This is a genomic window from Nocardia sp. NPDC006044 (genome assembly GCF_042871115.1).
In the GTDB taxonomy this organism is placed as follows: Bacteria; Actinomycetota; Actinomycetes; order Mycobacteriales; family Mycobacteriaceae; genus Nocardia.
Map to the genome: position 1 here is coordinate 602,871 of NZ_JBIAID010000004.1, position 115,343 is coordinate 718,213.

General features: G+C 68.2%; 91 protein-coding genes and 1 pseudogene (2 of these 92 cut by a window edge). 61 read left to right on the forward strand and 31 right to left on the reverse strand.

The annotated features are described in order from the left end of the window. From ACFYO1_RS33870 to ACFYO1_RS33935, 14 genes are all read left to right on the forward strand, one after another. Positions 1-141 carry the end of a [LysW]-aminoadipate kinase gene (locus ACFYO1_RS33870; protein WP_387240220.1) on the forward strand. Its footprint begins 720 nt before the window's first position, so only the last 141 of its 861 coding nucleotides appear in the window; its start codon lies off the left edge, out of view; its stop codon occupies positions 139-141. Beyond that, a complete protein-coding gene (locus ACFYO1_RS33875) occupies positions 138-1,313 on the forward strand; it encodes a M20/M25/M40 family metallo-hydrolase (RefSeq protein WP_387240223.1) in 1,176 nt (391 codons plus the stop codon). Before ACFYO1_RS33870 ends, ACFYO1_RS33875 begins: the two co-directional genes overlap by 4 nt. Further along, the gene (locus tag ACFYO1_RS33880; RefSeq protein ID WP_387240226.1) at positions 1,313-2,134 is read left to right on the forward strand and encodes an SDR family oxidoreductase; all 822 of its coding nucleotides are present in this window, start codon (positions 1,313-1,315) and stop codon (positions 2,132-2,134) included. The genes ACFYO1_RS33875 and ACFYO1_RS33880 overlap by 1 nt, the downstream gene beginning before the upstream one ends. Positions 2,135-2,253: 119 nt before the next feature. Beyond that, positions 2,254-2,472: an MbtH family protein gene (locus ACFYO1_RS33885; protein ID WP_387240229.1), complete on the forward strand. Its 219-nt coding sequence runs from the start codon at positions 2,254-2,256 to the stop codon at positions 2,470-2,472. Positions 2,473-2,491: 19 nt separating this feature from the next. Continuing rightward, complete coding sequence (locus ACFYO1_RS33890) at positions 2,492-7,840, forward strand: beta-ketoacyl synthase N-terminal-like domain-containing protein (protein WP_387240232.1); 5,349 nt, start codon at positions 2,492-2,494, stop codon at positions 7,838-7,840. Between the two features lie 376 nt (positions 7,841-8,216). Further along, positions 8,217-9,005 carry a 2OG-Fe dioxygenase family protein gene (locus ACFYO1_RS33895; RefSeq protein ID WP_387240235.1) on the forward strand — a complete coding sequence of 263 codons (789 nt, stop codon included), beginning with the start codon at positions 8,217-8,219 and terminating at the stop codon, positions 9,003-9,005. 11 nt (positions 9,006-9,016) lie between these two features. Further along, positions 9,017-9,670 carry a hypothetical protein gene (locus ACFYO1_RS33900; protein ID WP_387240238.1) on the forward strand — a complete coding sequence of 218 codons (654 nt, stop codon included), beginning with the start codon at positions 9,017-9,019 and terminating at the stop codon, positions 9,668-9,670. After that, positions 9,667-10,704 carry a BtrH N-terminal domain-containing protein gene (locus ACFYO1_RS33905; protein ID WP_387240240.1) on the forward strand — a complete coding sequence of 346 codons (1,038 nt, stop codon included), beginning with the start codon at positions 9,667-9,669 and terminating at the stop codon, positions 10,702-10,704. Before ACFYO1_RS33900 ends, ACFYO1_RS33905 begins: the two co-directional genes overlap by 4 nt. Beyond that, on the forward strand, positions 10,701-11,573 hold the full coding sequence (gene lysX, locus ACFYO1_RS33910) for a lysine biosynthesis protein LysX (RefSeq protein WP_387240243.1): 873 nt from the start codon (positions 10,701-10,703) through the stop codon (positions 11,571-11,573). Before ACFYO1_RS33905 ends, lysX begins: the two co-directional genes overlap by 4 nt. Further along, positions 11,570-12,304, forward strand: coding sequence for a hypothetical protein (locus ACFYO1_RS33915; protein WP_387240246.1), 735 nt, complete (start codon positions 11,570-11,572; stop codon positions 12,302-12,304). The genes lysX and ACFYO1_RS33915 overlap by 4 nt, the downstream gene beginning before the upstream one ends. Beyond that, the gene (locus ACFYO1_RS33920; RefSeq protein ID WP_387240249.1) at positions 12,301-13,560 is read left to right on the forward strand and encodes a cytochrome P450; all 1,260 of its coding nucleotides are present in this window, start codon (positions 12,301-12,303) and stop codon (positions 13,558-13,560) included. Before ACFYO1_RS33915 ends, ACFYO1_RS33920 begins: the two co-directional genes overlap by 4 nt. Next, a complete protein-coding gene (locus ACFYO1_RS33925) occupies positions 13,557-14,333 on the forward strand; it encodes a thioesterase II family protein (protein WP_387240252.1) in 777 nt (258 codons plus the stop codon). The genes ACFYO1_RS33920 and ACFYO1_RS33925 overlap by 4 nt, the downstream gene beginning before the upstream one ends. A gap of 1 nt (position 14,334) precedes the next feature. Next, positions 14,335-15,480: an acyl-CoA dehydrogenase family protein gene (locus ACFYO1_RS33930; protein ID WP_387240255.1), complete on the forward strand. Its 1,146-nt coding sequence runs from the start codon at positions 14,335-14,337 to the stop codon at positions 15,478-15,480. Between the two features lie 5 nt (positions 15,481-15,485). Next, complete coding sequence (locus tag ACFYO1_RS33935) at positions 15,486-16,472, forward strand: acyl-CoA dehydrogenase family protein (RefSeq protein WP_387240258.1); 987 nt, start codon at positions 15,486-15,488, stop codon at positions 16,470-16,472. A 340-nt stretch (positions 16,473-16,812) separates the two neighbouring features. On the opposite strand, the gene ACFYO1_RS33940 is transcribed toward ACFYO1_RS33935, so the two are convergent. After that, entirely contained in the window at positions 16,813-17,313 is a 501-nt protein-coding gene (locus ACFYO1_RS33940) for a hypothetical protein (RefSeq protein WP_387240260.1), read from the reverse strand. Between the two features lie 1,185 nt (positions 17,314-18,498). On the opposite strand from ACFYO1_RS33940, the gene polA reads away from it, so the two are divergent. Together polA and ACFYO1_RS33950 are read left to right on the forward strand one after the other, a co-directional pair. Then, positions 18,499-21,204, forward strand: coding sequence for a DNA polymerase I (gene polA, locus ACFYO1_RS33945; protein WP_387240263.1), 2,706 nt, complete (start codon positions 18,499-18,501; stop codon positions 21,202-21,204). A gap of 41 nt (positions 21,205-21,245) precedes the next feature. Continuing rightward, a complete protein-coding gene (locus tag ACFYO1_RS33950; RefSeq protein ID WP_387240266.1) occupies positions 21,246-22,841 on the forward strand; it encodes an ATP-dependent DNA ligase in 1,596 nt (531 codons plus the stop codon). Positions 22,842-22,916: 75 nt separating this feature from the next. Here ACFYO1_RS33950 and ACFYO1_RS33955 read toward each other — a convergent pair whose 3' ends face one another. Together ACFYO1_RS33955 and ACFYO1_RS33960 are read right to left on the reverse strand one after the other, a co-directional pair. Beyond that, positions 22,917-24,167, reverse strand: coding sequence for an MFS transporter (locus tag ACFYO1_RS33955; protein WP_387240269.1), 1,251 nt, complete (start codon positions 24,165-24,167; stop codon positions 22,917-22,919). Between the two features lie 417 nt (positions 24,168-24,584). Then, positions 24,585-24,977 (reverse strand): RidA family protein, encoded by a 393-nt coding sequence (locus tag ACFYO1_RS33960; RefSeq protein WP_387240272.1) that lies wholly within the window; start codon positions 24,975-24,977, stop codon positions 24,585-24,587. A 187-nt stretch (positions 24,978-25,164) separates the two neighbouring features. Here ACFYO1_RS33960 and efeU point away from each other — a divergent pair, with 187 nt between their 5' ends. The 6 genes and pseudogenes from efeU (at position 25,165) to ACFYO1_RS33990 (ending at position 30,211) form a co-directional block, all read left to right on the forward strand. Further along, on the forward strand, positions 25,165-26,067 hold the full coding sequence (gene efeU, locus ACFYO1_RS33965; RefSeq protein ID WP_387240275.1) for an iron uptake transporter permease EfeU: 903 nt from the start codon (positions 25,165-25,167) through the stop codon (positions 26,065-26,067). A 32-nt stretch (positions 26,068-26,099) separates the two neighbouring features. Then, positions 26,100-27,221, forward strand: a complete 1,122-nt coding sequence (gene efeO, locus ACFYO1_RS33970) for an iron uptake system protein EfeO (RefSeq protein ID WP_387241669.1) — start codon at positions 26,100-26,102, stop codon at positions 27,219-27,221. Further along, a complete protein-coding gene (gene efeB, locus ACFYO1_RS33975; protein ID WP_387240278.1) occupies positions 27,202-28,479 on the forward strand; it encodes an iron uptake transporter deferrochelatase/peroxidase subunit in 1,278 nt (425 codons plus the stop codon). The genes efeO and efeB overlap by 20 nt, the downstream gene beginning before the upstream one ends. Positions 28,480-28,546: 67 nt before the next feature. Beyond that, the gene (locus ACFYO1_RS33980) at positions 28,547-29,056 is read left to right on the forward strand and encodes an NUDIX domain-containing protein (protein ID WP_387240281.1); all 510 of its coding nucleotides are present in this window, start codon (positions 28,547-28,549) and stop codon (positions 29,054-29,056) included. Positions 29,057-29,226: 170 nt separating this feature from the next. Further along, positions 29,227-29,361, forward strand: a pseudogene (locus ACFYO1_RS33985) (short-chain dehydrogenase/reductase); the annotation flags it as partial. 154 nt (positions 29,362-29,515) lie between these two features. Beyond that, positions 29,516-30,211, forward strand: coding sequence for a DUF2306 domain-containing protein (locus ACFYO1_RS33990; RefSeq protein WP_387240284.1), 696 nt, complete (start codon positions 29,516-29,518; stop codon positions 30,209-30,211). A 13-nt stretch (positions 30,212-30,224) separates the two neighbouring features. Here ACFYO1_RS33990 and ACFYO1_RS33995 read toward each other — a convergent pair whose 3' ends face one another. Continuing rightward, entirely contained in the window at positions 30,225-30,473 is a 249-nt protein-coding gene (locus ACFYO1_RS33995) for a hypothetical protein (RefSeq protein ID WP_387240287.1), read from the reverse strand. A gap of 161 nt (positions 30,474-30,634) precedes the next feature. Between ACFYO1_RS33995 and ACFYO1_RS34000 the strand changes: the two genes are divergently transcribed. After that, complete coding sequence (locus ACFYO1_RS34000; RefSeq protein ID WP_387241672.1) at positions 30,635-30,712, forward strand: tryptorubin family RiPP precursor; 78 nt, start codon at positions 30,635-30,637, stop codon at positions 30,710-30,712. 80 nt (positions 30,713-30,792) lie between these two features. Then, positions 30,793-31,854: a cytochrome P450 gene (locus ACFYO1_RS34005; protein WP_387240291.1), complete on the forward strand. Its 1,062-nt coding sequence runs from the start codon at positions 30,793-30,795 to the stop codon at positions 31,852-31,854. Positions 31,855-31,865: 11 nt separating this feature from the next. Here ACFYO1_RS34005 and ACFYO1_RS34010 read toward each other — a convergent pair whose 3' ends face one another. The 7 genes from ACFYO1_RS34010 to ACFYO1_RS34040 form a co-directional block, all read right to left on the reverse strand. Next, positions 31,866-32,558 (reverse strand): aquaporin, encoded by a 693-nt coding sequence (locus tag ACFYO1_RS34010; protein WP_387240294.1) that lies wholly within the window; start codon positions 32,556-32,558, stop codon positions 31,866-31,868. 32 nt (positions 32,559-32,590) lie between these two features. Further along, entirely contained in the window at positions 32,591-32,836 is a 246-nt protein-coding gene (locus ACFYO1_RS34015; RefSeq protein ID WP_387240296.1) for a hypothetical protein, read from the reverse strand. A gap of 336 nt (positions 32,837-33,172) precedes the next feature. Continuing rightward, positions 33,173-33,877: an SDR family NAD(P)-dependent oxidoreductase gene (locus ACFYO1_RS34020; RefSeq protein WP_387240299.1), complete on the reverse strand. Its 705-nt coding sequence runs from the start codon at positions 33,875-33,877 to the stop codon at positions 33,173-33,175. After that, positions 33,874-34,851, reverse strand: a complete 978-nt coding sequence (locus ACFYO1_RS34025) for a formylglycine-generating enzyme family protein (RefSeq protein WP_387240302.1) — start codon at positions 34,849-34,851, stop codon at positions 33,874-33,876. The genes ACFYO1_RS34020 and ACFYO1_RS34025 overlap by 4 nt, the downstream gene beginning before the upstream one ends. Continuing rightward, the gene (locus ACFYO1_RS34030; RefSeq protein WP_387240305.1) at positions 34,848-35,192 is read right to left on the reverse strand and encodes a hypothetical protein; all 345 of its coding nucleotides are present in this window, start codon (positions 35,190-35,192) and stop codon (positions 34,848-34,850) included. Before ACFYO1_RS34030 ends, ACFYO1_RS34025 begins: the two co-directional genes overlap by 4 nt. An 8-nt stretch (positions 35,193-35,200) precedes the next feature. After that, positions 35,201-36,997, reverse strand: coding sequence for a sulfatase (locus ACFYO1_RS34035; protein WP_387240308.1), 1,797 nt, complete (start codon positions 36,995-36,997; stop codon positions 35,201-35,203). Next, entirely contained in the window at positions 36,997-37,602 is a 606-nt protein-coding gene (locus ACFYO1_RS34040; protein ID WP_387240310.1) for a PadR family transcriptional regulator, read from the reverse strand. Before ACFYO1_RS34040 ends, ACFYO1_RS34035 begins: the two co-directional genes overlap by 1 nt. A 214-nt stretch (positions 37,603-37,816) precedes the next feature. Between ACFYO1_RS34040 and ACFYO1_RS34045 the strand changes: the two genes are divergently transcribed. Next, positions 37,817-38,077, forward strand: coding sequence for a hypothetical protein (locus tag ACFYO1_RS34045; protein ID WP_387240313.1), 261 nt, complete (start codon positions 37,817-37,819; stop codon positions 38,075-38,077). Between the two features lie 677 nt (positions 38,078-38,754). On the opposite strand, the gene ACFYO1_RS34050 is transcribed toward ACFYO1_RS34045, so the two are convergent. The 4 genes from ACFYO1_RS34050 to ACFYO1_RS34065 all read right to left on the reverse strand — a co-directional run bounded on the left by ACFYO1_RS34050 (position 38,755) and on the right by ACFYO1_RS34065 (position 41,936). Then, positions 38,755-39,027 (reverse strand): hypothetical protein, encoded by a 273-nt coding sequence (locus tag ACFYO1_RS34050; protein WP_387240316.1) that lies wholly within the window; start codon positions 39,025-39,027, stop codon positions 38,755-38,757. Positions 39,028-39,393: 366 nt separating this feature from the next. Further along, the gene (locus ACFYO1_RS34055; RefSeq protein WP_387240319.1) at positions 39,394-39,810 is read right to left on the reverse strand and encodes a SitI3 family protein; all 417 of its coding nucleotides are present in this window, start codon (positions 39,808-39,810) and stop codon (positions 39,394-39,396) included. A 6-nt stretch (positions 39,811-39,816) separates the two neighbouring features. Then, the gene (locus ACFYO1_RS34060) at positions 39,817-41,280 is read right to left on the reverse strand and encodes a hypothetical protein (RefSeq protein WP_387240322.1); all 1,464 of its coding nucleotides are present in this window, start codon (positions 41,278-41,280) and stop codon (positions 39,817-39,819) included. A gap of 2 nt (positions 41,281-41,282) precedes the next feature. Further along, complete coding sequence (locus ACFYO1_RS34065; protein WP_387240325.1) at positions 41,283-41,936, reverse strand: sensor domain-containing protein; 654 nt, start codon at positions 41,934-41,936, stop codon at positions 41,283-41,285. Between the two features lie 148 nt (positions 41,937-42,084). On the opposite strand from ACFYO1_RS34065, the gene ACFYO1_RS34070 reads away from it, so the two are divergent. Further along, positions 42,085-43,563 carry a DUF4328 domain-containing protein gene (locus tag ACFYO1_RS34070; protein ID WP_387240328.1) on the forward strand — a complete coding sequence of 493 codons (1,479 nt, stop codon included), beginning with the start codon at positions 42,085-42,087 and terminating at the stop codon, positions 43,561-43,563. A gap of 274 nt (positions 43,564-43,837) precedes the next feature. Here the strand turns inward: ACFYO1_RS34070 and ACFYO1_RS34075 are convergent, their stop codons facing one another. Then, positions 43,838-44,443: a hypothetical protein gene (locus ACFYO1_RS34075; RefSeq protein ID WP_387240331.1), complete on the reverse strand. Its 606-nt coding sequence runs from the start codon at positions 44,441-44,443 to the stop codon at positions 43,838-43,840. 636 nt (positions 44,444-45,079) lie between these two features. Here ACFYO1_RS34075 and ACFYO1_RS34080 point away from each other — a divergent pair. Together ACFYO1_RS34080 and ACFYO1_RS34085 are read left to right on the forward strand one after the other, a co-directional pair. Next, positions 45,080-46,039, forward strand: a complete 960-nt coding sequence (locus ACFYO1_RS34080) for a helix-turn-helix domain-containing protein (protein WP_387240334.1) — start codon at positions 45,080-45,082, stop codon at positions 46,037-46,039. A gap of 976 nt (positions 46,040-47,015) precedes the next feature. Next, on the forward strand, positions 47,016-47,162 hold the full coding sequence (locus tag ACFYO1_RS34085; protein ID WP_387240337.1) for a hypothetical protein: 147 nt from the start codon (positions 47,016-47,018) through the stop codon (positions 47,160-47,162). Between the two features lie 635 nt (positions 47,163-47,797). Here ACFYO1_RS34085 and ACFYO1_RS34090 read toward each other — a convergent pair. The 6 genes from ACFYO1_RS34090 to ACFYO1_RS34115 form a co-directional block, all read right to left on the reverse strand. Then, the gene (locus ACFYO1_RS34090) at positions 47,798-48,532 is read right to left on the reverse strand and encodes an ABC transporter permease (protein WP_387240340.1); all 735 of its coding nucleotides are present in this window, start codon (positions 48,530-48,532) and stop codon (positions 47,798-47,800) included. A 205-nt stretch (positions 48,533-48,737) separates the two neighbouring features. Continuing rightward, positions 48,738-49,643: an STM4011 family radical SAM protein gene (locus ACFYO1_RS34095; RefSeq protein ID WP_387240343.1), complete on the reverse strand. Its 906-nt coding sequence runs from the start codon at positions 49,641-49,643 to the stop codon at positions 48,738-48,740. A gap of 2 nt (positions 49,644-49,645) precedes the next feature. Beyond that, complete coding sequence (locus tag ACFYO1_RS34100; RefSeq protein WP_387240346.1) at positions 49,646-50,986, reverse strand: STM4012 family radical SAM protein; 1,341 nt, start codon at positions 50,984-50,986, stop codon at positions 49,646-49,648. Next, positions 50,983-51,804 carry an STM4013/SEN3800 family hydrolase gene (locus ACFYO1_RS34105; RefSeq protein WP_387240349.1) on the reverse strand — a complete coding sequence of 274 codons (822 nt, stop codon included), beginning with the start codon at positions 51,802-51,804 and terminating at the stop codon, positions 50,983-50,985. Before ACFYO1_RS34105 ends, ACFYO1_RS34100 begins: the two co-directional genes overlap by 4 nt. Continuing rightward, on the reverse strand, positions 51,791-52,906 hold the full coding sequence (locus tag ACFYO1_RS34110) for an STM4014 family protein (RefSeq protein WP_387240352.1): 1,116 nt from the start codon (positions 52,904-52,906) through the stop codon (positions 51,791-51,793). The genes ACFYO1_RS34105 and ACFYO1_RS34110 overlap by 14 nt, the downstream gene beginning before the upstream one ends. 10 nt (positions 52,907-52,916) lie before the next feature. Beyond that, positions 52,917-53,894, reverse strand: coding sequence for an STM4015 family protein (locus ACFYO1_RS34115; RefSeq protein ID WP_387240355.1), 978 nt, complete (start codon positions 53,892-53,894; stop codon positions 52,917-52,919). A gap of 200 nt (positions 53,895-54,094) precedes the next feature. Between ACFYO1_RS34115 and ACFYO1_RS34120 the strand changes: the two genes are divergently transcribed. Together ACFYO1_RS34120 and ACFYO1_RS34125 are read left to right on the forward strand one after the other, a co-directional pair. Beyond that, the gene (locus ACFYO1_RS34120; RefSeq protein ID WP_387240358.1) at positions 54,095-54,373 is read left to right on the forward strand and encodes a hypothetical protein; all 279 of its coding nucleotides are present in this window, start codon (positions 54,095-54,097) and stop codon (positions 54,371-54,373) included. Between the two features lie 48 nt (positions 54,374-54,421). Next, entirely contained in the window at positions 54,422-55,432 is a 1,011-nt protein-coding gene (locus ACFYO1_RS34125; protein WP_387240361.1) for a DUF6745 domain-containing protein, read from the forward strand. A gap of 8 nt (positions 55,433-55,440) precedes the next feature. Here ACFYO1_RS34125 and ACFYO1_RS34130 read toward each other — a convergent pair whose 3' ends face one another. Then, positions 55,441-56,217 carry an IclR family transcriptional regulator gene (locus tag ACFYO1_RS34130; protein ID WP_387240364.1) on the reverse strand — a complete coding sequence of 259 codons (777 nt, stop codon included), beginning with the start codon at positions 56,215-56,217 and terminating at the stop codon, positions 55,441-55,443. 462 nt (positions 56,218-56,679) lie between these two features. Between ACFYO1_RS34130 and ACFYO1_RS34135 the strand changes: the two genes are divergently transcribed. The 7 genes from ACFYO1_RS34135 (at position 56,680) to ACFYO1_RS34165 (ending at position 79,507) form a co-directional block, all read left to right on the forward strand. Next, on the forward strand, positions 56,680-57,885 hold the full coding sequence (locus ACFYO1_RS34135; RefSeq protein WP_387240367.1) for a glycoside hydrolase family 76 protein: 1,206 nt from the start codon (positions 56,680-56,682) through the stop codon (positions 57,883-57,885). A gap of 324 nt (positions 57,886-58,209) precedes the next feature. Continuing rightward, complete coding sequence (locus ACFYO1_RS34140) at positions 58,210-61,335, forward strand: type I polyketide synthase (RefSeq protein ID WP_387240370.1); 3,126 nt, start codon at positions 58,210-58,212, stop codon at positions 61,333-61,335. Between the two features lie 22 nt (positions 61,336-61,357). Further along, positions 61,358-62,329, forward strand: coding sequence for an AfsA-related hotdog domain-containing protein (locus ACFYO1_RS34145; RefSeq protein WP_387240373.1), 972 nt, complete (start codon positions 61,358-61,360; stop codon positions 62,327-62,329). Positions 62,330-62,434: 105 nt separating this feature from the next. Further along, the gene (locus ACFYO1_RS34150; RefSeq protein WP_387240376.1) at positions 62,435-68,917 is read left to right on the forward strand and encodes an SDR family NAD(P)-dependent oxidoreductase; all 6,483 of its coding nucleotides are present in this window, start codon (positions 62,435-62,437) and stop codon (positions 68,915-68,917) included. Between the two features lie 72 nt (positions 68,918-68,989). After that, positions 68,990-77,254 carry an SDR family NAD(P)-dependent oxidoreductase gene (locus tag ACFYO1_RS34155; protein WP_387240379.1) on the forward strand — a complete coding sequence of 2,755 codons (8,265 nt, stop codon included), beginning with the start codon at positions 68,990-68,992 and terminating at the stop codon, positions 77,252-77,254. Positions 77,255-77,318: 64 nt separating this feature from the next. After that, positions 77,319-78,209, forward strand: a complete 891-nt coding sequence (locus tag ACFYO1_RS34160) for an alpha/beta fold hydrolase (protein WP_387240382.1) — start codon at positions 77,319-77,321, stop codon at positions 78,207-78,209. After that, positions 78,206-79,507 carry an FAD-dependent oxidoreductase gene (locus ACFYO1_RS34165; protein WP_387240385.1) on the forward strand — a complete coding sequence of 434 codons (1,302 nt, stop codon included), beginning with the start codon at positions 78,206-78,208 and terminating at the stop codon, positions 79,505-79,507. Before ACFYO1_RS34160 ends, ACFYO1_RS34165 begins: the two co-directional genes overlap by 4 nt. Positions 79,508-79,518: 11 nt before the next feature. Here the strand turns inward: ACFYO1_RS34165 and ACFYO1_RS34170 are convergent, their stop codons facing one another. Together ACFYO1_RS34170 and ACFYO1_RS34175 are read right to left on the reverse strand one after the other, a co-directional pair. Continuing rightward, a complete protein-coding gene (locus ACFYO1_RS34170; protein ID WP_387240388.1) occupies positions 79,519-80,346 on the reverse strand; it encodes an MBL fold metallo-hydrolase in 828 nt (275 codons plus the stop codon). A gap of 6 nt (positions 80,347-80,352) precedes the next feature. Next, the gene (locus tag ACFYO1_RS34175) at positions 80,353-80,916 is read right to left on the reverse strand and encodes an ester cyclase (RefSeq protein WP_387240391.1); all 564 of its coding nucleotides are present in this window, start codon (positions 80,914-80,916) and stop codon (positions 80,353-80,355) included. A 114-nt stretch (positions 80,917-81,030) separates the two neighbouring features. Between ACFYO1_RS34175 and ACFYO1_RS34180 the strand changes: the two genes are divergently transcribed. Further along, positions 81,031-81,792 carry a TetR/AcrR family transcriptional regulator gene (locus ACFYO1_RS34180; protein WP_387240395.1) on the forward strand — a complete coding sequence of 254 codons (762 nt, stop codon included), beginning with the start codon at positions 81,031-81,033 and terminating at the stop codon, positions 81,790-81,792. 61 nt (positions 81,793-81,853) lie between these two features. Then, positions 81,854-82,543 carry a hypothetical protein gene (locus ACFYO1_RS34185; RefSeq protein ID WP_387240398.1) on the forward strand — a complete coding sequence of 230 codons (690 nt, stop codon included), beginning with the start codon at positions 81,854-81,856 and terminating at the stop codon, positions 82,541-82,543. On the opposite strand, the gene ACFYO1_RS34190 is transcribed toward ACFYO1_RS34185, so the two are convergent. Further along, positions 82,540-83,406, reverse strand: a complete 867-nt coding sequence (locus tag ACFYO1_RS34190; protein ID WP_387240401.1) for a LysR family transcriptional regulator — start codon at positions 83,404-83,406, stop codon at positions 82,540-82,542. The genes ACFYO1_RS34185 and ACFYO1_RS34190 overlap by 4 nt on opposite strands. Before the next feature lie 96 nt (positions 83,407-83,502). Between ACFYO1_RS34190 and ACFYO1_RS34195 the strand changes: the two genes are divergently transcribed. The 4 genes from ACFYO1_RS34195 to ACFYO1_RS34210 all read left to right on the forward strand — a co-directional run bounded on the left by ACFYO1_RS34195 (position 83,503) and on the right by ACFYO1_RS34210 (position 88,541). Further along, a complete protein-coding gene (locus ACFYO1_RS34195; RefSeq protein WP_387240404.1) occupies positions 83,503-84,033 on the forward strand; it encodes a cysteine dioxygenase in 531 nt (176 codons plus the stop codon). A 90-nt stretch (positions 84,034-84,123) separates the two neighbouring features. Beyond that, positions 84,124-84,846, forward strand: a complete 723-nt coding sequence (locus tag ACFYO1_RS34200; RefSeq protein ID WP_387240407.1) for a GNAT family N-acetyltransferase — start codon at positions 84,124-84,126, stop codon at positions 84,844-84,846. A 111-nt stretch (positions 84,847-84,957) separates the two neighbouring features. Then, on the forward strand, positions 84,958-86,739 hold the full coding sequence (locus ACFYO1_RS34205; protein ID WP_387240410.1) for an ABC transporter ATP-binding protein: 1,782 nt from the start codon (positions 84,958-84,960) through the stop codon (positions 86,737-86,739). Continuing rightward, complete coding sequence (locus tag ACFYO1_RS34210; protein ID WP_387240413.1) at positions 86,736-88,541, forward strand: ABC transporter ATP-binding protein; 1,806 nt, start codon at positions 86,736-86,738, stop codon at positions 88,539-88,541. Before ACFYO1_RS34205 ends, ACFYO1_RS34210 begins: the two co-directional genes overlap by 4 nt. 13 nt (positions 88,542-88,554) lie before the next feature. Here the strand turns inward: ACFYO1_RS34210 and ACFYO1_RS34215 are convergent, their stop codons facing one another. From ACFYO1_RS34215 to ACFYO1_RS34230, 4 genes are all read right to left on the reverse strand, one after another. After that, on the reverse strand, positions 88,555-88,986 hold the full coding sequence (locus ACFYO1_RS34215) for a winged helix-turn-helix transcriptional regulator (RefSeq protein ID WP_387241675.1): 432 nt from the start codon (positions 88,984-88,986) through the stop codon (positions 88,555-88,557). 201 nt (positions 88,987-89,187) lie between these two features. Continuing rightward, entirely contained in the window at positions 89,188-91,281 is a 2,094-nt protein-coding gene (locus tag ACFYO1_RS34220; RefSeq protein WP_387240416.1) for a xanthine dehydrogenase family protein molybdopterin-binding subunit, read from the reverse strand. Beyond that, on the reverse strand, positions 91,278-92,288 hold the full coding sequence (locus ACFYO1_RS34225; protein WP_387240419.1) for an FAD binding domain-containing protein: 1,011 nt from the start codon (positions 92,286-92,288) through the stop codon (positions 91,278-91,280). The genes ACFYO1_RS34220 and ACFYO1_RS34225 overlap by 4 nt, the downstream gene beginning before the upstream one ends. Beyond that, entirely contained in the window at positions 92,285-92,803 is a 519-nt protein-coding gene (locus ACFYO1_RS34230; RefSeq protein WP_387240421.1) for a 2Fe-2S iron-sulfur cluster-binding protein, read from the reverse strand. The genes ACFYO1_RS34225 and ACFYO1_RS34230 overlap by 4 nt, the downstream gene beginning before the upstream one ends. A gap of 148 nt (positions 92,804-92,951) precedes the next feature. On the opposite strand from ACFYO1_RS34230, the gene ACFYO1_RS34235 reads away from it, so the two are divergent. The 3 genes from ACFYO1_RS34235 to ACFYO1_RS34245 all read left to right on the forward strand — a co-directional run bounded on the left by ACFYO1_RS34235 (position 92,952) and on the right by ACFYO1_RS34245 (position 96,373). Next, positions 92,952-93,779, forward strand: a complete 828-nt coding sequence (locus tag ACFYO1_RS34235) for a MarR family transcriptional regulator (RefSeq protein ID WP_387240423.1) — start codon at positions 92,952-92,954, stop codon at positions 93,777-93,779. Positions 93,780-94,253: 474 nt separating this feature from the next. Next, positions 94,254-95,666: a threonine/serine exporter ThrE family protein gene (locus tag ACFYO1_RS34240; protein ID WP_387240426.1), complete on the forward strand. Its 1,413-nt coding sequence runs from the start codon at positions 94,254-94,256 to the stop codon at positions 95,664-95,666. A 116-nt stretch (positions 95,667-95,782) separates the two neighbouring features. Beyond that, positions 95,783-96,373, forward strand: coding sequence for a hypothetical protein (locus tag ACFYO1_RS34245; RefSeq protein ID WP_387240429.1), 591 nt, complete (start codon positions 95,783-95,785; stop codon positions 96,371-96,373). Between the two features lie 74 nt (positions 96,374-96,447). Here the strand turns inward: ACFYO1_RS34245 and ACFYO1_RS34250 are convergent, their stop codons facing one another. Then, entirely contained in the window at positions 96,448-96,885 is a 438-nt protein-coding gene (locus ACFYO1_RS34250) for a hypothetical protein (protein ID WP_387240432.1), read from the reverse strand. Between the two features lie 178 nt (positions 96,886-97,063). Here ACFYO1_RS34250 and ACFYO1_RS34255 point away from each other — a divergent pair, with 178 nt between their 5' ends. From ACFYO1_RS34255 to ACFYO1_RS34325, 15 genes are all read left to right on the forward strand, one after another. Beyond that, positions 97,064-98,224 (forward strand): MFS transporter, encoded by a 1,161-nt coding sequence (locus tag ACFYO1_RS34255; protein WP_387240435.1) that lies wholly within the window; start codon positions 97,064-97,066, stop codon positions 98,222-98,224. Between the two features lie 669 nt (positions 98,225-98,893). After that, positions 98,894-101,011: an isocitrate lyase/phosphoenolpyruvate mutase family protein gene (locus tag ACFYO1_RS34260; protein WP_387240438.1), complete on the forward strand. Its 2,118-nt coding sequence runs from the start codon at positions 98,894-98,896 to the stop codon at positions 101,009-101,011. Next, on the forward strand, positions 101,008-102,012 hold the full coding sequence (locus tag ACFYO1_RS34265; RefSeq protein ID WP_387240441.1) for an aminotransferase class I/II-fold pyridoxal phosphate-dependent enzyme: 1,005 nt from the start codon (positions 101,008-101,010) through the stop codon (positions 102,010-102,012). The genes ACFYO1_RS34260 and ACFYO1_RS34265 overlap by 4 nt, the downstream gene beginning before the upstream one ends. Continuing rightward, entirely contained in the window at positions 102,009-103,892 is a 1,884-nt protein-coding gene (locus ACFYO1_RS34270; protein WP_387240444.1) for an alpha/beta hydrolase family protein, read from the forward strand. The genes ACFYO1_RS34265 and ACFYO1_RS34270 overlap by 4 nt, the downstream gene beginning before the upstream one ends. Further along, positions 103,886-105,064 carry a phosphonopyruvate decarboxylase gene (gene aepY, locus ACFYO1_RS34275; RefSeq protein WP_387240447.1) on the forward strand — a complete coding sequence of 393 codons (1,179 nt, stop codon included), beginning with the start codon at positions 103,886-103,888 and terminating at the stop codon, positions 105,062-105,064. Before ACFYO1_RS34270 ends, aepY begins: the two co-directional genes overlap by 7 nt. After that, complete coding sequence (locus tag ACFYO1_RS34280; protein ID WP_387240450.1) at positions 105,042-106,265, forward strand: tetratricopeptide repeat protein; 1,224 nt, start codon at positions 105,042-105,044, stop codon at positions 106,263-106,265. The genes aepY and ACFYO1_RS34280 overlap by 23 nt, the downstream gene beginning before the upstream one ends. After that, entirely contained in the window at positions 106,258-107,130 is an 873-nt protein-coding gene (locus ACFYO1_RS34285) for a TauD/TfdA family dioxygenase (protein WP_387240452.1), read from the forward strand. Before ACFYO1_RS34280 ends, ACFYO1_RS34285 begins: the two co-directional genes overlap by 8 nt. Positions 107,131-107,144: 14 nt before the next feature. Further along, positions 107,145-107,333 (forward strand): hypothetical protein, encoded by a 189-nt coding sequence (locus tag ACFYO1_RS34290; RefSeq protein ID WP_387240455.1) that lies wholly within the window; start codon positions 107,145-107,147, stop codon positions 107,331-107,333. A 7-nt stretch (positions 107,334-107,340) separates the two neighbouring features. Continuing rightward, complete coding sequence (locus tag ACFYO1_RS34295) at positions 107,341-108,393, forward strand: hypothetical protein (RefSeq protein WP_387240457.1); 1,053 nt, start codon at positions 107,341-107,343, stop codon at positions 108,391-108,393. Further along, a complete protein-coding gene (gene phnY / locus ACFYO1_RS34300; RefSeq protein WP_387240460.1) occupies positions 108,390-109,829 on the forward strand; it encodes a phosphonoacetaldehyde dehydrogenase in 1,440 nt (479 codons plus the stop codon). The genes ACFYO1_RS34295 and phnY overlap by 4 nt, the downstream gene beginning before the upstream one ends. Before the next feature lie 7 nt (positions 109,830-109,836). Further along, a complete protein-coding gene (locus tag ACFYO1_RS34305; protein ID WP_387240463.1) occupies positions 109,837-111,036 on the forward strand; it encodes an acetyl-CoA carboxylase biotin carboxylase subunit family protein in 1,200 nt (399 codons plus the stop codon). Continuing rightward, entirely contained in the window at positions 111,033-112,238 is a 1,206-nt protein-coding gene (locus ACFYO1_RS34310; protein WP_387240466.1) for an ATP-grasp domain-containing protein, read from the forward strand. The genes ACFYO1_RS34305 and ACFYO1_RS34310 overlap by 4 nt, the downstream gene beginning before the upstream one ends. Then, complete coding sequence (locus ACFYO1_RS34315; protein ID WP_387240469.1) at positions 112,235-113,506, forward strand: MFS transporter; 1,272 nt, start codon at positions 112,235-112,237, stop codon at positions 113,504-113,506. Before ACFYO1_RS34310 ends, ACFYO1_RS34315 begins: the two co-directional genes overlap by 4 nt. A 21-nt stretch (positions 113,507-113,527) precedes the next feature. Continuing rightward, a complete protein-coding gene (locus ACFYO1_RS34320) occupies positions 113,528-114,859 on the forward strand; it encodes a cation:proton antiporter (protein WP_387240472.1) in 1,332 nt (443 codons plus the stop codon). Between the two features lie 27 nt (positions 114,860-114,886). After that, positions 114,887-115,343 carry the 5' end (the start) of a ParB/RepB/Spo0J family partition protein gene (locus ACFYO1_RS34325; protein ID WP_387240475.1) on the forward strand. It continues 515 nt past the right edge of the window, so only the first 457 of its 972 coding nucleotides appear in the window; its start codon is at positions 114,887-114,889; its stop codon lies beyond the right edge, outside the window.

The following is a 115,343-nucleotide window of genomic DNA, read 5'->3' on the forward strand; positions in this document are numbered from 1 at the left end:
ATGCGGCACAAGGTCCGGGCGGGGCTGCGGGCCAGCCGGACCGTCGCGCGGGTGAGTATCGCCTCCGCTCACCATGTTCGGCCGATCCACCAGGCCTTGGCCGGCGGCGGCACCTGGGTGCGTGAAGGAAGTGCCGCATGAGTGATCCACGCCCCGTTACCGCCCGCTCGCGCCCCGTTCGGCCGCTCGACCTGCAGGGCGACTATCCGGCCTGGTTGCTGCGCGCCGCGGTCGGCATCCCGTCGGTGTCCGGCGAGGAGTTGCCGGTGGCCGGCTTCCTCGCCGAACAGCTGACCGCGCTGGGGTTCGACGCCCACGTCGACGAGGTCGGCAACGTGCACGGCGTGATCGGGCCGAGCACCGCCCCCACCGTGATGCTGCTCGGGCACATCGATACCGTCCCCGGCCGGGTACCGGTCTGCCAGATCGGCGATCTGCTCTACGGCCGCGGTGCGGTGGACGCCAAAGGCGCCATGGTGGCGATGATTTGCGCCGCCGCACGCAGCAGCGACGTGCGGGTGCACGTGGTGGGCGCGGTCGGCGAGGAGGTGGCCGGCGGCCGCGGCGCTCTGCACGTGATGGCCACGGTCCCGAAACCCGCGGCGGTGGTGATCGGCGAACCGAGCGGCTGGGACGGTATCTGCCTGGGCTACAAGGGCCGAACCGGCATCGGCTACGAAATGCAGCAGCCGCCGCTGCACACCAGCAGCCCGGAACCCACCGCGGTCGAATGGGCCGTCCGGTTCGCGTCGGAGGTGCAGGGCTACCTGCGTGGCCTCTCGCCCGGAGCCGACCCGATCGCGTTCGGCGTCGCCACCGGCACCCTCACCTGGCTGCGCGGCGACCTCGCCCGCGCCGAGGCCTTCCTGACCTGCCGGGTGCCACCCGGCTTCGACTTCGCCGCACTCGAACGCTTCGCCAAAAGCCTTCCGCACAGCCGGATCTGGGTGGACGAACGGGTGCCCGGCGTGACCCGCCCGCGGGCCGATCCGGTGGTCAGCCAGCTGCGCGCCGCGATCGCGTCCAGGGGCGTGCGGCCGACGCTGAAGCTCAAAGCAGGCAGTTCGGACATGAACACACTCGACCCGTGGGGCGTGCCGATGGCCGCCTACGGACCGGGTGACGCCCACCTGGATCACACGATCGACGAACACATCGCGCTCAGCGACCTGTACCGCGCGATCGACGTCCTCGCGCTGACGCTGCCTCGCCTGGCCCGGCAGCTACCCGCGCCGGCAACCGAAACCGTAAACCGCCCAACGGCTTTGGCTGGACCGGGACCGCACGACCGAACATATTCGCTGGAGGCCTGATGCTGCTCGACGGGAATGTCGCCATGATCACCGGCGCCGCGCGCGCACTGGGCCGTTCGCACGCGTTGCTCTTCGCCGGCGAGGGCGCGGACCTGATCCTGGTCGATCACTGCGAACCGGACGCCGGACCCTATCCGATGTCGAGCAGGCGCGATCTGGAGGAGACCGCGGAATCCTGCCGCAGGCTGGGCAGCCGGGTGGTGACCGCGGTGGCCGACGTTCGTGACCAAGCCGCCGTGGACAAGGCGACGGCGGCCGGGATCGACGAGTTCGGCCGGATCGACGTGCTGCTGAACAACGCGGGCATGCTCGGCCCCGGCGGTCGCCGCGTGCACGAGCTGACCGAGCAGCAGTGGCAACTCGCCCTCGACGTCAACCTCGGCGGCACCTGGCGCTGCTGCCGAGCGGTATTGCCGCACATGGTCGAACAGGGCGGCGGCCGGATCGTGAACACCTCGTCCACCGGCGGCCGGGTCGCCTTCGAGATGTACGCCAACTACGTCGCCGCCAAGCACGGCGTGATCGGGCTGACCAAAGCGATCGCGCTGGAATACGGCCGCAACGGCGTGCGCGCGAACGCGGTGTGCCCCAGCACCGTTGCCGACAACTCCGCACTCGGCACCCGCAGCACGCGCGCGGTCGCCGAGGGCATGGGCGCGCAATTGCAGGACTACGAGCGCAGTTCCGCCGCCCTGCATCCGATCGGCCGGCTGGTCACCGCGGCCGAGGTGTCGGCGGCCTGCCTCTGGCTGGCCGGTCCGCACTCCGGCGGCGTCACCGGCACCGAACTGGTGGTCGACGGCGGCTTCACCGCCCGCTGACCGAACGACCTTGTCCAGCAACGACATCCGCAAGACCGACCGGGAGGACGCGCCGAGACCTAGCCGCCGCCATCGCGCGGCGGCGACGGCCTGGGCGTTCTAGATCGATGGGAGTAACAGTGACCACGGACGAGCGCACGTATCTCGTGGTGCGCAACCACGAGGACCAGTACTCAATCTGGCCCGACGGGCGGGACGTCCCGGACGGTTGGGCCGCCGAAGGTTTCGCCGGCCCGAAGGACGACTGCCTGGCACACATCGCCGAGGTATGGACCGACATGCGTCCGCTGAGCCTGCGCCGCGCAATGGACAATGAGGGAGGCGTGCGCCTTGACTGACAACGGCCAGACTTCGACTGTGACCCCGCATCCGACCGAGGAGCCGCTCGCGGTGATCGGCATGAGCTGCCGGTTCGCCCCCGATCTAGACACGCCGGGCCAGTTGTGGGAACACCTGCGGGCCGGGCGCAGCGCGGTGGGCGAAATGCCCTCCCGCCGTTGGGATCCCTACGAGATCGACCCGCAGACCCGAGCCATCCTGCGCAAGACCACCCGCAAGGGCTCGTTCATGCGCGACATCGAGGGCTTCGACGCCGAGTTCTTCCAGATCACGCCGCGCGAGGCCGAGTACATCGACCCGCAGCAGCGGATCATGCTCGAATTGGCCTGGGAGGCACTGTGTGACGCGGGCTTGCCGCCGATGTCGTTGTCCGGCACCGACGCCGGGGTCTACGTGGCGGCGAACTCCAACGACTACGGCCGCAGGCTGCTGGAGGACCTGAGCCGCACGGGCGCCTGGGCGGTGAACGGAACCACCTTCTACGGCATCGCCAATCGGATCTCCTACTTCCTCGACACCCACGGCCCGAGCATGGCGGTGGACGCCGCGTGCGCGGGTTCGCTGACCGCCCTGCACGTGGCCTGCCAGAGCCTGCGCAGCGGGGAGACCGGCGTGGCGATCGTCGGCGGCATCAACATCATGGCCTCGCCCGCCCTGGTGGTCGCGCTCGACGCGGCCTCGGCGACCGCGCCGGACGGGCGCAGCAAGGCGTTCGACAAGGCGGCCGACGGTTACGGGCGCGGCGAGGGCGGCGGCGTCGTCGTGCTCAAGCGGCTCGGTGACGCGGTGCGCGACGGGGATCGGGTGCACGGGGTGGTGCTGGCCAGCGGCGCGTTTCAGGACGGCCGCTCCGACGGGATGATGGCGCCCAGCGGCGACGGTCAGCGCCGGATGTTCCAGGAGATCTACCAGCGGGCCGGAATCGAGCCGCGCACAGTGCAATACGTCGAGGCGCACGGCACCGGCACCCGGCTCGGCGACTCCGCCGAGGCCGGTGCCATGGGCAGCGTCTTCGGCGCGGGCCGGGACAGCGACGACCCGCTGCTGATCGGCACACTCAAGCCGAATGTCGGTCATGTCGAGGCGGCTTCGGGTATCGCCGGGGTGATCAAGGTGCTGCTGGCCATGCGGCACGGTGAGCTGCCGGCCAGCCCGCACGAGGAGGTCGATCCGGAGCTGAATCTGGCGACCAACGGGATGCGGCTGGTCGGCGAGCCGACCGCGTGGCCGGCCGGTCGGCACGGCCGGCGGGCCGGGGTTTCCAGTTACGGTGTGGGTGGGTCGATTTCGCACGTCGTGTTGCAGGAGCCGCCGGCGGAGCCGGGTGCGGCGACCGGCCGCCGTCGCGATCGCGCCACCCGGCCGTGGGTGTTCCCGGTGTCCGCGGTGTCCGAAGCGGGCGTGCGCGGGCTGGCGGGGGCGACGGCCGAATGGGTGCGCGCCAACCCCGATGTCGATCTGGATTCGCTGGCGCACACCCTGTCCGGCCGCCGCTCGCACCTGGCGCGCCGCGCCGCGGTGGTGGCAGGCAGCGCCGAGGAACTCCTCGCCGGCCTGGACGCGCTGGCCGATGCCGAGGGCTCGCCGACCATGACCACATGGGCGGCAAACACTTTCGGCGACAGCGGTGCCGCCGGGCCGGTGTGGGTGTTCTCCGGGCACGGCTCGCAGTGGTCCGGGATGGGGCAGGAGCTGCTCGAAACCGAGTCGGCGTTCGCCCATGTCATCGACGAACTCGCGCCGATCTTCAAAGAAGAGCTGGGCTGGACCCCGCGCGAGGCCATAGAGGCGGGCGGGCCGTGGACGGTAACCCGCACGCAGGCAATGACCTTCGCGATGCAGGTGGCATTGGCCGAGCTATGGTCGGAGCTCGGCCTGCGCCCTGGTGCGGTGATCGGGCACTCGGTCGGTGAGATCGCCGCCGCGACGGTGGCCGGGAGCCTGGATCGCACGGAGGCGGCCCGATTCGCCTGCCGCCGGGCCCGCGCACTCGAGCAGATCGCCGGCCGCGGGGCGATGGCGATGGTGCCGATGGCCTTCGACGACGTCGAACAACGGGTCACCGGGCGCGACGGCGTGGTCGCCGCGATCGCTGCCAGCCCGCTGTCCACGGTGGTCTCCGGTGACATCGACGCGGTGGACGCGCTGGTCGCCGAGCTGGCGGCCGAGGGCATTCAGGCCCGGCGGGTGAACAGCGACGTCGCCTTCCACAGTCCGCACGTGCGCGCGGTGCTGGACCAGGTGGGGGCGGCCGCCGACGAACTGCACGCCGCTGCCGCGCAGGTGTCGCTGTACAGCACCGCCCTGGCCGACCCGCGTTCCGACGCGCTGCGCGAGGGCAAGTACTGGGTCACCAACCTGTCCGATCCGGTGCGCTTCGAGCAGGCGGTCCGCGCCGCGCTCGACGACGGCGCCCGGGTGTTCGTCGAGGTCTCCTCGCATCCGGTGGTGGCGCACTCGATCACCGAAACCGCCCTGGACGCGGGTATTTCCGATGTTCAAGTGGCGATCACGCTGCGCAAGGACCAGCCGGAGCAACGCACGGTACTGGCCAACCTGGCCCGCCTGCACAGCGTCGGCTGCCCGGTGACCTGGTCCTACACCGGCGAATTGGTGGACGTCCCCGGCGTGCGCTGGCAGCACCGGCCGTTCTGGATCTTCCCGGACACGCCGCCGGAGCGTGGCGCGGGCCGCGGCCACGATCCGGACACGCACACCCTGGTCGGCGGGCACACCACCGTCGCGAGCGCTCCGGTGCAGCGGGTCTGGCAGACCGAGCTGGACATGTCCAACCGGCCATACGTGCAGTCGCACAAGGTCGTCGGCGTGGAGACGGTGCCCGCGTCGGTCGTGCTGAACTCGTTCATCGGCGCCGCCACGGCCGACGGCGAACCGGCGTGTGGGTTGCGCGACATCGTGTTCCGCACGCCGCTGGCCGCGCATCCGCCACGGGTGGTGCAGGTGGTCCTGGAGCAGGACAAGGTCCGCCTGGCCAGCCGGATCAAACGCGACGAGGACAGCGTCGGCCACGACGACGAATGGCTGACGCACACCACGGCGACGGTGGTCCGCGCACCGGTGGTCGGCACGACCCGGCTGGAAGACCCGGACGTGATCCGCGCTCGCTGCCCGGTCTCCTGGACCTGGTCGAAGGTGGACGGGATCTTCCGCGCGATGGGCGTGGACGGCTACACCTTCCCCTGGGTGGTCGAGGAATTGGTCCGCGGCGACGAGGAGCAACTCGCCACCGTGACCGTCGACCACACGCCGAAGCTGCACCCGTCCAGCTGGACCGCGGTGATCGACGCGGCGCTCACCGCCAGCGGCGTGCTGGTGATGGCCGAGGACTCGTCGGTGCTGCGCACCTCGTCGCACCTCGAATCGCTGGCCTTCCGCGGCGACCCGCCGGGCCGCATCTTCGTGCACACCACCCGCGACCCGCGCACGCCCGACACCATCAACATGGTGGTCGCCGACGAGAGCGGCGAGGTGGTGTGTGAGGCACAGGGATTGCGCTACGTGAAGGTGCAGGACATCGGCTCCGGCGCCGTCGGCCCGCGCCAGCTGGTGCACGAAATGGCTTGGGAGCCGGTGGAAGTGCGGGCCGACGCGCGAGTTCCACAGCAGGCGTTGCTGATCGGCAGGCCGTCCGGCTGGCCCGCGCTGACCGAAGCGCTCGCCGTGCGTGGCGTGACCGCGCGGGCGGTGGCGGATCCGGCCGCGATCGGCGACGGCCTGCTGGCCGCGGGTGACGCCGTTATCGTTGCGCCGCAAGCGCTGCTGCCGGGGGAGACGCCCGAGCTGGCGGCTCGCCGCTGTGCGGAGACGCTCGTCGACGCCGTGCAGCGGGTGGCCGCGATCGCGGACGCGCAGCGCAGGCCCGCGGTCTGGGTGCTCACCGAAGGTGTACGTGACGGCGGCGCCGAAGCCTCGTTGTCGCACGCACCGCTGTGGGGTGCGGGCCGGATCGTCGCGGGCGAGCGTCCCGACGTGTGGGGCGGTGTCATCGATATCGCCGAGGACGCCGCACCCGAGTCGGTGGCGGCGCTGATCGGTGCACTGCCGCCCACCGAGGACGTGCTGTCGGTGACCGCCGACGGCGTGTTCGCGGCCAGGCTGCGCAAGATCGAGCGTCCGGCCGAGCACGAGGCGGTGGACTGCCGGCCGAACGGGACCTACCTGATCACCGGCGGTCTCGGCGCACTCGGTCTGGAGGCGGCCCGGCATCTGGTCGAGCGGGGCGCCCGCCGGCTCGTGCTGATCGGCCGCCGCGGTCTGCCGCCGCGGTCGGCATGGGACTCGGTGCCGGATCCGGCGGTCGCCGCGCAAGTCGCGGAGGTGGTCGCCCTCGAGGCGGCCGGAGCCACGATACGGGTTCTGCGCCTGGACATCTCGGATGCCGCGGCGACGGCCGCGGCGCTCGACCCCGGCACGCTGGACCTGCCGCCGGTGCGCGGCATCGTGCACTGCGCCGGTGTGGTGTCCGACGCGCTGGTGGAGAAGACCCGTCCGACGAACCTGGACACCACGATGGGTCCGAAGGTGGACGGCGCGATGGTCCTGCATCGCCTGTTCCCCGCGGGCACGCTGGACTTCTTCACCATGTTCTCCTCCTGCGGCCAGCTGGCCCGGCTCACCGGCCAGGTCAGTTACGCGGCGGCCAACTCGTTCCTGGACGGGCTGGCCGCGCTGCGGCGCGCGCAGGGCGAGTCCGGCGCGAACAGCATCGCGTGGGCCCAGTGGATCGGCCGCGGCATGGGCGAAACCACCGGCAAGACAACGATTCTGGAGGCCGAGTCGCGCGGGCTCGGCGGCATCACGGTCACCGAGGCGCTGCGCAGCTGGAGCTACGCGGACCGGTTCGGCCTGCCGTATGTCGCGGTCATGCGGGTCATGCCCGACCACACCCTGCCGATCTTCGCCCACCTCTCGGCCACCGAGACGGGCGCGGAAAGCGCGGGCGGTGGCGCGGTGGACTGGACCACCGTGCCCGCCGACGAGCTGACCGGGCTGGTGCTGGCGGAGACACACGAGCAGGTGGCGGCCGAGCTCAACCTGGCTCCGGACGATATCGCGATCGACCGGCCGCTGCTCGAGCTCGGCGTCGACTCGGTGCTCACGGTCGCCCTGCGGGTGCGGCTGCACCGGTGCTTCGGGGTGGACCTGCCGCCGACGATCCTCTGGAGCAACCCGACCGTCCGTGCGCTGGCCGAACTGCTGGCCACCGAGGTCGGGGGAGCGCCGGAGCGCGCGGAGACGGTCGTCGAGGGCGAACCGACGCCCGCGGCGGACGCCAACGGTAGCTCGGTGCCGGCCGAGGTGCTGGAGGTACCGGTACCAGCCCCGGTGACCGAACCGGTCGGCTGAGGCTGATCGCGGCGGCGACAATCTCGCCGCCGCGATCCGACCGGGTCCCGGGACGCGCGATACGCCCGTCCCGGGCCCGGCCATGGGCGCGCAGACTCTGTAAATACCGCAGTGTCTACATTCGCCCCCGAGAACGTTTCGCTTTCGCCAAAGTCCCTGTTAGAGAGCTCGACTGCCGCGGCTGCCGGGAGCGCCACTCGACAAGGCATCGATATAGTTTGTAGTATCTTGCGTAGAAAGACTGTGGGCCCTTTGTGTAGAGATTGCCGTCGACACAGGTCGCTGCCCCGGATAGCCGCGGGTGCGACGCAAGACTCTGGGTCGACCGGCCTTCGTGCACGTTGAATCCACGTTGAATCGCCGAGGGGAACCACTGATGGACGACTCCGACCGGGCATTCGAGCACGCGGTCGTGGCCGGCGCAACGGCGCTCGGCAGTCCGCGCACGGACGATTTCACCCGGCACGGCTGGGCGCACGGCCGGTTGCGGGTGCGCACCGAGGGGCCCGGCTGGAAACAGTTCGCGGCGGCCTGGGACGACCTGGTCCCGGACGCCTATCTCGACTCCGCCCGGTGTCGCCGCAATCGCCGATACGGCCGGGTGCTCGCGCATCGCGACGGCACCCTGGAACCGTTGCGCGGCTCGCAGTTCTTCCAGAGCAAGGCGGTCAACCCGGTGTTCGGCGGGCAGCTGCGGGTGTTCGAGCCGCTGTCCGAGGCGTCGTTCGCCAGCCTCGAGTTCGCCGAGATCCTGCGCGAGTCGGTCGTTTTCGTCAACCGGGTGGCCGGGACGCACGACTGGGAACTGGGCGTCCACTTCATCCGCGTGATCGCCGACCCGCACCAGGGCGCGGACCCAGCGCCGGAGGGCAGGCACTCCGACGGCCACGCGTATGTGTCGATCCATCTGATCGGCAGGCACCAATGCGTCGGCGGCGAGAACCAGGTGTTCCGGCGCGGCCTGCCCGACGCGGAGTACGCCGTGACCATGACCGAACCCCTGGAAGTCCTGATGCTGTCCGACACGACGATGGAGCACGGGGTCAGCGAGATCCGGGCGATGGATCCGGGTCTGTCCGGCTGGCGCGACACCTTGATCGTCGATTTCAACCTAGTGCCCGACCCCGCGGAAGTGCTGGGACGCACGCACAGCTCGATGCACTGACCGGAGGTTCCATGAGCCAGTTGTCCACGACCGACACCACGGTCGACCGCCTCGTGCGCCGGCTACCCGCCGGGCCCGCACGACCGGAATTCTGCCTGATCGACCTCGACGACCTGCTCAACAACCGGGCCACCACCGGCACCACCGATCTCGACCGCGGACGGCTGAACGCCTGGGGGAATTCCTTTCCCGCCGAGGAACTTCCGGCGCCCGGCGCGCAGATCGAGGTGGCCGGCATCCCCTTCGCCTGGGCGAACGCCCATCCCGAAGGCGACAACGTGCGTTGCGAGGGTCAGATCATCGATCTGCCACCGGGGCAATACGACTGGGTCTATCTGCTCGCCGCGTCGGAACGGCGCAGCGAGGACACGCTCTGGGCGTACTACGACGACGGCCACGCCGACCCGCTGCCCGTGGGCATCTCCGATTTCCTCGACGGCACACCGGCATTCGGCGAGCTGTCCGCGTTCCGCACCACGCGCATGCACTACCCGCACCACGTCCAGCACGGCCTGCCCACCACCATGTGGCTGACCCGGGTCGGCCTGCCCCGGCGCGGCACCGCGCACGCGTTGCGGTTACCTCGGCTGGTCGCCATGCACATCTTCGCCCTCACCCTGCTCACCGGCAGCGCGGGGCGGTCCACGAACGGCGCGCCGAAATGACCGGCCCGGCAAAGGCAATCGAGCTCTGGACGCGTGATCTCGGCAGCTGCCTGCACGCGACCTTCGCGACCGTGCTGCTGCACGACGGTCATGATCCGGTCACCGTGCTGGGCGCGCCATGGGAATTCCGCCGCCGCCCCGGCGCCTGGACCTTCGAGGAGTACTACTTCCTCGCCGAGCCCGACTCGCTGGCCGGACGGCTCGCGCTCTTCCATCCGTTCGAATCGTCCTGGCACCGCGCCGAAGACGACTCCCTCGACGAATTGCGCGCGGCCCTCGCCGCGGGCGTGCTGCTCATCGCGGCGGTGGACAACTACTGGCTGCCGTTCCGTCCCGCCTTCCACGACGTGCACGCCGCCCACCTGCTGGTCGTCTACGGCATCACCGACACCGAGGTATTCGTCTCCGACGCACAGCCACCCGCGTTCCAGGGACCGATCCCGATCGCCGACTTCCTGGCGAGCTGGGGGTCGCTCAACCCGGCCGACGACTCCGACGTGTTCTTCAGCGCCAGCCCCAGCGACCGGCGCTGGCTGCGCGCCGCCATGCGCGGCCCGGTTCCGGAGACCGATCTCGACTGGCTCGGAAATGTGCTCCGGGCCAACGTAACCCGGTTTCGGCAGGACTCCACCGGCGACATCCAGACCGGACTTCCTGGCCTGCGCCGCTACCTCGGCGAACTGTGCGCGCTCACGCCCGGCTCCGAACCCGCCGCCGAGGCGCTGAGCGAGCTGTACGTGATCAGCTGGAACATCCAGGCCCAAGCCGGCCTGCACGCGGAATTCCTGCGCCGCCAGGCGATCCGCTGGAAGATCCACGAACTCGCCGAGGCCGCCGCCGGGGTCGACGCGGTCGCGCACGGCTGGACCGGCGTGCGGATGACCGGCGCGCACTCCCGGGTCTGGGATCGCCACCGCTTCGACGAACTGCGCAGGCACAGCACCGAACTCACCCGCCGCCTGGCGCGAGCCCTCGATCAGCTCGAGCACGCGGCGGACGTGGTGACGGTCCGGAATCGAGAGGGGCGCCCGTGAACACCACCGACCTGCCGATAGCCGTTGTCGCGTCGCGTATCCGGCGGGAGGAGAAACTCATCCTCGAATCGTTCCGGCGGCGCGGTCTGCGCTACGAACACCTCGACCCGCGCAAGCTGACCGTGCTGCTGGCCGACGGCAGGCCGCCATACCGCGCGGCGCTGATGCGCGAGGTGGGCCACGGCCGCGCGGCCTCGGTCGCGTCGACACTCACCATGCTGGGCGTGCCCACGTTCAATCGCCCGGCCACCCTCGAGGTCTGCGGCGACAAGCTCCGCACCGCGCTGGCGTTTCACGCTGGGGGACTGCCGATTCCGCAGGCGGCGGTCGCCTGGGGCACCGAATCCGCCTTGGCCGCAATGCCCAAGCTCGGCTATCCCGTGGTCGCCAAGCCGGTCACCGGCTCGTGGGGTCACCTCACCGCGCGGATCCACGATGACGAACACGGCCGGGCCATCCTGGAACACCGTGCGGCCCTGCCGAATCCACAGCAGCACGTGTTCTTTCTGCAAGAGCACATCGACAAACCGGGCCGTGACATCAAGTCCTACGTCGCGGGCGATCGAGTGGTCTGCGCCATCTACAAGAACGCGGTCGACGATTGGCGCACCAACACCGCCATCGGCGGCATCGCGACACCCTGCCCGATCACCCCGGAGCTCACCGAGCTGGCGGTGGCGGCGGCGCACGCGGTCGGCGGCGGCTTCCTCGGCGTCGACCTGCTGATCGACCAGGACGAGCGCCTGTACGCGAACGAGGTGAACCACACCCCGGAGTTCCACGGCGCCATCGACGCGACCGGCGTCGACGTGGCCGGGTTCATCGTCGACTGGTTGCTCGCCGAGATCGAGTCGGTGGAGGCGCGATGACCAGCCCGATCCTGGCCCTGTGGAGCGCACCCCGGTCCCGCTCCACCGTCTTCTTCCGGATGCTGCTGGAACGCGACGACCTGTGCCTGCTGCACGAACCGTTCTGCAACATCGCCAACGACGGCCACACCGAGGTCGGCGACGTCGTGGTGCGGTCCACCGCGGATCTGATCGACGCCATGCTCGACCTGTCCGGGCAGCGGAAGATGTTCTTCAAGGACACCACCGACTGCCGGTACGACCTGATCTTCGATCGGCAGGACTTCCTGAAGAGCGTGCGGCACACCTTCTTGCTGCGCGATCCGGCGGAGATCATTCCTTCGTACGCGGCGTTGCGGCCGCAGATGGAGTTGCACGAGGTCGGCGTCGAGTATCTGCATCGAATCTACGAGGCGGCCGTCGCGGCCGGTGACGATCCGGTGATCCTGGACTCCGAGGACTTCGTCGACCAGCCGGAGCGGACCGCACGCGCCTACTGCGCGGCGGTCGGCCTGCCCTTCCACGCCGGCATGCTGAGCTGGCAGCCGGGGGAGCGACCGGAGTGGCGCCAGTCCGCGCGCTGGCACAGCGGCGTCAGCGCCAGCTCGACGGTGCGGCGCGAGCAGACGCGCTACGACCGGACCATCGACACCGATCCCGTGCTGCGCCGCTACTACGAGCACCACCTGCCGTTCTACGAATACCTGTGGGAGCGGCGAGTCCGCATCGACTCTGAGAGGCCCGGCCGATGATCATCTCCACGCCGCCGTTCTGCCCGGTGCAGTTCCAGGATCCGGACCTGCTCGATTCCGCCTTTCACGCCGCGACGGACATGCACGCGGTGTGGGCGCATCTGCGCGATCATCGACCGGTCTATCGCGCCGAGCCCGGCGGCGGCCGCGAACCGTTTTGGGTGGTGACCAGGCACGAGGACGTCAGCCGGGTGCTGCGCAGCCATGCCGAGTTCTCCTCCCGGCGCGGCACCATCCTCTGTGTGCTCGACCTGAACACCCCGGACGTCGCCACCGACGACATGTTGGCCGACACCGATCCGCCGCGGCACGGCGAACTCCGGGTGCCGCTGAACAAGGCGTTCAGCCCGAGTGTCGTTGCCGGACAGGAGAAGTTGCTGCGCGACCTGGCCAGGGAGACGATCCTCGCCGGGCTCGAGGCGGACGTGTACGACATGGCCAAACCGGCCATGATGTTCCCGATGGCCGTCACCGGCACGCTCATGGGACTGCACCCCGATTCATGGGAGCGGCTGGCCGAGCTGGTCATGATGACGATCGCCTACGACGATCCGGCCTATTCGACCGGCACCGCGCAGTCGACGGTGCGCCAGGCGCGGCACGAGCTGTTCGAATTCTTCCGCGACGAGTTCGCCCGCCGCAGCCGCGACGACGACGATCCCGACGTGATCGGCACGCTGCGCGCGATGAACCTGACCGAGGGCCCGCTGTCGGAGCGGCAGGCGGTGCTGAACTGTTTCGTGCTGCTCATCGGCGCGAACGTCACGACGCCGCACGCACTCGGCACCCTGTTCACGCTGATGGCCGAGCATCCGGCGAAATTCCAGGCGGTGCGCGAGAATCCGCAGCTGCGCGCGACCTGCCTGCAGGAGCTGCTGCGCTGGGCGTCGCCGGTGACCGCGCTGATGCGTTATGCCACAAAGGATGTGCAGATGCACGGGCAGACGATCAAGGCCGGTGAGCCGGTCAGCGCTTGGCTCGGTTCGGCGAACCGGGACGAGCGAGTCTTCCGTGACCCCTACACCTTCGATCCCGGTCGCCGCCCGAATCGGCACGTCGCGTTCGGGGTCGGACCGCACTACTGCATCGGCGCGGGCCTGGCCAAGGTGGGTTTGGAGATCTTCATCGACGAACTGCTGGACCTGGTCGACACGGTCGAAATCGCCGGTGACGTAGAGCATGTCGCCTCGCACTTCGTGCCCGGTTACAAGCGCGTGCCGGTGCGCCTGACCCCGCGGAAAGTGACCGCGCGGTGAACGGCCGCAGCGACGCGCGACTGTGGTTCGACAACCGATTCCGTTCCGCCGGTGCGACGCACAGCCTGTACTGCTTCCCGTTCGCGGGCGGCTCCTCGGCCTATTACGCCGACTGGGCACCCGGCTTTACCGGATCGGTCGAGCTGGTGCCGGTGCTCCTGCCCGGCCGCGGCGTGCGGATGAGCGAGCCGCCCGCCACCGACCTCGGCCTGCTCGCGGACGAGCTCGCCGAGGTGATCGCGGCCGAACCCACCGAGGTGCTGTTGTTCGGGCACAGCATGGGCGCCATCCTCGCGTTCGAGGTGAGCAGGCGGCTCAGCGGCCGCGTGCGCCCGGTGCGGCAGCTGTTCGTCACCGGCCGTCCCGCGCCGACTATCGTGCGCCCGCTGAGTCCGGTCAGCGACCTGCCGCGACCCGAATTCATCCAGATGCTGCGCGAATACGGCGCCGCGGAGCCCGCGATCTTCGAACACCAGGACCTGCTGGACGTGCTGATGCCCATGATGCGTGCGGATTTCGGCATGATCGAGCGCTACCGGTGCCGGCCGGGACCGCCGCTGGCCTGCCCGATCTCCGCCTGGTGCGGGGACAGCGACGCCGAGGTGCCGCCCGCCACGATGCGGCCCTGGGCGGACCAAACCGCCGGGGAATTCCGGCTTTCCGTGCTGCCGGGCGGGCACTTCTTCCTCAACGAGAACCACGCCGAGGTCATCCGGGCCGTGCACGCGGCGAGCCGGCAACCGCGGCCCCAGCTACCGACGAGGAGCTCCTGAGATGGATTTCGATGTGCCACCGGAGACCGTCGAGTTCGCCGCCGAGGTCGACGAGGTGCTGCGCGCACCGCAGACCGCGCGGCTGCTGGCGGAGATCGCACAGCGGCGCGACGGCATGGACGGCGATCCCCGCGAGCTGTATCGGCACCTCGGGCGCGCGGGCATTCTCGCGCCCGCGTGGCCGGTCGAGTACGGCGGCCGCGCAGCGGATTTCACGGCGACCGTGACGCTGCTGGAAAAGCTGGTCGCGCACCGGGTTCCACAGAACCTGTACTGCATATCGGTGCTGAACGTCGGGTCGCTGATCCTCGCCGCGGGCAGCGAGCGGCAGCGGCAGACGCTGTTGCCCGCCATGGCCGGTGCCGATCTGACCGCGTGCATCCTGTTCACCGAACCGGACCACGGATCCGATCTGGCCGGCATCACCACCACGGCGGTGCGCGACGACACCGGCTGGATCATCAACGGGCGCAAGACCTACAACCTCAAGAGCGCCTACGCCGACTTCGCGCTCTGCGCGGTACGGACGGACCCGCAAGGCAGCCCCTATGAGGCGATCAGCCTGTTCTTGGTGCCGCTGGACGCGCCGGGCGTCGTCGTCCGGCCGCTGCCCAGCCTGGCCAACGAGCAGTTCCACGACATCTGGTTCACCGATGTCCATGTGGACGAGGACGCGCTGTTCGGCGCGGTCGGCGCGGGCTGGTCGCTGATCACCCAGATGTTCGCCGCGGAACGAACCGGGCTGGATTACTATGCGCGCGGCAAACATTGGCTGGACGTGGCCACCGAGCGGCTCACCGCGGACGGCACGCTGACCGGCCTCGTCGGCGCCGACCTGGCCCGGCACCGGACCCGGATCGAGGCGAGCGGGCTGCTGAGTTGTCAAGTGATGCAGAACCTGCAGGAAGGCAACGCCGACATCGCGGAGTCGTCGTTCGCGAAGTGGCACTGTAGCGAGACCGCCCAGCGCATCGCGTGGTGGGCGTTCGACACCCTCGGCCTCGACCTGCTCGAGCCCGGCAACCCGGTGCTGGAGGCGGCCTTCCGCGAGGCGCCCGGCATGACCATCTCCGGCGGTGCGTCCGAGGTCATGCTCGACATCGTCAGCAGCGCACGCGTATTCGACCACGGCCGCACAGGGGGCTGACCGCTATGGACCTGCGACTCGATCCGCTGCAAGAGCGATTGCGCGACGCCGTGGACACCGTATTGACCCGCACTGGCGAACCGTCGGCCCAGCTGGCGACGATCGGCGTGCCCACCCTCAACGCGCCGGAACGGTTCGGCGGCCTGGCGCTGGGGCTCACCGCCGACATCGTGGTGAACGAACGCCTCGGGTTCGGGTTGGAACCGCTCGGTTGTTACCGCGCGACCGCGTTCGCGTTAGACCTGCTCGACAGCGATGACATACGGACAGAACACCTTTCGGAGATCGTCGCCGACCTGCACAAAGGACTGCGGCATGCCGTGGTGATCGGCGCCGACGGCCCGGCACGCCTGCGGGTGACGCCGGACGGAAAGCTGTGGGGCGAGTCGGAACCGTTGCCCCGCAGCGTCATCGGGTTGTGCGTGGTGCGGGCGGATGACGGTTCATGGCACCTCGTGCTGCCGGAAACCGGTACCTGCACGGTCGAATCCATCGACCAGTTCGGGCTGCCCGCCTCGCGGGTGCGGTTCGACGGGGCCGCGGCCGAGCTCCTGCCGATATCGACGGCACAGTGGGAGCGGGCGCTGGGTGCGGCGCGAATCCGGCAGGCGGCGCTGCTGCTCGGCCTCGCCTACCGGATCGTGGAGGTGGCGCGGACACACGTCAACGGGCGCGTCCAGTCCGGAAAGCCGCTCGCGCAACGGCAAACGGTCGCGCATCGGCTGGCGGCGCTGCTCGGTGAGGCGGACGGCTGGCGGCTGGTGCTGCACAAGGCCGCCTGGGCCTTCGATCGCGGCGAACGGTGCGGTACCGCGGCGGTGCTGGCGGTCGCGGCGGAGCACGCGCGACTGGCCGGCCGGACCGCGTTGCAGTTGCACGGCGTCCGGGGCATGCTGGCGCATTCGACCGCGGCGAACGTGTATCGGATGACCGCGGTGGAGTCCGTTCGGCTGGGCACGCCCGCGGCGCTCTGGCTCGAAGCCGCTCGCTGATCGGCACACCTGTGGCACCCGCTCAGCGCACGAAACCGGTTGGGGTAGAAGATCTGCGCCGTACCTCCGCAGGACGCGGCAGCGGGGCTGTGAGCCGTGTTTATCGACTAGCCGACGGCGCGGGCGGCAGTGCGAAGTCTGTGTCGTCTGTGTGGTGTTCATCGGCGCGCACGCATCGCTCGGCAGAGACGACAATCGATCGAAAAGACCACGTAGAGGCGTGCGCGCGCCATCAAGTTCCACTTGACAGCACGCGCACGACACTAAATACTATGTGTGGTTAGTCGCAGTAGGTAGTGAGAGGAGTCATTTCGCAGCACAGACTCTTGTCACCGGGACCCTAGCTGGCGACCGGGGGTTCCAACACTCCTGAACGCCGCAGCCGGTCGACCCAAGACTGTGCGGTATACCGAGGGACATCGAAATGTTTGGCTAGTTTGCCGACACTCCCGGTCTCCAGAAACACTGCCTGGACTTCATCCACGGCCGGCATCTTGCGGTACGGACGGTTGTTGGCGTCGTTGCCGCCGGTGCTGCCGCTTCCACTGCTACGCCGTGGTTGAGCCGGCTTGTCGTTTCGCGGTGTGGCCTGCGGCACGTCGGTGATCAGCGCGGACGCCGCCACCGTGCTCAACAGCGCCTTCGCCAACTGCTCGAAGTTGATGTCGCGCACGGCATGGGGCAAGGTCGCGCCCTGTTCGGAGGCGTGCACAGTCAATTCGACGATGTGTGGCTCGGACTCATCGTTCGATCTGATGACTGCGCTGATTCGGGGGTCGGGCGCGTGATCCTTGTCGCGCGTCATCACGGTGATCATGTAGTCTCGCGATTCGCTGCTCATCTGCACACCCCAGTCGGAGTCCAAAGGTCGCTCAGCTTCCTGTGTATCGGTCGGAAATCTTCAGCTACTTCCGAGCGGTCATCCGGGTCGATCGGACCCACGAGTGACACGGACGACATTTTGTATATGTGCTCATACGTTACACCGAGTGTGGGATACTTACGACACCCTGCGTCGATTCTGTTATCTTAAACACTGCTGATCGTAATGTACATATACACGCGTGCGTACTGCGGTGGATGACTAATGCTGCCCGGGAGTCCGCCTTGCCGCAGTGTCGTCGCTTTGACGACACGACTCTGCGTTGTCGCTGGTCGCAGGCTTACGCTGAGGGTTCCGATGCTAGTCGAAGACGGCGCGGCCGGATAGGCGGCGTTGCTGCCACGGCCCGCGCGCGGGTTCGGTTTTCTCCCAGCGTATTCGGCGTCGCACGAGGTAGAGGCCGGTCCGGTGGGCCCGGGGCCGCAGCATGGAACGCCCCGCTCCCCGGACGTGGGCATGACTGGGGACATGCTCGTGCATCCGCCCCGCCGATCCCGGCAATGCCCGGTTCCGCGGCACCCCAACGGCTGTGGCGGCGAGGTTGCCGATACTTGTAGACGTCGCGCGAGATACGTTGTAAAGTCGGCGATTCCACCGACAGAGATCTCTTCCGGAGGCGCAACACCGTCACCAGGATCAGCGGCGAGAGATTCCCGCACTCGGACGATTCCGCCACGCCGAGCACGAGCGTGGCCTGCACGGCAGGCGTCCGCACGCCCTTGTCTGCGCCGACTGTATGTCGCCTTTGCGACACAGAAAAAGGAAAACAGGAACCGTTCACTTAGTGCTTTCGAGGGCGGTTCCGCGACTGCCACAGGTCCCGGCGCTGCGTAGTTGCCGGAAATAACGTCTTTGCGCTGCCGTAACGGCCGGTGCCCGCCGGATTCGCCGATGTTTACCGGCCGGTCTATTCGGGTGGGCGGCCGCGGCTTACCCCGGCATTTGCTCATAGCGAATCGGAATCGGCGCTTTCGGGTTTTTTCGTACGCCATCCGCAAGGTTGTGCCGGAGGCCGTTGCACGACATGTCATTCGGCTATCGACCCACCGGGCATCGAACGAGCAAATCGATAGGACCCCAGCGGTCAGCGACGTCCCGGCAAAGACACTGACCCGGTACCGCTTGTTGCCTAGACTCGCAGACGTGACCCCAGGCATCGCCGACCAGCGTCCGAGCACCGACTCCCCTCCGAGTGCAGACTCCGCCGGCGTACGGCCGACGCTGTTGCTACTGGACGGACACTCGCTCGCCTTTCGCGCGTTCTTCGCGCTGCCCGCCGCGAACTTCAAGACTGTCACCGGACAGACGACGAACGCGATATACGGATTCACCGCCATGTTGATCAATCTGCTGCGCGACGAACAGCCCACACACGTGGCCGCGGCCTTCGACGTCAAAGGCAAGACCTTCCGCACCGAGGCATACCCGGAGTACAAGGCCAACCGGATGCGCACGCCGGAGGAGTTCCGCGGCCAGTTCGAGCTCATCTGGGAGATGCTGGCCGCCCTCGGGATTCCGGTGCTGACCATCGAGGGCTACGAAGCCGACGACGTGCTCGCCACGCTGGCGACACAGGCCGGGGGACAGGGGTTCCACGTCCTGATCGTCACCGGCGACCGCGATGCCATCCAACTGGTCAACGACAACGTCACGGTGCTGCTGACCCGCAAGGGCGTATCCGAGCTGACCAGATTCACGCCGGCGGCGGTGCAGGAGAAGTACGGGCTCACACCGGCGCAGTACCCGGACTTCGCGGCGCTACGCGGCGACCCGAGCGACAACCTGCCCGGCATCGCCGGCGTGGGGGAGAAGACCGCGGCCAAATGGGTGCGCGAATACGGCGACCTGGCCACGTTGGTGAAGCGGGTCGACGAGGTGCCGGGCAAGGCGGGGGACGCGTTGCGCGCCAACCTGTCCAGCGTGGTGCTCAATCGCAGGCTGACCGAGATGGTCCGCGATGTCGAGTTGCCCTATACCCCGGAGCAATTGGTCCGCCGGCCGTGGGATCGCGAGCAGATCCACCGGCTCTTCGACCGGCTCGAGTTCCGCGTGCTGCGCGATCGGCTGTTCGAGACCCTCGCGCCGTCTGAACCCGAGGCCGAGTCGGGCTTCGCGATCAGCGGCGGCGCGGTGGCGCCGGGCACGGTCGCGGACTGGCTGGCCGAACACGCGAAAGCGGGTGCGCGCTACGGCGTTTCGGTGACCGAGGACGCGGCCGGCGATCTGATCGCGATCGCCGTCTCGACCGAGGCGGGCGCGGGCGGCTACCTCGACGTGGCCGGACTGACCCCGGAAGACGAACGGGCACTGGGCGATTGGCTCGCGGACCCCGGCACACCGAAGGCGATGCACGAGGCCAAGCCTGCGATCCACGCGCTGCACCGGCGCGGCCGGCGGCTCGGCGGACTGACCAGCGACACCGCGCTCGCGGCCTACCTGGTCAAGCCCGGCCAGCGCGTGTTCGACCTCGGCGATCTGTCGCTGCGTTACCTATCCCGGGAACTACGGGCGGACACCGCCGCCGAACCGGGTGACGCCGCGACCGCGCAGGCCGCGATCCTGCGTGCGTGCGCCATCTGCGATCTCGCCGGGATCCTCGACACCGAACTGGCGGACATCGAATCCACCCTGCTGCTCACCGAGATGGAATTGCCGCTGCTGGAGGTGCTTTCCGGGCTGGAGGACGCGGGCATCGCGGTCGATGTGGAGGAGCTGACCCAGCTGCGGTCCGAGTTCGCCGCCCGGGTCGCCGATGCCGCCGAGGCCGCCTACGAGGTGATCGGCAAGCAGATCAACCTCGGCTCGCCGAAACAGCTGCAGGTGGTGCTGTTCGACGAGCTGGACATGCCGAAGACCAAGCGCACCAAGACCGGCTACACCACCGACGCCGACGCGCTGGAGTCGCTGTTCGAGAAGACCGGGCATCCGTTCCTGGAACACCTGCTCGCACACCGGGACGCGACGCGGCTGAAGGTGACCGTGGACGGCCTGCTGAAAACGGTCGGCGACGATGGGCGCATCCACACCACGTTCAACCAGACCATCGCCGCCACCGGCCGGCTGTCCTCGACCGAGCCGAACCTGCAGAACATCCCGATCCGCACCGACACCGGACGTCGCATCCGGGACACGTTCGTGGTCGGCGCGGGCTACGAGTCGCTGATGAGCGCGGACTACAGCCAGATCGAGATGCGCATCATGGCGCACCTGTCCGGGGACGCGGGCCTGATCGAGGCGTTCCACTCCGGCGAGGACCTGCACACCTTCGTGGCGTCCAAGGCCTTCGACCTGCCGATCGCCGAGGTCACCCCGGAGCTGCGCCGCCGGGTCAAGGCGATGTCCTACGGATTGTCCTACGGTCTCGGGCCCAACAGCCTGGCCCAGCAGCTCAAGATCACGCCGGCCGAGGCCAAGGCGCAGATGGATGTCTACTTCGAGCGCTTCGGCAACATCCGCGACTACCTGCGGCACGCGGTGGTCGAGGCGCGCAAGGTCGGCTACACCTCGACGCTGTTCGGTCGTCGCCGCTACCTGCCCGACCTGGATTCGACCAACCGGCAGCGCCGGGAGTCCGCCGAACGCATGGCGCTCAACGCGCCCATCCAGGGCACCGCCGCCGACATCATCAAGGTGGCAATGATCAACGTGCACAAGGCGATCCGGGACGCGGGTCTGCGTTCACGCATGCTGTTGCAGATCCACGACGAACTCGTCTTCGAAGTCGCCGCGGGCGAGCGCGACGCGCTGGAAGCCATTGCCCGCGAACACATGTCGAACGCTATCGAGCTGTCGGTGCCGCTGGAGGTCGCGGTGGGCGCCGGCCGCAGCTGGGACGCCGCCGCGCACTGAATTCCCGGCAATTCGCCGCCGCGCACGTTACCGTCGAACTCGTGCTGCTGTCGCAAGTCGTCGAGGCGTCCGGCGCCGTGCGGGCGACCTCCTCCCGCAAGAGCAAGATCGCCACGTTCGCCGCGCTGCTGGCGCAGGCCGAGCCGGACGAACGCGCGCCGGTGGTGGCGTGGGCCTCCGGCGAGTTGCTGCAGGGCCGCATCGGTACCGGTTGGCGCACACTGCTGGCGCTCGAGGTCGAGCCCGCCGCCGAACCGAGCCTGACCGTCGCCGCGGTGGACGAGACGTTCACCGAGCTGGCCGGCACGAGCGGTTCCGGTTCGACGGCGCGGCGGCGGGAGCTGCTGGTGGCGTTGTTGTCCGCGGCGACCGGCGCCGAGCGTGAATTCCTGGTGCGGCTGCTGACCGGTGAGCTGCGCCAGGGGGCGCTGACCGCGGTGGTCGCCGAGGCGGTCGCGGTGGCCGCCGAGGTGCCGGTCGATCTGGTTCGCCGGGCCCACATGCTGTCGGGGCAGCTGCCGGTGACAGCGGTGGCCGCGCTGACCGGCGGCGCGGCGGCGCTGTCGGAGTTCGGGCTGAAGGTCGGCCGGCCGATTCAGCCGATGCTGGCCTCGCCGGGCGGCACCCTCGACGAGACCTTCGCCGAGTTCGCCGGTGACGTCAGCGTGGAGCAGAAACTCGACGGCGCGCGGATTCAGGTGCACCGCAAGGGAACTCAGGTATGGATTTTCACCAGGACGCTGCGCGACATCACCGCGAAGGTGCCGGAGCTGGTCGAGCTGGTCGCCGGATTGGACTGCGACAGCGTGGTGCTCGACGGTGAGACCCTGGCGCTCACGGATGCCGGGCGCCCGCGGCCGTTCCAGGAGACGATGAGCCGGTTCGCCCTGACGCCCGATGCCGAATCGACGGTCAGCGAGGCGGCCGCGCTCGGCCAGGCGGTGCCCGAGGCCACCTCGACCCGGGATCTGCTGTTGCGACCGTACTTCTTCGACTGCCTGCACCTCGACGGTGTCGATCTGCTCGACGCGCCGCTGTTCGAACGCCGGGCTGCGATGACGAAAGTGGTTGGTGAGCACAGCATTCCGGCCCTGGTCCGGCCCGGCGCCGAGGCGGTGGCGGAGTATTTCGACGCCGCGCTGACGGCGGGTCACGAGGGAGTGGTGATCAAGCTGCTGTCCGCGCCGTACGCGGCCGGCCGCCGTGGTCGCGCGTGGCAGAAGATCAAACCGACGCACACCCTCGACCTGATCGTGCTCGGCGCCGAGTGGGGGTACGGCCGGCGCACGGGTTATCTGTCGAACCTGCACCTCGGCGCGCGCGATCCGGACGGCGGCGAGCCGATCATGGTCGGCAAGACGTTCAAGGGGCTCACCGATGAGCTGTTGCGCTGGCAGACCGCCGAATTCCTGCGGCACGAACGTTCCCGCGACCAGCACACCGTCTATCTGAAGCCGAATCTGGTGGTCGAGATCGCGCTCGACGGGGTGCAGGTGAGCCCGCGTTACCCGGGCGGGGTGGCGCTGCGTTTCGCGCGGGTCGTGCGGTATCGCCCGGACAAGGAACCGGCCGACGCCGACACCATCGACGCGGTGCGCGCCCTGCTACCCGCCGGATCCGCTTCCGCGCCAAGGTAATCCGAGCCGAACGCGTGACGCGCCATGCGTCACGCGTTCGCCCACCATGACGATCGTTCCGCTACACCGCGGCGATCACACCCTGGCGCGGTACTCCTCGGGCACCTCGTTGCGGATCAGGTGCACGCCGCCGATGTAGATCACCGCCACCGCGAGCAGGGCCAGGGCGGCGGAGAGGAAGAAGACGTTCTGCGTCCCGATCCCCACCGCTACGGCGCCGCCGAGGATCGGGCCGACCGCGTTGGCGCCCCAGACGAACGGCAGCGATACGCCGGCCACCCGGCCCATCGCCTCCGGCGGCGTCGCCATCTGGATCATCGTCATGCCGCCCACGTTGGCAACCGGTGTGGTCGCCGCCGAGAGGCCCTGCGAGATCGCGATGATGACGAACGCGAACGTCTTGTTGCCCAGCGTGGCCAGCGGCAGCAGCAGGAACGCGACGGCGAGCAGGGAGTGGGTGAGGACCACGGTCCGGCCCATGCCCAGCTTGGCGTTGATCTTCCTGGACAGCAGCGCGCCGGCGATCACCGCGACGCTGCCGATGCCGAGCGCGAGGCCCAGCTGCGAGGCGGACAGCCCGAGGTTCTTGTAGGCGTAGACGATGATCATGGTCAGCGTCAGCGACACCGCCATGTTGCCGAACGTCGCCATCAAGGCCAGCGAGCGCAGCAGCCGGTTGCCGAACGTGATCACCGCGCCCGCCTTCAGTTCCCGCAGCGTGGCGGCCAGCCCGCGATCGGCAGGCTTGGGCGCGGGTTCCTTGTGCTTGATCAGCCCGAGGGTGATCGCCGCGATGAGATAGGACGCCGCGTCGATGCCGATCGCCTTCGCGGCGCCGACCAACCCGACCAGCCCGCCACCGATCGACCGGCCGGCGACCTGGGCGATCGAGCGGCTCATCTGGGTCGCGGCATTACCCTCCGCCAGATCTTCGCGCGCCAGGATCTGCAGCATATAGGCCTGGTAGGCGAGTTGGAAGACCACGTCGAAGATGCCCTTGAGCAGAGCGACGATGTACACCTGCGTGATCGTCAGGTGCCCGATCACCGCCGCCAGCGGCAGCGAGCCCAGGATGATCACCCGGGCGACGTTCGCGATCATCATCAGCGGCAGCCTGCGCCACCGGTCGGTGAAGACGCCCATGATCGGTGCGAGCAGAACGAACGGTATCCATTGCAGGGCCACCAGCGAGCCGACGCTGAGCGTGCCCGCGCCGAACGCGAGAACCGCCAGTGAGGGCAACGCGATGGTGCTGACTTCGCTGCCTAACAGGCTGATCGATTCGCCGCCCCAGAGCAGGCCGAAGTTACGGTTGCGAATCAACACCGACCGGCGTCGTGTCCCCGTGTCTTTTGATTCATTGCCAGTTGTCGAAGCTGCACTCATAGGTGTCGTCTTCCAGAAAGAGGGTTAGTGTAGTCGTCACTCCTGGCACACCGTAGCAGTACGCGAAAGTTGTTGCCTCACTTCACATAATTTGGTCATTTAATGTTTGCCCGGCAGCGCTCGGCAGGCGGCGCTGTCAACCCGGGTTTGCGGGTCTTGCAGAGTCCTGATCAGGCATGGAGTGCGCGAAAGACGATGTCGCCTCAGGGATGTGTGCGGTCCGCCGCCGAAGCATGACGCTTCACCTGTTTGCGCGGACGCGCGTGGCACGCCGAGGTTGACGTCAGGAGGGCTTGACGTGTCTCGCCGGTTTCGCCGAGGCCGCGTACTCTTGGCGGCCTCGGCGACGACTGCGGCCTACTCGGGGATGAGCGCGATCGCGTCGATCTCGATGAGCGCGCCGGGTCGGCCGTGCTCGGCGGTGGAGATCACCGTGATGGCCGTGCGGTGATTTCCCCAGACCGATTGCGACGCTTCGTATCCCGCGCGCGCGTCGTGTCCGTTGACCAGGTAGATATTCAGTTTGACGACATGTTCCGGCCCGGTGCCCGCGGCGGTGAGCACGGTCAGCACGTTGCGCATCGCCTGTTCGGTCTGCGCCTCGATGCCGTCGAGCAGCTTTCCGCTGCTGTCGGTACCCAGCTGGCCGCCGACGTAGAGCGTCCGGCCGGCCGGGGCGATCACACCCTGCGTGAACGCCGGGCTGTAGGGCAGCTCTTCGGGGTCGAGGTGTGTCGTCTTCAAGGTCATGGATGTGCCTCCCTGTGATGCTGAATTTCCCACCCGGAAGCAGTTTGGCAGCAGGGGGCGACAAGTAGCCGGCGTTCGAGCGGCGGACTCGCCCTACCCGGGTTTCTAAACTGGCTATCTGCGTGTAAGACTAGGTTTGCCTTGCCGAACTGTGGTTAGGCTCGGTTTGGTTCGACTGGGAGTGGATTTGAAAGAGCAGGCGTTCGCTTCCGACGCACCTTCGGTCGCCGCACAATTGTTCGGCAGCGGATTGATCGGACTGCGCGAGGGGCTCGAAACCGGCATCGTGGTCATGATTTTGGTCGCGTTCCTGGTGAAATCACAGCGCCGCGAGGCGCTGAAATGGGTCGCGCTCGGAGTCGGCGCCGCGATTGTGATGGTCGCCGCGATCTTCGTCGGCATTCGCTACGGCACCTCGACGGTGACCGGCCTCGCCGCGGAGCTGATCGCCGGGCTTGCCTCGCTGGCCGCGGTGGTGATCGTGACCTGGATGGTGCTGTGGATGCGGACGGCGTCCCGGACCATCTCGGGGGAGTTGAAGGCCGGAATGTCCCGGGCACTGGACGTCGGTCCGCTGGCGATCGTAGCGCTGGCGTTTCTCGCGGTCGGGCGCGAGGGCGTGGAGACCGCGCTGCTGATGGTCGGTTACGCCGAGAACACCACCGGCAGTTCGTGGCCCTTGATCGGCCTGTTGCTGGGCATCGTGGTCGCGGCGGCGCTGACCGTGCTGATGTATCTGGGCGCCGTGCAGATCAATTTCGCCACCTTCTTCAAATACACCGGCGCCCTGCTGATCGTGGTCGCCGCCGGGATTCTCGCCTACGGCATCCGGGCGCTGCAGACCGTGGACTGGCTGCCGGGACTGGCCCAGAACGCCTTCGACATTTCCTCGTGGTTTTCCATGTCGAGCTGGTACGGCACCGTCGCGCAGGGCATCTTCAACTTCCGCGCCGATCCGACCGTGCTGCAAGTTGTCGCGTGGATCCTCTATGTGGTCGTGGTGTTGTTCCTCTTCCTGCGCCCGGTCCCCGCCGCAAGCCTCAACCGGGGAAATCCCCGGACCCCGACAGATACCGCGGCCACGCCGTGACGACGAAAGGTCCACGCTCCGTGCGTTTTCCCATGATTCCGGTAGCAGTGGCGGTGACGGTGCCCGCGCTGCTCGTTTCGTGCACCAGTAAGACCGACAACGCATCGGCGGGCGAAATCGCGGTCACCGCGAACGACACCAGCTGCGAGGTGGCCAAGGATTCGGCCGACACCGGCCAGGTCACGTTCCGGATCGCCAATAACGGCACCAAGGTCACCGAGTTCTACGTGTACGGCGCCGGCGAGCGCGTCATCGGCGAAATCGAGAACATCGGCCCCGGTCTCACCCGCCAATTGATCGTTTCCGTGCCCGATCCCGGCAAATATCAGACCGCGTGCAAACCGGGCATGGTCGGCGAGGGAATCCGGCATGATTTCACCGTCACCGGACAGGCGCAAAAACGGGATGAATCGGGCAAACTCGCCGAGGCGGCCGCCGGTTACAAGCGCTACATCCTGAGCCAAGTGAGCGCGCTGCAGGACACCACGAAGTCGTTCGTGGCCGCGGTGAAAGCCGGTGATATCGAGTCCGCCAAGAAGCAGTACCCGATCACCCGCACCTACTACGAACGCATCGAGCCGGTCGCCGAGAGCTTCCCGAACGATCTCGATCCGCGCATCGATCTGCGCGAGGCCGATGTCGCGGCGGGCGACAAGTGGACCGGGTTCCACCGGCTGGAAAAGGATCTGTGGGCCCAGGGCCTGCAACCCGACACCAACCAGATCGCCGACCAGCTCCTCGCCGACATGGGTGAACTGGCGGCGGGTGTGAGCGCGGCCGCCTACACCGTCGATCCGGTGCAGGTCGCGGGTGGCGCGCAGGGTCTGCTCGACGAGATCGCGCGGACCAAGATCACCGGCGAGGAGGACACCTTCTCGCACACCGACCTGTGGGACTTCCAGGCCAACGTCGACGGTTCGCAGGCGGCGATCGCCAGCCTGCGGCCGATCCTCGACGAGCGCAACCCCGAACTCGGCACCCAGATCGACCGGCGCTTCGCCGAACTCGACAGCGAACTGGCCAAGTACCGGCTGGGCGACGGACATGTCAGTTATGAGACGGTCAACAGCGATCAGCGTGCCGCACTCGCGCGGCAGATCGACGCGCTGTCCGCGGTAGTGAGTCAGGTGCAGGGTGTCGTCGCAGGATCGTGACCCCGGACGGGGCGGAATTTCCCGGCGCGGACTGATCGGGTCGGCGGGGTTCGGCGTCGCCGCCGCCGGTGCGGGTGTGCTGGCCGGGCGGATGTCGAGCAACGCCGCGGCGGCCAGTGCCTCCGGCATCGTGCCGTTCCGCGGCGCCAACCAGGCCGGCATCGTCACCCCCACCCAGGACCGGCTGCATTTCGCGGTGTTCGACGTGCACACGCGCTCGCGCGACGAACTCATCGATCTGCTCAAGACCTGGACCTCGATGGCGGAGCGGATGACCTCCGGTCGCGAGGCCGAGCCGGGCGGCGCCGTCGGCGCGGGCGCGTACAAGCCGCCGACCGACACCGGTGAGGCGCTCGACCTGTCCCCGTCCCGGCTCACCCTCACGATCGGTTTCGGTCCGTCGCTGTTCGCCGGCGCGGACGGGGCCGACCGTTTCGGTATCGCCGCGCGCAAGCCGAACGCGCTCGTCGATCTGCCGAAGTTCACCAAGGACGCGCTCGAACCCGCACGCTGCGGTGGCGACATCGCCATCCAGGCCTGCGCGGACGACCCGCAGGTCGCCGTGCACGCCATCCGCAACCTCGCCCGGGCCGGCTTCGGCGCGGTCTCGGTGCGCTGGTCTCAGCTCGGTTTCGGTCGCACGTCCTCGACCTCGACCAGTCAGACGACCGCCCGGAACCTGCTCGGTTTCAAGGACGGAACCCGCAACATCAAGGCCGAAGACCACGACACCGTCAACAAGTTCGTCTGGGTCGACCGTGCCGACGATCAGGCCTGGATGGCCGGCGGTTCCTACCTCGTCGCCCGGCGCATCCGCATGCTGATCGAGCCATGGGACCGCACCACGCTGCACGAGCAAGAGCGAGTCATCGGGCGCACCAAGGGATCCGGCGCCCCGCTGGGCGCCCGCGACGAGTTCGACGAGCTGGACCTGCAATCCGCCGGTCCCTCCGGCCCGCTGGTGGACACCGACGCCCACGTACGCCTGGCCTCCGCCGAGGAACTGGGCGGCATCCAAATCCTGCGCCGCGGTTACAACTTCACCGACGGCTCCGACGGTTTCGGCCACCTGGACGCCGGCCTCTTCTTCATCGCCTACTGCCGCAACCCGCAAACCCAATTCGTCCCCATGCAAAACAACCTGGCCCGCAACGACGCCCTCAACGAATACATCAAGCACGTAGGCTCCGCAGTCTTCGCCGTTCCCCCAGGCGTAGGCCCCAACGACTATTGGGGCTCAACCCTTTTCACCCCCTGACCCGAGCGCAGCGCCGGATGCCCCGTCCATACAATCCAGCGTGGCGACCGACGGCTGAGGGGGAGCGATGCGGGACTGGAAGTACTGCCCGAAGTGTGGCTCGGCACTGGCGCGCTCCGGGAGCGGTCGTGAGATCCGGGCTGTCTGCGCGCGTTGCGGGTACGTCAAGTACGACAACCCGTTGCCGACCACGATCGGCCTGGTTGTCCGAGGTGATCGGGTGTTGTTGCTGCGCAGGGGAATCGAGCCGGAGTTCGGGAAGTGGGACACCGTCGGTGGGTTCATGTCCGGGGACGAGACCGCCGAGGAGGGCCTGCGGCGGGAGGCGCGCGAGGAGATCGGCCTGGAGGTCGACGGGCTCTCGTTCGTCGGCTCATTCTCCTCGGTGTACGGCGATACCGGGCTGCGCACAATCGGTCTCGCGTTTCGGTGCTCCATCGCTGATGACCAGGTGATCGAGTTGTCGGGGGAGAACACCGAGTATCGCTGGTTCGATCTGGGGGAGCTGCCCGACGTCGCTTTCGCGGATGTGCGAAAGGCGTTGGCGCAGTTGCAGTCTGCGCGCTCATCCGGTTGATCTCGGTCGAATTCAGTCGGTAAATCTCGCTGGCTGTACGTCGGTGGGCCCGTAGCCCCCGTCTTCGCCTTACTCCACAAAACTTACACGTGTTACCTCTTGCGCTCGATGAGCTAACAGTCGTAGCCTTACGGCGTTAGTTCAGTGGATCGGGCGAGTGAGGTAAGCGGATGGGCAAGGTTTGGTTCATTACCGGGGTGTCTCGGGGGTTGGGGCGGGAGTGGGCTTCGGCGGCGCTGGATCGGGGGGATCGGGTTGCGGGGACGGCCCGGGACTTGGCGGCGGTGGCGGATCTGGTCGATTCGGCGAAGCCGCCGCTGCGCCTGCTGCTGGGGGACACGGCGGTGCGGATCGTGACGCAGGAGTACGAATCCGGGCTCGCGGTGTGGCGCGAATGGCAATCCGTTTCCACAGCGGCACAAGGCAATTGACAACCCAAGCTGAGCATCGGAGTTTCTTATGTCCGCAGTCATGTCACCGGCCGTGCGCCGGCGGTGGTGGTGGTTCCTGTGGGGCCTGCTGGTCGTGTTCGCGATCGGTATCGCTGCCTTCTTCGTGACCCCGTACCTGATGAACAGTTCGACCGTGCCCATCGACCGGAGCATCGTGGGGTACTACCTGAGCCTGGTCGTGCACGCGGTGCCCGCCGGCCTGGCGTTGATCATCGGACCATGGCAGTTCGTGCCGCAGCTGCGGGCGCGCTTTCCGAGATGGCACCGGATGGCGGGCCGGGTGTACCTGATCTCGGTCGTGGCGGCCGCCGCCGCGGCATCGTATGCGGCGGCGGTGACGCCGAGTGGCTTCGCGTTGCAGGTCGCGTTCTACATGCTGGTGGTGGCGTGGCTGTACACGGCCGCGCAGGGCTATCGAACGATTCGGCGCGGTGAGGTGAAACTGCACCGGATCTGGATGATCCGCAACTACGCCTTGACCTTCGCCGCCGTGACGCTGCGCCTGTACCTGCTCGCCGGCACGGAATTGGCGAAAGTCGTTCCGTCACTGGAGTATCGGGACATCTACACCGCGAGCGCGTGGGCGTCCCTGCTGGGCAATGTGCTGGTCGCGGAATACTTCATCATCCATGCCACGCTGGACCCGTTGGTCCGCCGGAGGCGAAACGCCGAGGCACCAAGGCCGTTGAGCAGAACCCGCTGATCGCCGGACGCCCTTATTGCCCATCCACGGCGAGCGTCCCGAACCGGCTGACGTTCGCGTGGTTGTGCCCATCCGCGCTGGTGATCACGACCTCGGTCGGATTGGTCAGCGCGATGCAACAGTAGTTGTCCCCGTCTCGCTGAACGGTGATCGACAACAGTCGCCGGTTGGCATCCCGCTGCCACTCCGTCATGGCGTCGTATAACCCTCGCATGGAAGGGTTCTCGAAGTAGACGAGATTGTGCTTGTTGTTATCCGACATGAGTCAACGGTACAGAGTGCGTAAGTCGCGCGTCACCGGCACATCATCTGGTCATAAATTCTTCGAGAAATGCCTGCCGCCCAACGGGTTTCGCATACGCTCGTCGTGTGCCTGCGATCCAGGTACACGCACCGAACACACTCACAACCGGAGGTGGAGTCATGACTATCGTACGTATGGTCAAACGGATCAAGCAGGAGAAGAGTCTGAAGAAGTACGCCTGGTACGGCTGGATCTGACTCTTCCGGCACCTTGTCGCACTCGCGCCCGCCGGTCACCCTGCCGGGCGCGAGTCCCGCCTGACATCCGGGGGTTCGTCATGTCCATACGGCACACGGCCGGAAATTCGCGGACCATCGTCTTCGCCCCGCGTATCGCCGAACTTTTCGAAAAGTATTGTGGTGAAGACCTATTCAGACTGGAGCCGGACACCATCGGAATCGCCGGCGCCGATCTGATGGACGCGGTGCTCGGCGCCCGGCCCGCGCGGCCCGACGAACGACCGACCTTCAAACCCGTCCGCGGACGGCTGGTCGATCGGGCCGACGCCTCCAGATTCATGCAGGCGGTCGGCGCCGACGTGCGCACGGCGTTGAAAACTCCGCTCGAAGCCGATGATTCGCTCGTCGGCGTGTGGCCGCAACGAGCCCACGATTACGTGCGCGATCTCGTCTTCGGTGGTGAAGACATCCGTTTCCGCGTGCTGGTCGACCGCAGACTCGAACTGACTCCGAAGCTGACCTGGTCGGTGGTCACCTCGGGCGCCGCGTTGATCGGCCGGACGGGCGCGGAGCGTCCGCTGTCGAAGCTGGCCGAACACGTTTTCCAGGCCAACAGCTTTCGCGATCGCCGATACGCGATGTACCTCTATCGCAGAGTGGCGGCGCCGGTGTGTTTCACGGTGGCCGCCCTGGCTACCAGCGCGCTGTGGCTGGCATCGCCGCTGGACCCCGAAACCTCGAACCGCAACATTCTGCTGGAAGCCTTGCGTTTGCTCCCGCCGTCCTGGAACCTCCTGCGTCTCAAGGGTTCCGAGTTCCCGGCCGTCGACGCCCGCATCACTACGGGTGACGACCTGCTCCTGCTGCCCTTGCTCAGCCAGCGCGACCCGCGCCTCTGGGAGGCACCCGGTGAATTCCGCCCGGAACGCTGGAACAGCCTCGACCCCGAAACCCACCCCGGCTACCTCCCATTCGGTCATGCCTCGGAACGATGCTGGGGCCGCCACATGGTCATGCCCCTGGCCGAACGCATCCTCGACCTCGCCCGCCGCGACGGCCTCCGCGTCGACCCGAACCAGACCGTCGGGAAGGTCGATCTCGACGGTCTGCTGGAACTGGCGTCGGTCCGAGTGTGCTCGGGATCGACTGCGGCACAGTAGAAAACGGCCCGTTAGACGTCCGATCGATTGAGTAGCCGGAACGTCAGGCCTGCTGCGGCGCCGCCCAGCAGTTCGACGATCGGATAGAGCAGAGTCCATGGGCCGAACAGGCCGAGTACCTGCCCGCCGAAAAGCACGGCGGGATTGAACACCGCACCGGAGATGCCGCCCACCGCGATGGCCCCGGCCGCCACGGTGAACCCGATGGCCAAGCCGTAGAACGAGTTGTTCGGATGGTCGGCGCTGGTGGCCACATTGAGCACGACGTAGGCGAGGGCGAAGGTGAACAGGAGTTCTGCGACCAGCGCGTCGGCCAGCAGATGACCCGTCGGGTTCACGGCTGCTCCGCGAGCCGGGCCGGCGATGAGGCGCACGACCACCGCCGCCACCAGCCCGGCCACCACCTGGGCCGACCAATAACCGGCGGCGACCGCGGCGCCGACGCCGCCGCGGATCAGTGCCGCCAACGTCACCGCGGGGTTGTAGTGCCCACCGGAGATGTGGCCGCCCGCGTAGACCATGACCATGAGCGCCGCTCCGATTGCCAGCGGCGCGAGCGAACTCCCGCTGTACACCGCCGATCCGACCGTGAAGACGAGAAAGAAGGTGCCGATCGCTTCGACGGCCAGCTTGCGGGCCATGTCCCGGCCGGGTGTGTCGAGCTTGGTGCGCGCGGCTGTCGCGGTGGGTGCTGAGGTAGCCATTGTCCGATCTCCACTTTTCCACTTGCGATGGGTTATGTCTCGGCCGGCGTTCGCAGTTCGTATTCCCGCAGCAGCGCGGCGGCGCCGTCGTGCCGGCGCAGTCGGCCATCGGGATCCAGGCAGACCTCTCCGCAGAAGTTCGAGGCTGTGCGGGTAAGGTCGGGCAACAAGTGTCCGCACACCCAGAACGCCGCTGCCGCAGCGTCATACGCCACGGGAAATCGGCAGATGCCGACGTCGGTAACGGATGCACCGGAGGTCGCGGATCGCTCGTCCATTCCTGACTCCTCGCGTCTGCCGGCCGCGCAGGCAACCCGCGAGCATCGTCGCAGCAGCCTGCTGTCAGATGAAACGTATTGCCCGCCTGCGTGGTTCAGCCAAACGATCAGCCCCCTTTACCGCCCGCAGCCCGCGATGCACGCCTATCGCGTTGGCAGTGACCATTTTTCGAGGCGACGCTCGTTAACCGGACACGGGTGCCACCGTGAGACCGAGTGCGGCGTCGGCAATCGCAACAGTGATCGACACACCGAGCCGCTCAGCATACTCACGCACGCGGAGGCCGATATCGCGAACTTGGTTCAGGGTTCCCTGCTGGTTCCGGCCGGGCTGAATCAGAGATCCGCGTGGGAGTACGCCTCGGGTTTCCGTGCGCCCATGGCCAATATGGCGCCCTGGATGGACGCGGCGCGCGGGGAGACGAGGAACCGGATGGCTTCCGCGACCGCGCCGGGGTCATTGTCGTGGTGCGGGTCCACGGCATTGACCCGTACCCCTTTCGGCCCGTACTCCGCCGTCCACAACATGGTCAATGTGTTCAATGCTGCTGTCGCGGCTTGTATCAGGGTCCGGTCGCCGGGTCTCGTCGCGGTGTCGAGGCCGCCGACATCGACGATCGCGCCGCGGCCGCGGGCGGCCATGGCGGGCGCGAACGCACCGGTCAGCAGGGCCGGTGTCTTCACGTTCAGGTCGAACGCCAGGTCGAATACGTGCTCGGGGGAGCCGTAATCGGCTTCACCGGCATTGTTGATCAGCACCTCCACCGGCGCTCCGGCCAGCAACCGGGTTATCGTGTCGATCAGGCGATGGACCGCGGCGCAATCACCGAGATCGGCGACCACCTCCATCGCGCGTCCCCCGGCCCACTCGATCAACTGCCGAGTCTCCCGCACACCGGCACTGTCACGACCACACACGACCACCGAAAACCCGTCCTCGGCCAATCGCAACGCGATCTCCTGCCCGAATTCTCCGGTCGAACCGGCGACCACCGCCCACGAATTCCGATCTCGGCTGCGGCCCATTGCCTCTCGATTCATCGGATGTCCACTCCTTGCCTTCTGCTGCGAGATTGGTTGTTGCGGTGGTCGTCTGAGGCGAGGACCGCAGGAAAATGTTGTTCGTCCTGAATGCGCGCTGAGACCGTGCGGAAGCCGGCGTTGCCCATGGTTGCCTCGGGGGTGTTCGAGGATCGGGCGGCGGTGCGGTATCTGGAGCAGTAGCTGTCGTGGCACAGATATGAGCCGCCGCGCAGTACTCGCGATTCCCCGGCCACGGCGCCTTGTGGATCGCGCACGTGCCCCGCTCGAGCGTTGTGGCCGTAGGTGTTCGGGGAGAACAGGTCATGGCACCACTCCCAGACGTTGCCTGCGGTCTGCCAGAGTCCATATCCGTTGGGCTGGTACGAGCGCACCGGCGCGGTGGTCAGGAATCCGTCCTCGCAGGTGTTGACGTTCGGGAAGGTGCCCTGCCAGATGTTGGCGCGCCACTGCCCGTCGGCGCCGGGGGCTTCATCACCCCAGGGATAGCGGGTTCCGGACAGCCCGCCGCGCGCGGCGAATTCCCATTGCGCTTCGGTCGGAAGCGCTCGGCCCGCCCAGTCGCAGTAGGCGACGGCGTCGTGCCAGGACACCTGGACGACCGGATGGTCGGCGCGGTCGTCGATGCTGGAATGCCGTCCTTCGGGGTGCCGCCAGGTGGCCCCCGCGACTTCTACCCACCAGGGACTCTGCGGTGCGTGTCCGATGAGGTCGTGCTCGTCGGCAGCCAGTACGAGATGGAATACGGCGGAGGATCCAAGTTTTTCGGCGGCGGTGCGATATCCGGTGTGTGCCACGAACGTCGCGAAGGCGGCATTGGTGACGGTGGTCGTGTCGATGCTGAACGGCGACAGTTCCACGGTGTGCACCGGCGTCTCCCCGTCGGCGTGAAATCCGTCGCGGTGCGGGTCGCCCATCGCGAACGTCCCGCCGGGCAGGTGTGCCTGTTGGATCGGGTGGCGGTCGGAGTTCATCGAATCCCCTCGGTCAGGCGGGTGCGTTGCCGTTCGACGTCGGCGGGATAGGTGCGATAGAGAACGGTGCAGAAGGCGGCATTGACGAGCATGAGAATGCCTGGAATCCAGAGCATTACACCGCGCGTGCCGATCACGTCGGTGAGCAGTCCGGCGGCGAGGTTGAACAGCGCGTAGGCGAGCGCTTCGAACACCGACAGCGGCAATGCGAAAGCGGCGCCGCGCATTTCGGGCGGTACGACCGCCGCCACGATGGGCCGGTTCACCCCCGGATTCAGAGGGACGAGCACCGGCGCGGCGTCGGTGAGTGCCGCGGACGCCGGCACGAGTTTGTCTATCACGGCAGGTCTCACTGAGGGTGGCGGGAGATCGGCAGGCTCTCGGCCAGTGCCCGATCGAGGCGGTGCAGGGTCTGTCCGGTCAGCGCCGGGGTGAAATCGGCGAGGTCGAGGAGGGTGACCGAGCCGGTCTGCTCGGCGATGCGGGCGACCGCGGGCCCGAGCGCCGCCTCGACGATCGCGCGGGTGCTCGCGGCGGCGAGGAGTTCGGTGATCGGTGTGTTCACCCCGGGCCGTCCGGTGGGGAAGTCCGCCGGAACCGGTAGCGGGGCAACGGCTTCCTGGTAGGCGCGCAGTTGAGTCCGGGCGAGTAGGTGCCGGGAGTCGGCGGGTCCCTCGAGCGGCAGGCCGAGGCGGACGAACTGGGACTCCGGCGCGTCGTTCGCGCGCATGAGTTCCAGCAGGAGGTTGATCATCCGCAGTTCGAGGTCGTCGTCGATCATCGGGTTCGCTTGGCGGGGATCACTTTCCAGGTCGAACAGGGCCGTGCCGAAGTCGTACGGGTCGCCGACGGCGAAACCGGGTACCTGCAGCACCGGGACGTTCTTGGTGAACGGCAGCGGGCCGGCCAGTTGCGCGTTCTCCAGTTCACCCGGGGTGAAACGGGACGCCATGTGTGTCGGCATCAGGGTGTGCTCGAAAAGCGGTGCGTTGCCTGGGGCGGCCGGGGCTCGCAGGTACACGTACCGTCCGTCGGTGACGTTGACGTGCCCGCCGAAGATCCCGAACAGCGCCCCGGCTCGGCGCTTGCCCGGCGCGGGGTCGCGTAGCAGCGAAAGCAGGGACCGCCCTTGCATGTCCGCGGTGGGCTGGAGCCCGAAGAAGTCCAGCAGTGTGGGGCCGAAGTCGATGGTCTGTACCAGGTCCCGGCAGGTGCCCGCTTTCGTCCGGGCCACCGGATCCCAGACGAACAGTGGTGTGTGGATGTTCTCGTCGTACCAGGGCTGGACGTTCTTGCCCCACCAGCCGTGCTCGCCGAGCAGGAATCCGTGGTCGGTGCACACGATCAGCAGTGTGTCGTCCCACAGACCCAGCTCGTCGAAGACGTCCAGGACGCGACCCAGCGACGCGTCGCACATGGTCAGCAGCGCGGCGTACTCGGCGCGCGCACGGTCCACGGTTTCCGGATCTTCGGCCACGCGTTTGTAATCGGGCCACGCCGGGGACTCGCTCGCCGCGTCCAGGGCGGGATAGTGGCGCTGGTGTTCGCGGTGGGAGAAGTAGGGTTCGTGCGGGTCGAAGCATTCGATCTGCAGGAACCACGCGTCCTCGGTGTGATTGGTGCGGATGAACTCGAGGCCGGCGTCCACCGTTCGGATCTGTGGGTGATCGGCCGGTTCGGTCAGGTACTGCCGGTTGATCAGGTCCTGCCGCCACAGGTGGTGGCGGACCCGGCGCGGGCTCGGTGGTTGCGGTGGGTCGGCGACCTGCCCTTTCCACGCGTCGCCCTCTTGGCCGCGGAAGAACTCGAAGGTGCGGAATCGGTTGTGGTATGTCGCTCCGCCGTCCTCCCAGTAGTGCGGATGGTCGGTGACCAGATGCGAGTAAACCCCTGCCGCGCACAGCAATTCGGGGACCGAATCGTCGAAGGGTTCCAAGGGGCCCCAGGAACGGTGCAGGAAGTTGTGGCGGCCGGTGTGCATCTCGCGGCGGGCGGGCATGCACGGCATCGAGCCGCCGTAGCAGTTGTCGAACCGCACCGTGTGCGCGGCGAGGCGGGTGAAGTTCGGCGCGTGTACCCAGTCGGCGCCGTAGGGCGGCAGGAACCGGCGGTTGAGACTGTCGAACAACACCATGACCGCGCGCATCAGTTGCCCGCCTTGCGATTTCCGGCGTGGCCTGCCTCGTCGGTGGCCGCGCGGGCCTCCAATTTCTCCAGCAACTGCTCGAGCCACGCGATCCAGCCGTCGATCTGCTGCTCGCCCTGGCGCCGGATCTGACGTGCGATGAAATCCATGGCATCCGCATCGATTTCGGGCCGATTGCCGTCGGTCTCGGTGTCGTACGGGCGGTTTCGGTTGAGTCGCACCTGCTCGTGCCGCGCTGCCAGTTCCTCCCGGACGAGTTCGAGCGTGCCCGGCTCGCCGAGCATCATGCTGACGCGGAGCCGGAACGCGAACTCCGGATCCTGGAACCGGCGCGGCGGCAGGTACGCCGAGCGCACCCAGCGCCGCAGCCGTGCCATTCCGGCCTCGGTGACGGTGTAGATCTTCGCGTCCGGTCCGCCGTCGCGGGGATCGGTCCGCGACGCCACGGAGCCCTCGCCCAGCATGCGGTTCAGCTCGCGGTAGATCTGGCTGGCATGGCGGTCCAGGCCGACGAACTTGCCCTCGATATCGCACCACCGCTTGATGTCGTAGCCGCTCATCGCCCGGGCCGCGAGCAGACCGAGCAACGGATATTCGAGCTTCATCGGCCCCTCCTGATATAGGTGCAAAAGCACTAGGTGCAAAAGCATATAGCTAGAGTGTCGGGTGCGCCAGCGGTACGGTGCGAAATCCGTACTGGCCCAGGACCTCAGCGGGGGACGGGCTCGCCGCAGCCCGAGGTCACCTGCCTGATGAGAGCCACTGGCATGGGCCAACTCCACGCTCGTCCGCGACGACGCCATTGGGTCGGTCCGCGTCATGAAGTCGAGCGGTTCGGGGCTCCTCACCGCAATCGGCAACCTGAGCCTGTGCCGGTCCCCGCTACGACCCGGACTCGTCGACCGATTCCGGGAGGTGATGTTCCCGGTCACCGGAGCCACGGGCGCGGAACGTATCCACGACGGCTATCCCGACATTGCCCTCGACATAATCGAGCACCGCACCTTCGACGGCCGCGTCCAGCTGGTCGAGTACAAGCCCCGGGTGCTGGAGCATCCGCCCCTCATCGGCCCGGCGTGACGTCCGCCGGCCTGGACCGTCACGCCCCGTGCTGCCTCCATCGACGCGAGACCCACTGTGCCGCAGAGCGTCCGGTTGTAGTAGGTCGCAGACGGCCGGGGCGTGGACTCGATCGGTGGGGCCGGAGGCATACGGCTGAGCCAAGGGTGTGCCCCAGGCCCGCTTGCCGATCGATCTGCCCAGATCGACTCTGAGCAGCGCGCATTCTTGAAGGAGTTCGGGGACTGAGCGGGCAGGAGCAGATCGACCGGCCGTGCCGAACTGAGCATCCCCGAACGTCCGCTACTGCCGATTTGCGTGCGTCCGACTGACCCGTCATCCGGACGAGCCAGCCGGTCGCTACCACTCGACTCCTCCCCTATCTAGTTGACGATTGCACCCTCTACCGGCGAACCATCACACGCAGCAACAATCGATCCGAGAAAGTTCTGTCGTGGTTACGAATGCCGGGGCGGTGACACGCGGTAGCACCAGTGCAGCGCCTCGCGTGGTAGTCGCCGACAAGCGCAGCGCGATCCTGGCCCCGTCACGTAAAGCGCTAGTCCGAGCCGATGTAGCTAGGCGCGTCGAGCTCGCCGGATCTCGCGCCTCGTGGCGCCTATGTTCGGGCTGAACGCTGCGGGGTTCGGTAGGCGGTGAACAGTGCGGTCACCATTTTCACCCTCGTCGGCGGTGGTCTATCGCCGGATGCTACTGATCACCCCCGATATCCCTCCGGCCACGAACATCGCTGCAAACAACGCAACCAAGATCCACTCAGCCCGATGCTGCCACGCGATCACTGCGGCGACCAGGCAACCAATGAAGGCCGAGACCAAGCTACCCAGCACCATCGTGGCCTTGAAACGCAGCGAACGATCATCGACCCAGATTCGCACCACCTGGAAACTCATTCCGAAGATGAAGTTCACAGCCACGGCGACGTACACGATCACCACAAACGCGCTCACACCGCCAGTGTGCCGGATTCAGTTGTCGCTCATATGATTTTGCGATCACGAACAACCACCGCGTCGCCGGACCGAACGGGCAGTTGTCCACGGTGTAGTCGCCGAGGTCAGGAGACCCGATGACCAGATCTTCTGATGCAGCAGGCAACCCGAGCCCTATGGCGGACAGCGCCACACGGACACCGGCGATCAATTGCACCGGGTCACCCATCGTGATGGATCCACCAGTACACCGAGTGAGCCGCCGCTACCTGCGAGTACTTCAACCGTCCTTGATCGACCTCCCGGTCACCGCGAGCAGCGAGGTGTCCGGAGTCCTGTGCGCAAGAATCACCGCACCTACCAGGATGCTGCTCGGCAATCGCGCTAGTCTTCTGAAAAGTGCAGGGGCGCGCGTGAATACGGTTCGGGAAGGGCCGCGAGACGCAGCGGGGTCCAGGCGTCGCCGCGGTTACTGACGACGAGACTTCCCACACGGCGGATGAGCCAGATGTCATCGTATTGATGGTGCAGGATCGCGTCGCCGGTGGTGCGTCTCAACAGGTCGCTGACGATTCGGGTCATGGTGTTGTGCTGCTCGGCTATGTGATCCCCCGACAGCGCGAACTGAACCCACACCGTCGACCGGATACCGAAATCAATCCAGATCGGATCGCGGTCGGAAGGGATTTTGGCACCGACATCGAGCCAGCCCGGGGCCATGCTGCCTACTGCCGCCGCCCACGCCCAGATCTTTGTGGTGGGTTCGGCGGTTGCGATTTCGAAGCTGAATTCGACGGCCACAAGCAGTTACCAGGGGTAGAAGTAGATGATATTGAACTTCTCGCGGTCGTTGTCGTCACGCCTGATCACGATGATCTCCTCCAAGCCGTCAACCGGCCAGTCCTCCAGTTGTTTTCGGAGCGACTCCATGGTGACCTCGCTGTCGGCCAGATTGAGAACGACTCGGGTGGTCTGCTCGCGCTCGATCTTGCCCCGGATCTCTCCGTCGAGGATATTGCGGGGGTTGGTCGTCCTGGGAGCATAGTTGTCGAAGATCAGGCCGTCGAGCAAGTAGTCGGGCCGGGTCCCTCCCGGCACCTGGGGGCGTTGCTCCACGTCGTAACCTGCCCGCGCGAGGATTTCGGCGGATTCGTTCTCCCGTCGGTGCGAACGTTGGGTCTCCTCGTCATCGGTCGGATCGACGCGCTGGGGCGTGCCGGAGGGTCTGGCGTTCGGATTCGGTGGATGCCTCGGCAGCGTTCGGCTGGGCTGCGGTGGAGGTGGTGGTGGCACCACCTGTACCTCGGTGATGGTGATATCGCTGCCGCTGAGCGATGCCTGTGCTCGGCCGCCCTGGCGGATGGCGTCGTCGACGGCGGACTGGCTAGGGCTTGTGCCGCCCGGCGGTGTCACGATGAGTCCGGTGTAGGTGCCGTCGGGTTTGCGTACGACAGCGTCGAATTGCCGGGTACCACCGCCGCTGAGTACCGCGACCTGCTGCTCGGACATCCTGCCCACGGTCTCCGGTGTCAACCGTGCGGTCACCGGCCGAGCGAGGACCTGCACATTCCGATTCTGGGCGTATGCGCGCAACGCGGCTGCTTGATGTTGCGTGCTGGCGGTATTGCCACTGGCGGGCTGCTGAGGCGCCTGGATTCCGGTCGGTGCTTGCCGTTGTGGCTGATTTCCGGGCTGCGGCTCGGACCGCGGGGGCGCGGCAGCCCGACTCGCCTCTATCGCCAGTCTGGCCAACTCGGCCTCGATCGCCTCGGTTTCCTGCGTCAGTGCTTGCCACAGCGTGGTCAACGCCTTGAGTTCGGCATTGTGAGATTCCACTTCGCCGTTGTAGGCACTGAAGTCGGCATCGAGAGCGTCTACTTTCGCGTTATACGCGTTGACCTGAGCATTGAACTGCGCTACTGCACCGCCCGATGCGGTCGGCGGCGGTCGCCGCGCCTCCAGTGACCGCAATTCGGCCTTCAGAGCCGACTCTCGAGTTTCCAAGCCCTGGAGGCGGCTGTTCAGCCGCGATTCCCGCTGCTTCTCGGCGTTGACACGAGTCTGGAACGACTCCGACCTGGCGTTGAAGGTGGCGATGCGCTGGCTCAGGGTCGGCGGGTTGGTCTCACCCTGCGGGATCGGGGAAACAGCACCCGGCGGCGGTCGCGGCGTGGCAGGCGGCTGAGCCACCCCGAGCGAGCTCGAACCGAGCGAAATCGCCAGCGTGGCAAGCAGTATGGAAAGACGGTGGGCGCCTCTACGCACAGTCACTCCTACAGCCGACTCGACAGTTTATCGGCGATCGCCGCCGCTGCCGGTTGCCCGTTGCCGGACTGGCACAGGGCCACCTGCACGAGCGTCGCCTGTTTCAGCCGAACCTCCCGGAAGCATCGCCATGTCGTGGCATCGAGTTGTTCGGCGTTCCAGCGCAACACTTCTCCGCTTGTGACATCACCGTGGTTGCGCCACTTGGAATCCGTGACACCTCCCGCGCCGATAACTACGGTCTCCCTGTCGCCGCACGCAACCAGCGCGTCGGACAATCGAAGGAATGCTCCGCGCGCCTGCTCTGGGCCTGCGTAGCGGCCCACCGCCTGAGTCAGGCTGTGGTCCCAAGTGCTGGATGATTCCTGAAAGGTGGTGAGCCGGAACTGGGTCCATTCACTCCCGTACACCGCCTCGGATGCCGGACTCGCGCCCGTCCCGCATTCGGGTGGCGTAGTCGGCTGTGCGGCTACGGGTTTGGTGGCATCGACTCGGGACATGAGAGTCGAGCCGACCTCGACACTCGCATCGGCGAGCCCGATCAGTGCCGCGTCGATACTGCCAGGCGTGAGGTTGTCGGTAGCACTGCCGCCGACCTTGCAGCCCACCAGCACACACCCGAGCAACACCAAAGAAATCATGCGTGTCACGATCTGCCCCATCTCGCACCGCCCACCCGTCGTGCTCAGACCTGACACAATCATCGCACCGAGACCGGCGGCTCGCACAGCGTTGCGGGACAGCATTTTTCGGGACACGCCACAGCGCAGGCATCGAGACCGTGGCTCGCACGTCGGCCGCCCCCGGTCGATGAACATCAGCGCGTCCATGTCGCTCAGAGAGGTGCCGCGCGCCATCAAATCCTGCAATACTGGCTCCTGGTGGTTTGCAGTACTACCGCTTGGGGGATTTATGGCTATGGACGATGCCGGATACGTTCGCAGCGTGGGTTTTTCGCCATCTACGACAGCACCGTTTCATTCGGTGCGCCGGCTTGGGCTCGTCGTTGTCGCCGGTGCTGCGGCGGTCACGGTATTGCGTGCGATCGAGCTGGTGCTGAACTGGGTGCTGATCGGGGTGCTTCACGATGTTCCGTGGGCGTTGAGCTATGAATCGACGTGGTTCACAGCGCTGGAAACATCGGCATCGGCGGGCAAGGTTGTGGCATGGACAGCGCTGGGGCTACAGGTGCTGACCGGTGTCGTGTTCATCGCCTGGATCCACCGGGCCCGGCGCAACGCCGAAGCGCTGTGTACCGCACGACATCGGTGCGCGCGCGTGTGGATCATCGCGGGATTTCTCCCGGTGGTGAATTCGGTGATCCCGCCACTGCTGGTCGACGACATCCAGCGCGCGAGCGACCCCGCCACCCCGCGCAACGCTGTACGCCTGCCGCCCAACACGACGACCGGGTACGTCGTGGCTTGGTGGTTGTGCTTCGCGCTCGGCACCATTGCGATTTTCGTGGCGTCGCTGCTGTCGCTCGGCATCAGGTACCGGCTCTCGTTTTCGGCGGGCCCTGCCCGCGCCGGGCTGGTGGTGCAGTTCGCCGGCATCATCCTGTTCGTCGTCGCCGTGGTCGTGCTGGCAGTGCTGCTTGCCCGAGTCGTGCGCTGGCAAGACACGCGGGCTCAGCTCATCGACGCGCCGCCGACAGTGGCCGGCGATCACTTCGCGGCGCGCGACGTGCCGGGTCAAGGCCTCGGGATCCTCACGGCTGTGTTGAGCTGCGCTGTCGCGGTCGGGCCCGCGCTGATCGCTCTCGCTTCTCCCCGAAACCCGCTGGTACGGCACATTTCCGGACCCTTCGGTGGCTACCCCTGGCCGGACGATCCGGCGGTGGATACCTGGATACCGCTGACGTTGCTGGGTGTCGCGATCTGGGTCGTCACGCTGATCTCGGCCGGGGTGTTGTTCGTGTGCTGGCTGTGGCGGGTCAGAGTCCATAGCGGGCGGATGAGCCGTGCGGGTACACACATGCTCGAGCAAGGTTGGGTGATCGCCGCGTGGTTCGTCCCGGTGGCCAATCTCGTACTGCCCGCGCTCGTCGTGGGGGACGTATATGGCGCCAGCCGCCAATACGTACACGCGGCCGCCACAGGGGCGAACGTCAGCCCGCTGGTGGTGTGCTGGTGGCTGAGTTGGCTCGCGACCTGGACCGGAACCTGCCTCACGCTGCTGATCAGGCAGCCGCTGATGTGGTGGGGTACGAGCGCATTGTTCGCACTGACCGCGTCGCTGCTGGCTGTTATCATCCGGCGAGTCGACTACGGGCAACAGACGGCATAGATGCTTCGAGTTCTCGCGTACGAATGAACCGCACGACCACGTCAGCAGCATGAATCCTGAGGCACCGCGAGGTTAGCCCCATACGATTCGGGTCGCAATCGCAGTGCACCCGGCGGCCGACCAGCATCAGCGCTCGGCCACACCTCAGCCAAACATCCTGTATCGCCGCATGGCGCGCGGTTCGCCGTGACCATGCGGCACCCTCGGAAGATCAACAGGCGGAGATCATCTCGGCCTGCCGAATGCGCCATATTGCCGAATTGAGTCCGGTAGCTCATCTCCACTCGACACCGAGGTTGCGGCACAAGGCGCGGCCGATTTCTCTGGGATTGCCCAGAAACGAGCTACCCGCGTTGAAGCCATGGAAGATCGTGGCAGTGTGGTTGGAGAACGAGGTCGCCGGGATGTCGAGGACGGTTCGCAGGTCGTGGATGGTCGGGACGTCGAGTGTCAGACTCGCCCCGGACGGCGACACCATCGAGACTCTTTGAGCAACCCCGGAGTTGGTTTCGTAGTCGGTCCATTCCGGTGTCACCCACCCAAGCAGGGTGCCGTGCGCGACAAGCTCGGGTTGCCGACTACTGCTCCGGAAGAGCGAACGTGGCTGGTCGGTGTTCGCCCGAATAACCCGCCACTCGACGTGCGTGAGATCGGCAGGACCACTCTGATTTGCGAACAGTACACCGGCCGCCCTGATCGGATCGTCGACCGCCCAGTCTGGGCGGTGCCCGGCCGCGGTGACCACAATCAGCGGACCGAACGGCAGACGCGGCTTGCCTGACCAAATGTCTTGTGCAAGTACATATGCTGCCATCTGCTCGGGCGTCAGGATCCCACGGTTACGCAAAGCCTGCACCATTTGAAGTGCCTGCTCCTCCATTCGCTTCCATACGCAGGGCTCGCATAGAGTGCGCACGGAGCCAGGTTTCCGGAGGCCACCGTGAAGGAGCAGATGCACCTCGAGTGGTTCCTCCAGCGCGTGGCCCAAACATAGATCAGCCGCGCATCGTGTGCATACGGCGACTGGAACCAACCCACATTGGCAGTTTCTCGCTCTCATCACGGCAATCGTATGGAGGGAAGGAGCCCCGTCCTCGGAGCGCTCGAATTGGGATGCCAGGTCCGTGCATGCCCGGTCCTGCGCCAAACATCCTCTACTGCCATTCACCGATTTCGAACGCACTGTCATGCCGCTTATCGGTCGAGCCGAACACGAGATCACCTGCCACGCAGGGCATCCTGTAATGCCGATTTGGGTGTACGCGGCAGGCAAATTGCGCAGGTCTCGCAGAAGATAAGTCGGTGATCGCCAGAGTCGAGAAGCGCACGAAGAGGTCGGTGTTGCCATCGTGCCGGCACATCCGTGCCGGCGCCGGCATCAGCTACGTCCGGCGTGGCTTGCTCCTCATCCGTGCCCACCGTGGGCTACGGGCTATCCGCGGGTAGCGAACTGGGGAAGGAATGGACAGAACCTAGTGGCGATCATGTGGCGATCCCTGCACAGTGAACAGATCGGGTGCAGAAAGCATTGATCCACACCGCTATTCGGGGGGCTGGTGGAATGTCGGCACGGTACGAGATCGAACGTCACGACGCGCGGGACAGCGGCCGGTCGGGTGTCCAGGAACAGGTTGGTAACTGTGCAATCGTGCGCGGGGTGCCCCATGCGGCATTGCGAGACACAGTTGCCGGGTACGTGGGTTATCGGACGCTGAGTCCAGGCCCGGTGTTTCGTCAGTTGTTCCCGCGGGGGTGGGTGACAGTGCTGTTCGGGCCGCCCCTGCCGAACGGTTTGATCGTTCCGGTGACTGGTGTGCACGATCGGGTCGTGCGTTTCACCCAGCAGGGGCGGCACAGGGGTATTGCGGTAGGACTGGCCCCGACTGCGGCGTTCGCGCTGCTGGGCGTCGAGATGTTCGAACTCGGGAACAGGCAGGCCGATCTGGTCGACTTTCTCGGCACCGCGGTGAGTGAGGTCATCGAACGACTCGCGGAGGCTGCCGATTGGCGGTCCCGGTTCCTCACCTTGGACCAGTTTCTGCTTTCCACGCTGGAGCCCCGGCCTGTCAGAGACGATTTGGTGGGCTATGCCTGGCAGTGCCTCCAGCACGCCTACGGCACGATGTCGATCACCTTGTTGGCCGAGCAGCTCGATGTCAGTACACGAACCCTGGAACTTCGCTTTCGCCGCGAAGTCGGTGTCTCACCGAAAAACGCGGCACGCATCCTGCGCTTCCAGCACGCCGTACGTCTGCTCGAGCACAGCGACCAGGACCGGATGACGTCGATCGCTCATGCTTGCGGCTACGCCGATCACGCGCACTTCGCCCACGAGGTCCGAGCGATGACCGCGTGCACACCCACCCAACTGCGGGCCGCCCTGCGACCTCACCCGCGGGCCGCCCTACTGATCGGAACGCGAGATCAGCCGCCGACCCGTGACGATCGCCTCGGCTCCGATGTGGGCCCCGGTTGAACTGATCGACGGTGATCCCGGACTGAGCGGTGGACCACGCACGCCAGTCTCCGCGACGGGCCGACCATGTGCGCCGCTTTCGGATTTCTACAAGCCCGAGAAGGTGTGCCGACACTATCGTTTGGCGTGGATTGTTCCGAACGGCAGCAAGTGCTGGCCCACCTGCCGGACCACGGGCTTCGGCAGAAGCATTCCGCGTGGTCGGCAGACGCTGCCCTGCGGATACTCCGGCAGGTACACCACTGGGGGACTCAGGGGGATTCGATGTCTGGGTACCAAATTTTATCCGGCTCAACTCAGAAGAACTGAGGTAAAGGTTATGCGCGCACTCACTCGACTTATCGTCGGACTGTTCACCACCGGTGCAACATTATTGATCATTTTCGTTCCGGCTCACGCCGAACAGGGGGCCCCAGCCGACCCCGGCAGGTGCAGCTACTACATCGAAGGCACCTGTATGCGGTACTACACCACTTATCCGACCTGGGAGGAATGCATGGCTAACCAAGCGCGAGTTGGTGATGAGACTCGAAGCACCCTTACACAATGCGTCGAAAAGTACGGTTACACCAACTTGTATATCGGTGGTCATTACTGATCGGGATCTACGAGCGTGGACGCAACTAGAACGGAATGCTTAAGCCGGCTAGGGCCCGCGATGGATGAGTCACGTACCACTGACGCGCAATGCGTCGAAAAGTATGGTTACTGGAATTTGTATGTCGGCGGGCATTACTGATCTCTTGCAGAGGAGGTGGGTGTGGCGAGAACGCCGGTTTATTCGACTACGTCGACGCTGCCTTCTATACGCGGCGCGCGATTTACGCAGCGTCAGTAATTCGGTGGCCGATGTCGCCGTCGGCCCGATGCCACATCCTCTCACCCGGTCCGCAAGTGTGTACACGGCTGGCGTCGCATGGGTTTCCGATAGTCGGCTGCATGTGCGTCGGTGCAATTTATGGTAAAGGAGAACGCAATGTCTCGTGTGAAGTTCTCGGCTCTCGCCGCGATCGTCTTCGGCCTGGTCCTGATCGGTCCTGGAGCGGCGGACGCGTCGACCGACGGTGCTGCCCTCCCGGCTACAGGTGGTCACGCGACCTGTTTCCCACCCGGGTGCTGGTAGGTCCCGTCCTCTAGTACGGGGGCTCGCTACAGATCGCCTAGCTGAGAAATACGACCCGCCCAGAAATCGATCGTTTGTTGGACACCGGCTCGGCCGGACTGAATCGGCACGTCGCCCACGCCGGGGCGGTGTTCAACAAACGTGTCGAAAACGGTTGGTGCTCAGTGAGTCCTGTCAGACGTTTGTTTCTGCCCTACGACGCCATCGTGCCGGGGCGCACGACTTAACACGAACATCCGCTCATGCCGCTGATCGGTTGTTGGTCAACCACCCTGATCACTTGCGCCGCAAAGCTTCTCAGCGCACGTACATGCCGGGGAGTGGACGACGACCAGGCGCGTGGGGCTACGCGCTGAATGCGACCGACCAGGGCCGTTTTGCAACTTAAGGTTGAGCAATCGTTGGAGGCTTTGGCGGTCTGTGCCCCAGCCGTCGATCATTGTGCGCCCGGCCCGATTACGGCAGAAACGTGGGACGGCTGGATCGTTCCAGGGCGCTCGCCCGAAGCACGTGGCAGGTCGACGGGGCATAGGGTTTCGCAGCGGGTGCCACATTCGGCCATCGGTAGGCAGCACTGTTTTGCGGTCTCGGACAGACGCGGACTCGGCCAGTTGAACGAGTCCGGGTACGCCGGATTAGTTTTGGCGGTGTACGTGACCGGTGGCGACCAGTTCGATGGTCGTTGCGACCGCGCATGATTGGGCGAGGAGCAGGGCGAGGAGGACGAGGATCTGGACGGCGGCGGCGTGGGCGGGGGAGCCGCTGGCGACGAGGACGCCGACAAAGGCGCCGGGGAGGGTTACCAGCCCGACGGTTCGGGTTTGGTCTACGCCGGGGAGTAGGGCGTCGGTCGCGGTGGGCCGGATGATCTCCAATCGGGCGTCGCGGTCGAGGAATCCGAGGCTCAGGGCCGCTTCCACCTCGCCGCGGCGGTCGGTCAGCGTGTCCAGGGTGCGTCGGGCGGCCAGCGAGGTCGCGGTCATCGTGCCGCCGAGGATGATGCCGCCGATCGGCACGATGGCGACACCCTGCAACGGAACGACGCCGCTGACCAGCATCGGCAGCAGCGTCGCCAGCAATCCCACACCGATCGAAAGCGTCAGCCACGCGGCGGATCGTCCCGCCTGTGCTCGCCGGGCGGCAGTGAAAACGGCCGCGCCGAACATGACCACCAGCACCAGGATCGACGACCACAGTGCGGACAAGGCCGCCGCCAAGATCGACGCGACGGCGGCCAGCTGAAGCACCGCGCGTCCGGCTGCCAACGGCGCGACCGGCACCGGGCCGAGTTGCGCGACCCAGTACACCGCCGCGGCCGCGCCAACCAGAACCACGCACAGCACCGCCAGGCCGACCCCTGGCGTCACCATCGAATTCATCCTCGGCCTCCGCGGACTCGTGCGCACTGACGGCACCATCATTGGTGAGCCGTCACCACAGTGTTCGACCGGCCAGGTCGGTGGACTACCGCGCCGACCGCGTACCAGCACCCGCACTGCACAGATTCGTGATCCTCGAGCAGTTGCTACGGCACCAGCGCTACATCGGCAATAGTCCGAGCCGCGCCGCGACTGGTCATGCCCGCGGCAACTGGAAGGTCAGGTCAACCGGCCGGGGCACGGTGAGCAGGGGTAGGGATTCGGCGGTGGGGATGCGTTCGAGCACACCGCCGGCGAAAACGTCGTAGAGCGGGAGGGTTTCGAGGTGGACGTAGCCGATGTGGCAGTCGCACACGGTGAGCGGGCAGGCGCGGGGGCCGAGTGCGTTGCGGAACGAATCGTCGTAGAGGTTGCCCAAAGTGTCGCGGACGAAATGGCAGCGGCGCACGCCGCCGTCGCCGTCCACCGAGATGACCGACGAGCCGGTTCGGCAGGCCTGGCCCGCGGACTCGTGCGGGTGGCGGCTGAAGGGGAACAGGGGGTCGAGGGCGGTCCAGTTTTCCGCTTGGGCGTCGGTATAGGTGTGGCCTTCGGCGGCGTTCACCCAGAGGTAGATGTGGCCGGGAAGGTCGGCGCGCAGTTGTCGCGCGGATTCGAGATGCTCTGGGAGGCCGACTATTCCGACGCTGAAGCGGATGCCCGCGTCGGCCAGCCTGGCGGTCTTGTCGAGGAATCGCCGGTAGGGCGTTTGCCCGGGGTGGTAGGTGCACCAGAGGGCGAGCGTGCCGGTATCGGCCTCGGCCAGCCAGTCGGTGCGGCAGCTGAGATTGGTCTGGATGGCGACGCGATCGATATGCGGCGCGTGGGACAGTTCGACCAGGGCGCGCCGATACCAGGAACGCACCAGGCCTTCACCCCACGGGGTGAAGAGGATGGAAAGCCGGTCCCCTGTCTGCCGGTGTGCCCAGGCGGTGAAGCGTTCGAGGGCGGCCCGATCCGCGCGCAGTTGCGCGGTGCTGTCCCGGCGTTTGGCGAACGGGCAGTAGGGGCAGTCGTAGTCGCAGGAGGCGAGCGGTCCGCGGTAGAGGATGGTCAGGTTCACGGTTACCGCGGCTCGTAGGCGGCCATAGCGGCTTGCACTGCGGGGGAGAAGAATTCGGGGCCGATCGCGTCGGAGTAGGCGAGACCCATGCCGGTGAGACGCAGCCGGCCGGGTTCGGTGGCTGCGAGCCAGCCACGGTCGTCGAGGGTGCGCAACTCGACCGGGAAGTCCTGCCAGGGATCGTTTCCGAACTGCGCCAGGTAGTCCGCGATGGCGAAGCCGTCGGCCTGCAGCAGCGACTGGAGCAGATATCTGCGCTTCGCCTCATCCTGATCGATCACCCTGCCGTGTACCGCGCAGCTGAAATCGGTGGTGGCGGTGTAGGTATCGATGATCGTCCGGACCTCACGCATGGAGACCGCGTAGTCGAACGAGTAGTGCAGTCCCGAGGTGTAAGAGCGTGCGCCACAGCCGAGTCCGATCATGCCGTCGGTCTGGCAGGCATAGTCGTCGGGCCCCTGCGGCGGGGCGTCGGCGCGGCGGAACATGCGCATGGAGACCTGCTGGTAGCCGTGTGCGAGCAGATGATCACGCCCCTCGGCGTATAGGCGCAACCGCTGTTCGTCCCAATCCAGGTCGGCGACAGCGGGATCGGCGTGCCGGCCGAGCCCGGTCAGCGGGCGCACGTACAGCGGATAGAGGTAGAGCTCTTCCGGCCGCCATGCCAGCGCCGCGTCGAGGGACACTCGCCAGCTCGACTCGGTCTGACCATCGATGCCGTAGATCAGGTCGATATTGAGGACCGGGATGCCGGTGTCGCGAATACGCCCGAGCGCCGCCTCGACGTCCGCGCGCCGCTGCGGTCGCACGGCGGCGCGGGCCTCCGCATCGATGAAGCTCTGCACGCCGATGCTCAGCCGGGTGGTCCCGCGCTCGGCCAGGACCGCGAGTCGATCGGTGGTGGCGGTGCTCGGCGAAGTCTCCACCGACAACGGAATGGACCGCAGGTCAGCGCCCATGAGCACCTCCGCGATATCGCACAGCCGCGACAACTCGGCGGCCTCCAGATAGGTCGGGGTGCCGCCGCCGAACGCGGCGTTCGCGAAACGCACCGGTTCTTCGTCGCCGAGGGCCGCCCGCACGGCCTGTGCCTGCCGGGTGAGGGCGTCGAGGTAACGACCGGTGAGCCCGTCCGGCGCGCCGACCCGGGTGAACAGATTGCAGAAGCCGCAGCGCACCTCGCAGAACGGAATGTGCGCATACAGCGAAAGGGCTTGCCGCGGTTGACCGGCCCAAAGATCGGCGAGCGCGAGGCGCGGCGTCAGCGGCCGGTACGCGGTCTTGTGCGGATACGCGTACACGTAGTTCTGGTAAGGCCGCGGTAGCGCGACGGTGTCGATCATGTGGCGGACTCCAAGAAGAAGTGACCGTAGGGGACCGTCCATACGGATTCGTGGCCCAGCCGATGGCCGGTGTACCCGTCGTCGCCGTAGGCCGTGCCGTGGTCGGAACAGACGATCGCGAAACAGCGCCGCCGGGAGCGCATGGCGTCGAACAGCCGGTCTACCTGCGCGTCGATGTATTGCAAAGCGGCAGCGTGGGTTTCGCGGCTGTCTCCGGCTTCGCGGGAGGCGCCCGGCAGATGGAACCAGTTCGGTTGGTGGAGGGTGGAAGCGTTGAGGAACAGGAAGAGTCGCTGCTCGGCGGGCAGGGCGGCGACCACTCGCTCGGCACAGGCCACCTGAGCTTCGAACGACGTCGGCGAGGCCACGGAAAAGTCCGGCTCCCAATGGCTTTCGGCGAACAACCCGGGCAGCACATTGCCGAGCGCGCCCCGTTTGTTGAAGAACCCGACGCCGCCGACGCACACCGTGTGATAGCCGTGCTCGGCGAGCGCGGTCACCAGATCGGGGGAGTCGAAGACGTAGGTCCCGTCCGCGGTCGTCTCACTGCCGGCGAAGCGCGCGGCGAACAGTCGCGGATGCGGACCCGGCGTTGCGGGCGTCGGCAGGAATCCGGCGAAGATCGCCTGGTGTGAGGCGTAGGTGAAACTGCCTGGCGCGTGGCGCTTTTCCCACTGGCCGTCCGGGAGATGGGCGGACAGGTTGGGCAGTTTGCCCGCGGCGGCGAGCTCGGCCGCGACGTCGTAGCGGAGCGTGTCGAGGGTGAGCAGCAACAGATCGTCGCGGCCGACGACCTCGTTCATGTCAGGCCGGTGCATAGGTCACCTCCGGTGAATCCGGTTGCCGAGCAAGGAAAGCGGGTGCGGCGCGAAGCTGCGCGGTGTAGGTGTCGATGCCCGCGGCGGGACCGTCGGTCAACCCGGGGAGTCGCGGCAGCAGATCGCCGAACGCGTTGACCTCCCCGACCACGAACCGGCGCCAGCCGATCGAAGGCAGCAGATCGATGCCGACACACAGGGTTGCGGGAAAGCACGCGGCCGCCCGTTCGCAGATCGTCAACGCCTCGGCCCACCGATCACCCGCCGCCGCGCGAACGGCGGCGAGGTCGCCGCGAGTACCGCCGAGGTGCAGGTTGGTCATCGGCGCCCGGCTCGTCCGCACCACCGCGTGGGTGGCTCGCCCCGCGACCACCAGCACGCGCAGATCGGCGGTGCGGCCGGCCAAAGACGCCTTCGGCACCCACTGTTCGATGTGCAGCCCGTCGGGCGCGAGCCGGTCGACGATCGCGGCGATCTCGGATTCGCGGGTATAGCGACGGAGCGCGAGCGAGTTGTGCAGGCCGTCCGCGGCGACCTCCACCGAAGTGGTCGCCTGCCATCGGCCCGCACGGGTCGACTCGATTGCCAGTACCCCCGATGCGGACGAGCCGTGCGCGAGCTTCACGAAAACTCGGGGAAGTCCGTTGTGGCGCATTCGATCTCGCACATCGGACCAGCCACGCACGGGTGCCGCGACGCCGGATGTAGGCGAGGCGGGCACCGGCACGCCCGTGGCGTCGAGGCGGGCATGGCAGCGCCGCTTGTCGAACAGCACCGCCAGCTCCGCCGGATCGTCGAGCCGGCGACCACCGCGCAGCGATCCGACCGCGCCGAGGAACCGCGTGTACCACCGGGCCGAACCTTCCACGCGGGTGGTGTCTTTCACGTCGCGCAGCAGCTCGTCGACGTCCGGGTTCTCACCGGGAGAATCGAGTCGGACGAGATCGTCTGCGGCGAAGTCGTGACCGCCGTCGCGCAGCACGTCCCGCCAATCGACGACCAGCGGTGCGGCCACACCGGCCGCCCGCGCGGCCTCGACGAACAGGTGGACCCGGCGATTCTCGCTGTTGCCGATGACGGTCCAGCGCTGCGGCGATCCCATCGACCGTGACTCATTCACCGACGGCGACGTAACGCCAGACGGTGCCGTCGTCCTCGTCTTCTTCTTCGTCGGCGTCGTCGCGATCCAGATCCAGCCGCACCCCGGCCGGCTCGAGCGCCTCGGTCAGCCGAGTGCCCATCTCCGCGGAGAGGTAATTGTGGTGCAGGTCGAGGAAGCTCAGATGGCTGAGGGGTTGCCCGCTGAGCAGGGCGGCCGCGCCGTCGTCGGTGAGCACGCCCATGGAGACGTCGAGCACGTCCAGCCGGGCCACCACCGGAGCCGACGCCAGCGCGGCGCAGATCTCGTCCTGGATCTCACTGTTGCGCAACGCGAGATGCTTCAGGCTGGGCAGGTGGGTCCCGGCGAGGATCGGGGCGAGATCGTCGGTGTCGGCGTCGCCGCCGTACTCAGCGACGCCGAGCCACAGGTCGAGATGGGTGAGCGCGGGCAGGTCGCTCTCGGCGATCCCGCGCACGACCTCCGCGTCCAGGCCGCCGGTTTCCACGGTCAGCTTTTCCAGGCGTTCGTGCCGGACGGGCGCGAACTCCAGATCCTGGCCGCCGCGCACACCGAATTCGGTCAGCTCGGGGAAGCCCTCGAGCAGTACCGTCACCTGTCCTTGATTGATCCAGGAGATCTCGCACTCCTCGCCGACAATGTCGCCGATGAACAACGCTCGCAGGTTCGGCAACCGATCCGCCGCAGCGAGCAACGCGGCGAATACCTCGTCCGGCCCCTTGTCGTACGCGTCGGTCCAGCAGCCGACGATCAACGCCCGGACCTGGGTGAGGTCGACTGCGTCGGCGAAGTCGGCGAAGGACGACGCCCACGAACCCGACTCGTCATAGGCGGCGACGCCGATGCGCCAGGCCACCGAGCCGGCCGCGGGCAGTGTGTCCACCGACCGCGCCGGGCTGCCCGAATCGGCAGTCGGGAAGTCGAACGCGGGCAACCCCCCGAGCTCGTGCAAGTGGTCCCCAACGGTCATGTGTCCCCGCCCCTTTCGGCCGGTTTCGAGAATGATCAGCTGCTTTCTACCAAGCCCCTCCGACAACTTCGGAACCGGGCGGTCTTTGTCGGACCCGGTCGCTACGGTCCTCGGCATGGCACCGATTCCGGGCCGCGGTGGGAGGAGAAACCATGTATCGGCAAGGCGACGTTCTGATCGTTGCGCTGACGGAGAGCGCGGTGCCCGAAAGGGCTGTGCACGCGGCCTCGGAACCGCGCGACGCGCGCGGACGTCTGGTCCTCGCGCTCGGTGAGGTCACCGGCCACGCCCACGCGATCCCGAGTCCCGGCAGGCTGATTCGCGAGGCGGGCGCGTTCGGGCCGATGCTGCTGCACCTACCCGAGGGCGGGCGCGTCGTCCACGAGGAACATGCCGCCATCACGCTGCCGCGGGGCTGGTATCGAGTGGTGCGCCAACGCGAGTACGTGCCGGGTTCGGTGCGGATCGTGGCCGACTGAACAAAACCGGTGTCAGGAATCTCGAGCGAGCACAGGAAGAGCGAAGACGTGACGGAACATGATGTGTGGCGGTCGATTTCGGCGCAGACCGGCGCCGGCGACCGGGCCGCGGCGGAAGCCGGGGTGCGTGCGGCCTACCGACTGGCGGGACTGCGTGAGCCCGCGCGAATCGTGTGGGCCGGTTCGCCGTTGACCGCGGTGCGGATGCTCTCGGACGGTGAGCTGGGGGAGCGCGGCGCCAGCGTGCGCGAGGCGTTGCGCAGCGGGCCGTGGGCCGCCGAACGCGCCCGTGTGCACGCGGAATTGGGCACGAAGGCGTTCAACGACCATTGGCAGACCACCGGCGCGGACCTGTGGGAGCTGACCCGGACCGTCGTCGACCGCATCCGCGCGGGCGTCATCGAGGCCGCGGCGAGTAAGCCCAAGGAGCGCACCCGCGTCCGCCTGTTACTGCTCGATGCCGTACTCGGCCAACACGACGCCGCCTGGCTGTGCGCATTCGACACCGCCGCGGGTTCGCCACTCGCCGGATTGGCGGCGGTCGCGCGGGAAGCGGGCTGGTGGTGGCCGTACGAGAACATCGCCCTGATCAGCGAACGTCCCACCGAACTGCACCGGGACGAGGCCGGCCGCCTCGACCGCGGCGACGGCCCCGCGCTCGCCTACACCGACGGATTCGAGCTATACGCGTGGCGCGGCATGGCCGTCAGCGCCGAATTCCTCGACAGCCTGCGCGGATTGACGCCCGAGCGGATCCGCGCGGAGGAGAATGCCGAACTGCGCCGCATCATGCTCGAGTACTACGGCTACGACCGCTATCTCGACGAATCCGGCGCGCGCCCGCTGCATCGCGACGAGACCGGGGTGCTGTGGCGGATCGCGCTCGACGGGGACGAGGACGTGGTGATGGTCGAGGTGGTCAACTCCACGCCGGAACCCGACGGCACCCATCGCACCTACTGGCTCCGCGTGCCGCCGACGACGCGCACCGCCCGCGAAGGCGTGGCCTGGACCTTCGGGCTCGCCGCGGAGGTCTACGAACCGGTGCGGCAGACCTGAGGCATCACTCAGGCGCTCCTCGAGCTCAGCATTTCGGCAAGGTCGCGCTCCAGCGATGCGGCGAGGGCGACCGTGGCGCGGCGCAGCGCGGGGGTCGTGGTGGTGCTGCCGCGACCAGCCAGGCCCAGCGCGCCGATGAGATTGCCCGCGGCGTCGTGCAACGCGACGGCGGTGCATCCCCATCCCAGCCTGGATTGTTCCTGCTCGACGGCGATTCCGGTGTCCCGGGCATCGGCGAGGAGCGCGCGAAGACGACCAGGGTGTGCGGGGGAGTAGCGAGTGAGCGGTGCGCAGCCGGTCGTCAGGACACGATCGGCTTGCTCGGCATGATGGGCGAATTGCAGCCTGCCGGTCGCGGTGAGCACCACACTCTGGCCGAGCGAGGCCAGCGACGGCCAGGCGGTTTCCCGCATCGAACGACGGTGTGTTGCACCGAAAACGGTCCCGGCATTGACGAGCTCGCCGTTGTGCAGCCCGCAGTAGAAGGCGATCTCGCCGGGCGCTCGGGCATAGAGATCCTGCAGGTATGGCTGCGCGGTGTGGGCTGTCCGCTGATGCCAGGTGGAACGCAAGCCCTGATGGATCAACCGGTCGCCGGCCCGATAACCCTGCGGCGTCCGGGTCAGCATGCCGCGCTGGACGAGCGCGTCGGCGATCCGGCGAACGGTCGGCTTCGGAATGCCGGTGTGCTTGGTGAGCAGTGCGAGGGTGATCGGCGCCGGCGCGCTGCTCACCGCGTCCAGGATGGTGACGGTGCGACCGACGACTGTGCGGTCATCCTCCATGGCAACCCCCCGTTCCGGTGTCGGCGGACACCGGCTCCCGAGGTGTCCGCCTGGTATATCGCAGGGATCACCCCGATCGTGTCACTGATCGACACGGCGATGATGCGATCGCCCGTTCCCGCATCCACGGTTTGTCGGCACGTTCCGACCCGAGGCTCGGACATCGCCTGCCAACGGCGTTTCCGGCGACGTCGCGTGGTTCCGCTAGCTCGGCTACCACACTGGTGCAAATGCGAAAGCCTTATGGCACGCCAGCACCGGACGTATTCTATGCTGTAACGTAGATATGCGCATCTATCCATGAAATCTACCGTTCGGTGATCGACTCGCCTGCCCGATCTCCCGCCCAGGGCAGGCCGGGATGGGAAATCGCCGCCGCGCTGGAACAGTCGTCGCAGGATAGAATCCATCCGCACGGTTTCTGCCTCTGATGATCATGCTCAGTAAAGGGAGTCCGAGCGGATGGATCGCCGGGACAAGGGGATAAGCCGGCGCAACGTGCTGGTGGCGGCGGGAGCCTCGGTCGTGCTGACCGCGCTGGCGGAGCCCGCGCAGGCCCTGACGATCACGCGGAAGGTGTCCGCCGGCCCGGACGACCCGGGGCAGCGAGCGGACCTGGCCGAGCAGGCGATCGTGCAACGGCACGTGCGCACGCTCTGGGGCAGACCGCAGCTGCGGATGGGCACGCTGTACTGGCCGGGTACCTGGCTCGATCAGACCTTCGTGAAATGGTGCTACTGGTGGCAGGCCCACCTGCTGGACTGCGCGGTGGACGCCGCATACCGCGCCCGCACTCCGGAACGGATCGAGCGAGTTGTCGCGCTCGCCCGCGGCATTCGGGTCCGCAACCTCACCGGCTGGACCAACCGCTACTACGACGACATGTCCTGGCTGGTGCTGGCGCTGGAGCGGGCCGACCGGCTGCTCGGCGTCCGATTCACCGAAGCGGTCGACGAACTGCGGTCCGACCTGGTCGGCGGCTGGGACCCCGTCGTCGGTGCGGTGCCCTGGCGGATCGACGACGAGTACTACAGCACTTCCGCGATCGGCCCGGCCGGCATCGCCATGGCGCGGTTGGGCAATCTGTCCCGGGCCAAAGAACTCGCCGACTTCCTGGAGACCCGCTTGCGGGACAGCGACACCGGCCTGATCTTCGACGGCATCCACGAGCCCGGCGGCCGGGTGGATCGCTCCGCACTCACCTACTGCCAAGGCGTCGCTATCGGATTGCAGACCGAGTTGGCAATCCGCACAGGCGAATCGGTGCATCAACGCCGGGCGGCGTCCCTTGTCGCCGCGGTAGGGGACCGCATGACGGAGGCGGGGGTGATCGCGGCGGCCGCGGGAGACGACTCCGGTTTGTTCATGGGCATTCTCGCCAGGTATCTCGCGGAAACCGCACTGGCCCTTGGCGATACCACCGCCGCGAGCATTGTGCACGCCTCCGCGCGGGCCGCCTGGAAACACCGCGCCGAAGTGGACGGCCTGCCGTTGTTCGGCGTGGACTGGCGGTGCCCGGTCACGGTGCCCGCGCCGCCGGGCACCTTTTCTCAGCTCATGTACTCCTCGGCCGCGTCGTCGGGGAACCTGAGCCGCGATCTCTCGGTCCAGCTGAGCGGGTGGATGCTGCTCGAGGCTGATTACCGGCTCGCCGCCGCCGGGCGCTGACCTCGCGGTCGAATTCGCCGGACATATCGGCACTTTCGCGTACCGTCCGGTTGGGTTCTTTGTCCGAATACCCCCGGATGGGGGGTTTTGCCATGTCCGCAAATTATGCGCGACTTATCAATACATTATGCAAAGGCGGACTTCTATAATTTGTCTGTAAGTTGTTCCGGTTGACAACTTTTGGCACCGCGGTAATGCTGTCTGCGGAGGTCGAAGATGAACTTTACGCCCTTGATCGACGCTTCGAATTATGACGAACAAATCGATTCCGTCGGCCGGCCGTTGCCGTCGATCTCGGCCCAGGTGGGGAATCGAGGATGACCGATGGCCGACGAAGCTGAACTACGCAGGTACCTGAAGAAGGCGGCCCGCGAACTGTACGAGACGCAGCAGCGGCTGCGCGAGCTGGAGGCGAAATCCAGTGAGCCGGTGGCGATTATCGGGATGTCGTGCCGGTTTGCGGGCGGGGTGCGGTCACCGGAGGACCTGTGGGACTGCGTGATAGCGGGGCGCGACCTGATCGCCGAGTTTCCGGCCGACCGGGGCTGGGATCTGGATTCGATATTCGAGGCCGATCCGGACGTATTCGTCGAATCCAGTGCCGGTCGCGGCGCCTTCCTCGACCGACCCGGTGAATTCGACGCCGGATTCTTCGGCATCAGCCCGCGCGAGGCGCTGGCGATAGACCCGCAGCAGCGGCAGGTGCTGGAAGTTGCCTGGGAGACCATCGAGCGCGCCAGAATCGATCCGGCGCAGTTGCGGGGCACCGATACCGGTGTATTCATCGGCATGACGAGCCAAGGTTATGGATTGGGTGCGCCGGCCGGGATGGGCGACGCGGAATCCTATTTGGTGACCGGAAATATCTCGGCGATGGCGTCGGGCCGGGTCGCCTATCTGCTCGGCCTGCACGGGCCCGCGGTCACGCTGGACACCACGTGCTCATCGTCGCTGGTGGCTCTGCACCAGGCGGTCCAGTCGCTGCGCTCGAGGCAGACCTCGATGGCCCTGGTCGGGGGTGTCACGGTGATGGCGACGCACCTGACCTTCGCGATGTTCGCCCGGCAGCGCGCGCTCGCCGCCGATGGCCGCTGCAAGGCGTTCGCGGCCGGCGCCGACGGTACCTCCTGGGGCGAGGGCATCGGCATCGTCCTGGTCGAACGGCTCTCGGACGCAGAGCGTCTGGGCCACCCGGTGCTGGCGGTGGTGCGCGGTTCCGCGGTGAACTCCGACGGCGCGTCGAACGGGCTCACGGCACCCAACGGCCTGGCCCAGCAGCGGGTGATCGCGGCGGCGCTGGCCGACGCGCGGGTGCGGCCGGACCAGGTAGACCTGGTGGAGGGGCACGGCACCGGCACGGTGCTCGGTGACCCGATCGAGGTGCAGGCCCTGCACGCCACCTACGGCAAGCAGCGCCCCGCGGATCGGCCGCTGTGGCTCGGATCGGTGAAATCGAATGTGGCGCACACTCAATCGGCCGCCGGGGTGGCCGGGCTGATCAAGGCGGTGCAGGCGATCCGGCACGGCGTGGTGCCCCCGACCCTGCACGTCGACGAGCCGACCACACACGTGGACTGGTCGCCGGGGACGATCCGGCTGGCTACCCGGGCCCGCCCGTGGCCTGAGCACGACGGTCCGCGCCGGGCGGGCGTGTCCTCGTTCGGCATGAGCGGCACCAACGCCCACGTCATCCTCGAACAGCACGTGCGGCCCGAACCGGACCTCGCCACCGACCGTGTGGCACCGGCCTCGCCCGTGGCCTGGGTGCTGTCCGGGAAGAGCGCGGCCGCGGTGGCCGACCAGGCATCGCGGCTGCACGCCGCGCTGACGGCCGATCCGGACCCGAGTCCCGCCGCGGTCGGCTATTCGCTGGCCACCACCCGGACCGTCTTCGACCATCGCGCCGTGGTGGTCGGCCGCACCCGCGCCGAGCTCGTCGACCAGCTCACCGGCCTGTCGGCCTCGAGCTCGGTCATCCGCACGCACGGGCGCGGCACCGGCAAGACCGCGATGATGCTGCCCGGCCAGGGCAGCGAGTGGATCGGCATGGGCAGCCAGCTGTATCGCGAATTCCCGGTCTACGCCGCGGCTTTCGATGAACTGTGCGCGAGTTTCGCGCCACTGCTGGACCGTCCGTTGCGGCAGGTCGTGTTCGATCAAGCCGAGGAGCGGCTGCTCGAGCGCACCGATTACACCCAGCCCGCGCTGTTCGTGGTTGAGGTCGCTCTCTTCCGGCTGCTCGAATCCTGGGGCCTGCGCCCGGATTTCGTCATCGGGCACTCGATCGGGGAGCTGGCGGCCGCCCATGTGGCCGGCGTCTTCACGCTGCCGGACGCCGCGGCGGTGGTGGCGGCGCGCGGCCGGCTGATGCAGCGGCTGCCGCCCGGCGCGATGGTATCGCTGCGGGCACGTTTGGACGAGGTGCTCGAGTCGCTGGCGGGGTTGGAATCGGACGTCGCGGTCGCGGCGTGCAACGGACCCAACGCCACGGTGATCTCGGGCAGTGAGGCTGCGGTGCTGACCGTCGCGCGGCAGTGGCGTGAGCGAGGACGCCGGGTGAAGCGGCTGCGCGCCGACCGAGCCTTCCATTCGCCGCACACGGACGGCATACTGGCCGAATTCGGGCAGGTCGTCGCGGGTGTGCCGCGCAACTCGGCGTCGATTCCGATGATCTCCACGGTAACCGGTGCGCCGGTCTCGGCCGACGACCTGGGGTCGGTCGGCTATTGGCAGCGGCAGGCGCGCGAACCGGTCCGCTTCGTGGACGGGCTGCGGCATCTGCTCGAGGTGGGCGTCACCACCTTGATCGAGGTGGGGCCGGGCACAGTGCTGTCGGATATGAGCTACGAGTGCATCGACGATGCCCGGTGCGTGGCGATTCCGGCGCTGCGATCGGCGACCGGCGAGGCCGACGGGCTGGTGAAAGCGGTTGCGGGCGCGTGGGTTCGCGGCATACCGGTGAATTGGGGCGCGACGTTCCCGGAGGCCAGGACCATCGACCTGCCCACGTATGCCTTTCAGCGACAGAACTATTGGCTCGACACCATTGTGGGAGGCAATTCATCAGCTGCGGCAACGGCGTTCGACTCGAAGCCGATCTCGGCCGTCGGTGCCCTGCCCGCTGCCTCGATGTCGCCCGTGCAGGAGCGACTTTCCACCCTGCCCGCCGCGGAATGGCCGGACATCCTGCTCGACGTGGTCATCGCACAATTGCGCGAGATCGTGGTGGACCTGCTCGACGCCGAGATCGACCTCGACGCGTCCGTCCTCGACCTCGGCCTGACCTCGCTGTCCGTCCTGGAGTTCCGCAGCAGGCTCACTGTGGCTGCCGGAACCACGGTCTCGGTCGAGGATCTGCTCCGCAATCCGACGCCCCGGGCCGTTGCCGCATTGCTGGCCGCCGCCGTGCACCTGCCGGATCGGCCCGAATCAACCGTGCTCACGGTGTGAACGCGCACCGAAAGGAACGCCGATGACCAAGAATTTGCTGGAGGCCGGGCCGCCACGGCGCGAGGGCCTCACCTTCGATCAAACCGTGCCGCGCGCGCTCGCCCATCGCCGCGCGCTCGGCGAGGTGTTCGTCGCGGACACCGTGCAGGTGGGGCCGGGTGAGTTCCTGGCCGCGATCCAACTGCCGCGGGCGCACTCGCTGTGGTTCGACCGGACGGTCGACTACCACGATCCGCTGTCCACCGTCGAAGCGATCCGGCAGGCGATGCTCGTCGTCGGCCAGCGCTACGGGCAGATGCCCGCAGAAACCCCGCTCAGCTTGCAGCGCTTGACTTTCAGCGTGGAGGACCTGAGCGCGTTCCGGGACAACCGGCGCTCGCCGCTCGAGGGCATCGTCCGGATCCACTCCGACCAGGGGCGCCAGGGCGACTACTTCGTCGACACCGCGTTCGAGGCGACCCTGACCATCGACTCCGCGTCCGCGTTGACCGTCGGCGGCAGCGGGATCGTGTTCACCCGCGACGCCTACGACGGCATGCGCACGGTCCAGCGGGCCGAACGCGCCACCGGGGTGACCGGCGCCGGGCCCGTCGTCACCCTGGTCGAACCGGTGCGCGTAGGCCGCCGCGATCACCGGAATGTGGTGCTGGCGACGGTGCCGCACGACGACGGAGTGGTGCTGGTGGTCGATCAGAGCCACCCCTCCTTCTTCGATCACCCGTACGATCACGTGCCAGGGCCGCTGCTGCTGGAGGCGTTCCGGCAGGCGGCGATCATGGCGGGCGGCAGTCCGGACACGCCGGTGGTGACCGCCGCCGAGGTCGAGTTCACCGGATTCGCGGAATTGGACGCGATCGTCGAGTGCACCGCCGAGGCCGACCACGAATCCGGCTCGGGCGCAACCGAAGTCGTCGTCGGCCTGCACCAGTTCGGCAAGCAGGTCGCGCACGGCCGCGTCGAGTTGTCGCCCTATCCCGCCGACAGTTACCGATAGGCATCCCGCCGACCGTTCGGCCACAACACCACTCGTGAAACCGGGACATCCGTCGCGCAGGGTCGCGTCCGGATCGGACTCGTGCATGCAGGAAGGCGAACAACGATGGCAACCGAATCCGACCTCCGCAAGTACCTCAAGCGGGCCGCGATCGACCTCCAGGACACGCGACAGCGGTTGCAGGATATGGAATCCCGGGCGCACGAACCGATTGCCATCGTGGGCATGGGCTGCCGGTTCCCCGGCGGTATCCAGAATCCGGCCGACCTGTTCCAGGCGACGGTCGAGGGCCGAGACATGATCTCCGAGTTCCCGGACGATCGCGGCTGGGATATCGAGTCGGTTTACCACCCGGATCGGGAGCACCGGGGCACGTTGTATGTCCGGCGCGGCGGGTTTCTCAGCCGGGCCGGCGATTTCGATCCCGGATTCTTCGGCATCTCGCCCCGCGAGGCGTTGGCGATGGATCCGCAGCAGCGGCAGCTGCTCGAAGTCGCCTGGGAGGCAATCGAACACGCGAGCATCGATCCGGCCACGCTGGCAGGCAGCACCACCGGTGTGTTCGCGGGGGTGATCACGTCGACGTCACGGACGGAGCCCGACGATCCGAGCGGGTTTCACGGAATGATGCTGACCGGCAACACCGGCAGCATCGCCACCGGGCGGATCGCCTACATCCTGGGCCTGGAGGGTCCTGCGGTGACGGTGGATACGGCGTGCGCGTCGTCGCTGGTCGCGCTGCATCAGGCGGTGCGCTCGCTGCGCGGCGGTGAGATCTCGATGGCGCTGGCGGGCGGCTCGACGATGATCACCGGGATCGCCGATTGCGTGGAGTTCTGTGCGATGGGCGCGCTCGCACCGGATGGGCGTTGTAAATCGTTCGCGGACAACGCCGATGGGTTCAGTGTCGCCGAAGGAGTGGGCGTCCTGATGCTCGAGCGACTGTCCGACGCGCGCCGCAACGGCCGCCGGGTGCTGGCGGTGATCCGGGGTTCGGCGGTGAATCAGGACGGGGCGAGCAATGGGCTGACCGCGCCGAACGGTCCGGCGCAGCAGCGGGTGATCAGGCTGGCGCTGTCGGACGCCCAGCTGGCCGCGCGTGAGGTCGACGTGATGGAGGCGCACGGCACCGGCACCGCGCTGGGCGATCCGATCGAGGCGACCGCGCTGCTGGCCACCTACGGCCGTGAACGGGTGAACGAGCCGTTGCTGCTGGGATCGGTGAAGTCGAATATCGGGCACAGCATGGCCGCCGCCGGGGTAGCCGGTGTGATCAAGATGGTCGAGGCGTTGCGTCGCGGCATCGTCCCGCCCACCCTGCACGCGGACACCCCGAGCACGCAGATCGATTGGGACAGTGGGCAGGTGGCCTTGGTGACCGACCTGCGGGCGTGGCCGGCGAACGGTCACCCACGCCGGGCCGCGGTGTCGTCGTTCGGTATCAGCGGGACGAACGCGCACCTGATCCTGGAGCAGGCACCGGTCGAGGAGACCGCGCCCCTGCCGGAACGCGTTGTGCCGCCGCTGATTCCCTGGATAATCTCGGCGAAGAGCCGGGACGCGCTGATCGGTCAGGCGCGGCGGCTGGCGCAGTGGGTTCGGCAGGACCCGGACCTGGATCCTGCCGATGTCGGTCTGTCGCTAGTGGATTCCCGGACCCGGCACCCGCATCGCGCGGTAGTGCTCGGGCGTGGTCGCGACGACCTGATGGCCGGGCTCGCGAATCTGGTGGCAGGCAACGAGGTCCCCGATGTGGTGGTCGGCGCCGGTGCGGTCAAGGGCAAGACCGTCTTCGTGTTCTCCGGGCAGGGCTCGCAGCGGCCGGGGATGGGTCGCGAGCTCTACGACGCCTTCCCGGTGTACCGGGCGAAGTTCGACGAGATCTGTGCGCTGTTCGACCCGTGGTTGACCCGGCCGCTACGTGCGGTGGTCTTCGCCGCACCGGACAGCGACGAGGCGGCGCTGCTCGATCGGACCGATTTCACTCAGGCCGGGCTGTTCGCTGTCGAGCTGTCGCTCGTCGAACTATTGCGGACCTGGGGAGTGAAACCCGATGTGGTACTGGGGCATTCGATCGGTGAGCTGGCTGCCGCCTGTGCCGCCGGTCTGTGGTCGCTGCCCGACGCGGTGCGGCTGGTGGCCGCGCGTGGCACGTTGATGGCCGCGTTGCCCACGGGTGGTGCGATGATCGCGCTCGCCGCCGGCGAGGAGGTCGTCGCGCCGCTGCTGGCCGGACGGGACGGTCAGGTGGGTATCGCGGCGGTGAACTCCCCTGACGCCGTGGTGATTTCCGGGGTCGAAGCGGTGGTCGAGGAGATCGCGGCAGGCTTGGTGGCGGACGGGGTCAAGGCGACACGGCTGCGCGTGAGTCACGCGTTCCATTCACCGTTGATGGCGCCGATGCTCGCGGAATTCGAGTCCGTGTGTGCTGAACTGAGCTACCACGAGGCGACGGTGCCGGTGGTCTCGAACCTCACCGGTCGTATCGCGACGCCCGATGAGCTGCGGGCTCCCGGATACTGGGTCCGGCATGTCAGTGCGCCGGTGCGGTTCGCCGCAGGGGTCGCGAGCGCCGCCGAATTCGCCAGGGCCGGTGCGACATTGCTCGAAATCGGACCGTCTGCCGGGCTGACCGGTCTGGTCACCGACAGCGTGGCGGACGATGCCGACTTCGTCGCCGTTGCGGCCCTGCGAGCCCAGCGCCCGGAACCGGTCGCGCTGCTGAGCGCCGTTGCGGCGGCGCACGGCCGGGGCACGCCCGTCGACTGGTCGGAGCTGTTCGCCGGCACCGGTGCGCAGATCGTCGAATTGCCCACGTACGCCTTCGATCACAAGAACTACTGGGTCGCCGGCGGGAAGGGATCGGGCGATCCGCGGCAGTTCGGTTTGGGCGCGGTGGAGCATCCGCTGCTGGGTGTAATGGTCGGTGTGGCCGATGGCGGCGGGGTATTGCTGTCCGGCCGGTTGTCGCTGTCGTCGCACGGGTGGCTGGCCGATCACGTGGTCGGCGGACAGGTTCTGGTGCCGGGTGCGGTGTTCGTGGAGTTGGCGTTGTTCGCGGCGGGGGTGGTGGATGCGGCGCGGATCGGCGAGCTGGTGTTGTCCTCGCCCTTGCGGCTCGCTGAGCGGGGCGCGGTACAGCTACAGGTTCGGGTCACCGAGGGGGAGTTGCCGGGAGAGTGGCAGATCGGCGTCTTCGCCCGGGCCGAGGGTTCGGGAGAACAGGACTGGACGAATCACGCTTCGGGGGTGCTGGACTCGGTGGCGACGCCCGCTGATATCGGTGCGGACCTGCGCGTGTGGCCGCCGGTCGGCGCGGTCCCGATCGAGGTGGGGGATGTGTATGCGTCGTTCGCCGCCGGTGGGTACGTGTACGGGCCGACGTTCCAGGGGGTGAAGTCGGTGTGGCGGCACGGGGAGGAATTGTTCGGCGAAGTGGCGCTGCCGGAGGACGCGGTCGGTGACGCGGGACGGTTCGGATTGCATCCGGCCCTGTTGGACGCGGCATTGCAGGTGTCACTGGTGGGGGACGCGGCCACGGGCGGGGTGGGGCCGCTGCGGTTGCCGTTCGTCTGGGAGGGGGTGTCGCTGGCGGCGGTGGGCGCCTCGGTCGTGCGGGTGCGGGTGGCATACTCCGGTGATCGGATGGAGGTGGTGCTGGTCGATCCGGCGGGCGGACTCGTCGCGCACGTCGAATCGCTTGCCCTGCGCGATCTTTCGCTCGATGCGCCGGCGGGACCGGCTGCTTCGGTCACCGACGCGCTGTTCGAATTGCACTGGGACGCCGCACCGCAGACCGCGATGGCCGCCGGTGGTGACTGGAGCACGCTCCCTGATCCGGAAGTGAGCGACGGTCGGCCGTGGAAATTGGAGCGGTGCAACGATTCCGGTCGCGATGTCATCGTGCTCACCTGTCCGCGGGACAGCTCGATCGCTGATCCGCAGGCGTGCGTGATCGGCGTGCTGGAACGCCTGCACTCGCTGCTGGCCGAGCCGGATCTCGCGGCCGCGACACTCGTCGTCGTCACCCACGGCGGCGTCGCGGTCGACGGCGGCGCGGATATCGACCCGGGCCAGGCCGCGATCTGGGGTCTGCTGCGCAGCGCGCAGAGCGAGCACGAGGATCGGATCGTCCTGCTGGACCTGGACGCTCACGCCGACCTTACGATCGAATCCGCCGACGCGGAACGCCGTGCGGCGGTGGCCGCCGTGCTGGCCGCTGGCGAATCACAGGCGGCGGTGCGACGCGGTGCGGTCTTCGTGCCGCTGCTGGCGCGGGCCGGCGCGGATACGACAACGGGTGCGCACCTCGCCGATGCGGAGTCCGCCTGGCAGCTGGGTGTTTTGGGTAAGGGCACGCTCAACGGTGACAACATGGTGCTCGCGCCCGCGGACGACACGACGGAACTGGCCCCGGGGCAGGTGCGCGTCGCGGTACGCGCGGCCGGCATGAACTTTCGCGACGTGCTGATCACGTTGGGCATGTATCCGATCGAAGGCGCGCCGGTCGGCGGTGAGGGCGCCGGCGTGGTGTCGGCCGTCGGTCCGGGCGTCACGCGATTCGAACCGGGCGACCGGGTGATGGGCTTGTTCGCCGGTATCGGGTCGAGTGTCGTCGCCGAGCAGTCGGGGGTCGTGCGGATTCCGCCGGGCTGGAGTTTCGAGCAGGCGGCGGCGGTGCCGGTCGTGTTCGCGACGGCGTATCACGCGCTGGTCGATCTGGCTGGGCTGCGATCCGGTGAGCGGGTGCTGATCCACGCGGGGACCGGCGGTGTCGGCCTGGCGGCGATTCAGCTGGCGCGACATCTGGGCGCCGACCTGTATGTGACGGCGTCCGAGCCGAAGTGGCCGGTGTTGCGTGCACTCGGCTTCGGCGAAGAGCGGATCGGCAATTCGCGCACCCTGGATTTCGAACAGAAATTCCTGGCCGAGACCGGAGGTCAGGGCGTGGACGTGGTGCTGGATTCGCTGGCGGGCGAGTTCGTCGACGCCTCACTGCGATTGCTGCCGCGTGGTGGCCGATTCCTGGAGATGGGCCTGACCGACCTGCGCGATCCGGCCCAGATCGCCGCGGCCTATCCGGGTGTGCGGTACGCGGCGTTCCAGCTGATGGAGCTGCCCGCGCAGCACCTGCAGAAGATCCTGAGCGAACTGTGCACGCTGTTCGAAGCCGGTGTACTGCAACCGCTTCCGGTCACGCAGTGGGATGTGCGGCGCGCGCCGGAGGCGTTCCGGTATCTGTCGCAGGCGCGGCACATCGGCAAGAACGTGCTGACGGTACCGCGGCAATCGGACCGCACCGGCACCGTGCTGATCACCGGCGGCACCGGCGGATTGGGCGCGCAGGTGGCGCGGCACCTGGTCGCCGCGCACGGCATCGAACATCTGGTGCTGGCCTCGCGGCGTGGCCCGGCGGCCGAGGGTGCGAGCGAGCTGGTCGCGCAGTTGCGTGCGGCCGGCGCCGATGCGGAAGTAGTGGCGTGTGATGTGTCCGATGCAGATGCGGTGCGCGCGTTGGTGTCCGGAATCGATCCGGCCCATCCCTTGACCGGCATCGTGCATACCGCAGGTGTGCTGGACGACGGCCTGTTCACCGACCTGACACCCGAGCGCGCGGGGAAAGTGCTCGCGCCCAAGGCGAATGCCGCGTGGCACCTGCACGAGGCGGCGAAAGATCTTCCGCTGTCGATGTTCGTGCTGTTCTCCTCGATCGCCGGGACGGTCGGCTCACCGGGGCAGTCGAATTACGCCGCGGCGAACGCGTACCTGGATGCGCTCGCGCTCTACCGGCGGCGGCGAGGGCTGGTGGCGACCTCGATTGCCTGGGGCCTGTGGGAGCAGTCGACCGGGATGACTGCGTCGTTGACCGACCTCGATCGCGGGCGTCTGCGTGCCGGTGGGTACCTGCCGATCGGCACCGGCGACGGCATGGCGATGCTGGATGCCGCGCTGAGCACCGGTCAGCGGTCGGTCGTGGCGTCGCGGATCGATATCGCGGCCCTGCAGAAGGCGGAAACGGTGCCGCCGATGCTGCGCGGTGTGGTGCGGCGAATGCGCAAGGCCGCGGACGCGGGACCGGCCTCGGGCCTGGTCGCCGGCCTGGCCGGTGTGAGTGCTGCCGAACAGATCCGGATTCTGCTGGATCTGGTCCGCACGCATGCCGCCGCGGTGCTGGGGCACGCCTCGGCGGAGGCGGTCGGCGCCGATGATGTGTTCAAGGACTTGGGCTTCGATTCGCTGGGCGCGGTGGAGTTCCGCAACCGGCTGAAGAACGCGACCGGGTTGAAACTGCCGACGACGGTGGTGTTCGACTATCCGACGGCGGAGGCGCTGGCCGGGTATATCGCCGCCGAGATCGTGCCGGTCGAGGACGTCGTGGACCGGATCGTCGCCCAGGTGGATGTGCTTTCCGGGGTGTGCGACGGGGTCGAGCTGGATCGGTCCGAGGTCGCCGCTGTGACCGAGCGGCTGACCGAGATCATCCGAAGTCTGCAGGGCAGTGGTGGTTCGGGTCTCGACCTGGACGCCGCCGACGACGACGAGATCTTCGACTTCATCGACCAGGCGCGTCCCACCGGCTACGTGTGACGTTCCGCGGCGACGGCTCGGCGCGGACGCCGTCCCGATCTCGGCCAGACACTATCGATATCGAGGGATCTCATGCTACGAACCGACCTCATCCGTCCGGTGCCGGACATGCTGCGGGACAATGCGATTCGATTCGGCGACAAAGCCGCATTCACCGATTCCCGGCGGTCGGTCGGCTACGCGGAGCTGGAGCGACGTACCCGTCGGCTCGCGGGAAATCTCGGCTGCCGGCGCGGCGACCGGGTCGTGCTGATGCTCGGCAACAGCGTCGAGATGGCCGAGGGTTACCTGGGTGTCGCGCGCGCGGCCGCGATCGGTGTGCCGGTGAACCCGTACTGTTCCGATGCCGAACTCGAGCACATCGTGCGCGACAGCGGAGCGAATGTGCTTATGGCACAAGCGAGTTCGGTAGACAGGCGCCGGGATCTGCTGGCTCGGCATCCCGATCTGCGCCTTGTGGTCGCAGGCGGAACAGGCGAAAACGAGCGCGCCTTCGAGGAATTGGCTACTACCGAACCGGCCGCGGCCGCGCGGGACGATCTCGAGGTCGACGACATCGGCTGGATCCTCTACACCTCGGGGACCACCGGCCAACCGAAGGGCGTGGTCACGACGCTGACCAAGGCGCTGTGGGGCACCGTCGCCGGGTACATACCCGGGTTCGGGATGAACGCCGACGATCGGCTGCTGTGGCCGATGCCGTTGTCGCACTGTCTCGGTCATCATCTGGGCGTGCTCGGCGTCGCCGCCGTCGGCGCGGGCACGCTGCTGATCGACGGGTTCGCGGCGGGGCCGCTGCTCGGCGCGCTCGGCTCGATGTCGCCGACCGTGCTGGTCGGCGTGCCCACGCTGTTCCAGCAGTTGGTCCGGGTGGGCGCCGCGGCGATGCCCGCGCATACGCTGCGGGCGTGCTGGTTCGGTGGCGCACCCGGCTCCGCCGAGCTCGGCCGGGCGGTCGAAGCCACGCTGGGGGTGCCGCTGCTGAACACGTACGGCGCGAGCGAGGCGACCGGGGCGATCACCGTCAATCCACCGTCGAACCGCAACTCCCCGGCCTCGGCCGGTCTGCCGATCCTGGGGGTGAACACCCGGATCGTGGATCCGGGCACCGGTCTCGACGTGCCGGCCGGTGTCGAAGGGGAACTGTGGGTCGCCGGTCCCGGTGTGATGGTCGGCTACTACAACCGGCCCGATCTGACGGCCGAGGTGCTGCGCGGGGAGTGGTTGCGCACCGGCGATCTCGCGCGCCGCGACCCGCTGGGGTTCCTCGACATCACCGGCCGGATCAAGGAACTCATCATTCGGGGCGGTGAGAATATCCATCCGGTCGAGATCGAGAACGTGGTGAAACGGGTGGCCGGCGTGCAGGATGCGGCGGTGTGCGGAAGGCCGCACGACACGCTCGGTGAGGTGCCCATCGCCCTGGTGGTTCCCGATCCGGCGGGGTTCGAGGTCGAGGCGGTGTTCGCCGAATGCCGGAAGAGTCTCGAGCACACGAAGATTCCGTTCGAGGTGTACCAGATCGACGCGGTGCCGCGGACCATGTCGGGGAAGATCCTCCGCCGTGAACTGCCGCCGCTGGCCGGCCGGCTACTGGGCAGCATCGAGACCGAGGCCGCGGACCAGGCCGCCGAGTGGGCGCAGCCCGATGCCGCGGTCCGCGCCGCGCTGGCACACCGGCTCGCGGCATTGTCCCTCGCCGACGGTGTCGCCCTGCTGTGCGACCTGATCGCCGAATCGGTAGCGTCGATCATCGGCGAGGCTCAACGCGACGTCGACGGCACCTTCACCGACTGGGGGATCACCTCGGTGGGCGCGGTGGGTTTACGCAACCAGCTGGTCACCGGCACCGGGCTGGATATACCCGTCACGGCCGTATTCGATTACCCCACACCGGAAATACTCGCAGGGCACCTGCGGTCGCTACTGCTCGACGAGCATCGGCCCGCGCCGCCGCCGACGGCCCGGCCGGCTTCGGTCGGCGCGCAGCCGGTTCCCGAGGCGGCCGACGACGGCGAGCGCGAACCGATCGCCATCATCGCGATGGGCTGCCGGTATCCGGCCGATGTCCGCACGCCCGAACAGCTTTGGGACCTGATCGCCGGCGGCGTCGACGCGACCTCGGAGTTCCCGGCCGACCGCGGCTGGGATCTGGCGGACCTGTTCGATGCCGAGCCAGGGCAACCGGGAAAGAGTTACGTGCGCCGCGGCGGATTCCTGCACGACGCGGCCGAATTCGATGCCGGATTCTTCGGGATCTCGCCGCGCGAGGCAGCCGTCCTCGACCCGCAGCAGCGGTTGCTGCTCGAGGTTTCCTGGGAGACGTTCGAGCGGGCCGGCCTCGACCCGATGTCGTTGCGGGGCAGCGATACCGGTGTCTTCGCCGGGGTGATGTATCACGAGTACGGGACCGATGTGGTGGGCTCGGCGGGGTCGATAGTCTCGGGCCGGCTCGCCTACACCCTCGGTCTGGAGGGCCCCGCGATCACCGTGGACACCGCGTGTTCGTCCTCGCTGGTGGCGATGCATCTGGCGGCGCATTCGCTGCGGACCCGGGAATGCGGGCTGGCGATCGCCGGTGGGGTGACGGTGATGACCGCGCCGACGTCGTTCGTGGAGTTCTCCAAGCAGCGTGGGCTGGCCCCGGACGGGCGCTGTAAGGCATTCGCGGCCACGGCGGACGGGGTGGGGTGGTCCGAGGGCGTCGGCGTGCTGCTGCTCGAGCGGCTCTCCGACGCGCGGCGCCACGGGCATACCGTGCTCGCCCTGGTACGCGGTTCGGCGGTCAATCAGGACGGGGCGAGCAATGGGCTGACCGCGCCCAACGGGCCCGCGCAGCAGCGGGTCATCCGGCAGGCGCTGGCGAATGCGCGGGTCGCGGCCGAAGAGGTGGATGTCGTAGAGGCGCATGGGACCGGCACGACGCTGGGTGATCCGATCGAGGCGTCCGCTCTGCTGGCGACCTATGGACGGGCGCGGGCTACCACGGAACCGCTGTGGCTGGGGTCGGTCAAATCCAATATCGGGCACACCCAGGCGGCCGCGGGGGTGGCGGGTGTGATCAAGCTGGTGGAGGCGATGCGGCGGGAGACGATTCCGCCGACCCTGCATGTCGACGCGCCGAGTCCGCACGTGAACTGGTCGGCCGGCGGGGTGGAACTGGCGACGCGAACGCGCGAGTGGCCGTATCGCGGTCGTCCGCGCCGGGCCGCGGTGTCGTCGTTCGGGATCAGCGGGACGAACGCGCATGTGATCTTGGAGCAGGCGCCCGTCACCGAACCCGAGGAGGTAACCGAACGGGTTGCGCCGCCGATCATTCCGTGGGTGCTCTCGGCCAAGACGGTCGAATCCCTTGCGGGGCAGGCGCGACGGCTGAAGGACCTGACGGATTCGGAGTCGAGTCCGGATCCGGTCGACATCGGGTACTCGCTGGTGACCTCGCGATCATCGTTCGCGCAGCGTGCCGTGGTACTCGGGGACAGCCGGGAATCGTTGAACACCGGGATCGCCGAGATCGGTTCCTGGGACCTCCCGAACATTGTGCGTGGGCGCGCGGATGTGCGCGGCAAGACGGTCTTCCTCTTTCCCGGGCAGGGATCGCAGTGGGGCGGGATGGCGGCCGAGCTGCTCGAATCGTCGCCAATCTTCGCCGAGCAGATCGGCCGGTGCGCCACGGCATTGGCCGAATACACCGACTGGTCGCTGCTGGATCTGTTGCGCGGCAACGCTATCGATGACCGCCCGGAGGTCGTGCAGCCGGCGCTGTTCGCGGTCATGGTCGCGCTGGCACAGCTGTGGCGCTCGATGGGGGTCGAGCCGGACGCGGTGATCGGGCACTCGCAGGGCGAGATCGCCGCCGCGCACGTCGCCGGGGTGCTGTCGTTGCGGGAGGCGACGCGGATCGTGGTGATTCGCAGCCGGGCAGTCGCCGCGATCGCCGGTCGCGGCGGGATGGTTTCGGTGCTGCGCCCGCTCGCCGAGGTCGAAGCGGCGGTGGACGCCCGGTGGGCGGGCAAGCTTTCCATCGCGGTGGTGAACGGGCCTGCCTCCACGGTGGTTTCCGGTAGTAACGCCGCGCTGGAGGAACTGCTGGCGCACTGCGAGGCGACGGGGATCGGCGCGCGGCGGGTGGCCGTCGACTATGCGGCGCATTCCGTGCAGATCGAACCGCTGCGGGCGCAGATGCTGCGTGAGCTGGGTGCGGTGGCCGCGCGCTCCGGTGACATCGCGGTCATCTCCTCGGTGACCGGCGAAGTGCTCGACGGCGCCGCGATGGATGCCGAGTACTGGTACCGGAACCTTTCCGAGACTGTGCGTTTCGCCGGTGCCGTGCGGACCGCCTACGCGTTGCGTGGCCGCGGCTTCGTGGAGTGCAGTCCGCATCCGGTGCTCGGCGTCGACGTGCAGGAGTTTCTCGACGAGACCGAGGACGCGGAACGCAGCGTGGTGGCCGAGTCGCTGCGGCGGCACGACGGCGGGCTGGGTCGCTTCCTGACTTCCGTTGCGGCGGCTCATGTTCGGGGTATCTCCGTGGACTGGGCGCGGATCTTCGACGGGACCGGGGCGGCGCGGGTCGACCTGCCGACGTATGCGTTCGACCGCAAGCGCTACTGGTTGGACACGACACCGGCGGTCGCGGTTTCCGGGCTCGGAATGGCGGCGGTGGAGCATCCGTTGCTGGGTGCGGTGGTGGGGGTGGCCGATGGCGGAGGTGTTCTGCTGTCGGGCCGGTGGTCGTTGTCGACGCACGCGTGGTTGGCCGACCATGTGGTGGACGGGCGGATTCTGGTGCCGGGGGCGGTGTTCGCGGAGTTGGCGTTGTTCGCCGCTGATGTGGTGGGCGCGGCGCGAGTGGGGGAGCTGGTGCTGTCCGCGCCGATCGTGCTCGACGAGCGGGGTGGGACGCAGATCCAGGTTCGAATTACCGATGGAGAGTCGTTGGGGGAGTGGCGGATCGGGATGTACTCCCGGGGCGAGGGTCCGGCGGAAGAATGGAATTGTCATGCGACGGGCGTTCTGGATTCCGTTGCTGTGCGGTCCGATGCGGGTGCGGGTCTGCGGGTGTGGCCGCCGGCCGGTGCGGTGCCCGTCGAGGTGGGCGACGTGTACGCGGCGTTGGCCGGTGCCGGATATGCGTACGGCCCGGCCTTCCACGGGGTGCGGTCGGTGTGGCGGCGCGGGGGTGAGCTGTTCGGTGAGGTGGTGTTGCCGGAGGGGGGTGCCCGCGACGCGGGGCGGTTCGGGTTGCATCCGGCGTTGCTGGATGCGGCCCTGCATGTTTCGTTGGTGGGGGAGTTGGCCGCCGGCAACGCGGACGTGCGATTGCCGTTCGTGTGGGAGGGGGTGTCGCTGGCGGCGGTTGGTGCGTCGGCGGTGCGGGTGCGCGTCGTGCGGGCCGGTGATCGGATGGAAGTTGTCCTGGCCGATCCGGCCGGCGAACTCGTCGCGCACGTCGAATCCCTGGCGGTGCGTCCGCTCGCGGCCGAGCGCGTCACCAGCCGGGCTGGTGGGCTCGCCGACCTGTACGCCGTGCACTGGATTCCGCTGACCGGCAGCGTGATTCCGGAATCCGGCGATCGGTGGGACACCGTCGACGCGCAGGGCGGCTGGGTGCTGGAGCGGTCGGTCACCACCCCCGAAGTTCTTACGTTGACCTGTCCATCGCAGGGCGCGGAGGTAACGGGGTCAGGTAGAGCGGAACTCGTAGATCGAACGCACCGGCAGGTGCGCGAGGCCTTCGAGCTGATAGCGAAGATACTGTCGGACAATCGATTCGGCGCGGCGACCGTGGTCGTGGTCACGCGCGACGCGGTCGCGATCGACGGCGGCGCGGATATCGATCCGGCGAGTGCCGCCGTCTGGGGACTGCTGCGTAGCGCTCAGAACGAGAATCCCGGTCATGTCGCACTGCTCGATGTCGATGCGGGCACCGACTATCGAGCGGCCGCGCTCGCGCTGGCCGGGTCCGGTGAGCAGCAGGCCGTCGCGCGCCGGGGCATTCTTCAGGTGCCTCGGTTGTCCCGGGTCGGCGCGGATACCGTCGGGCATGCGGAACTGGCGACCTCGGGAGAGCCGTGGCAGCTGACCACCGTGGGCACCGGTGCGCTGCACGGTGACAATCTGGTCCTCGAATCGGCCGATCCTGCAGGCGAATTGGCGGCTGATGAGGTGCGGGTTTCGGTGCGCGCGGTCGGGATGAACTTCCGGGACGTGATCATCGCCCTGAACATGTATCCGCGCGAGGGAGTCGCGGTCGGCGGTGAAGGCGCCGGCGTTGTCTCGGCCGTCGGTTCGGGTGTGACGCGGTTCGTCCCCGGCGACCGGGTGGTGGGTCTGATCCCGGGTGCGGGATCGTCCGTGATTGCCGCGGAGTCGGCGCTGGTCGGGATCCCGCCGGGTTGGAGTTTCGCACAGGCCGCCGCGGTGCCGGTGGTGTTCGCGACGGCGTATTACGCACTGATCGAGGTGGCGGGGCTGCAACCGGGCCAGCGGCTATTGGTGCATACGGCGACCGGCGGGGTCGGGTTGGCGGCGATTCAGTTGGCGCGGCATGTGGGGGCGGAGCTGTTCGTGACGGCCTCGGAGCCGAAATGGCCGGTGCTGCGTGAGCTCGGATTCGAGGACGGACGGATCGGGAATTCGCGGACGCTGGATTTCGAGGCGAAGTTCCTGGCTCGGACCGACGGGCAGGGCGTGGACGTCGTACTGGATTCGCTGGCCGGCGAGTTCGTCGACGCCTCATTGCGGTTGTTGCCGCGGGGCGGTCATTTCCTGGAGATGGGCGCGAACAACCTGCGTGATCCGGAGGAGATCGCGGCCGCGTATCCGGGGGTGCGGTACCAGGCCTTCGATCTGGCGGAGCTGCCCGCGCAGCAGTTGCAGAGAATACTGAGCGAGCTGTTCACGCTCTTCGACGCCGGTGTGCTGCAACCGCTTCCGGTGACGCGATGGGATGTACGGCGAGCCCCCGAACTGCTTCGGTTCATGTCGCAGGCGCGGCATATCGGCAAGAACGTGCTGACCATTCCGCAGGCACTGGATCGTCACGGGACTGTGCTGATCACCGGTGGCACCGGCGGTTTGGGTGCGGAGGCGGCCCGGCATCTGGTCGCTCGCCACGGTGTCGAACATCTGGTGCTGGCCTCGCGGCGCGGTCGGGCGGCGGACGGAGTCGCGGAGTTGGTGGCGGAACTGCACGAGGCCGGCGCCTCCGTCGAGGTGGTGGCCTGCGACGTGACCGACGGGGATGCGGTGCGCGCGTTGATATCCGGTATCGATCCGGGCCATCCGCTGACCGGGATCGTGCATGCGGCGGGAGCACTCGACGACGGCCTGTTCACCGACCTCACCGCCGACCGAATCGGGAAAGTGCTTGCCCCGAAGGTGGATGCGGCGTGGCATCTGCACGAGGCGGCGAAAGACCTTCCGCTGTCGATGTTCGTGCTGTTCTCCTCGGTCGCGGGCGTGCTCGGTGCGCTCGGGCAGTCGAATTACGCGGCCGCCAACGCGTTCTTGGACGCGCTGGCGGTGTACCGGCGCCGGCGGGGGTTGGTGGCGACGTCGATGGCGTGGGGACTGTGGGAGCAGGCGACGGGGATGACGGCGTCGTTGACCACTGCGGATCGGGAGCGGTTGGCGGCAGGCGGTTTCGTGCCGATCGAGACCGTCGACGGGATGGCGATGCTGGACGCCGCGGTGGGATCCGGCCAGGGCTGCGTGGTCGCTTCGCGGATCGATACGGCCGTATTGCGGCAGGTGGAGACCGTACCGCCGATGTTGCGCGGCATGGTCCGGCGGACGCGCAAAGCGGCGGACCCGGGAGGGCGGCAGGTCGCGGGGTTGGCAGCGAGTCTGACCGGTTCGAGTCCCGCCGAGCAGAACCGGATTGTGCTGGATGTGGTGCGCTCGCATGCGGCGGCCGTGCTCGGCCATGCCTCGATCGAGGCGGTGGGGGCCGATGATGTGTTCAAGGACTTGGGTTTCGACTCGCTGGGCGCGGTCGAGTTCCGGAACCGATTGAAGAACTCCACCGGTCTGCGGCTGCCGACGACGGTGGTGTTCGACTATCCGTCGCCGGCCTCGTTGGCCGGGTTCATCGCGGCCGAGATTGTGCCCGCCGAGGATGTCGTGGGGCGGATCGTGGCTCAGGTCGACGCGCTGTCGGGAGCTTGTGCCGGCGCGGAGTTGGAGCGGTCCGAGCTCGCCGCCGTCACCGGGCGGCTCACCGAGATCATTCGAAGATTGCAGGGCGGCACGGGGTCCGGGATCGATCTGGACGCCGCCGGGGACGACGAGATCTTCGACTTCATCGACGGCGCGCCGACGGTGCCCAAGTGAACATCTCGCTCAACCGGACAGCGCGCCAGGCGTTCTGGTCCGACGAACGGAAAGGTAGCGAAGCGTGATTTCGACCCGGACGCTGCAACCCACGTCCGATACGACATTGTCGATGCTGGTCTCTGCGCCGGCCAAACCTACGGCAGTAATGGTGGTGTTGCCCGCGATGGGTGTCGCGGCGAACTACTACCGGGACTTCACCGCGCAGCTGGCCGCGCACGATATCGCGGCGATCGTCGTGGATCTGCGTGGTCAGGGCGGCAGTGTGCCCAAGAGCAGCCGCCGTGCCAACTGGGTGCACGCCGACCTGGTCGACGTGGATGTGCCCGCCGTGCTCGAAATGGCCGGAAACGAGTTCGCGGGCCTGCCGGTCGTCCTCGTCGGGCACAGTTTCGGTGGGCATCTGGCGCTTCAGCGCGCCGCGCGGGCACCGGAAGGTCTCACCGGCGTGGTGCTGATTGCCAGTGGTTCGGTGTGGTACCGAACCTACGCCGGGCTGACCCGCACGCGAAACCTGGTGTTCGGGCAGTGGTTCGGGCTCATCGCCCGGACGCTGGGCTACTTTCCCGGTGACCGTTTGGGTTTCGGCGGTCGGCAAGCGGCGGGCGTGATGACCACATGGGCTCGCCAAGTCCGTAACGGCATCATGACCGACGACGGGATCACCACGGGCGATGGCGTTTTCGGGTTCTCGCTGCCCCTGCTGACCGTGCGCATCGAGCAGGACGACCTGGCGACCGAGGCCGGCGTGCGCAGCCTGGCCGAGGCGGCGCCGGGTGCGCCGCGGACGGACTGGATTTACACCGCGGCCGAGGCGGGTGGCCGGCTGGACCACTTCCGCTGGACCAAGCACAGCGGTCCGCTGGCCGCCCGGCTGCGGACGTGGATGAACACCATCGTCACCGGCGCCGAATCCGCGCCGGGGACAAACCTTTCGGAAAGGAACTCTGGATGAGCGCCGAAATCGGTCCGCGGACGGCGCTTGTCGTCGGCGGCGGCTGGTCGGGTATCGCCGCCGCCTGGTATCTGCACCGCGGTGGAGCGGCCGTCACCCTGCTCGACGAGCAGCCCACGCTTGGTGGCCGGTCCAGCACCGTGCACCTCGGCGATCGACGGATCACGCTGGGCGGCAAGAACATCGGCGGCAAATACGAGGAGTTCAGGACCTTCGTCGCGGACCTGAAGGGCGGGGAGTTCGAGCACTTCGGGATCAACTCCTCGCGCGTCGTGAACGGGCGCGTGGTCACCGTCGACGGCAAATCTCCGGTCGCGGGGATGCTCGAGATCGCGCGGCGGGCCGGGCCGTTGGACATCTACCGGTTCCTGCGGCTGGTCGGGTACGTGCGCGGCGACGAGGCCAACCGGTTCGTGCGCGGGCCGCAGTTCGTCCAGCTCGGTAAGCGGCGAGGCGATCCGGCGCTGGACGGCTACTTCGGCCGCAACCTGCTGGACGCGCTCATCCGGCCGATGACGGTGCGGATGAACGGCGCCGAGCCCGACGAGATCCAGCTCGCGGACTTCGGCGCCAATCTCGGCATGCTGCTCGACCGGTTCGATCAGCTCACCGACGGGATGGAGCCCATCTATCGCCGGTTCGGCTCGACGGTGGACGTCGAAAATGGAACCAGGGCAGTCGGATTGGTGACGGAGGGCGGTCGGATCACCGGGGTCGACGCGATCGACGCAGCCGGTCGGCCGCAGACCTACGTGGCCGACCTCGTCGTGATCGCGATCCCCGCTCCCGCGGCCGCGGAATTGCTGCGCACCGAATTGCCTCTTGTCGCCGATGAACTGGCGCACATCCGCTACAACCCGGCGACCGTGGTGGTCACCGAGTACGACCGTCCGGTGTTCGGTCCGGTCGCCCGATCTCTGGTCTTCGAGCCCGGCAGCGCCGTCAGCAACGCGGGCGCGTACGGCGTCGACGACCGGCACATCGTCCGCTACACCTTCAGCGGCCGCGCCGCCCGCCCGTACCTGACCGAGGACTTCGACAAGCTGCGGATGCGCGCCGAAGCCCAACTGTCCCCGCACTTCCCGGCGCTCGACGAGGCGAAGGCCGTGGCGCAGGCGGGCCGGCACTGGGAGCACGCGTTCTGCGCCTACAGCCACCGGCACGCCGACCGCGTCGCCCGCATCGATGCGGCGGCGGGCGCGGCCGGGCTGCTTCTGGTCGGCGACTATCGCCGGGGTACATCGATCGAGGCGTGCTTCCGCGGGGCCAAAGAGCAGGTGGAGGCCGTCGTACGGTGAGGTCGGTGCGTTCAGCGTGTGGACGGCTCCGTCGTGTCATCGGTCGCGTCGAGTTGCTGCGCGCGGCGGAGGAGAGCGGGATCGTGGGCGTTGACGAGGACTAGATCGGGGCTTGGCTCGGCCCAGAGTTCTGCTAGGCGTTCATGATTGGCGCGGACCTCGGCCCGGTTGTGGGCGGTCAGGCGTTCCATCGCGGTGAGGGCGCGGGGTGCGTTGACGGTGCGGTCGATCTGGCCGTGGTGGTAGAAGGCGTCGCCGGCGTGCAGGATCCACCGGTTGCCGGTGTGCACGGCGAAGGCGGCGTGGCCGCGGGTGTGGCCGGGCAGGGCGATCAGGACGAGGCCCGGCGTGATTTCGGTGAGCTCCTTCGCGGCGGTGAATCCGCGCCAGGACTCTCCGTGCCCGGGTGTGTGCTCGACGAAGTGTGGATCGTGGTCGCGCTGTGTCGGCAAGTAGCGGCCCTTTTCCACGAAACCTCGTGGATGCCGGGCTGCTTTCGCTTCGTCGGCGGTGAGATGGATTCTGGCCCAGGGGAAGTCGGCGATCCCGCCGGTGTGATCGGCGTCGAAGTGGGTGAGCACGATATCGCGGACGTCGCGCGGGTCGAAGCCGAGGCGTTCGATCTGGCGGACGGCGGCTTCGCTCTCGTCGAAGCGCGGGCGGACGAAGAAGCGGCTCGGCCCGAACCGGGCGCCCGGATCGGCGGCGTCACGCAAGCCTAATCCGCTGTCCACCAAGGCAAGTCCGGTGTCGGTTTCCAGCAGCAGGACGTGGCAGACCAAACCGTCAGAGGTGCCGAGCGGACGCATGGTGCCGCAGTTGAGGTGATGAATCTTCATTGCGGATCACTCGCCGAGGTTCGGTGGGGTGGTAGTGAGCAGGCGCGGATCGGGTTCGGCGCCGGTGGTGGCGACGGCTCCGGCGACGGCGCGGGCGAGGGTGAGCAGGTCGCGGGGGTTGCGTTTGTCCAGCCCGCCCAGCAGTTGCTTGAGGACGGTGAGCTGGTCGAAGTAGATGCGTTCGACCGCCAGGTTCTCCTGCTCGTCGAACACGAAGTAGGCGGTCATCCTGGTCCGGTGGGCCGAGCCGGTCGGCGGGATCTTTCCCAGCGGACCCAAATGCGTTCCGAGGAGCCAGAATTCGACGATCACCGCGTCGTGGCTGTGGCGCAGCGCGATGATCTCGTGGTCCTGATCGGGGAAGGCGCGACGGGTGTCGTGATAGTAGCCCCGGACCTCGTCGTCGCCGTCGTGCACGACCATCGGGGCGATCAGCTCGTAATGCGGATGCGGGAACGTGGACAGGGTCGCGTCCCAGTCCTGGCGGACCTCGTCGTGGAAGTGGTCGAGGACGAGCTTCTCTCGTGCGCGCAGGACGTCCTCGGGCGGCAGGGTGAATCGTGTGGACATCGGTGTCTCCTGGAAAACGCGTGCTGGACTCGATATCCACAGCGTGGGTTCAACTGTCGCTCACCATATACCCACGGTGTGGATTAAATCAACGGTTTGCGGCAGAATGACCCTATGGCCAGCAACGTTCCCACCGCCCGCCGCGGACGGCCTCCGAAGGGCGCCGGCCGGCTGACCCGGCCGGGGATCGTCGAGGCCACCCTCGCGGTCATCGCTGGCGAGGGCGTCGGTGCGGTGGGTGTGCGCGCCGTCGCTCGGGTGCTCGGCGTGGATCCGAAGAGCCTGTACAACCACGTCGACGGTAAGGACGGGTTGCTGGACGCGGTCGCCGAGCACCTGTTGAGCTCGATCGAATTGCCTGCGCGCAGTGGCGAACTCCGCGCCGACCTACGGGCCATCGCGGACGCGTTCCGCCGCCGCGCCCTGGTGCATCCGGAGGCCGCCGCGCTGGTGCTCACCCGCCAGCTGGGTTCGGTAGAAGGCCTGGCGCCGACCCAGGCGGTGCTGGAGGTGCTCCGCGCCGCAGGCTGCGACCCCGAACAATCGGTCCACCTCCTGCGCACCATGCTGGCCACCCTCGTCGGCACCCTCCTCCGCGAAGTCAACGCCACCCCCACCTACGGAACCCGCGACCTCCCCGGAATCGCCGCCCGCCGAACAACATTGGAACAATCCGGCCTCCCCGCCGTAGCCGAGGCCGCCCCCCACCTCGCCCGCTTCGACAGCCAAGCAGAATACGACTACGCGATGGACCTCACCCTCGACGCCCTCGTCGCGCGGGTCGGAAGCAGGCGGGAACCGGTCGCGCACCCATCCCACGAGGCCGGCACCAAGTCGGTCGAACAGACGACACCGAAAGGCGCCGTACGAAGATGAATGGGTGACACCATGGTGGACCAATGGGGTTACGGACGAGACGAAGGCAAGGAGCGGACCCGTGAAACCCTCGAATTCGGCGGGGCCGCGAGCCGTTGATCGAGGCGACGTCGGTCGGGTGTTGCGACATGTCGCTGCCCTCGGACTGGAGTGCCGCGAGGTCGAGCGTCGATCGGACCATATCGGCGGATTGATCGTCGACGCCGCACTTCAACCCCGGGCAAAGTACGCGACGACTGTGCTTCCCCGGGTTCGGCAAGTAATCGCCGATTGGCCGGATGCTGATGTCTTGGAAGGCTTCGTTCGACGGTTGGACGCGCATGATCTCGCGGACTTCCTGCGGTGGAAGCGGACATCACGGAAGCTCACCGTCATACGCGATCTCACGGCGACGTTGTCCGCGCTGGAGCTCCGTACGGTGCGCGAACTCGGCGCCGCCTACGACGGTGCGGATCGTGAACGCGAGACGCGCCGCGCCTTACGGGAGATAAAGTTCGTCGGCCCCAAAACCGTTGACTACATTGCAATCCTGGCCGGGTCGACCGATTATTCCGCGGTGGACACGCATATCCTGGGATTCGTCTGCGGCGCCGGCGTATGCGCCGGCGATTACCGAGCTGTCGGTGGACTGATACGGCGGGTCGCCGGCGAACTGGGTTGCAGTGTGGGCGCACTCGACGCCGCGATCTGGAATCACATGAGTAAGCGAGGCGCCCACGGCGGGGCGGGTGCAGGGGCGACCAGCCTCTAGGGGGCGATGCTGTCCTGGATGGCGCGGATCAGGGCGGCGGTGGCTGGGGGGTCGGGTGGGTTGCCGTAGGTGACGGCGAAGATTTGGCGCGGGTCCTCGGGGAGTTCGGTGGTGTGGATGCCCGGCATGCGGTGGGCGCGCAGCGCGAGGCCCGGCAGGGTGGCCACGCCCATGCGCGCGGCGACGAGTGCCTGCGTGACCACCATGTCGTCGCTGATCAACGAGATGCGCGGGGTGAAGCCCGCCCGCAGGCAGACGGTGATCAGCTCGTCCTGGCAGCGCGCGCAGCCGCCGATCCAGGTGGAGTCGCGGTGGTCGGCGATGCTCTGGCCGGGCTCGTCGGTGACCAGGTAGATCGGGTCGTCCAAGAGGTGGATCAGCCGGAGGCCGTCGTCCTCGCGCGGGGTGTCGGCGTAGCGGAAGATCAGCGCGACGTCGATGCGCCCCGCGCGCAGCAGGCGCAGCGCCTCGACCGGATGTTCGTCGACGAGTCCGAGTTCGATGCCGGGATGGGCGCGGGCCAGCGCGGCGGCCGCCGCGGGCACGATGGTGCTCAGGATCGACTGGAATCCGGCCATCCGCACGCGGCCGGCCCGCAACCCGACCTGTGCGGCGAGTTCGGTTGCGGCAGCGTCGACTCGGCCGACGATCTCCGCGGCGCGGACGGCCAGGAGCTTGCCCTCGGGGGTGAGCCGGATGCCGCGGCCGACCCGCTGGATCAGCTTCGCGCCGGTGGCGGCCTCCAGTCGCGCGAGGTGGTGGCTCACCGCGGGCTGGGTGTAGTGCAACTGTTTTGCCGCCTCGGTCACCGAACCATGTTGTGCGACAGCGGCTAACACCGTGAGCTGGGTCAGGTTCAGCACATATTCAGAATACTTATGTGTGCGCGGGGATTTTGGCATTAGACGTCATGTGCGGCGCGAGTGACGATGGGAGACACCGTCCGAAGGGAGACAGTCATGACCATCGCGACCGACGATCAGGTGACCCGATCCAGACCCGGCCTGGCCGAGCTGATCGATCGAATTCGCTTGTGCACCAAGCACGAATCGGACCCGCGCCGCACCGCCGAGCGGGTGGCGGAGGTCCTCGCCGCACTGCGACCGACCGCCGGACTGCTCACCCCGGCGGAACGCGAGGGATCGGCCGGCGGATACACCCGGCACACGCTGCACACCGAATCCGCCTTCTCGATTTCCGCGGTGGTGTGGCGGCCCGGGCAGATCACCGAGATCCACGACCATCTGGTGTGGTGTTCGTTCCTCGTACTGCAGGGCACCGAGACGGAGAACATCTTCGCGGTCGACGGTGACCGGCTGACGCGGATCGGGCAGCGGCAGCGTCCGGCCGGCTCGGTCAGCGGTGTCGCGCCGCCGGAGGACATTCATCAGGTGCACAACACCGGCGACACGGTGGCGATCACCTTGCACGTGTACGGCGCCGACCTCAGCCAGGGGACCAGTGTGCGTCGTACGTATCGGGAGGTCTGAGCGTCTGAATCTCGGTGAGCGCAACGGTGTCTGGCGGTTGTGCGCCTCGCTAACGTTCTCTGGTTGAACGTTGTTGTGGAGGAGTGTGCGGTGACCGCTGAGTCGACTGTCGACGTCATTACCCCGGTGCATCCGCTCGACGATCCGGTGCGGTCGTCGCTGCGGGGCGAGCACGACCGGTTCGCGAGCTGGGTGGGGCGGATCGGTCGTTACCACCCGGAGGTGGCCAGGTTCGTCGGCCATCCGCCCGTGCTCGACGAGCAGGACTGGATCGACCTGGCCACGGTCCTCGGGCCGGGCGGCAGCACCGGACTGCGCGGCACCGGCCATGTGCTGCCCGCGGGCTGGACGGTGCTGCAGGAGGTCGGATCGGTGCAGATGGAGGGCAGCGCGCTGCGGGTCGCCACCGATCCGGAGTTCGCGGTGCTCACCGTCGCCGATGTGCCCGAGATGCTGGAGTTGATCGCGCGGACCGAGCCGGGTCCGTTCGCGCCGCGGACCATCGAAATGGGCACCTATCTGGGGCTGCGGGTGGACGGCAGGCTGGTGGCGATGGCGGGCGAGCGCATGCACCCGCCCGGCTGGACCGAGATCAGCGCGGTGTGCACCGACGCCGAATTCCGTGGGCGCGGTATCGCTTCGCGGCTGATCCGGGCGGTCGGCGCGGGCATCCGCGCCCGCGGGGAGACGCCGTTTCTGCACGCCGTCGCGCACAATGTCACGGCGATCAGCCTGTACGAGACGCTCGGATTCACGCTGCGCAAGCGGTCACGTTTGACGATCGTGCAGGCACCGGCGGCTGCTCTGGTCTAGTCCGCGTTGGAATCACGATGATCTGGTTTGTTGCGGCAAACAACCAGTTTCGCGATCGTTGATACCCAACGGGGTCGAGCAGGAGGCGAAGTGTCAGCGGTGGGTAGTGCTGTGCCGTTGACAGCCGATCGGCGGGACGCGCAAACCCTGCGCAACGGGCTCGCCATCATGGTGCGTGGTTGTCGCGACCATCCCGGCGCGGCGCTGATCGCCCTGTCGAGCAGCGCGGTCAACGGAGCGTGCATGGTGCTCGGGGCGAAGGCGGTGGGCTGGAGTACCGAACACGTCGTCGTCGCGGGGTTCGCCCAGGGCCGGTTCCTGTTCGGCGCGGCCGCGGCCGCCGCGGTCTTCGTGCTCGGGGTGTCGCTGCTGCGCATCGCGACGATCATCGTCCGGCTGGTCGCCAGCGGCGTGATCCAGTTCGGCAGCCAGGCGCGCTTGCGGAAATCCCTGGTCGCGCAATACTTGCGGCTGTCCATCCCGTGGCATCGCCGGCGTGCGGCCGGACAGCTGGTGTCGCACGCGATCTCCGACGTCGACACGGCCTCGGCGCCCATGCAGCACTTCCCGTTCGCGGTCGGGATGACGGTGATGCTGCTGCTCGTCATGGTCGACATCGCCACCATCGACCCGTGGCTCGCGATCGTCGCCGGTGTGCTGATCCCGGTGGTGCTCGGCACGAACCTGATCTACCAGCGGGTGCTCGCGCCGCGGGCCCGGGTCGCGCAGCGAGAGCGGGCCGTGGTCAGCGCCATGGCGCACGAGGCGATCGCGGGCGGCCAGGTGATCCGCACGCTCGGCATCGTGGCGCACGAGGTCGACCGGTTCGCCGAGGCGGCGCGGGCCGCGCGGCTGGCCAATCGCCGGATGGGCCGGGTCGGTTCGGTGTTCGACCCGGCGATCGAGTTGATGCCGCCGTTCGCGGCGTTGGTGATCCTCACCATCGGCGCGGTGCGGATCGGGTCCGGGGAATTGAGCGTCGGGCCGTTGGTCGAGGTGATCTATCTGCTGATCACCACCGCCATGCCGCTCAATGTGCTGGGCCGGTTCCTCGGCGGGGTGCCGCTGGCGGTCGCCGGGCACTCCAGGGTTCGTGCGGTGCTGGCCGCCGATCAGACACCGGGGCAAGGGATTTCGCGGTTCACCTCGGAATCCGCGGTCGAGGTGCGGGTGTGTTCGGCGTCGTTCGGGTACGGTGCGGCGGCCGTGGTGCGCGATATCGGACTGCGTGCCGAACCCGGGTCGATCGTCGCGGTGGTCGGCCGGACCGGAGCGGGGAAGAGCACGTTGCTCGGGTTGCTCGCGGACCTGCTTCGGGCCGAACAGGGTTCGATCCGGTTGGATGGTGTCGACGTTCGGCAGGCCGCGCCGGGCGAGGTGTCGCGGCGGGCGGCGCTGGTCACCCAGACCGCCTTTCTGTTCGGAGATACGGTGCGCGACAACGTGACCCTGGGCGTCGCGGGCAGTGACGCCGCGGTGTGGCGGGCACTGCGGGTGGCCGGGGCGGCGGAGTTCGTCGAGCGGTTACCGGACGGGCTCGACACCGAACTGGACGAAGCGGGTCAGTTGTCCGGTGGGCAGCGGCAGCGAATCGCGCTGGCCCGCGCCGTCTTCCGGCAACCGGGGCTGTTGCTGCTGGACGACGCGACGTCCGCGCTGGACCCGGTGGTGGAACGCGCGGTCGTGGACGGGCTGCGCGCCGAGTACGCGGCCGACGATCGGCGCACCACGGTCGTCCTCGTCGGGCACCGCGCGGCGACCATCACCCTCGCCGACACCGTCGTCCTGCTCGACCGCGGCCGGGTGGCCGCCACCGGAACGCACGCGGATCTGCTCGCTACCGTGCCCGGCTATCGCGACCTGCTGGACGCCTACGGAAGTGACCTGGAATGAGCAGCGCGACAACGCGATACAGCACGGCGGGCTTGCTCCGCCGGGTGCGCGCCGAGGCCGGTGTCGGCTACCGCACGCTCACGGCGACGGTACTGCTCGCGGCGGTCGCCGCGTCCGGTCGGATCGTCATCCCGGTGACGATCCAGCACGCGCTCGACCACGCCCTGCTGGTGCACATCGACACGCGCACAAGGACTTCGGTGATCGGCGTCGCGGTCGCCGTAGGACTGGCGGCCGTGCTGTCGGCGATGATCAGTTCCGCGCTGCTGAACCGCTATCTGGTGCACACCGTCGAGAACGCGGTATTCGACCTTCGGGTAAAGACATTCGAGCGGATCCTGCGGACGACGCCGTCCGGCGCGCCCGCCCAGACGCACGGATCGTTGGTCGCGCGGGTGACCAACGACCTCGATGTGGTCACCCTGTTCGCGCAGTCCGGCGGAATCACCCTGGTGCAGAACGTCGCTCAGATGTTGATCGCGTTGGTCGTGATGCTGGTGTACTCCTGGCCGCTCGCGCTGATCGTGCTGACCATCGGTATCGGGGTGCCGGTGCTCGGCCGGGCGCTGCAACGCGTGGTGGCCCGGTGCTTCGACGCGGTGCGCGTCGCCGTGGCCGCCGTGTACTCCGGATTGCTCGAGGTCCTGGTCGGCATCGACACCGTCCGCGGGTACGGCATCGAGGCGCGGATGCGGGCCCGCGTGCAGCGCCGCGTCGACGCGATGCGGGCCGCGCAGAAACGGACGCTGTGGCCGATGGGCTTCAATGTCTCGATCGGCGAGGCGGCCAGCGGATTGATCACCACCGCCGTGCTCGTGCTCGGGCTGGCGCTCGGAACCGGTTCGCTGGGTTGGTATCTGGGGTTGAGTGCGGGTGATCTGGTCGCGTTCCTGTTCCTGGTGACGTTCTTCGTCCGGCCCTTGCAGTTCGCGGTGAGCAGCCTGGCCGACGCGCGCAACTCCGAGGCCGGTCTGCGGCGGGTGATCGAGATCCTCGATCTGCCCGGCGAGGCGGTGGCGACGTCGGCGACTCCGGTGCTGCCGCCCGGGCCGCCGACGGTCCGGTTGGACGGCGTGAGTTTCGCGTACCGGCCGGGCCGACCGGTGCTGCGCGCGGTCGACCTGGTGCTCGAGCCCGGCGGGCAGGTCAGTGTGGTCGGTGAAACCGGCTCGGGGAAAACGACATTCGCGAAACTCGTGACCCGGCAACTGGTTCCGACCGCGGGGCGGCTCACGCTGTGGGGCGTCGACCTCGTCGAGCTCCCCGATGCCGCGCTCGCCCGCCGGGTCGCCGTCGTGCCGCAGGAGGCATTCCTGTTCGACCGCACCGTTTTCGAGAACATCGCGCTCGGGCGGGCCGGGGCCGGGCGGGACGACGTGCTCGGCGTGCTGGAGGTACTCGACCTGCTCGATTGGGTCGAGGGGCTGCCCGCGGGCTTGGACACCGTTGTCGGGCAACGGGGCGAGTCGCTGTCGGCCGGTGAGCGGCAGCTGGTCGCGCTGGCGCGCACCGCGTTGGTGAACCCGGATCTGCTCGTGTTGGACGAGGCGACCAGCGGCGTGGACTCGGGAACCGACGTGCGGGTGCAGCACGCGCTGAACCGGCTGGCCGCGGGGCGCACGACCATCACCATCGCGCATCGGATGCACAGCGCGCGGACCGCGGATCGCATCCTCGCCTTCCACGACGGGGTCATTGTGGAGGACGGCCCGCACGCGCAGTTGCTGGCGCTCGACGGTCGCTATGCGCGGCTGCACCGGGTGTGGTCGCAGGATTCGGCGGATCGAGTCCGAGTTCGGTGAGCCGCCGCGCGGGTTATTCCGAGGCGGTCGCCAGTGGGACCGGGGTCGGGGAGAGCCAGGGCATCAACCAGGCGATGTCGCCGTCCTCGATGTCGGTCTCGCAGGTGTCGCAGTACCGGCGATCCTGGCTGACCTGACCGCACGGCGTGTGCACGGTCTGGGCCATGGTGGCCGGTTGGCCGGGATTGACGAACTCGCACGCCCACACCGACAGGGCTTCGAAGACCGGGCGCAGGGCGACGCCGGCCGGGGTGATGACGTAGTGCCGGCGGGTTCGGTTGCCGTCGAGGTACGGCGCTTTCGTCAGCAATCCGGCGTCGACGAGGCGGCCGAGGCGGGCGGAGAGGATGTTGTCGGCGATGCCCAGGTCGGCCCGGAACTGGTCCGAAGAACGACCCCGCCGACATTGTCCGCATCGCGCTCGACGGCGTGGACGCGGGCGAATTCGAGATCCTCGCCGACGACATCAGCGCCCAGGTCAAGCACAACCTGGCGGCGCCGATCGAAACCATGTACTCCCAACTGATCTCGCGCTGATCTGCCCCACGGGTCGAGCGCCGGGGAAGACCGAGGGGCCGCCATCTCGTGGACCTGGGCGGGTAGTAGTGGGAGGTGTCGGCAGCTTCGCTACCTGAGCGAACCTGGCCTACCGAAGCAGCCGGTCCGCGGTGATGGGCAGGTCCCGGACGCGGGTGCCGGTGGCGTGGAAGACCGCGTTTGCCACGGCGGCCGCGGCGCCGACGATGCCGATCTCGCCCGCGCCGCGCGAGCCCATGGGGTTGGTGTGCCGGTCGACCTCGTCGAGCCAGATCGCCTCGATCTCGCCGATGTCGGCGTGCGCGCTGAAGTGGTAGCCGGCCAGGTCCTGGGTCACGATGTGGCCGAAGCGCGGGTCGCGCACGCTGTCCTCGTGCAACGCCATGGACAGCCCCCAGATCATTCCGCCGATGAGCTGGGAACGCAGCGTGCGCGGGTTGATGGCGCGGCCGATGGAGAAGACACCCAGCATTCTGGGCACCCGGATCTCGCCGGTGTCGCGGTGCACGTGTGCTTCGACGAAATGCGCGCCGAAGGACTGCATGGTGAAATCGCCGGTGTCCGGGTTCTCGTCGGCGTCGACGGTGATCTCGGCGCCGACGGCGGGGGTGTTCCCGTGCTGGTCGCGGAACGCGCGCGCGGCGGTGACGATCGCGGTGCCCCACGACGCGGTGCCCGAGGAGCCGCCCGCGACGGAGGCGGAAGGCAGATCGGTATCGCCGATTTCCAGGCGGACGGATTCGAACGGGCAGCGCAGGGCGTCGGCGGCGATCTGGGTGAGGGTGGTCCACGCGCCCGTGCCGATGTCCGCGGCGCCGATCTGAACGCGGTAGCGGTTGTCCGCGCCGAACTCGATGCGCGCCGCGTTCCCCGCCGATTCGGTGGCGGGGTAGGTGGCCGCGGCGACACCGGTGCCGACGAGCCAATCGCCGTCTCGGCGGCTACGCGGCGCGGGATTCCTTGCGGCCCAGCCGAACTCGTCAGCACCGCGATGTAGGCAGTCGATCAGGTGGCGGCCGGACCACGGTGTGCCCGACTCCGGATCGGTCTCGGGTTCGTTGCGGATCCGCAGTTCGATCGGATCGATGCCACAGGCGACGGCCAGTTCGTCCATCGCCACCTCGCCGGCGAACATGCCGGGCGCTTCGCCCGGCGCCCGCATCCAGAACGGCACGGCCACGTCGAGGCGGGCGAGCCGGTGGGTGGTCCGGCGATGGGGCGCCCGGTACATCTTTCGCGACGACACCGCGGTCTGCTCGGCGTATTCCTTGATCCTGGAGGTCTGTTCGATGACATCGTGGCTGAGCGCGGTCAGCGTCCCGTCGGCGTCCGCACCGAGGCGGACGCGCTGGATGGTCGGGGTCCGGTAACCGACCAGGGCGAACATCTGCTGCCGGGTGAGCGCCACCTTCACCGGCCTGCCACCGCTGCGTCGCGCCGCCAGCAGGGCGAGCACGTTGTGCGCGTGCGGAGCGCCCTTCGAACCGAAGCCGCCGCCGACGTGCGGCGCGATCACGCGCAGTTGCCCGGGTTCGAGGCCGAACAGCGGTGCGAGGGTTTTGCGTACGGTGTGCACGCCCTGGGTGGAGTCGTAAAGGGTGACCGCGGGATTCGCGCCCTCGGGATGCCAGATGGCGATGCAGGCGTGCGGTTCCATCGGATTGTTGTGCTCGATGGGGGTGGTGTAGGTCTGGTCGACGGTGACCGCGGCGGTGGCCAATGCTGCGTCGACGTCACCGGAATCGGTGTCGGTGGGGAACTCCGAGCCGACCTGCTCCGGGGCGTACAGCGCGCCGCGGTCGCCGGGGAACTCCGTGTCGGCCTGCTGCTGCGCGTAGGTTACTCGCACCAGATCGGCCGCGTGCCTGGCGATTTCGGGCGTCTCGGCGATCACGGCGCCGATCAACTGGCCGCGGAAGTGAACGTTGTCGTCTTGCAGGATGGTGAGTTCGCCGTCGGCGGTGTCGGCCAGCTCCGGTGCGTCGAAGACGGTGAGCACGGCGATGATTCCGTCGAGCCGGGTCGCGGCGGCGGTGTCCATCGCGGTGACCCGGCCCCGCGCGATGGTGGCCTGAACGGGATGCAGGTAGGTCGGTCGGTCCACCGAGTGTTCGAAGGCGTAGGGCGCGGTTCCGGTGACTTTCGCGGAACCGTCGAGGCGCGGGCGTGAGGCGCCCATCTCGTTGGCGTCGATGAGTGTCATCCGCGCACCTGCTCGGTCGTGCCGGATTCGGTGAGGGACCGCAGCGTCGCGACCACCGTGCGGCGAGCGAGTTCGACCTTGAAGTCGTTGCCTTCCAACGGTTGTGCCTCGGCCAGCTCGGCGTCGGCTGCCGCGGTGAAGGTTTCTTCGGTGGCGGGAGAACCGATCAGCCGAGCCTCGGCCAGGCGGGCGCGCCAGGGTTTGTGCGCCACACCGCCGAATGCGACACGGGCAGCGGAGATTTCGCCCGCGTCGGTGCACACCAGTTCGGCGGCAACCGAAACCAGGGCGAACGCGTACGACGCGCGGTCGCGCACCTTCCGGTAGGTCGAGCGAGCGCCGTCGGGCGGTGCGGGCAATTCCACCGCGGTGATCAGCTGTCCGTGCCGGAGCACGGTGTCGCGGTCGGGCCGATCGCCGGGCAGCCGGTGGAAATCGACCAGCGGTATGCGTGTTTCGCCGTCCGCGCCGACCACGACCACCTGCGCGTCCAGTGCGGCCATCGCCACCGCCATGTCCGAAGGATGCACGGCCACACAGTGTTCCGAGCCGCCGAGGATCGCGTGATAGCGAACGTAGCCGCCGATCGCGGAGCAGCCCGAACCCGGCTCGCGTTTGTTGCACGGTGTGCTGATGTCCTGGAAATAGACGCATCTGGTGCGCTGCAACAGATTCCCACCGGTCGTCGCCAGATTCCGCAGTTGTCCCGATGCCCCGGACAGCAGTGCCCGCGCGAGCGCCGGGTACCGGGCGCGGACTAGCGGATGGACGGCTACGTCGGTGTTGCTGACGCCGGCCTCGATCCGCAGGCCGCCATCGGGCAGTTCGGTGATCCGGTCCAGCGACAGGTGCCCGACATCGACCAGCAACGTCGGATCGGTCACGCCGAGCTTCATGTGATCGACGAGGTTCGTTCCGCCCGCGAGGTAGGCCGCGTCGGGGCGGTCCGACACCGCCGTGATTGCGTCCTCGATGGTGTCCGCCCGGAAGTACTCGAACGGGATCATGCCGAAGCCTGCCGAATCGCCGCGAGAATGCCGGGATACGCGGCGCACCGGCACAGATTCCCGCTCATGCGTTCCCGGATCTCGGCGTCGGTCAGCACCGGCGTCGCCTCGAGATCCTCGGTGACGAAGCTGGGCTGCCCGGCCGCCACCTCGTCGAGCATGCCGACGGCCGAACACACCTGACCGGGTGTGCAGTAGCCGCATTGGAAGCCGTCCTGCTCCACGAAGGCCCGCTGCATCTCGTGTAGTTCGTCGCCCGTGCCGAGACCGGCCGCCGTGACGACGGCGGCGCCGTCCTGCGCGACCGCGAAGGTCAAGCAGGTGGTGGCGCGCCGCCCGTTCAGCAGAACCGTGCACGACCCGCATTGCCCGTGATCACACCCCTTCTTCGGGGCGGTCGCGCCGAGCTGCTCGCGTAAGGCGTCCAGCAGCGTGGTGCGGTTGTCGACCCGCAGCGTATGCGGCGTGCCATCGACCTCCAGGCGGATCTCGGAATGACTCCGGGCAGGTTCCATGATCGCCGGATACCCCGCACGGCCCGTTCAATCACCGGCGGTGCGCGGCGGAATCGACCAGAGTTGTCGGATCCGGTCCGTGTCGTTCGTAGCCATAGCGAACGGCCACCCAGCAGGGCGCTGTCACGATCACAGGAGATGCCGACCGATGCCGCACGCACAAGCCGAGATCCACCGCATGTTCGAGCTCGTCGAGCCGATCGCCACCGTCACCTTCTCGGCGGCGGTGAACGACGCGTTCCTGGCCCTCGGCATGCGTAATTACTGGGACGGATACTTCGCCGGCCGGGCCGCACCGTTGGGGCTCGCCCCGGCGGCCGTAGTGCACGCGGTCTTCTACAACTTCGCCGACGGCGAGGTGGCGCGCCACATCCCCTGGGTCTGGGGCAAGATCACCCCGCAGGCGGCGATCGCCGTGCGGGAGCGGGCCAGTGCCGCGGCGCTGCGGCAGCGGATCGGCGAGCTCGCCGAGTCCCCCGATCTGGTGCGCGCCGCCGACCTGGCCGCTCGGGCGGCGGTCAGCGCACCGGCCGAGGGCCGCGCGCTGTACGCCGGACTCCGCGCGCTCGATATGCCGGACGAACCGGTGGCCAGGCTTTGGCACGCGGCCACGCTGCTGCGGGAGTTCCGCGGTGACGGCCACAACGCCGCCCTGGTCGCGCACGGCATCGGCGGCACCGAGGCGCACGTGCTCATGGCGCTCGCCCTCGGGATGCGGGCGGAGCAGTTCGGCCGGATCGGCCACCTGCCCGAGGCTCAGCTGGCCGCCGTCGTCGACCGGCTGCGCGAGCGTGGCCTCGTGGACGCCGACGGCGGTTTCACCGACGCGGGCCGGGAGATCAAGCGGCGGATCGAAGCCCGCACCGACGAATTGGCGGCACCGGCCTACGACGTGCTCACCGCGGACGAATTCGGCGAACTGACCGCGAAGCTCGAGCCGATCGCCGCCGCCGCGGAAGCGGCAGTCGACGACTGAGTCATGCCCGCCGGTTCGCGTCCGCGGTCATTCACCACACCGACTGTGGCTCAGTCCTGTTCGCCATGAATTCGGCCGCCTATCTCGAATGCCGGCGGACCTGATCGCCGCTGGTGGGGGAGTTAGTGTCGTCACAGTTCGCGGTCGCGGGGCCGTGGCCGGGTATTGAATAGCGATGCGTGCACAGCAGCGATAGCACGGTGGTCGATCCAGCAGTGGATTGGAGATCATGCCTAGCACAATTGAGCCCAGCACAATTGATCTGTCTCCGGAAATGCGCGGTCTCGGCGCTATCTGGGCTGAGTAGGCGCTGTGGGGCGGATTCGAATCGGGCGCGCCGCCGAACCGGTCGATCGGCCCGGGGCCGGCGAGCGCGGACGCCCGCGCGGGATCGCCCCGAAGCGGCGAGCGCGCACATCGGCCGCGAACCCGGCCAACGGTGCCCGGCGTCCCGTCCGGCAGCGTCGGCCACGGGTGACGACGGCCGAGCAGCGTCGCGATATCGCCATGCTGCTGCGCGGCAGCATCTACGCGGGCGTCACGCCGTCGCCTACGGCGACCGGCGAAGAGTACTCACCCCGTCAGGTCATCGACTTCTGCCTAGATCTGGGCGAGGTGATGCTGTCGTCGGGCGCCGATGCGCGCAGTGTCGAGGTGGCCATCGTCGCCGTCTCGGCCACCTGGAATCTGGCGGCCGTCGAACTGGACTTTCCCGGCTCGTCGATCCACATGGTGTACGCGGTGCCGGACGAACCGACCGTCGCCGGGTTGCGGGCGGTTCGGGACACGGGCGCCGACCTGCATCGGCTCAACAACGTGTACGGCGTGGTCGACGATATCGTCGGCCGTCAGACCGATATGACTCAGGCGAGCCGGCGGTTGGTCGAGGAGATGCGGTCGGATCCGCGCTGGCCCTATCGCGTCGTCGCGGGTGCCATGGGCGTTCTGGGTGTTGTCGTCGCGCTCCAGGCGGGCGGGACCTACTGGTCGGCGGCCGGGGCGTTCGGGCTGATGTTCGTGCTGATGTATCTCGGCAAGGTGCTCGGAAGACGTTATCTGCCAGCATTTTTCGTCGCCGTCGCGCAGATGGTGCTGGCGACGGCGGTCGGCAGCGTGGCGATCGCGTACAGCCCGATCGGTCCGGGGGAGGCGGCCAGTATGGTCGCGGCGTGTGTGGTGCTGCTGCTGCCGCACCCGTCTATCGTCGCGACGGCCCAGGACGCGATATCCGGATTTCGAAGTCTGGCGCTGGTGCGCGGCCTCGGCATCGGCCTGGTGGTGCTCGGGATGGTCACCGGCATTCAAGCCGGCCTCATGGCGACTCGGTGGGTCGATCTCGAGGTCGACCCGTCGGCGATCCACCTGACCGGCTTGACGCCGTTCTGGGCGCTGTTCGCGTCGGCGATCGCGGCCGCGGCCAACGCGTTCGCGCAGGGAGCGACCGCGCGGGTGGTGCCCATCGCCATGGCGGTGGCGGTATTCACCCAGGTGATCGTGCAGTTGTGTGCCCGTGCGCATATCGGCCTGCAATTGTCGTTGATGCTCGGCGCGGCGATACTCGGCGCGCTCAGCACATGGACGGCCGCCCGCTTGCGCATCTCCCCGGCATCGATCGTGGTTCCCGCCTTCTGCGGCGCGCTATTACCCTCCCTGACAGTGGCCCACTCACTTCTGCAGTTCATCGGGCACGCGCCGGGCTCCGGGGTAGCGTTCGCCTTTTCCGTGCTCACCACCTTGGCTATCGGCGCAGGGCTGGTCCTGGGCAACATCGTGGCCACAGGCGGAGCCCGCCGAATGGTGAGTACCCGAACCCGGATCCGCTCGGCGAGCCTGGATACCGAGCCGCGACCGACCGCTGCTGAGACCGGCGCGCAACCGGATTCGTAAGGCATCGCCGGTCTGCCGCGTGTCCTAGAGCCCCTTCGCCGGTGTCGGTACGCTGGTCGGTCGAACGGCCGGCGAGCCCTGCGCGGTCGGGCATTTCTGGGAGGTACTTGCCGAATATGGGTGACTATTTCGAGCGGATCGTGGACGTGGAGGTGACCGCCGCCGAGGCGGGAGCGCTGGCCGAACAGGTGGTGGACTGGATGGTTTCGCGCCGCCTGCTGTCGCGGGAGATGTCGGCCGAGGGGATGTACAGCCTCGATGTGGCGGAAGGCCACCTGCCGGGAGCCGAGTGGCGGCAGATCACGCGGGAGTGGGGTGACTGGATTCCCGGGCCGGTGGCGGTAATCGTCGGGCGGGCCGACCATTTCGGCGGCCAGGGCGCGATCGAGCCGGACTCGGCGGAGTGCCCGCGCTGCGGTGCCAGGACCGTGATCATCGACTACCCGCAGCAGTGGGAGGCCGACCCCGAGGTGTGGCGGCCGTTCCGGGACGCGGTGGCCGCATGGAAGAGCACCGGTACCGGAGTGGTGAAGTGCGGCAGCTGTGACACCGAGAGCCCGGTGACCGAATGGCAGTGGCCCGCGGAATTCGCCCTCGGCGCCCTCGCCTTCGACTTCTGGGGCTGGCCCCCGCTCACCGACGAATTCATCGCCGACCTCGCAAAGCAGTTGGGGCACAACATCGATCATCAATCAGGCAAGTTCTGACCGGCCGCCGCCGCGTCGACGACGATTACGTCCGGACCACCGGCATCGGGAAGGTGGGCAATGAAGGTGGGCAATCAGGGGTGGATGCGGGCCGCGACTGCCAGGCGCACGTTGGCGCGTTGGAGGGCGGCTCGGGCGTCGGTGTCTTCGCGGTTGCTCGTCAGGCGCTGGGCTGCGTCGGACTGTGCGGCCCTGGCGCGGGTCACGTCGATGCGGTCCGCGAACTCCAGGGCGTGGGCTTGCAGGCGGACCTCGTCGTCGCGCACCCGGACGGTGCCACCGTGTAAGGCGGCCAGCCACTGACGTCCGCGGGCGCGCACCGTGAGCACGCCGATGTCCAGGGCGGCTTCGAGTTGGTCGTGGCCGGGCTCGATCACGTACTCACCGTCGAGCACGGGTAGGTGAACGGCCTGCGCGCCGAAGACGAATTCGCGATAGCCGGGCACAGACAGGGCGACGGCCAGGGTTTTCGGGGAACGCAATTGAACCCCCGGGCCGGCATCTCGCTGCATCGCGGCACCTTCTTCCGATAGTCGACAGCACTGTGGACGACGAGGCGCAACGGTCGCCGACCGTCCGGCCTCGACGGCGAGTACCCATGCCGAGATACGCGAAACCAGGCCGGAATCCGGCGCCGCCCGTGGTGTTCCTCGCGCTGATCGCGGGTGCTGATCCGGCATACTTGTCGGGGTGGGGGTGCGGTCGGTGGGCGACGACGGGCCTCGAGCGTTCCGGCTGCTGTGGATCGGGATTCTGTTCAATCGGCTGGGCATGCCGACCCCGCCGTTCGTGGTGCTGTACGCGAGTGCCACCCACCTTGGGGACGTGGGGATCGTGGCCGTCGTGGCGGCGAGTGGGGTGGGGCAGACGGTGGCGTCGCTGGCCGGGGGCGTGCTCGCCGACCGGTACGGCCCGCGCAGGACGATCGGGTATTCGCAAGCCGTCGGCGTCGTGGCCTGCGCCGCGCTGCCGGTTGTGCACGGCGTGGTCCCCGTGGTCGCGCTGGTCCTGCTCAGTACCGCGTGCGCGTCCGCACCGCGGCCCGCGGCCAACGCGCTGGTGCCCGCCTTGATGGCGCCCGAGGCGCGGGTCACCGGTTACGGGCGGCTCTACTGGTCGCGCAATATCGGCAGCTCGCTGTCCCCGCTGGTCGCCGGGCCTTTGGTGCAGTTCTGGCCACCCGGCCTCTTCGTGCTCGGCGCGCTCACGTCAGCGCTGTTCGCCGTGCTCGCCGCGGTTCTGCCGGTGGCGCCGGACCCGGCGGCACCGAATGGCACGGGGATCATCCGCGGTCTGCGCGGTCCATATGCCCAGCCGGTCGTGGCCTGGTTCTTGGTGGCGACCCTGATCCTTTCGTGTCTCTACATGCAGAAGCAGGGCGCGCTGCCGCTGGACATGACGGCTCGGGGGTTGACGCCGACCGAGCTGGGCCTGGTGCTTTCGCTCAGCGGGGTGCTGGTGGTTGCGCTCCAGCCGGTCATCACGCCCGTGGTGGCCAGGATGCCGTTCGGGGCGGCCGCGGCGTCTTCGGCCTTGTTGATCGGCATCGGCTTGGGGACAACCGCTTTCGCTACCAACGCCGGGTGGTACGCGATCACCGTGGCGACGTGGACGGTCGGCGAGATCATGCAGGTGCCGCTGGCCGCGCATTTCATGAGCGCGCGTTCGCCCGAGGGCGAGACCGGCGCCTACCAAGGGGCTTACGGGTTCATGTGGAACCTCGGGCTGGCCGCGGGCGCCCCGGCCGGACAGCTGATCTTCGTCTCGGCGGGCCCTGCGGTGCTGTGGGCCGGCGTCGCGGCCCTGGGCACGGCGGTCGCACTGGGACACCTGCTCGTGTTCAAGCGGTGACGGTATTCACGAAATTGTGCCCGGTGCCCATGTGCAGCGCCGGAAAGGCGAAGGGGCGATAGTCGCCGCTACTCCGCGAGAAATGTTCACCGTTCCGATTCCGGGCGGTGTCGTATCACAATTCATACTTCGAAGTTATTGTTCCCCCTTGTAGATCTGTCCCGGGTAATCGATAGGTGCGACGAGATATTTCCTGCACCGTGCGCCCCGAGACGACAACAGATGTTCTACCACGCGTGGCCGCAGGACGGTATCCCCAGTTGTCGCCACGCTCGTGACCTCGCGTATTGGCATGGTGCCCAACGGAATATATGTTCCGCTTTCGCTCGCGCCTCGGCGGTTGCCTGAGTCGGAGCGCGGATGTGGTTGCGTACCAACACAATCGGCGATACAAGTGCGCCCGCAACGTGTTGCCGTCCTGCCCCATTTCTCGGGGGCGGCCGGACGCGGTTGTTTGCGTAACCGTCCGTGACGGCAAGCGCGTGCGGCGGATGTTCGGCAATTAGCTTAAGCAGGTTGACATTTGGATGAATTGGAGGATGCTGGTGTGAACGCAAGGTTACGCGGTGGGGATTGATCATCGCCGAGCGATGATCACGTTGTCCCGCGCCTGGCCGCCGTATCGGGGGATGCTTAAGCTGACCTCACATCTGGGGATATGGATGTGTGATGGAGAAACTTCGTGCTCTGCAAGGCCTGTTCGACAGCGCCGATCTTGTATTTCTGATGGGCGCACACGACGCGGTTTCCGCGAAAATTGCCCAGGACGCGGGCTTTCCCGGCGTATGGGTGTCCGGGCTCGGTCTTTCGGCGATCAATGGATTGCGTGACTCCAACGAGTTGTCGTGGACCCAGGTCATGGAGCGCATCGAAATGCTCTCGGACCGAATTGCCGTGCCCGCGCTGGTGGACATGGACACCGGGTACGGCGACTTCAACAACGTGCGGCTCGCGGTGCGCCGGCTGCAGCGGATCGGCGCCGGTGGCGCATGCATCGAGGACAAACTGTTCCCGAAGGCCAACTCCTTCCTGGCGGCCGGGCAGGTCCTGGCCGAGCCGGGAGAGTTCTGCGGCCGCTTGAAGGCGGCGAAAGACACGGCCGCCGACGTCTTTCTGGTCGCGCGGTGTGAGGCGCTGGTCGCCGGGCAGTCGCTGTCCGAGGCGATCGACCGTTGCGGTCTGTACGCCGAGTCCGGCGCCGACGCGGTGCTGATCCACTCGAAAAAGACCGTCCCCGACGAGATCCTCGCCTTCATGGCCGAATGGGACGGCCGGGTGCCGGTCGCCGTCGTGCCGACCAAGTATTCCGACGTCGAACCGGCGGTGCTCGAACAGGCGGGGGTATCGGTCGCCATCTGGGCGAATCAGAGCCTGCGCGCGGCGATCATCGCCATGCAGCGGTTGTGCGGGGATCTGGCGGAGCGCAAGACCATGCGGGGGCTGGAAAGTGGCATCGCCGATCTGTCCCGGGTGTTCGAGCTGGCGAACAACGCGGAGCTGGATCGGGCCAAGGCCCAGTACAGCCGCTACGTGCCGCCGGGCCGAGAACCGTTGGCGGCCAACGGATCTCTGAGCCGGGCGGCGGAATCGGTCGAGGACGTGATCCGTTTGCGCCGGGCCTGGTCGGCGGTGCAACCGCTGGCCGAGGACGCCGAGGCGAACCTGCTCGACCACGCGGGCGCCACCGTGCCCTTCTACCAAGGCGTTGGCGCACAGAAGCTTTCGGAACTGCCGATCGTGGATCGCCGCGCCTACGAGTACGGCATCGCCGACTTCACCTCCCGTGCGCCGACCGGGGAGAACCACCTGAACTCCAGTGGCACCACCGGCAATCCGCTCACGATCGCCGTGGACGACGCGTCCTGGTATGCGGTCAACTACCATTTCTTCACGCAGATCAGCGAGCTGGCCGGGCTGCCGCCGGACGGCTTCGCCGCGGGAGAGCTCGCGGTGCTGTTCGTCAGCAACAAGCCCGGCCGCGACACATTCGTCCGACCGCTACCCGCCCTGAATTACGGTCTGTACGCCCGGCTTCAGCTGGACCTCTCGGCCAAGGCGGCGCACACCTTCACCCGGCTGCCCGCGCAGATCCTGTACGGCAAAGCGACCTATCTACTCGATCTACGCGCCGCGCTGCTCGCGCAGGGCATCACGAGTCCGCCCTGGTCGCCGCGGTTGGTGCTGGTCAGCGGTGAACCGCTGCACACCGACGACCGGGCCCGGCTCACCGACTACTACGGCGCGCCGGTGGTGGACGCGCTGGCATCCACCGAGGGCGGGCTGATCGCGGCCACCCGGCCGGGGGAGAACGACTACCAGGTGTTCGCCGCGAACGTCCGGCTCGAGGTGCTGACCGATGACGGCGCCGTGCGCGACGCTGGCGTGGGTGAGCTGGTGCTGACCAACCTGATCTACCGCGACACCGTCTTCCTCCGCTACCGCACCGGCGACCGGGCCGAACTGGAGACCGACGCCGGCGGCGCGCAGCGGCTGGTGCGCCTGTGGGGGCGCGAGCCGCGAACCCTGCGTTTCGGCACGCGCCGGCTCGACACGCGGGAGCTGACCGAGCGGTTCGGCTCGCTGCCCGGCATGGGCGATTTCCAGATCGTCTCCAGGCTCGACGGAGCGTTGCTGCGCTGGATGCCGGACGCCGGGTGGCCGGAACCGGAAGCCCTGCGCCGCAGCCTGCGGGCCGCCGTCGACGAGTTGCTCGCGGATCAGGAGGTCGAGTTCGAGCTGTGCTCGCGGATCACGCCGCCGGGTGGCAAGAAGCGGAGATTCCGGTGACGGTGGATCTCACCTGGACCGGCAGCCAGTTCCTCGATCCGGCCGGGCATACGGCGGAGATCGTGGCGGCTATGGGCACGGTCGATTTGACCACCAAGGACGAGACCTGGTGCACGTCCGTGGCCGCGGCCTGCGCGCGATACTTCGGGTTGCCCGCCGGTTCGGTCCGGGTGGCGGCCGGCGCCACGCAGCTGATCGATGTCCTGTTGCGCAAGCACTTTCGCGGGCTGGTGGTCGACGTCACGCCCGGGTTCCACCTGACCGCAACGATCTGCGCACAGACGAACCGGGCGCGGGTAGCGGTCGTGGTGCGCGAGCCCGGGGAACTGCTGCCCGCGCTCGAGCCCTATCTGGACCTGCCGGAGGCGGTGTTTTCCCTGTCGTCGCCGCGGAATCCGCTGGGCTACCAGTTCCCGCCCGCCACGATCAGGACGCTGCTCGAACGGGCACGCGGCGTGGTGCTGCTCGACGAGGTGTACGCGGATTTCGCCGGCTTCTCGGCGCTGAGCCTGGTCCCGGAGTATCCGAATCTGTATGTGGTGCGGACGTTCTCGAAGGCGTGGGGGCTGGCGAATCTGCGGATCGGGTTCGCCGCCTCGGCCGCGTTCGAGGCGGGAGCGTCCATCCCGTTGATCCCGAACGCCGTCTCCGGGATCGCGCAGCGCGCGGCAAGCCATCTGCTCGGGCACCCGGAGCGGGTCGTCGAAAGCATCGCCGCCGCACAGGAATCCAGAGACCGGATGATCGCCGCGCTGCGGGAGATCCCGAATCTGCGTGCGTGGCCGTCACAATCGAACTACCTTTGCGTCGAGACGCCGCTGGCCGGCGAGCTGGCGGCTCGCCTGGCCGAGATCGGCTACCCGGTCCGGCTGCTGCACGACCTCTCCGGCTATCCCGCCGATTTTCCGGTGGGCATTCGGCTGACCGTGCCACGCCCGCCGCATCTCGACGCGGTGCTGGGCATGATTGCGGCAGTACATGACCGGGCGATCACGCGATGACCGCGCGGGAGCTGAACGGGCCGCCGACCATGAGTTCGGACGGGCGCCGGATCGCGTGGTTGTCCAGCGGTGACGCGGCGCCGCGGCTGGTGTTGTTCGACGTCGCTCGCCGCCGCGTCGAGTCCAGCGCCACCGGTGCGCCGGACCGCGTGCGCGCGTTCAGCTGGACCCACCTGCCCGGAACCGGGCTGGCTTTGGCCGACGCCACCGGCCGCGAAGAGTGGTCGCTGCACCGCTTGCGGGCCGGGGAATGGACTGTGGTGGCGCAGGATTCGGGTGCGCAGCTCCGAATCGCGGGACTCGGCTACCGGCGCCCCGCCGAGGTGCTCATCGCGACGAACGCGCGAGACCCACACCATCACGACTACGACGTCCTCGACCTGCGCACCGGCGCGCGCACTCGCGTGCTGCGCAACACCGGATACGCCGCGTGCTATTTCGACGCCGACTTCCGGCCGCGGCTTTTCGAGACGGTGAATCCGGACGGTTCACGCGACCTCTGGCACGACCGCGGAACTCGCCGGCTGTTCCTCCACATTCCGCACGAGGCCGCGCTGGTCACCCGGTTCAGTCATTTCTCCGGCACCGGTGAGCTCGTGTATTTCGTTCTGCCCGAAGGTGATACGGGGACCCGCCTGGTCGCGTGGCACTGCCGTTCCGGCGAGCGGGCCACGGAGGCGAAGACCCTCTTTTCCGTCCAGCGGGCCGATGTCGTGCGGGTGCTCGCCGATCCCGCGTCCGGGCGGCCGGAGTACCTGGAGGTGCAACGGTTCCGCCGGCGCATGGTCGCGCTCAGCCCGTCGCTGGAATCGCCACTGCGCGTGCTGCGGCGACGGCTCGGCGCGGCGGCGCTGATCCTGGAACGCCAACCGGGCGACCGTTATTGGCTGCTCGCCCAGCATCGGACCGACGCGGACGCAAGCTATTTCGGGTACCGGCCCGACCGCGACGAACTGTGGCCGCTCACGCAGGCGCGACCGGGCCGGGACCCCTCGCCGATCTTCTGCCGCGCGGCCGAGGTGCCGACGCGGACGGGGGAGCGGGCGGTCACCTACCTGTCCGGACTACGCGAGCGCGACCGGGCGAGGCCCGCCGTGCTGCTCGTCCACGGCGGGCCGTGGCGGCGCAGCGGCCTGGAGTTCGACCTGCGCCGGGCGTGGCTGGCCGAACAGGGATATGTCGTGCTGGAGCCGAACTTTCGCGGCTCGATCGGCTTCGGCGCCCGCTGGGTGAACGCGGCGGACCGGCAGTGGGGCGCGGCCATGCAGGACGACCTGGAGGACACCCTGGACTGGGCGATTCGGCGGGGCCACGCCGATCCCGCGCGCATCGCGCTGGTCGGTGGCAGCTATGGCGGCTACGCCGTGTTGCAGCTCGCCGCCACCTCCGCCCGGACGTTCCGCGCTGTCGTGGCGCTGTCGCCGCTCACCGACCTGGTGGACTTCGTCGGGAACCTGCCCGCGCCGTGGCGCACGGCCGCGCCGATGGTCCGCCGCCGCATCGGCGATCCCGCACTGAGCGATGAGCGACGTCGGCTGGCCCGGTATTCGCCGGTGAACAACGCTGGGACGCTGGACTGCCCGGTGCTGCTGGTGCACGGCGCCGAGGACGCGCGGGTCCCGGTGGAGATGTCGAGCCGGATGTTCCTGGCGCTGGCCCGGGCCGGCCTGGACGCGACGCTGGCGCTGTTTCCGGATGAGGGACACGAAATCGTCGGCGCGGCCAACCAGCGGGCCAGGGACGAGTTGATCGCCGGCTTCCTCGCCCGGCACCTCCGTGGCACGGCCGCCCTCACTGATCCGCCGGCGTCGTCGAGCATGCGACTGCTGCACACGCCGAATGCCTCGCCCGCCCGCGACGCGCAGGAGCTGCCATGCTGAACCCCGCCTGGTTCCTCGACGAACTCGATCGCCACCGGATCGGCTGCATCACCGGCGTGCCCTGCTCCTACATCTCGGGCCTGTACTCGATGCTCGAGGACGGGACCCGGCCCTACTTTCCGGCGACCTCCGAGGGCGAGGCGGTGGCGATCGCGGCGGGCGCCTGGCTCGCGGGCTCGCGCGGCCTGGTGCTCGCGCAGAACTCGGGTCTCGGCAATATGGTCAATCCGCTGAGTTCGCTCACCGAGCCGTTCGAGATCCCGGTGATCCTCGGCGTCTCGCGGCGCGGCTGGCCGGCGGGCACCGATGAGCCGCAGCACGCGCTGATGGGTCAGATCACCCCGGACCTGTTACGGCTGTTGGGGATTCACACCGAGAAACTCGCCCTCGACCAGGCTGCCGCCGCCCGGCAACTGTCCCACGCGGCTGGCCGATGCGACGAACGGCGGTCGATGGCCTTCGTGCTGGAGAAGGGCGTGCTGGACAACGCGGTGCCGCCCGCCGAAGTGGCCGAGCCCGAACCACTTCCGCCTCCTGCCGTGCGCGTACTGCGCGCCGGGCCGCGGCCGACCCGGGCCCAGGTGCTCGAAAGCTGGCTCGCGCTGGGTATTTCGCGCCCGACCGTCGCCACCACCGGCTACACGTCGCGGGAGTTGTACGGTCTCGACGACCGGGACGGCCACTTCTATCTCGTGGGTTCGATGGGTTGTGCGCCCGCGCTCGCGGGCGGGCTCGCCTTCGCCGGGCTGCCGGTGACCGTGCTCGACGGCGATGGCGCGCTGCTGATGCGGATGGGCTCGCTGGCCACCCTCGCCCGCCACGTCCGCACGCCGTTCCTGCACGTGGTGCTGGACAACGGGCGCCACGAGTCCACCGGCGGGCAGCGCACGAACAGCGGCGGCGTCGACTTCGCCGCCGCGGCGCTGGCCTGTGGCTACCGGGCGGCCTGGCGTTGCGACGGCCGCGAAGCCGTGACCGCGGCGTTGCGGGAAGCCGTTGCGCACCACGACGGTTGCGTGCTCGTGCACTGCCTCGTCCGCCCCGGTGTCGCGGCGAAGCCGCCCCGGCCGAAGGACCGGCTGCCCGATCTCGCCCTCCGTTTCCGTACCCACGTCACCGACAATTTCGCCGTAGCCGAAGGAGGCTCAGGTGGCTATTCGATTCGTCCATAGCAACGCATTACTTCTCCTGGTACCCAAGACGGGAAGCACCTGGATCCGGTCGAAGCTCGGCGAGCTCGGGATCGACGTCGAATACCTCGGCGATCCGGCGATGCGCGACCACGATCTGCTCGCGTCCTATGACCGCGCGCAGTACTCGTATGTCGGCGCGTTCGTCCGCAACCCGATCGAGTGGTACCGCTCGTATTGGGCCTACCGGATGGAGAAGGGCTGGCGGCCGCGGTATCCGCTCGACGAGCACTGCGCCAGCGACGATTTCGAAACCTTTGTGCGCAAGGCGGTTTCCGTGCTCCCCGGTGCGCTCGGCAACATCTACCGGTCTTACGTCGGCCCGCCCGGCGCCGAGATCGACTTCATCGGGCGTCAGGAACGGCTGGCGCAAGACTTCGCGAAGTTCCTGCGCACCATCGGCGAGGAATTCGACGAATCCGTGCTGTGGCGCGGTCCGGTGGTCAATGCCACGACGACACGACCGGACTATCCGGAGGAACTCGAGGAGCTCATCACCCTGTCCGAATGGGAGACGATGGAGCGATTCGGCTATCTGGCGGACCGGCCGGACCCGATCGGGCTCGCGGAGATGCGCGCGCGGTTCCCCGAGCATGCCGAGGACTATCGGCTGCTCGCGCTGTGGACCGAACAGACCCACTGGCAACCGGACGATCTCAAGCGCAAGGTGGGCAGGCCGGTGCCGGCGGGCACCCGGCATGCCCGCGCGCACAGCAACTTCGCGCTGTCCGCGCTGCACAAGCAGGACGACGCAGACTACGCCGAGAAGCGCTATCGGCGTGCGCTGGAACTCGATCCGCAGCACCCGCGGACGTTGTGCAACTACGCGCAGTTCGTCTGGCGGCAGCGCAACGATCCGCACGAGGCGCGCAGGCTGATGCTGCGCGCACTGGCCGGACGACCGAATCATCCCTACACGCTGGGCAGGCTGGCCCGGCTCACCGATCGTGAGCTGGGCGACACCGCCCTGGCGGAGGTGCTCTACCGGCAGAGCCTGGCCGGAAACGACGCGCAGGAGGAGGTCGCCGTCGAACTGGCCGATCTGCTGCTCCGCCAAGGACATCCGGGCGCGGCCGCGAGCCTGCTGGCCGAACGCGCCGAACGCCCCGACGCCGGCGAACTGACCCGCGTCGCGCTGGCCACCATGCTGCTGCACGCACGAAAGGATCGCGAAAATGCTTGAACAGTCGGCCCCCGAGATTTCGAGCGAGACCATCCTGGGCGCGAGCGTGCCCGCGGCAGGCGAGTCCGTCGCCGACGTCGTTGCCGCCGCCCGCGCGGTGCTGGAGCGGCACCGCGTCTGCCTGGTCCGTGGCTTCCCCACCGAGCCGGGCACATATCTGGAATTCCTGCGCGGTTTCGGTACGCCCCTGGACAACTACGCCTCGCGCAGCGAACTGGCCGACGACGATCCACACCCCCAGATCAACCGGGTCAAATACAAGCCGCCGGGTCAGTACACGCGCAAGTCCGTGCACTATCAGGAAGGTGAGTTGCGCCCGCACTCGGCGCGCTCCTGGCGCACCCCGCGGCCCGCGTGTTTCGCCATGCTGATGGTCGACCCCGGCTGGCGTGACACACCCGAGGGCCAGCGGGGCGAGTCACTGGTCCTGAGCTGGCGCCAGCTGTTCGCCCGGCTCGCCGAGCGCGACGGCGAGACGTTCACCCGGCACTTCGATCGGCTCACCACAACGCCGATTCGGTTCGCCGCCAACAACGTTCGCGAGGAATACACCGACATCCCGCTGTGCTACCCGCTACCCGACGCCGCCGGCGCCTACGACGTCGGTGTCCGGCTCAAGCAGGACATCACCGAGAAGCTGCCCGGCCTCGCGGGGGACATCGAAGAGTTCGACGCCTACGCCGAGGCCGTCGACTACCTCGTGACCAATGCGGCCGATCCCGCCTTCCAGGCGTGTTTCCCGATGGACTCGGGCGATCTGCTGCTGATCGACAACAACCGGATGGCGCACGGTCGCCGCAACATCGTCGGCATGCGGGATGACGCGATCAATCCCCGCGAGCTGTGGAGCGTCACCGTCGAATGAATGGAGAAAAGGCAATGACCGATCAGACACCCGCCCCCGAAGACCTCGCCGCCGCGTGCGCGCGACTACAAGGCGAACTGGACGCGATGCTCGGCAGCCGCGACGCGGACGAGGCGGTCGGCTCGCTCGACCAAGCGGTGGCCTCACTCAAAGGTGTTGAGCACCGCAATGTCTCGTCTGTGCAACTGGTCGCGCTGGACTAGTGCCGGTATGAGCTCTATACGACCGAAGGTAGCCGGCGAGACCGTCAAGCTGATCTGCTCGTGCGTGCGCAACGCCTCGGCACTGCTCGACGGCAGCGAAACGCTGATCCCGGTGAATCCCGAGCCGCGGGACGGCGATCTCGTCGTGGTGCGCTGTGTGGACGGTAAGGGCGCCTACGACCACGTCGAGGACGAAACCGGGGCGGCGGTGCGCATCTACCCCGGTGACGTGTTCGTCGCGCTGCTCGGCACTCGCCGCTCCGGCACGAATCTGGTCGGTGAGATCCAGGACCGGCCGCTGGCCGTCGGCGACCCGCTCGACCTCGTCGCGCAGGGCGGGCTGGTCGCCACCTGCGTCGCGGTGCCCGCGTACTACGGTTCGCGGGCCATGCCGGTGCAGGTCGTCGGCTTTCCCGGCACCGACCGGATCGTGAATATCGCTGACGCGCCGGTGATTCCGATCGCCGACCCCGCACCGGAGCCCGCGGACACGCCGGTACTCTTCGTCTGCGGCACCGCCGCCGAGGTGGGCAAGACCACCCTCGTCTGCACCCTCGGGATCGCCGCGAAACGGCGTCGTCCGAGCCTGCGTCTGGCCGCGGTCAAGGCCTGCGGCACCGGCCGGGCGCGCGACCGCCTGCACTACCGCGACGCGAACTACGACGTGGTCACCGATTTCGTGGACGCGGGCCTGGCCTCGACCTATGACGTCGATGTGGAACGGTTCCGGGCGATGCTGCGCACCCTGATCCGGCACGGTGCCGACCGTGCCGACCTCGTTGTCGTCGAGATCGGCGGAGACCTGCTCGAGGCCAGGGCGCCCGAGGCGCTGCAGATCATGGCCGAGTCGGCCGCGTCCTGCGTGCTGCTGACCAACGACGCGATGGGCGCGTGTGACGGGTTGCGGCGCCTCGACGCGCTCGGCAAGCCGCCGCTGCGCATCGGCAGCCTCAAACAGAACCCGCGCTCACTGGCCGACCGGCTCGGCGTACCGCTCGAGACGATCCTCGAACTGAGCGACCCGGCCGCCTGTGAACGCTTGGTGGAGTTGGTGATATGAGCACTGAAGTAGTGGCCGTCCGGGCGGACGGCCCGCGGATCGGTGGTAAGCGGCCGGTGTGCGCCGCCGCGATCGAGGTGCGCTACCCGCATACCGGGGAGGTGATCGGGATCGTCGGACGGGCAACCGCCGGCGATGTCCGGCAGGCGCTGGATTTCGCCGAGGGATTCCGGTCCTCGCTCAGCCGGTACGAGCGGCACCGGATTCTGGTGCGCGCACGGGAACTGATCGAGGCGCGCGCGGACGAGTGGGCCCGGCTGATCACGCTGGAATCCGGTCTGTGCCTGCGTGATACCCGGCACGAGGTCCGTCGCACCGGTGATGTCCTGCAGTGCGCGGCGAATCAGGTGCTCGTCGAGCAGGGGGGCGTCTATCCCGGCGACGTGACCGAAGGCGGCAGGGCGCGAAAGATTTTCACCTTCGCCGAACCGCTGCACGGGGTGATCTGCGCGATCACGCCGTTCAACCATCCGCTGAACCAGGTGGCGCACAAGGTCGTTCCGGCCATCGCGAGTGGCAATCGGGTGGTGCTCAAACCGTCGGAGAAGACCCCGCTTTCGGCGTTGCGGTTCGCCGACACACTCTACGAGGCCGGGCTGCCGCCGGAAATGCTCCAGGTGCTCACCGGCGATCCGGCCGAACTCGGTGCGGCGCTACTGGACGACCCGCGGGTGAGCATGATCGCGTTCACCGGCAGCAGCACGGTGGGCAAGCGCATCGCGGACCGGGCCGGATACCGCCGGGTGATCCTCGAACTCGGCGGCATCGATCCGGCCATCGTATGTGACGACACCGATCTGGTGGCGGCGGCCGAACTCGTCGCCCGTGGCGCGTACGGCAATTCGGGCCAGCGCTGCACCGCGATCAAACGGGTGCTGGTGCAGGACTGCGTCGCGGCGGAGTTCACCGCATTGCTCGTCGAGCGGACCCGGACCTGGCGAACCGGTGATCCGCTCGATCCGGAAACCGATATCGGCACGGTGGTCGACGAAGCCGCGGCCAGGCGGATCGAGGACGCGGTCGCCGCGGCGGTCCGGACCGGCGCCGAGATCGCCTGCGGCGGAACCCGGCTCGGCGCGCACTACGCGCCGACCGTGGTCGAGCGGGTGACGCCGGACATGGCGCTGGTCACCGAGGAGGTGTTCGGGCCGGTGGCGCCGATACTGCGGTTCGCCGACGACGCGGAGGCGATCCGGATCGCCAACTCCATCCGGTACGCGCTGTCGGCCAGTGTGCTGACCCGCGACCTGAACCGCGCGTTCGGCTTCGTCACCGGCCTGCACGCCGGCAATGTCAATATCGCGGAAGTTCCGGGCTATCGACTGGAATCAATGCCGTTCGGCGGGCTCAAGGACTCGGGGCTCGGCGACAAGGAGGGGGTTATCGAGGCGATGCGGAACTACACCACCATCAAGACCTGCTCGCTGCCATGGTGAGCCCGGCATGAGACTCCTCGTTCTGCACGAGAGCAACTTCGAGCGGATGGGTTACGAGCGGGCCTTCGACCATGACGAGCACGACGTCGTCTACGCGGGGCCCGCCGAGCGCCTGCGCGAGATCCCCGCCGAAACTCGTTGCGGCAAGTTCGAATTGACACCCGGCCGGCCGGTGACCGATCAGCTACGGCCCTGGCTGCGCGAGCAGCCGCCGTTCGACCGGATCTTCGCCCGGCGCGAGCTGCTGATCATGCCCGCCGCCGAATTGCGCGAGGAGTTCGGCATTCCCGGCATGCGGCCTGCGACCGCGTTGCGCTTCCGGGACAAGGTCGTCATGAAGGAGATCCTGGCCGGCGCGGGAATCCGGGTGCCGCGGTGGTTCCCGGTCACGGCCATGCCGGAGCGGGTGCCGTGGTCCGGCAAGGTGGTGGTCAAGCCGCGCGACGCGAATGCCAGCCGGGGGATCGTCGTCTGCGCGGACTACGCCGCGGCGTGCGAGCTGGTCGCCGAGCGCGGCAACGAGCCCGGCTTCGCCGAGCGGTACGAGATCGAGGAGTATCTCGACGGCCCGGTCTGCGCCGTCGACGGATTCCTGTTCCGGGGCGAGCCGGTGGCGGTGCAGGCCGCCCGGTACGTCGGAACCTGCTTGGACTACGGCAACGGCAGTCCCTCCGGCACCGTGCAACACGACGCGGCGGAGCTCGCGGCGTGGGCGTGCGCGTGTGTGCGCGCCCTCGGCGGCGAGACCCTGACCTTCCATCTCGAGGCGATCATGACCGCGGACGGTCCCGCCTTCGTGGAGGTCGCCGCCCGCGGGGGCGGCGGACATCTCGGCGAGATGTTGTTGCGGCGCAGCGGTGTTCACCTGCACACCGTCGATATGGCCACCGATGTCCGCGGTGAGCTGGCGACCGATCTGATCGGCGAGCCCGCGCCCGAGCTCTACTACGGCGACTTCCTCTTTCCCGGACATGTCTACGCCGGGGCGCCGGTCACCATCACCGTGCCACCGCGCCTGCTCGCCGATCCGGTCCTGGTGCAGCACCGGATTCACCCGCGGGGCGTGCCGACCACGACCGCGCCCGGCTACGTGCCCGAGCACGTCGCATTTTCCGGCATGATCGCCGGGCCCGACCCCGACGCGCTGGAAAGCTGGCTGCGCCGGCTGTTCGCCACGGTTACCGTGTCCACCGGCGGGGCGCGATGATCCGGCATTTCCTGCTGATCGGCGGCGCCCGCGATGTCACGCCGATCCTGCGGCGCCGGCGACCGGAACTGCGGATCACCGTCCTGGTCGCGGTGCCCCGGCTGCACAAGATTCGCTACCCCGGCGACTGCGCCAGGGTCATCGCGCTCGGCGACTCGGCCTCGATCGGCGAGTGGGTCGCGCTCGCTCGCCGCGTGCACGAGCTCGAGCCGATTCACGCGATCGGCGCCTTCGGCGAATACGACCAGCACGCCGCGGCGGCGATCGCGGCGGCGCTCGGCCTGCCCTTCCACGCTCCCGGCGTCATCGCCCGGGTATACGACAAAACGCTGATGCGGCAACAACTTCGGGCACACGGGGTGGACGACACCCCGGCGGCGGCGGTCGATACGGCCCAAGACCTGAAGCACTTCGCCGACGAGTACGGATTGCCGCTGATCGTCAAGCCGCGCAGCGGGTCTGGGAGCGAGCACATCGTCCGGGTGTCGACCGTGGCGGAACTGGACGCGGCACTGGCGCGGCTGGACGGCGATCGGCTGGTCGAGCGTTATCTGGACGGCGAGGAGATCAGCGTCGAGGCGTTCTCCGAAGGCGGCGCGCATCGGATCGTCGGGATCACCCGCAAGATCAAGGACGCGAGCTTCGTCGAGATCGGGCACGTGGTCCAGGAGGCGACGGCCGCCGACGATCCGGTGGCCGCCTATGTGCGCTCGGTGCTGGACGCGCTCGGCGTCGCCTTCGGCCCGACGCACACCGAGCTGATCCGCACGGTCGACGGTCCGCGGGTCGTGGAGACGCACACTCGCGCCGGCGGTGACCAGATCCCGCAGTTGCTGCACGCGGCGACGGGTATCGACCTGGTCGAACTGGCGGTGCGGCAGTCGCTGGGTGCGCGGATGCTGCCGGTCCTCGACGCGCTGCTCGCCGAGCCCGGTCGCGTATCGCGGGCCGGGGCGATCCGGTACCGGGTTCCGCAGGCTCGCGGCCGCCTGCTCCGGGTGGACCGGCTCGACGAGGCCACCGCGGTCGCGCAGGTCACCGGCTGCGCGGTACTCAAGCGGCCCGGTGACCGGCTGGTCGTGCCGATGCGCGACTCGGACGACCGGGTCGCGTACTGCACCGCGGTCGCCGCCGATGCCGAATCCGCCGCTGCCGCAGCGGAACAGGCGGCAGCGCGGCTGGAAGTCGTGATCGAGCCGTGACCCGGTGGCAGGCGCTGCGCACCGTGGTCCTGCCGCCGGCGGGGACCGGCCGGATCGCCGGTTCCGCGCTGGCGGACGCGGTCGGTACGGGGGTGTTCGCCGCGGGCGCCGCGGTGTATTTCAGCCAGCGGCTCGGGTTGGGCATCACCGTCATCGCCGGTGGTCTCGCGCTCGCGGGCGCCGTGGCGTTGGCCGCCGTGACGCCGCTGGGCATGCTGTCCGATCGCTTCGGCTATCGGCGGGTGCTGCGGATCACGCATTTCGGCCGCGCGGCGCTCTATCCGCTGTTCCTCTTCGCCGGCAATATGGCCGGATTCGCCGTGTTGATCACTCTGGTGACCGTGCTGGACCGGCTGGCCGCCCCGGCGTTCCAGGCGATGGTGGGCGCCACCGTCGGCACCGAGCGACGCAGCGAAACCATGGGCTACATCCGGGCGATCCGCAATGCGGGCTTCGCGCTGGGCGGACTGGTGACCAGCACGGCGATCGCGATCGGGACCGCGACGGCCTACGACGTGCTGCCGATCGGCAACGCGGTCTCCTTCGCGCTGGCCGGAATCCTGTTGTCCGGCATCCCGAATGCCTGCGCTCCGCGGATCACCGCCGGTGACCGGCCGCGCCGCCGGGTCAGGCCGCGCTACCTCGCGCTGGCCGCGCTCAACGTCGTGCTGCTGATGCACGACACGATCCTTCAGCTGGCCCTGCCGCTGTACGTGCTCAACCAGACCGATCTCCCGGCGGCCGTGCTGCCGCCGATGTACGTGTTGAACACCGTGCTGGTGGTCGTGCTGCAGCGCAGGCTGAGCCGGTGGTCGGCCACCATGCGGGGCGCGGCCCGCGCCGAGCAGGCCGCCGGCGTCCTGCTGGCCGTGACGTGCGCCTGCTTCGCGGCCGTCGCCGTGCTGGCGCCCGGCTACGGTGTCATCGCCCTGGTCGTCGGCGTGGTCGCGTTGACCGTGGGCGAGTCGCTGCAGGTCGCGGGGGCGTGGGAGCTGTCCTACGAGCACGCGCCGGGCGCCGAGCGCGGTGCGCACCTCGCGGTGTTCAGTATCGGTGTCGGCGTACAGCACTCGGTGGGCCCGGCCATCGTGTCGCTGCTCGCCGCCTGGGGAGCCGTGGCGTGGTTCCCGTTCGCCGCCGCCTTCGTCGTGGCGGGCACCGCCACCCGGCGCATCGCGAGCGAACCATGGCCCGACCCGGACCCCGGGCCGGAGATGTTGTCGCCGAAGGCGACTCGGCTCCAAGGGTTCCCTGGATTCCGCCGGTGAGCACGTTCGTAGGGGAGACGTATGTCCACGGAGACTTTGGGATCACTGACACTGGCGTTGCTGCTGTTGATCGCCGGCGCCACTGTGTTCGGACAGCTGGCCGCGATGCTGCGGCAGCCGAAGGTCGTCGGCGAGATCGCGGCGGGCATCCTGCTCGGCCCGTCGCTGCTCGGACTGCTGGCGCCCGACGCCATGGCGCGGATATTCGGCGACGGCGCCCAGGATCCGTCCACGGTGGTGCTGGGTTTCCTCTACCATCTGGGCCTGCTGCTGCTCATGTTCGTGTCCGGCTCGAGCGCGAGAAACATTCTGGGCAAACAGGATTGGCGGCCGGCCGCCTGGTTGCTCGGGGTCGGTACGCCGCTGCCGTTCTTCCTCGCGCTCGCGGTGGCGCCGCTGCTGCCGCTGGCGGATTTCATGGGCGCCGCGGGCAGTGAACCCGCCGTGATCCTGGTCTTCGCCATCGCGACGGCGGTCACCTCGATCCCGGTGATCTCCAAGATCTTCTACGACCTGGGCATCCTGCACACCCGGTTCGCCGGCCTTGTCCTCGGCGTCGCCGTCGTGGAGGACATCGTGCTCTGGGGCGTGCTGGCGCTGGCCACCGCGATCGCCTCGGCCACCGTCGCCGCGGGCGCAGGCGCGGTGGCCGAGACGGTGGCGGTGCATGTGGCCGCCAACGTCCTCTACGTGCTGGTCGCCATGACCGTCATGCCGCCGCTGCTGCGCCGGCTCGGCCGCGCCCGGTGCAACATTGTCGCCAGGCACACCCCGATCGCCTGGATCGTGGTGGTCGTCCTCGGTTACGTCAGCGTCGCCGCGGCGCTGGACGTCACGCTCGCCTTCGCCGCGCTCCTCGCCGGCTTCGGCATCGCCGGCGGCGTGAAAGGCACCGAACAGGAACGCTTTCGGATTCCGCTGGCGGCCATCGAAAACGTCTCCGCGGCCGTGTTCATTCCGATCTACTTCGCGGTCGTCGGGTTCCGGCTCGACTTCACCAAGGGCTTCGCGCCGCTCATGGTGATCACGTTTCTGCTCGGCTCCTCGGCGGCGGCCCTGCTGTCCACCGGCCTGGCCGCCCGGCTGGCCGGCTTTCGGCGCCTCGACATCGTCAACCTGGCCGTGACACGCAACGCCCGCGGTGGGCCCGGCATCGTCCTGGCCAGCGTCGCGTTCGACGCGGGCATCATCAACGCTCGCTTCTTCACCACCCTCGTCGTCACCGCCGTGCTGACCTCCCAAACCTGCGGAGCGTGGCTCGATTTCGTGTTACGCAAGGGTTGGCCGTTGTTGTCCGGTGCGGGGGTCGAGGAGCCGGACAAGCCATCTGTCAGTGCGCGTCATTGGGGGTAGGAATTGGCAGGCCCGAATCGCATCCTTGTGGCACCCGGCCGTCGCGGCGGCGCGGCGGCGGCCGTTGTGCCCGAGGTGTTCGCGCGCATGTCGTCCGCGCCGGTGGAGGTCGTCCCGATCGCGTCCATTCTGCCGGGAAGTTCACCGCGTATCGACGGCCTGAGTCCCGGACACGTCCGGTTGCTGGCCGAGACCGACGAGCCACTGCCTCCGGTGATCGTGCACCGGCCGACGATGCGAATCATCGACGGCGCGCACCGAATTCAGGCGGCGCTGGCGTCGGGGCGGAAGACGATCGCGATCAAGTACTTCGAAGGCAGCGTGGAAGACGCCTTCGTGCTGGCGGTACAGGCCAACGTGGCGCACGGCCTCCCGCTGTCGATCGCCGACCGCAAGCGGGCCGCGGAGCGCCTGCTGACGTCGCATTCCGGCTGGTCGGATCGATTGATCGGACGCATTGCCGGTTTGTCGCACAAGACAGTCG

Excerpts from the sequence above, each read along its gene's own strand:
- ACFYO1_RS34245 (WP_387240429.1), top strand. The coding sequence starts at position 95,783 with ATGGGTGACTATTTCGAGCGGATCGTGGACGTGGAGGTGACCGCCGCC.
- ACFYO1_RS34105 (WP_387240349.1), bottom strand. The coding sequence starts at position 51,804 with ATGCACCGGCCTGACATGAACGAGGTCGTCGGCCGCGACGATCTGTTG.
- ACFYO1_RS34230 (WP_387240421.1), bottom strand. The coding sequence starts at position 92,803 with ATGGAACCTGCCCGGAGTCATTCCGAGATCCGCCTGGAGGTCGATGGC.
- ACFYO1_RS34295 (WP_387240457.1), top strand. The coding sequence starts at position 107,341 with ATGAGCTCTATACGACCGAAGGTAGCCGGCGAGACCGTCAAGCTGATC.
- ACFYO1_RS33995 (WP_387240287.1), bottom strand. The coding sequence starts at position 30,473 with ATGTCGGATAACAACAAGCACAATCTCGTCTACTTCGAGAACCCTTCC.
- ACFYO1_RS34130 (WP_387240364.1), bottom strand. The coding sequence starts at position 56,217 with ATGGAGGATGACCGCACAGTCGTCGGTCGCACCGTCACCATCCTGGAC.
- ACFYO1_RS34020 (WP_387240299.1), bottom strand. The coding sequence starts at position 33,877 with ATGAATCGAGAGGCAATGGGCCGCAGCCGAGATCGGAATTCGTGGGCG.
- ACFYO1_RS34220 (WP_387240416.1), bottom strand. The coding sequence starts at position 91,281 with ATGACACTCATCGACGCCAACGAGATGGGCGCCTCACGCCCGCGCCTC.
- efeO (WP_387241669.1), top strand. The coding sequence starts at position 26,100 with ATGATTCCGGTAGCAGTGGCGGTGACGGTGCCCGCGCTGCTCGTTTCG.
- ACFYO1_RS34135 (WP_387240367.1), top strand. The coding sequence starts at position 56,680 with ATGGATCGCCGGGACAAGGGGATAAGCCGGCGCAACGTGCTGGTGGCG.
- ACFYO1_RS34090 (WP_387240340.1), bottom strand. The coding sequence starts at position 48,532 with ATGGTGACGCCAGGGGTCGGCCTGGCGGTGCTGTGCGTGGTTCTGGTT.
- ACFYO1_RS34225 (WP_387240419.1), bottom strand. The coding sequence starts at position 92,288 with ATGATCCCGTTCGAGTACTTCCGGGCGGACACCATCGAGGACGCAATC.
- ACFYO1_RS33915 (WP_387240246.1), top strand. The coding sequence starts at position 11,570 with ATGACCAGCCCGATCCTGGCCCTGTGGAGCGCACCCCGGTCCCGCTCC.
- ACFYO1_RS34150 (WP_387240376.1), top strand. The coding sequence starts at position 62,435 with ATGGCAACCGAATCCGACCTCCGCAAGTACCTCAAGCGGGCCGCGATC.
- ACFYO1_RS34195 (WP_387240404.1), top strand. The coding sequence starts at position 83,503 with ATGACCATCGCGACCGACGATCAGGTGACCCGATCCAGACCCGGCCTG.
- ACFYO1_RS33880 (WP_387240226.1), top strand. The coding sequence starts at position 1,313 with ATGCTGCTCGACGGGAATGTCGCCATGATCACCGGCGCCGCGCGCGCA.
- ACFYO1_RS34045 (WP_387240313.1), top strand. The coding sequence starts at position 37,817 with ATGAAGTCGAGCGGTTCGGGGCTCCTCACCGCAATCGGCAACCTGAGC.
- ACFYO1_RS34165 (WP_387240385.1), top strand. The coding sequence starts at position 78,206 with ATGAGCGCCGAAATCGGTCCGCGGACGGCGCTTGTCGTCGGCGGCGGC.
- phnY (WP_387240460.1), top strand. The coding sequence starts at position 108,390 with ATGAGCACTGAAGTAGTGGCCGTCCGGGCGGACGGCCCGCGGATCGGT.
- ACFYO1_RS33990 (WP_387240284.1), top strand. The coding sequence starts at position 29,516 with ATGTCCGCAGTCATGTCACCGGCCGTGCGCCGGCGGTGGTGGTGGTTC.
- ACFYO1_RS33905 (WP_387240240.1), top strand. The coding sequence starts at position 9,667 with ATGACCGGCCCGGCAAAGGCAATCGAGCTCTGGACGCGTGATCTCGGC.
- ACFYO1_RS34175 (WP_387240391.1), bottom strand. The coding sequence starts at position 80,916 with ATGTCCACACGATTCACCCTGCCGCCCGAGGACGTCCTGCGCGCACGA.
- ACFYO1_RS34250 (WP_387240432.1), bottom strand. The coding sequence starts at position 96,885 with ATGCAGCGAGATGCCGGCCCGGGGGTTCAATTGCGTTCCCCGAAAACC.
- ACFYO1_RS33930 (WP_387240255.1), top strand. The coding sequence starts at position 14,335 with ATGGATTTCGATGTGCCACCGGAGACCGTCGAGTTCGCCGCCGAGGTC.
- ACFYO1_RS34170 (WP_387240388.1), bottom strand. The coding sequence starts at position 80,346 with ATGAAGATTCATCACCTCAACTGCGGCACCATGCGTCCGCTCGGCACC.
- ACFYO1_RS34085 (WP_387240337.1), top strand. The coding sequence starts at position 47,016 with ATGTCTCGTGTGAAGTTCTCGGCTCTCGCCGCGATCGTCTTCGGCCTG.
- ACFYO1_RS34320 (WP_387240472.1), top strand. The coding sequence starts at position 113,528 with ATGTCCACGGAGACTTTGGGATCACTGACACTGGCGTTGCTGCTGTTG.
- ACFYO1_RS33895 (WP_387240235.1), top strand. The coding sequence starts at position 8,217 with ATGGACGACTCCGACCGGGCATTCGAGCACGCGGTCGTGGCCGGCGCA.
- ACFYO1_RS34000 (WP_387241672.1), top strand. The coding sequence starts at position 30,635 with ATGACTATCGTACGTATGGTCAAACGGATCAAGCAGGAGAAGAGTCTG.
- ACFYO1_RS34260 (WP_387240438.1), top strand. The coding sequence starts at position 98,894 with ATGGAGAAACTTCGTGCTCTGCAAGGCCTGTTCGACAGCGCCGATCTT.
- ACFYO1_RS34155 (WP_387240379.1), top strand. The coding sequence starts at position 68,990 with ATGCTACGAACCGACCTCATCCGTCCGGTGCCGGACATGCTGCGGGAC.
- ACFYO1_RS34070 (WP_387240328.1), top strand. The coding sequence starts at position 42,085 with ATGAACATCAGCGCGTCCATGTCGCTCAGAGAGGTGCCGCGCGCCATC.
- ACFYO1_RS34305 (WP_387240463.1), top strand. The coding sequence starts at position 109,837 with ATGAGACTCCTCGTTCTGCACGAGAGCAACTTCGAGCGGATGGGTTAC.
- ACFYO1_RS34180 (WP_387240395.1), top strand. The coding sequence starts at position 81,031 with ATGGCCAGCAACGTTCCCACCGCCCGCCGCGGACGGCCTCCGAAGGGC.
- ACFYO1_RS34010 (WP_387240294.1), bottom strand. The coding sequence starts at position 32,558 with ATGGCTACCTCAGCACCCACCGCGACAGCCGCGCGCACCAAGCTCGAC.
- aepY (WP_387240447.1), top strand. The coding sequence starts at position 103,886 with ATGCTGAACCCCGCCTGGTTCCTCGACGAACTCGATCGCCACCGGATC.
- ACFYO1_RS34075 (WP_387240331.1), bottom strand. The coding sequence starts at position 44,443 with ATGGAGGAGCAGGCACTTCAAATGGTGCAGGCTTTGCGTAACCGTGGG.
- ACFYO1_RS34005 (WP_387240291.1), top strand. The coding sequence starts at position 30,793 with ATGTCCATACGGCACACGGCCGGAAATTCGCGGACCATCGTCTTCGCC.
- ACFYO1_RS33935 (WP_387240258.1), top strand. The coding sequence starts at position 15,486 with ATGGACCTGCGACTCGATCCGCTGCAAGAGCGATTGCGCGACGCCGTG.
- ACFYO1_RS34145 (WP_387240373.1), top strand. The coding sequence starts at position 61,358 with ATGACCAAGAATTTGCTGGAGGCCGGGCCGCCACGGCGCGAGGGCCTC.
- ACFYO1_RS34140 (WP_387240370.1), top strand. The coding sequence starts at position 58,210 with ATGGCCGACGAAGCTGAACTACGCAGGTACCTGAAGAAGGCGGCCCGC.
- ACFYO1_RS33940 (WP_387240260.1), bottom strand. The coding sequence starts at position 17,313 with ATGAGCAGCGAATCGCGAGACTACATGATCACCGTGATGACGCGCGAC.
- ACFYO1_RS34210 (WP_387240413.1), top strand. The coding sequence starts at position 86,736 with ATGAGCAGCGCGACAACGCGATACAGCACGGCGGGCTTGCTCCGCCGG.
- ACFYO1_RS33900 (WP_387240238.1), top strand. The coding sequence starts at position 9,017 with ATGAGCCAGTTGTCCACGACCGACACCACGGTCGACCGCCTCGTGCGC.
- ACFYO1_RS34270 (WP_387240444.1), top strand. The coding sequence starts at position 102,009 with ATGACCGCGCGGGAGCTGAACGGGCCGCCGACCATGAGTTCGGACGGG.
- ACFYO1_RS34115 (WP_387240355.1), bottom strand. The coding sequence starts at position 53,894 with ATGACCGTTGGGGACCACTTGCACGAGCTCGGGGGGTTGCCCGCGTTC.
- ACFYO1_RS34290 (WP_387240455.1), top strand. The coding sequence starts at position 107,145 with ATGACCGATCAGACACCCGCCCCCGAAGACCTCGCCGCCGCGTGCGCG.
- ACFYO1_RS34100 (WP_387240346.1), bottom strand. The coding sequence starts at position 50,986 with ATGATCGACACCGTCGCGCTACCGCGGCCTTACCAGAACTACGTGTAC.
- ACFYO1_RS34310 (WP_387240466.1), top strand. The coding sequence starts at position 111,033 with ATGATCCGGCATTTCCTGCTGATCGGCGGCGCCCGCGATGTCACGCCG.
- ACFYO1_RS34025 (WP_387240302.1), bottom strand. The coding sequence starts at position 34,851 with ATGAACTCCGACCGCCACCCGATCCAACAGGCACACCTGCCCGGCGGG.
- ACFYO1_RS34015 (WP_387240296.1), bottom strand. The coding sequence starts at position 32,836 with ATGGACGAGCGATCCGCGACCTCCGGTGCATCCGTTACCGACGTCGGC.
- ACFYO1_RS34065 (WP_387240325.1), bottom strand. The coding sequence starts at position 41,936 with ATGGGGCAGATCGTGACACGCATGATTTCTTTGGTGTTGCTCGGGTGT.
- ACFYO1_RS34110 (WP_387240352.1), bottom strand. The coding sequence starts at position 52,906 with ATGGGATCGCCGCAGCGCTGGACCGTCATCGGCAACAGCGAGAATCGC.
- ACFYO1_RS33875 (WP_387240223.1), top strand. The coding sequence starts at position 138 with ATGAGTGATCCACGCCCCGTTACCGCCCGCTCGCGCCCCGTTCGGCCG.
- ACFYO1_RS34040 (WP_387240310.1), bottom strand. The coding sequence starts at position 37,602 with ATGAAGCTCGAATATCCGTTGCTCGGTCTGCTCGCGGCCCGGGCGATG.
- ACFYO1_RS33980 (WP_387240281.1), top strand. The coding sequence starts at position 28,547 with ATGCGGGACTGGAAGTACTGCCCGAAGTGTGGCTCGGCACTGGCGCGC.
- ACFYO1_RS34035 (WP_387240308.1), bottom strand. The coding sequence starts at position 36,997 with ATGCGCGCGGTCATGGTGTTGTTCGACAGTCTCAACCGCCGGTTCCTG.
- ACFYO1_RS33960 (WP_387240272.1), bottom strand. The coding sequence starts at position 24,977 with ATGACCTTGAAGACGACACACCTCGACCCCGAAGAGCTGCCCTACAGC.
- ACFYO1_RS34285 (WP_387240452.1), top strand. The coding sequence starts at position 106,258 with ATGCTTGAACAGTCGGCCCCCGAGATTTCGAGCGAGACCATCCTGGGC.
- ACFYO1_RS33920 (WP_387240249.1), top strand. The coding sequence starts at position 12,301 with ATGATCATCTCCACGCCGCCGTTCTGCCCGGTGCAGTTCCAGGATCCG.
- ACFYO1_RS34235 (WP_387240423.1), top strand. The coding sequence starts at position 92,952 with ATGCCGCACGCACAAGCCGAGATCCACCGCATGTTCGAGCTCGTCGAG.